The following is a 114,383-nucleotide window of genomic DNA, read 5'->3' as shown; positions in this document are numbered from 1 at the left end:
GGTCGGTGACGGGTGCGTGCTTCCAGGGCGTGTCACCCTCCCTGAGGTAGGCGGTGCCGCCGGCGACGTACATCTCCTCGTTCTTCCTGGTCCCCTTGCTGGTGGTGGTGACGCCCTCGGACCGCAGCACCTCCGGCTTCATCGAGCGCCGGACCGTGGCCCGGTAGGTCGCCGCGTTCTTCTGCCCCTGGAGAGTGAGCCCCTCCTCCCCCTTCACGGAGAAGGTCCAGGCGGGCTCCTCGGCCATCGCCTTCGCCGCGAGGTCGAGGAAGTCCAACGGCGACTCGGGCGTCGCGGACGGCTCGGGCGTCGCGGACGAAGGCGTCGCCACCTCGGGGCTTCCCGCCTCCCCGACCGGCTTCCCCGCGTCAACTCCACATGCGTCCAGCGAGAACACGAGTGGGAGTACGAGCACAAGGGCACACCGGAGGCGAGTTCGCATGGACCTTTTCCTTACGTCACGGCGGAGCGGCGCGGACTGTACAGCAACACTCGGCCGCGATCATCCCGACGGTCATTCCGCGCATATCGACACACACGACGGCTCGTCCTCGACCTCATCACTTCAGAACCCGGACGCCCGCCCCCGGTCTGCACAGAGGCGCTGCACGGCGGCGACACCATCGATGATCCAGCCCTCGTGAAGGAGTACCGCAGGTCGTACGATCTGCTCAGGGCCGCCGCACTGCCTCCGGAGGCGTCCCTCGCCCTGATCGAGGAAGCGGCTGAGGATGACCGAAACGGCAAGCGGCGGGATCGACTTGAGCACGGCCGTCTGGCGCAAGAGCAGCTGCAGCAACGGCGACGGCGGGAACTGCGTCGAGGTCGCCGGCGGTCTCACGCGGGTCGTCCCCGTCCGCGACAAGCTCTCCCACGGCCCGGTTCTCACGGACACGGCCCCCGCCTGGACGTCGTTCGTCACCGCTCCGAGGAACGCTTCCGCCGCACAGACTTCGTAGGCGCCGACCGGCGCTTCCGCACAACGGCTCGGCGTCATCCCCTTGGGCGTGGTTCGCTCTCACCGCGTCTTTCTACGCGCATGAACTGGCGCTGGGTCTCCGTTGTATCGAGAAAGGCTCAGAATCCGTGTCGTTTCCCCCGCCGTCCCATCCTCCTCAGCCACCCACGTCCGCGCCGGGCCCAGGACAGCCCTGGGGACCGCAGTGGAACCCGGCGGGCCAGCCGGTTCAGCCGACGCTGAACGGCTTCGCGGTCACGGCGCTGGTGACGTCACTGGTGTGCCTCGCACCCCTGGGATTGATATTCGGCATCGTCGCGCTGGTGCAGATATCCAGGAAGGGACAGCGGGGCAAGGGGCTCGCGATTGCCGGGATCTCCGTCTCCGGTGCCGTTCTGCTGCTGGCCGCCCTCGTCGCGGGGACGGCCGACTTCAAGGTGTGGACGCTTCCCGGCAGAGACAGCAGCGGCGAGGTCACGAGAAGCGGGTGGACCACGATCCTCTCACTCCGCACCGGTGACTGCTTCAACCCGGGCACCGAGATAGAGCGGGACAAATCAGCGCTGAATGACGCGAGTGTGGAGCTGGTGCCGTGCGACACGTCGCATCGAGGGGAGGCGTACGCCTCCTTCACGCTCTCCGGACAGCGGGACTTCCCAGGCACCGACACGATCGCGGCGATCGCGATGCCCCGGTGCGCGAAACTCTTTCTCGACTACTCGCTCGACCCGGTGGCCTTCGGGCCGTTGCAGACCTACTACTACTATCCGGCCGAACGGAGCTGGGCAGCCGGGAATCGCACCGTGCGGTGCTGGGTGGCCCCGAAGGGCGACGCGGAACTCGACACCACGGTCAAGCGCGACGCGTCCGACCTGGACTCCGGTCAGCTGGCCTTCCTCTCCGCCGTGAAGCCGCTGAACACCGCGGGCGTGCTCCGTCCGGCGGAAGGCCCCCGGCAGGACCTCGCCGGAGCAAAGGCCTGGGCCGGCCGGATGGCCGAGGCGCAGGCCGAGACCATCCGGCTGCTCAAGGACGCCGACCTGTCCGGGGCGCAGCGGCCGGCCGGACAACTAGTGGCGGAGCTCGAAGCGGGGCTGCCGTTCTGGCGGCAGGCCGCCAGGGCGTCCGACGCGGACACCTTCCTCGGGCATCTGCGCTCGGTGGACGAGCACAACGGAGACACGTACGTCCGCCGGATCCGAGAGCAGCTGGACCTGCCCCTGCCCAGCGCACAGCCGACGCAGGCACGCCACGACGGGGCCGCTCAGGCATCCACCGCTCCGGCACCCGTGTGACCTTGCCCGCTCCCGCCCGGCCCGCGGGAACACCGTGGGAGCCCGCGGTGTTGGTCTGCTGCGGCAGATCGGAGGTCGGACGGTGCACGGTGAGTACAAGGTCCCCGGCGGCAAGCTCGTCGTCGTGGACGTGGAGGTCGAGGACGGCTCGCTGCGGCACGTGCGCGTGGCGGGCGACTTCTTCCTGGAGCCGGACGAGGCCCTGGACGCAGTGAACCGCGCGCTGGAGGGCGCACCCGCGGACACCGCCGCGGCGGGCCTGGCCGCCCGGATCGACGCGGCGCTGCCCGAGGGCACCGTGATGTACGGGCTGACGTCCGAGGGCGTCGGGATCGCGGTGCGCCGCGCGCTGGCGCACGCCACGGACTGGACGGACTACGACTGGCAGCTCGTCCACGAGGGCCCGCAGTCCCCCGCGCTGCACATGGCACTGGACGAGGTGCTGACGGCGGAGGTCGCCGCTGGCCGGCGTCCGCCGACCCTGCGCGTGTGGGAGTGGGCCGCGCCCGCGGTGATCATCGGCAGTTTCCAGTCGCTGCGCAACGAGGTGGACCCCGAGGGGGCGGCGCGGCACGGAGTCGAGGTGGTGCGCCGCATCTCCGGCGGCGGCGCGATGTTCGTCGAGCCGGGCAACACGATCACGTACTCGCTGTCGGTGCCGGAGGCGCTGGTGCAGGGGCTGTCCTTCCAGGACAGCTACGCCTACCTGGACGACTGGGTGCTCGGCGCCCTCGGCGACATGGGGATCCGGGCCTGGTACCAGCCGCTGAACGACATCGCCACCGACCAGGGCAAGATCGCGGGCGCCGCGCAGAAGCGGATGGTGGGACCGGGCGGAGGGCCCGGAGCGGTGCTGCACCACGTGACCATGTCGTACGACATCGACGCCGGCAAGATGCTGGAGGTGCTGCGGATCGGGCGGGAGAAGCTGTCCGACAAGGGCATCGGGAGCGCGAAGAAGCGGGTGGACCCGCTGCGCCGGCAGACCGGGCTCGCCCGTGAGGCGGTCATCGCGCGGATGGTGGAGTCCTTCCGCGCCCGGTACGGGCTGACGGTCGGCAAGGCGACCGACGAGGAGCTGGCCCGCGCGCGGGAGCTGGCGCGGACGAAGTTCGGTTCGGAGCGGTGGACGGCGCGGGTGCCGTAGTGTCCACGCGCGCTGTCACCGGCCCCGACTGCTCGGCGGGGACGAGGAGTTGCTCCGCGCGGCCTCAAGCGTCCGGCTCCGTTCCCCCCTCCCTCCGTCAGGACATAAACGGCAAACGGTGCGTCAGGAGCGGGCGGCCGTAACCGCGCGGGCACGGAGCGGAGTACCGCTTCCGCCACGCGGGGACTCGTGTGACACTGAGGTCCCGTCCGCGGTGCGGAATCGATCCCCACCGCGTCCGTCCCCCACACGAGAAGTGCGCCGTGCGTGAACTTCCTCTCCCCCTCGCGCTCACCGCGCGACTGAGTCCGGTCGTCGTGCTCGCCTGCGCGGGCTGGGCGTTGACGTCCGGCCCGCTCGCCGCCTCCCCGGCCGCCGCCGGTCCCAAGGCCGCACAGCAGGAGGACCGCGGCGCCGGCGACGGTGCGTCCTCCGAGCCGTCCGCTCCGTCGTCGACCGCGGTGACCAAGACGTACGCGTCCGCCCCCGCACCGTGCACCAGCGTCGCCGAGAAGACGATCACGTCCCTGGTGCCGGGTGCCAAGACGGCGGGCAAGGAGATCCCGTCGACGGACACCAACGTGCGCCGGACCTGCTCCTGGAACGCGCTCAAGGACTACGACTACCGCTGGCTCGACGTGTCCTTCGAGATCATGGCGACGGACGAGGCGGCGCTGAAGTCGTACGAGCAGCGGACCACCGACAAGAGCGGCGGCGGGGCCGTGCCCGGTCTCGGTGACAGCGCCTACTCGGTGGTGAACCTGACCACCGAGGACAAGCAGGAGACCCGCGAGGGCGTGGTGCTGGCCCGCGCCGCCAACGCGATCGTGGTCGTCACGTACAACGGCAGCGACTTCGAGTCGAAGAAGGCGCCGAGCACGGACGAGATCAACAAGGGCGCCATCAAGGCCGCCAAGGAGGCGATGGCCGCCCTGGAGAACGGTCGCACGGGCTGACCGTCCTCCCCGGGCGGTGAAACGCTTCGGACGGTGACGCGCGTCAGACGGTGGCCCGCTGCCGGCCGCGCGCCGCCATCAGCAGCAGGTACAGCACCAGCGAGGTGCCCAGGCCCACCGCCCAGCCGTAGTCGGCGAGGGACTTCAGGGCCGGGATGGGCCGGCCGTCGATCAGCGGGTGGAAGTCCGCACCGCCGATGGCCAGCACGCCGCCCACCACGAAGGCCACGACCGCCCGCCAGTTCCAGCCGCCCTCGTACCAGTAGCGTCCGCCCGCGCGGTACAGGTCGGCCAGGTCGAGCCGGGAGCGCCTGAGGACCCAGTAGTCGGCGATGAGGATGCCGGCGACCGTGCCGAGCAGTCCGCCGACCAGGCCGAGCCAGGTGAAGATGTAGCCCTGCGGGTCGGCGTACAGCTTCCACGGGCACATCACCACCGCGAGCACGGCGGTGACGAGGGCGCCGGTGCGGAAACTGACCTTGCGCGGCGCGACGTTGGAGAAGTCGAAGGCCGGGGAGACCATGTTGGCCGCGATGTTGACCGACAGGGTCGCCACCAGCACGGTGACCAGCGCGTACACCAGGCCCACCACGTTGTCCGTCTTCGCCGCCAACTGCACCGGGTCCCACACAGGTTCGCCGTACACGGCCTGGGAGCCGGAGGTGACCAACACGGACAGGAACGCGAACAGGGTCATGGTCGTGGGCAGTCCGAGCGCCTGGCCCCGGGTCTGCGCCTTCTGGCTCCTGCCGTACCGGGTGAAGTCCGGGATGTTCAGCGACAGGGTGGACCAGAAGCCGATCATGCCCATCAGGGAGGGCGCGAAAAGTTTCCAGAAGTCCGCTCCCCAGCCCAGTTTCGACGGCTGGTCGAAGAGCGGGCCGAGTCCGCCGGCCTTGCTGCTCATCCACCACAGCATCACGAAGGCGCCGACGAGCACGAAGGGCGCCGCCCAGTTCTCGAACCGGCGGATGGTCTCCATGCCCCGGTAGATGACGGCCACCTGGATCAGCCAGAAGATGGCGAACGAGAGCCACATCGTCCAGGCGTGGCCGCCCACCTTCGCGGCGTCCGTCCAGCCGCTGCCGATCAGCTTCCCGGCGAGGAAGTAGATCGCCTCGCCGCCGATCCAGGTCTGGATGCCGAACCAGCCGCACGCCACCAACGCCCGTACCACGGCGGGCAGGTTGGCACCGCGCACGCCGAAGGAGGCGCGGGCGAAGACCGGGAAGGGGATGCCGTACTTGGGTCCCGCGTGCCCGGTGAGCAGCATGGGGACGAGCACGATCAGGTTGGCCAGGGCGATGGTGAACACCGCCTGCTTCCAGTCCATCCCGACGGCGATCAGACCGGAGGCCAGGGTCCAGGAGGCCGTGTTGTGGGCCATGCCGACCCACAGTGCGGAGAAGTTGTACGTGGTCCAGGTGCGCTGGGCGACCGGGACGGGCAGCAGGTCCGCGTTGGCGTAGGGCCCGCTGGGCGGCGGAGTGCCGGGGGCGATCTCCACCCGCCCGTCGGGGAGGGTGACCTGCGCGGACGGCGGTATGGCCGGAGGAGCGGTGTCGGTCATGGGCAGCCCAATCGATGAGACGGGTCGAAACGGGGCGGTGCGGGCGCCCGGCCCCTCCTCGGGGAGGCGGGGAGGGGGGACAGAGGGGGGATGGGAACAGCGCTCGGGGACTCAGGAGTTGACGGCCGGGATGATCTGCTGCCCGTACGCGTCGATCACGGCTTCCTGCGCGTCGTGCATGTCGTACACGGCGAACTGGTCCACGCCCAGCTCACGCAGCGCGTTCAGCTTCTCGATGTGCTTCTCGACCGGTCCGACCACGCAGAACCGGTCGACGATCTCGTCCGGCACGAACTGCGTGTCCGGGTTGCCGCTGCGCCCGTGGTGGGCGTAGTCGTAGCCCTGGCGGGCCTTGATGTAGTCGGTGAGTTCGTCGGGGACGGCGGCGGAGTGCTCGCCGTAGCGGGTGACCAGGTCGGCCACGTGATTGCCGACCATGCCGCCGAACCACCGGCACTGGTCGCGGGCGTGGGCGAGCGCCTCGGGCGAGTCGTCGGCGGTGACGTACGCCGGGGCGGCGACGCAGATCTTCACCTCGGACGGGTCGCGCCCGGCCGCGGCCGCCGCGTCCTTCACGGCCTTCACCATGTACTCGGTCAGATAGAGGTCGGCGAGCTGGAGGATGAACCCGTCGGCCTCCTCACCGGTCATCTTCAGCGCCTTGGGGCCGTACGCGGCCATCCACACGGGCAGTTCCGCGCCCGGCTTGATCCACGGGAACCTGATCACCGTGCCGCCGAGGTCGGCCTCCTCGCCCCTGCCCAGCGCCCGGATCACCTTCATCGCCTCGCTGATCCGGGCCAGGGTGTTGGGTTTGCGGCCGGCCACCCGCATCGCGGAGTCGCCGCGGCCGATCCCGCAGACCGTGCGGTTGCCGAACATGTCGTTGAGGGTGGCGAAGGTGGAGGCGGTGACCTCCCAGGTGCGGGTGCCGGGGTTGGTGACCATGGGGCCGACGGTCAGCTTCTCGGTGTTCGCGAGGATCTGGCTGTAGATCACGAACGGCTCCTGCCAGAGCACGGCGGAGTCGAAGGTCCAGCCGTAGCGGAAGCCGTTGTGCTCGGCGCGCTTCATCAGGCTGACCACGCGCGAGGCCGGCGGGTCGGTCTGCAGGACGAGTCCGAAGTCCATGGGCGGCACTCCTAGTCGAGGTACTGGCAGGTGGAGCGCGGGGTGTAGGCGCCGTGCCCGGCGCGCCCGGTGTACTCCCGCTCGGTGATGACGGGTACGCCGCGGGAGAACACGGTCTCCACCCGGCCGGTGATCCGCCTGCCCTCGTACGCCGAGTAGTCGACGTTCATGTGGTGGGTCTCGGCGGACATGACCTGCTCGGCGTGCGGGTCGTAGATGACGACGTCCGCGTCGGCGCCCGGCGCGATCGTGCCCTTCTTCGGGTACATGCCGAACATGCGGGCCGGGGTGGCGCAGGCGATCTCGATCCAGCGGCGGCGCGAGATGTGCCCGTCGACGACGGCCTGGTGGAGCAGGTCCATCCGGTTCTCCACGCCCGGCATGCCGTTGGGGATCTTGGAGAAGTCGCCGCGGCCGAGTTCCTTCTGGCCGGTGAAGCAGAAGGGGCAGTGGTCGGTGGAGACCACCTGGAGGTCGTTGGTGCGCAGGCCCCTCCACAGGGCCGCCTGGTGCTCCTTGGGGCGAAGGGGCGTCGAGCACACGTACTTGGCGCCCTCGAAACCGGGCTCGGCGAGGTTGTCGGTGGACAGGAACAGGTACTGCGGGCAGGTCTCGCCGAAGACGTGCAGTCCCTGGTCGCGTGCCCTGGCCAGTTCGGCGACCGCCTCCTGCGCCGAGACGTGCACGACGTACAGCGGCGCGCCCGCGACCTGGGCGAGCCGGATGGCGCGGTGGGTGGCCTCGGCCTCCAGCAGGGCCTTGCGGACCTCTCCGTGGTAGCGCGGGTCGGTCTCGCCACGGGCCAGTGCCTGTTCGACCAGGACGTCGATGGCGATGCCGTTCTCGGCGTGCATCATGATCAGTCCGCCGTTGTCGGCGGCACGCTGCATGGCGCGCAGGATCTGCCCGTCGTCGCTGTAGAAGACGCCCGGGTAGGCCATGAACTGCTTGAAGGAGGTCACGCCCTCCTCCACCAGGAGGTCCATCTCCTTGAGCGTCTCCTGGTTCACATCGGAGACGATCATGTGGAAGCCGTAGTCGATCGCGCAGTTGCCCTCGGCCTTGGCGTGCCAGGCGTCCAGGCCCTCGCGCAGGGTTCCGCCGACGGTCTGGATGGCGAAGTCCACGATCGTGGTCGTGCCGCCCCAGGCGGCGGCCCGGGTGCCGGTCTCGAAGGTGTCCGCGGCGTAGGTGCCGCCGAAGGGCATCTCCATGTGGGTGTGGCCGTCGACCCCGCCCGGGATCACGTACTTGCCGGTGGCGTCGATGGTCCGCTCGGCGGTGAACGCCCCGGCGGCCGGGGTGCCGGAGGCGGCGAGGGCGGCGATGCGGCCGTCCTCGATCAGGACGTCGGCGTGGATCTCGTCGGCGGCGGTGATGACGAGGCCGCCGCGGATGACGGTGCGGCTCATGCTCCCTCTCCTTCCGGTCGGGTGTGCACGGTGGGTCGCGGGTCCCCGGTCAGGGCGCGGTCAGCGGCTCGTACGTGCCCGGGGCGCGGTCGCGGTAGAACTGCCAGCGGTCGCGGACCTCGCGCAGCTTGGCCAGGTCCAGGTCGCGCACGACGAGTTCGGTGTCCTTGTCGCTCGCCGGTTCGCCGACGAACTGCGCCTCCGGGTCCACGAAGTACGAGGTGCCGTAGAAGTCGTTGTCCCCGTACTCCTCGACGCCCACCCGGTTGATCGCGCCGACGAAGTACTCGTTGGCGACGGCGGCCGCCGGCTGCTCCAGCTGCCACAGGTAGCCGGACAGTCCGCGCGAGGTGGCCGACGGGTTGAAGACGATCTCGGCGCCGGCCAGTCCGAGGGCCCGCCAGCCCTCCGGGAAGTGCCGGTCGTAGCAGATGTAGACACCGATCCTGCCCGCCTTGGTGTCGAAGATCGGCCAGCCGCTGTTGCCGGGCCGGAAGTAGAATTTCTCCCAGAAGCCCTTGACCTGCGGGATGTGGGTCTTGCGGTACTTGCCGAGGTAGGAGCCGTCCGCGTCGATTATGGCGGCGGTGTTGTAGAGGACGCCGGGCTGCTCCTCCTCGTACATCGGCAGCACCAGGACGAGGCCGAGTTCCTTCGCGAGCGCCTGGAAGCGCCGGACGATCGGGCCCTCGGGGATCTGCTCGGCGTACTCGTAGAACGCGGGGTCCTGGACCTGGCAGAAGTACGGTCCGTAGAACAGTTCCTGGAAGCACAGCACCTGGGCGCCCTGCGCGGCGGCGTCGCGGGCCGCCTGCTCGTGGACCTGGATCATGGATTCCTTGTCGCCGGTCCACGCGGTCTGGAAGAGGGCGGCGCGGATCACCTTGCTCATCGGGACCTCCACTCGCTGGATGTGCGGGGAGCGTAGAAAGCCGGCGGCTCCGCTTTGAGGTGCACCGTGTCACGTCTGCGGGGGCGGGGCGTGCCACCGTGTCACTCCGGGTCCGTCCCATGTCTCACCGCCGTTCTCCCGGCCGTTCTTCCGGCTCACTCCTGTTGTGCGTCGTGCGCGAGGAGCGCGATGTGCACCGAGGCGGCCTGCTCGAAGTCGTCGAGGTCCACCCCGAGGCACGCCTGTATGGACTCCAGGCGGCGGTAGAGCGCGGGCCGGGAGACGTGGTGGAGCTGGGCGGTGCGGGACTTGTTGCGGCCGGTGGCGAGGTAGGTGCGCAGCACGGCCAGCAGGTCGTCGTCGGCCCGGCGCAGCAGGCCGTCCAGTTCCCGCTCGGCGAAGGACTGTACGTGCGGGTCGTCGCGCAGCAGCCGGACCAGGCCGCGCAGGTGCACGTCCTTCAGGCGTACGACGGCCGGGAGGTCCAGCGCGGCGGCGGAGTCGGCCACGGCCCGGGCGACGTGCCGGGCCTCGCGCAGCCCGGCGGGCACGTCGTCCCAGACGGTGCGTGCGTCCGCGGCGGCGACGACCGTGCGGTCCGCGCCGGACCCGCCGCGCAGCCGGGCCGCGAAGTGCTCGGTGAGGGCGTCGGCGTCCTGGTCGCGGGCGAGGCTGAGCAGCACGGCGGTGGCGCCCTCGGCCAGCTCGGCGACCAGCCCGGGAAGGCCCAGCAGGCGCAGCAGCCGGTCGAGTCCGGCCACGTCGCCGTCCGGTACGACCAGCGGTACGAAGCTGCGCCGGTTGACCGGCAGCCCGGCGGCCCGCGCCCGGGGCAGCAGCTGCCGGGCCGGTACGGCTCCGCCCACGAGGTCGGTGAGCAGACTCTGCGCGGACTGCTCCTCCCAGGAGCAGCCGCCGTTGCCGCCGAGCATGCGGTGCAGGACGAGGGCCTCGGCGGCGCGGTCGGCCAGCAGCCGTCCGGTGGCGCTGTCGCCACGGTGGCCGCACAGCACGATCCGTCCCCACCGCTCCCCGCGTCCGCCCAGTTCGGCGCGGATCCAGCCGTCGCCCTGGCCGGCGCCGGCCTGCCGGGCGATGCGTTCCCAGTCCCGCAGCACGTCGTCGACCGCCGACCGCTCCCCCGCCGTGGCCAGGACGCGGTGGGCGAGGTTGGTGACGACGACGGGGCAGGCGCTGTGCTGGGCGATCTCGTCGAGCAGTGCCTGGAGCGGGGCGCCCGCGGTGATCAGCGCGGTGAGGGCGGTGCGTACGGTCTCCGACAGACTGACCGAGGCGAACTTGCGCCGCACCAGCCGGGACTGGACCTCCTCGGTCAGCTCGGCGAAGGGGAAGGGGCGGTGCAGGACGACCAGGGGCAGCTGGCACCGCTCGGCGGCCCGGCGCATCACGTCCGGCGGCGTGGGAAAGGCCCGGCCCAGGCCCAGTACGACGGCCGCGGCCTCCGCGCGGTGCAGGGAGCGGATGTACTCGGCCTGTTTTTCCTCGTCGCCCGCGAGCAGCACGCCGGTGGTGAGGACCATCTCGCCGCCGCTGAGCATCACGCCGACGTCGGCGGCCTCGGCGACGTGCACCCAGCGCACGGGCCGGTCGAGGTGGCCGGCGCCGGCCACCACCTCGGGCTCCCCCGCGAGCACCCGCTCCAGGGTGAGGACCTGGCGCACCGACAGGGCGGGTTCCGGCGGGTTCCAGGTGGTCGGGGGTGTCTCCGAGGCGGTGGTCATGTCGGCGTTCCCCTCTGCGTACGGTCCGGTTCGCCTCCGCCAGTGCCCCGGCAGGCAACGTTCGCCCCGTCACGACGCCCGGCACGCACTCTCGCCGCACCGCCCGAAAGCCCAAGTACATCCAGTACGAGGACTTCCGGCCGGCACACCGAGAGCACGCACCGGACGCCGCTCCTTGACGGGCAAACTTTGCCTGCCGCGGCACTAGTAGGCGGCGCGCAGTGCGCCCTCCAGGATCGCGGCGCCCTCCTCGGCCTCCGCGACGGTCAGGGACAGCGGCGGGGCGATGCGCAGGGCGCTGGTGTTGTGTCCGCCGCCCTTGCCGATGAGCAGGCCGTCCCGCCGGGCCGCCTCCAGCACCGCGGTGGCCGCCTGCGGGTCGGCCTGGTCCGTCCCCGGCCGGGTCAGTTCGACGCCGATCATCAGCCCGCGTCCGCGGACCTCGCGCACGCCGGGCAGTTGGGCGGCGACGGCCCGCAGCCGCTCGATGAGGAGTCCGCCGACGCGCCGCGCGTTGCCCTGGAGGTCGTGTTCCACGAGGTAGTTGAGGTTGGCGAGGCCCGCGGCCATGGTGAGCTGGGTGCCGCCGAAGGTGGAGATGCTGTTGGCGTCCAGGCAGTTCATGATCTCGGCGCGGGCGACGACCCCGCCGATGGACGTCCCGTTGCCGATGCCCTTGGCGAAGGTGACGATGTCGGGCGGTCCGCTGGATGCGTGCGCCTGCCAGCCCCAGAAGTGGTCGCCGGTGCGGCCCCAGCCGGTCTGCACCTCGTCGGAGATCCACAGGATGCCGTGCTCCTGGAGCACGTCCCGGAAGGCGGCGTACAGGCCGTCGGGCGGGGAGGTGAAGCCGCCGACGCCCTGGACGGGTTCGGCGATCAGCGCGGCGGGCGGGCGGGTGTGGCCGAGGAGGTCCCTGAGGTCCTCGACGCAGGCGGCGATGAACTCGGCGTCGCTCAGGTCGGCGAACGGGCCGCGGGTGCGTACGCCGCCGTGGACGTACAGCGTCTGGAGCGGGGACAGGGAGGTCGGGGACCAGCCGCGGTTGCCGGTGATGCCGACGGCGCTGAAGGAGCGCCCGTGGTAGCTGTTGCGCATGGCCAGGACGGTGTTGGCTCGCCGGTACGTCGTCGCCAGCAGCAGGGCGGTGTCGTTGGCCTCGGTGCCGGAGGTGGTGAAGAACACCCGGGCGTCCGGAATTCCGCTCAACTGGGCGACGCGCTCGGCGAGTTCGACCATCGGGCGGTTGAGGTAGAGCGTGGAGGAGTGGATGATCCGCCCGGCCTGCTCGGTCACCGCCTTGGTGACCTCGGGCAGCGCGTGGGCGGTCATGGTGGTGAGGATTCCGCCGAAGAAGTCGAGGTAGCGCCTGCCGTCGGCGTCCCAGACGTGGCGTCCCTCGCCGTGGGTGATCTCGATCGGGTCCTCGTAGTAGAGCGCCAGCCAGTCGGGCGTGACGGCCCGGTGACGGTCGTACAGGTCGCTCACGGCTGCACCAGCCCTTCGTAGGCGTCGGGGCGGCGGTCGCGGTAGAAGGCCCACTGCTGCCGCACCTCTTCGATGACGTCGAAGTCGAGGTCGCGGACGAGGAGTTCCTCCTTGGAGTCGTCGGCGACGTCTCCGACGAACCGTCCGCGGGGGTCGACGAAGTAGCTCGTTCCGTAGAAGTCGTTGTCGCCGTACTCCTCCCGGCCGACGCGGTTGATCGCGGCGACGAAGTACTCGTTGGCGACGGCGGCGGCCGGCTGTTCCAGCTGCCACAGGTAGGCGGACAGGCCGCGGTGGGTGGCGGAGGGGTTGTAGACGAGCTGGGCGCCGTTCAGGCCGAGTTGCCGCCAGCCCTCCGGGAAGTGGCGGTCGTAGCAGATGTAGACGCCGACCCGGCCGACGGCGGTGTCGAAGACGGGCCAGCCGAGGTTGCCGGGTTTGAAGTAGTACTTCTCCCAGAAGCCCTTGACCTGCGGGATGTGGTGCTTGCGGTACTTGCCGAGGTAGCTGCCGTCGGCGTCGATCACGGCGGCCGTGTTGTAGTAGAAGCCGGACTGCTCGACCTCGAACACCGGGACGACGATCACCATGCCGGTCTCGCGGGCGAGTTCGCGCATGCGCCGCACCGTGGGCCCGTCCGGCACCGGCTCGGCCCAGCGGTAGTGCTCCGGCTCCTGGACCTGGCAGAAGTACGGCGCGTTGAAGACTTCCTGGAACCCGATGATCCGGGCACCCTGACGAGCCGCCTCGCGGGCGTGCTCCTCGTGTTTGGCGACCATGGACTCGGTGTCGCCGGTCCAGGTGGCCTGGACCAGGGCCGCACGGACGACGTTGGCCATGAGCTGCTCCTTCGACGTACGTCAGAGCCTCTACGCCCGTAGAACAGGCCTAGAGGCACGAACGTAAGCCTCTTCTCGTGGCTTGCCAAGACCATTGTCGTCAACCCGCGAAGTCGATCGTGTTTCGCACTCCTGTGGGTGAGCGCGGGGGCCGGCGGCAGGGGCGTCACGACGAGGCCGGGACCGGGGCACTCGCCCTGGCCAGCAGGTCGCGGGGCGCCGCGGGGCCGGCCTGGAGCCCGGGAAGCAGCAGCAGCCACAGGGCGGCCAGGCGGTCCTCGATCAGCAGGCGGTCGTCGAGGACGTCGGAGAGCGTGTGCAGGCCGAAGAAGGCGGCGACCAGGGTGGGAGCGTCCCGGCCGGGCTCCGCCCCCGGGGCCAGTCCTCCCTCGCTCCGGGCGGCGGCCAGCATGCGTTCGACGGTGGCGATCCAGTCCACGAACGGCGGGGGCATCTCCACGTCGATGGACCGCCGCTCGGCCCACAGCCGCGCGCCGGCGCGTACGACGACGTCGTCGCGGAACGCCCGGGCCACCGAGAAGCTCAGCCGCACCAGCCTCTCCAGGGCGGGCCCGGCCACCGACTCGTGCTGTGCGACCAGGGCCGGCCAGGCGGCGAAATGCGCGGTGACGACGGCGAGGGCGAGCTGCTCCTTGTTGGTGTAGTGGAAATAGATGGCCCCGCTGGTACGTCCGGACCGTGCGCTGATGTCGGCGATGCTGGTCCCCGTGTAACCCCGTTCGAAGAACAGGTGAGCTGCTGCCTGCAATACGGCCCTGCGGGTTTCCTCCGCCCGTTCCTGCACGCGTCTCCCTCGTCCGTAGGTGCGTCGCGAGGAAAAATCTATCGGCCTTTGCCGCCCGGCCGGGAGAGCCCAACATGCGAAACTCTTAATAGTCTTATTAGCATTTTTCCATGGACTCCGGATCGCGCACACGGGATTCCCGCACCCCGTCGACCGGGTCCGGCGACCCCACCGCCCTTTCCCGCCGTTCCGCGCCTTCGCCGCCTTCCCGGCCCTCCCCGCTCAACCGGTCCCGGACGGTCGAACGCGAACTGGTCCACCGGACCTCCGTGGCCGAGGTGTTGCTGACCGACGTCCGCCCCCACGGTCCGCTCTCCTTCCGCGCCGCCGCCGCGTGGCCGCGCTCGCATCCCACGTTCCCCCGCGGACGCGACGACCGGCACAGCCCCTGGATGATCGTCGAGACCCTGCGCCAGCTCGGCATCTACATCCCGCTGCGCCACCTGGACGTGCCCCGCACCGCCCGGTTCCTGATCGACGACCTGTCCTACGCCCTGGACGTGGACGCGGAGCCCACGGCACCGCACGGGGCCAGCGAGGTCACCTGCCTGGTCAGGGTGAGCGGCCTGCGCACCGACCGCGACGGAAACGAGCTGACCGGGCTGCGCATGCGGGTCGACTTCCTGGCCGGCCGACGGCCGTTCGCCCGCGCGGCGGGCGGGGCGCGGTTCCTCGACGCCGAGCGCTACGACCGGCTCCGGTCCGGCGCCGGCGCGGCCGTGCCGGCCGGAGCCGGGCCGCGGCCCGAACCCGCCCTGCTGGGGCTGGCGTCGGAGTCGGACGCCGTCGTCGCCGCGGCCGGCGGGGAACTGCTGGTGTGCCCCGCCGACCCGCGTCATCCGTTCCTGTTCGACCACGGAACGGACCACGTGCCCGGGACGGCCCTGCTGGAGGCGGCGCGGCAGGCGATCGCCCTGCGCAGCGGAGGACGGCTCGTGCGCCCCGTCGCCTGCCGGATGTCGGCCCTGCGGTTCACCGAGCACGCCCCGCCCGCCGTCATTCACTGCTCCCCCCAGGGCCGCACCGGCGAATTCCTTTTCCGGCAGGGCGGCACCACCACGGCCGAAGGCGTATTGCGATACCCGTGAGGTGTCACCCACACGTGCGTATTGCGGCAGTGGATGTCCGCGACCGGTCAAGTGGAGCGTAACGTTCATTATGTTTCCGGTTCCGGATGAATTCCCGGGAACCACGCAGTGCGGTGCGTGTGACCACCTCACTTCTCAACCATCCCTGTCCGCCTGCGACTTCACGCTGCCCTGAAACGCGTGACGAACAGCAGGCGCCGACGTCCACGACCGGCGGATCGTGCCGCCCTCCGGCAGGTCCGTCCCGCGCCAGAACGGCAAGAGCACATGGCCACACATCACATGTTCGACCTCGACTGGACCCCCGAAGCCGTCGTCTTCGACTGCGACGGCACGCTGGTGGACTCCGAACGGCACTGGCAGCAGGCCCGGGTCAGCGTCCTGCGGGACTTCGGCTGCGAACCCGGCCCGGACTTCACGGAAGGAGCGAAGGGACTGCACTACACCGAGTGCGGCGCCGTCATGGCGCGCGTCGCCGGGAGGCCGGACGCCGCCGAGGAGATGACCGAGCGGTTGCTGACGACCTTCCGCACCCTCGTCGCGCGCGAGCCCGTGGCCGCGCGCGGCGCCAAGGGGCTGGTGACGATCCTGAGCCGGGTCGCACCGCTGGCCGTGGCCAGCAACTGCCCCGCCGACGTGGTGGAGTTCTCCCTGGAGTCGGTGGGCTTACGGCACCACTTCCGGCACATCGTCGTGCCCGACGAGGAGGTCCGCCCCAAGCCGCACCCCGGCACCTATGCGGAGGCCGTGCGCCGCCTGGGAGTGACCGACGGCAACACCCTGGCCGTGGAGGACTCGGTCAACGGGTTGAAGGCCGCGGCGGACGCCGGCCTGCGGGTGGTCGGGGTGGGCCCACGACCGGGCCCCGAGGCCGCCACCCTCGCCGACCTGTGGGTGGGCGCGCTGGACAACGCGGGCCTGATGGCCTGGGCTTCCAGCCGCCCCAGAACCGTCCGGCTCAGGACCGGCGCCCCCGGCGCGGCGCCGGGCCGCCCCGCGGTTCCGCCGCCCGGCGGCCCCAGCCGGTCCGACACCACGTCCGCCCCCTGAGTCCCGTACCGCCCGCGGTGGTCCACCCCGTGCCGACGGCCACCGCGGGCGGTGCGGACGGTCACACCGCGGCCAGCGCGCTCCGCTCCGCCAGCTCCTCCATGGACAGCCCCAGCACCCGAGCCAGCGCGGCGACCGTGAAGAAGGCCGGGGTCGGGGCCCGGCCCGTCTCGATCTTGCGCAGCGTCTCGGCCGAGATGCCCGCGCTCGCCGCGACCTGAGCCATGCTGCGGTCGCCGCGCGCCGCGCGCAGCAGACGGCCGAGCCGCTCACCGCGCTCGCGTTCCTCGGGGGTCAGGGGGGTACGCACCATACCGGCATCCTACCGCGATTCAAATACCGGTATAGTAATTGGCATGGTGGAACTGAAGACGGATGCGTCGATCGACGCGATGTACGAGGCCGGCCAGGTCGTGGCACGGGCCCTGACCGCGGCACGCAAGGCCGCCGGCGTGGGAGTGTCCCTGCTGGAGCTGGACGAACTGGCCCACGACGTCCTGCGGGAGGCGGGCGCGGCCTCGCCGTTCCTGGGCTATCGGCCCTCCTTCGCCCCGACCCCCTTCCCGGCCGTGCTCTGCGCCTCGGTGAACGACGCGATCGTGCACGGGATCCCCACGAGGTACCGGCTGCGCGACGGCGACCTCGTCTCCCTGGACTTCGGCGCGAAGCTCGGCGGCTGGGCCGGCGACTCGGCGATCAGCTTCGTCGTGGGCCGGCCGCGCCCCGCGGACCTGCGGCTGATCGAGACCGCCGAGCGGGCGCTGGCCGCGGGCATCGGGGCGGCCGTGGTCGGCAACCGGATCGGCGACATCGCCCACGCCATCGGCTCGGTGTGCCGCGCGGCGGGCTACGGCATCCCGGACGGGTTCGGCGGCCACGGCATCGGCCGCCAGATGCACGAGGACCCCGGCGTCCCGAACGAGGGCCGGCCGGGCCGGGGCCTGCCCCTGCGTCACGGCATGGTCCTCGCCATCGAGCCGATGCTGATCGCCGGCGGCACGGACGGCTACCACGCGGCCCCGGACGGCTGGACCCTGCGCACCGACGACGGCTCCCGAGCGGCCCACGTCGAGCACACGGTGGCGATCACGGAGACGGGCCCGCGCATCCTCACGGAACGGTAGGGCCACCCGCTCGAAGGGCGCGGGGCCGTATCCATGTGCGGCTCCGCGGCGCGGGCGCGACCAGCCGCGACGCACCCGCAGCCGCACGACGGCACCGTGCCCGGCCCCAGGGGCGCTCCGTATGCCGTCCGCGGGAACTCGTGCCATCGTGGCATGAACGACCCCCACACCGGTTACCCGGCGGGAGCCACTGTCAGCGACGGAACGGACAGCGATGACCAGCGGCTTCAACGGCCCGGAGGGCGACCGCGACCGCGACCCCTTCGGTGAACTCTTCGCCCGCTTCTTCGGCGGACCGCGCCCCGGCCCCCGGCAGATAGACATCGGCCGGCTGCTGAGCCAGCCCGCCAGGGAGCTGGTGCGGGGCGCGGCGCAGTACGCCGCGGAGCACGGCAGCCATGATCTGGACACCGAGCACCTGCTGCGGGCCGCCCTCGCCGCCGAGCCCACCCGCAGTCTGCTCAGCCGGTCCGGTGCGGACCCCGACTCGCTCGCGACGCAGATCGACGAGCGGGCCGGCCCCGTTCAGCACCCGCCGGGCGAGGCGCCACCGCCGACCTCCCTCTCGCTCACCCCGGCCGTCAAGCGCGCCTTCCTCGACGCACACGACATGGCACGGGCCAGCGGCGCCGGGTACATCGGTCCGGAGCACGTGCTCAGCGCGCTCGCCGCGAACCCCGACTCGGCGGCCGGGCACATCCTGAACGCGGCCCGGTACGCCTCCTCCGGCCTGCCGCCCGAGACGCCGGACGCCGCCGCGCCGCCCGGGACGGAGCGGCAGCGGTCCACCTCGACACCGACCCTGGACCGGTACGGGCGCGATCTCACCGAACTGGCCCGGCAGGGGCGCATCGACCCGGTGATCGGGCGGGAGCAGGAGATCGAGCAGACCATCGAGGTGCTCTCCCGGCGGGGCAAGAACAACCCGGTGCTCATCGGTGACGCGGGCGTCGGCAAGACCGCCATCGTGGAGGGGCTGGCGCAGCGGATCGCCGACGGGGACGTGCCCGACGTCCTGACCGGCCGCCGGGTGGTGGCGCTGGACCTGACGGGCGTCGTCGCGGGCACCCGGTACCGGGGCGACTTCGAGGAGCGGCTGAACAACATCGTCACCGAGATCCGCACCAACTCCGAGCGGCTGATCGTCTTCATCGACGAGCTGCACACCGTCGTCGGCGCCGGCGCGGGCGGCGAGGGCGGCGCGATGGACGCGGGCAACATCCTCAAGCCCGCCCTCTCCCGCGGCGAGCTGCACATCGTGGGCGCGACGACGCTGGAGGAGTTCCGGCGGATCGAGAAGGACGCGGCGCTGGCCCGCCGGTTCCAGCCGATTCTGGTGCCCGAGCCGTCCGTCGCGGACGCGCTGGAGATCCTGCGCGGGCTGCGCGACCGCTACGAGGCCCACCACCAGGTGCGGTACACCGACGAGGCGCTGGTGGCCGCCGTGGAGCTGTCCGACCGCTATCTGACGGAGCGCCGTCTGCCGGACAAGGCGATCGACCTGATCGACCAGGCCGGTGCCCGGGTGAAGCTGCGGGCACGCACCAAGGGCACCGACGTACGGGCCATGGAGCGCGAGGTCGAGCAGCTCACCCTGGACAAGGACCAGGCGGTCGCGGACGAACAGTACGAGCAGGCCACGCAGTTGCGCGACCGGATCACCGAGCTCAAGCAGCGGATCGGCCAGGCCACCGGCGGCGGCGAGGCCGACGAGGGTCAGCATCTGGAGGTCACCGCGGAGGCCATCGCCGAGGTGGTGTCGCGGCAGACCGGCATCCCCGTCAGCAGCCTCACGCAGGAGGAGAAGGAGCGCCTGCTCGGCCTGGAGCTGCACCTGCACCGGCGGGTCGTCGGCCAGGAGGAGGCCGTGAGCGCGGTCTCGGAGGCGGTGCTGCGCTCCCGCGCCGGGCTGGCCAGTCCGGACCGGCCGATCGGCAGCTTCCTGTTCCTCGGCCCGACCGGCGTCGGCAAGACCGAGCTGGCCCGGGCGCTGGCCGAGGTCCTGTTCTCCAGCGAGGACCGCATGGTCCGCCTGGACATGAGCGAGTACCAGGAGCGGCACACGGTCAGCCGGCTGGTGGGCGCCCCGCCCGGGTACGTCGGTCACGAGGAGGCCGGCCAGCTCACCGAGGTGGTGCGCCGGCACCCGTACTCGCTGCTGCTGCTCGACGAGGTGGAGAAGGCGCACCCGGACGTCTTCAACATCCTGCTCCAGGTGCTCGACGACGGGCGACTCACCGACTCCCAGGGCCGCACGGTGGACTTCACCCACACCGTCATCGTGATGACCAGCAACCTCGGCTCCGAGGCGATCACCCGGCGCGGGGCCGGCATCGGGTTCGGCCCGGGCGGTGCGGAGGCGGACGAGGAGGCGCGGCGCGAGCAGATCCTCAGGCCGCTGCGCGAGCACTTCCGGCCCGAGTTCCTCAACCGGATCGACGAGATCGTCGTCTTCCGCCAGCTGACCGCCGATCAGTTGCGGCAGATCACCGACCTGCTGCTGGAGAAGACGCGCCGGCTGCTGCACGCGCAGGGCGTCACCGTCGAGTTCACCGAGGCGGCCGTGGACTGGCTCGCCCGGCACGGCCACCAGCCCGAGTACGGCGCCCGTCCGCTGCGCCGCACCATCCAGCGCGAGGTCGAGAACCAGCTCTCCCGGCTGCTCCTGGCCGGCCGGGTCCGCGAGGGCGGCCGGGTCGTGGTGGACGCGAAGGACGACCGGCTCACGTTCGACACCCAGAACAAGGAGCCCGCTCCTTCGCCCACGGAGTGAACGAGCCTGGCGTGAACGGCGGGGCCCGCCGTCCCTTCCGGGAGGCGGGCCCCGCCGTGCCGGCCGGCATGTCACCGGCCCGGGTCACGGCGACGGATTCACCACCATCGCCGAGCCTCCGCCCCGGCGCACCTTCTCCGCGGCGGCCAGCCACCTGCCGTCCGGCAGGCTCTGGACGCCCGTGGCGGCGCCGATCTCGGGATTGAGCTTGAAGGAGTGGCCGATCGCCTCCAGCTGCTTCTTCAACACGCTGTCGTAGAGGGCCGGTTCGAGTTCGGTCTGCGCGGCGTTGCGCTGGCTGGCGCGCGGTGCGGCGATCGCGTCGACCAGGGACAGGTGCCGGTCGAGGAACCCGGTCAGGGTCTGCAGCACGGTGGTGATGATGGTCGCCCCGCCCGGCGAACCGAGCGCCACCACCGGCCGGTCGTGCCGGTCCAGCACGATCGTCGGCGAGATCGACGAGCGCGGCCGCTTGCCCGGACCGGGCAGGTTCGGGTCGTGCACGGCCGGGTTGGCCGGGGCGAAGGAGAAGTCCGTCAGCTCGTTGTTGAGCAGGAAGCCCCGGCCGGGCACGGTGATGCCGCTGCCGCCGGTCTGCTCGATGGTGAGGGTGTAGGCGACGACGTTGCCCCATCGGTCGGCGACCGTCAGGTGCGTGGTGTTCTCGCCCTCGTACGTCGTCGGCGCGGCCGTGCCGCCGCGGGAGCAGGCCGCGGGGTGGCGCGGGTCGCCGGGTGCGAGCGGGCTGGTGAGGGCCGCGTCGTCCTTGATCAGGCAGGCCCGGGAGTCGGCGTACTTCTGCGACAGCAGTTGCTTCGTGGGCACGTTCTCGAAGGCGGGGTCGCCGACCCAGCGCCCGCGGTCGGCGAAGGAGATCCGGCTCGCCTCGATGAAGTGGTGCAGGTACTGGAACTCGCTCGCCGTCGAGAGCTCCGAGCGCTGCAGGATGTTGAGCGCCTCGCCGACGGTCGTGCCACCGGAGGAGGAGGGCGCGATGGAGAACACGCGCAGGCCCCGGTACGAGGTCTGCGTGGGCGCCTGGAGCTTGGCCCGGTAGGCCGCGAGGTCCTTGGCGGACAGCTTGCCCGGGCGGGCGTTCCAGCCGGACTTCGGGTCGACGGGCGGGTGGTTGACGGTCTTGAGGATGTCCTTGCCGAGGTCGCCCCGGTAGATCGCGCCGACGCCCTTGGCGGCCAGCTCCTGATAGGTGCGGGCGAGGTCGGGGTTCTTCAGGGTGGAGCCGACCGCCGGCGGCTTGCCGCCGGGCAGGAACAGCTTGGCGGTGTCGGGGAAGTAGCGGAAGCGGGTCTCGTTGGCGGCGGTCTGCGAGCGGAAGGTCTCGTCGACGGTGAAGCCGTCGCGGGCCAGCTTCTCGGCCGGCTTCAGGACCGTGCCCAGCCGTCTGGTGCCCCAGTGGTCCAGCGCCGTCTGCCAGGTGGCGGGCGTGCCCGGGGTGCCGACGCTCAGACCGCTGGTGACGGCGTCGTCGAAGGCGAGCGGCTTGCCGTTCTCCGTGAAGAGCGTCGAGTCGGCGGTCAGCGGGGCGGTCTCGCGGCCGTCGATGGTGTGCACCGTGCGGGAGCGGGCGTCGTAGTAGACGAAGTAGCCGCCTCCGCCGATCCCGGCGGAGTAGGGCTCGGTGACGCCGAGGGCGGCGGCGGTGGCGACGGCCGCGTCGACGGCGTTGCCGCCCTGCTTGAGCACCTCGATACCGGCGGCGGAGGCGTCCGCGTCGACGCTGGCCACGGCGCCGCCGTAGCCGGCCGCCACGGGGACCTTCTGGACCGGTCTCGGCTTCGCCTCCGGCTGGGCGGTGGGCGGCGCCGCGGCTCCCACCGTCACCACGGCGGCCGAGACCGCCAGGACCGCCAGTTTCCGTGCGACAGGGCGACGCATCCGCACCTCCACGCTGATTGTGGTTCGGTTGCCTGATCGTTCGCGCAGCTTAATTCATTGCCATGCTCCCGTCAGGCGGACAGGGCCGGTCGGGTGTCGAACAGAAGTACGCAGGACCGGCTACCATGCGCGGCCATGAACGACGACGTGCGCAACATCGTCCTGGGAGTGGCCGCGACAGGGGTCAGCGCCGCGTTCGGCTGGCTGGCCCGCACCTATCTGTGGCGGCGCAGGCTGCGCCGCCAGCAGGCGTTCTTCGGGCTGCCCGACAACGCCGAGTCGCTGCTCGTGGTCAACCGCGACCCGGCGACGGCGGAACTCGCGGTGCACCGGTTCGACGTGTTCGCCCTGCTCGAACTGGCCGCGCTGATCAAGAGCTGCGGCGCGAACGTCCAGATGGTCACCCAGGACACGGTCCATCAGGGATTCGGCGAGCGCACGGAGTTCTGCGTGGGGGGTCCGGGGTCGAACCGGCGGATGGTGGCGCACATGTCCGCCATGCTCCCGGGCGTGCGGGTGAACACCGACCGGGAGCCGGGCCCGGACCAGTGCGCCTTCCGGATCGGCACCGAGCACTACCGCATGGACTCGGGCGTCACGGAGTACGTGCTGCTGGCCCGTCTCACCGCGGGCGAGCGCGGCGGCAGCCGGCCGGTGTTCCTGTTCTGCGGACAGCGCGCGATCGACAACCAGGCCGCGACCCGCTACCTGGCCCGCAACCACGAGCGGCTGCACCGCAAGCACGGCAACGGCTCCTTCGTGCTGCTGCTGAAGGTGATCAACTCCCAGGCCTACGGCCCGGACGTGGTCGAACTCGTCGCGGACGTGACCCGCGCGGCACGGGCCCCCCTGCCGGAGCCCGCGAGCGATCCCTCAACAAGCGTTACCAGCACGTAACTCACGGCGGCGCCCACGGCGAGCCGTCCGGTGTGGATCCGCGTCGAGCACAACCCGTCCGGCGCGCAGCTGACCTTCCCCTCGCCGGCGGACGACCCGTCATATCGGTCCGTCCCACCGCGCGAGCAGTGATCTCCGGCTGCCGCCGGCCGGGTATGGCTCTCTGTGACCTGCTGCCCCCTACGGTCGAGGGGCCGCCGTGGGGGTGCCTCACCCGGCAGCAGCGTCCCCGTCCCGGTGGCGGTGGGCCAAGGGACGCCATCACCACAGGGACGAGCGGAACATCGTAGTCGAGGTCGGGCGCGCCTGGCCCGGCGGTATGGAGGAACGCCCTTCGGGGGCCGTGCGGCCACGCTCCTCCCGGCGCTCACGCCTCCGCGATCTCCGCGTACAGCTGGGAGAGTTCGGGCACCCCGGAGCCGGCCCAGTCGTGGCCGGCGGTCACCACGTCGATCTCGCGCCCGGAGGCCAGCCTGACGACCGGACGGCCGCCCGGCCCGATCTCCCAGCCGGCGCCGGGCACGGTCCGCACGACGACCGTGCCCAGGTACAGCCCGGCGTCGTTGCCGAGCCAGGTCAGGGTGTCCTCGTCGTCGCGCCAGCGCGGCAGCAACTGGTCCAGTGCCTCCAGGGAGGCGGCGGAGTCGTCGAGCCGGAGGCCCGCCCCGGACACCTGGGAACGCAACAGCTCGCACTCGGAGAGGAGTTGGGCGAGGCCCGCCCGGCCCTCGGATCCCTCGGGGAACACCACGGCACCGAAGGACGAGTCCTGCCTTTTGCGCCACCTGCCCAGGAAAGGGATGTCCATGGCCCCAGGGTGACATCCGCACCGCCGGTGGCACCACAGGCGCGCGGGCCCTGGCACCGCGCCCGATCCGGCCTGATCCGAACGAAAGACCCTAGACGTCGAGGTCCACCACCACCGGGGCGTGGTCGGACGCGCCCTTGCCCTTGCGCTCCTCGCGGTCGACGTAGGAGTCGGTGACCGCCTTCGCGAAGGGCTCGTTGGCGTACACCAGGTCGATGCGCATGCCGCGGTTCTTGGGGAAGCAGAGCTGGCGGTAGTCCCAGTACGTGTAGGGGTGGTCGTACTTCAGGGGCCGGGGGACCACGTCCGAGAGGCCCACCTCGCGCAGAGCGGTCAGGGCGGCGCGCTCGGCCGGGGTGACGTGGGTGGCGCCCTCGAAGGCGGCGCGGTCGTAGACGTCGTCGTCCGTCGGCGCGACGTTGTAGTCGCCGAGGACGGCGAAGGGGCGGCTGCCGCCCGCGTCGCCGGCGACGGCCGCCCTGAGGGCCTCGAACCACTGGATCTTGTAGGCGTAGTGGGGGTGGTCCACCTCACGGCCGTTGGGCACGTACACCGACCAGACGCGGACCGGGCCGCAGGTCGCCGAGATGGCGCGGGGCTCCTCCACGCCCTCGTAGCCGGGGTCGCCGGGCAGGCCGCGGACCACGTCCTCGAGCCCGACGCGGGAGAGCACCGCCACGCCGTTCCACCGTCCGGTGGCGTGGACCGCCGCCTCGTAGCCCAGTTCGCGCAGCTGGTCGAAGGGGAACTGGTCCTCGGCGACCTTGGCCTCCTGGAGGCACAGCACGTCCGTGCCGCTGCTCTCCAGCCAGGCCAGCAGCCTGGGCAGACGGGCGGTGATCGAGTTCACGTTCCAGGTCGCGATGCGCATGCCTCACAACCTACCGGGCACCGCTGACAACGCCCTCCGCCCGGCTCCGGGCCCGGCTCAGACCTCCGCCGACGCCCCCGGCGTCAGCCGCAGGTGCTCCGCGCCGCCCAGGGCGCCGATCTGCCGGTCGTAGATCGGGCGGGCCAGGTCGGTCAGGAGGGCGTCGTGGATGTCGTAGGCGCGCTGCGGCCCGACCTCGCGGACGTAGTCGATCACCTCGGAGATCTTGTTCCAGGGCGCCATCACCGGCAGCATCAGCGTCTCGACCGGGACGTCCGGCACGGTGAGCGCGTCGCCCGGGTGGAAGACCCGGCCGCCGTCGACGAGGTAGCCGACGTTGGTGATGCGCGGGATGTCCGGGTGGATCACCGCGTGCAGCTCGCCGTGGACCTGCACGTCGAAGCCCGCGGCGGTGAAGGTGTCGCCGTGGCCGACGGTGTGGACGCGGCCCGGGAAGGCGGCGGCGATCTGCTCCGCGACGGACTTCAGGGTCCAGATCTCGGTGCCGGGGCGGGACTCCAGGGCGGCGCGCAGACGCCCCTCGTCGAAATGGTCGGCGTGCTCGTGCGTGACCAGGATCGCGTCCGCTCCGGACGCGGCGTCCTGCTCGCTGAACCCGCCGGGGTCGATGACGAGCGTCCGCCCGTCCTTCTCCAGACGAACGCAGGCGTGCGACTTCTTCGTGAGTCTCATGCTCCCCAGCCTGGACCACCCGCGCGCCGGGCGCGCGGGTGGCCGCGGGTGGCGGCGCCCGGGGCCGGGGGGCACGCCGGGGGTCACTCCGTGAGCGTCGTCTCCTCACGTATGACCTGCTGGGCGATCCCGAAGGCGGCGCCCGCCGCGGGAATCCCGCAGTACACCGCGGTCTGCAGCAGCACCTCCTTGATCTCGTCCGGGGTCAGTCCGTTGCGCAGGGCGGCCCGGGTGTGGGCGGCGAGGTCCTGGAGGTGGCCGCCCGCGACCAGGGCGGTGAGGGCGACGCTGCTGCGGGTGCGCCGGTCGAGTCCGGGCCGGTCCCAGATCTCGCCCCAGGCGTAGCGGGTCAGGAACTCCTGGAAGTCGCCGGAGAAGTCCTCCGCCTCGGCGAGCGCCCCGTCCACGTGCGCGTCGCCCAGCACCTCGCGGCGGATCTTCAGACCGATGCCGTACCGGTCCGGCCCGCCCGCCACCTGCGCCGGTACGGGCGCCGGGGCGATCTCGGCGATGGGCGAGGCCTGCGGGGGCGCGGCGAGCACCGGCTTGACCGGGGGCCCGACGATCGCCATGTGCCCTGTGGTCGAGTCGTATCCGGGGTGCCAGGCGGTGGAGAAGTGCCGGACCAGCAGGTCGGTCACGGCGACGGGCTGCTCCACCGGCACCAAGTGGGAGGCGCCGGGCACGACGGCCAGGCGCGCGTCGCGGATGCCGGCGACCAGGGTGCGCGCCTCGGCGGGGCCGGTGACCTGGTCGTCGGAGCCGACCAGGACCAGCGTGGGCACGCCGATGCGGCCGAGGTCGGCGCGGGCGTCGAAGACGGCCAGCGCCTCGCAGGCGGCGATGTAGCAGCCGGGGTCGGTGGTGCGCACCATCTGCACGGCCCAGTCGGTGATCGCGGGCTGCGCGGCGGCGAAACCACTGGTGAACCAGCGTTCCGGGGAGGTGCGGGCGATCGGGTCGAGCCCGTTCGTCCGCACGATCACCCCGCGCTGCCGGAACTCGTCGGGAGTGCCGAACCGCGGCGAGGTGGCGATCAGGGCGAGGGAGGCGAGGCGTTCCGGGTGGCGCAGCGCCAGTTCGACGCCGATCGCGCCGCCGAGCGCGCACCCGGCGTAGCCGAAGCGCTGTACGCCCAGTCCGTCCAGGGTGGCCAGCAGCCGGGTGACCAGGTCGGAGACCGAGTCGGCGGGATGCGCGGGCGCTCCGCCGTGTCCCGGCAGGTCGAACCGGAAGACACGCCACTGCTTCGTCAGCTCCGGGACCTGCCGGTCCCACATGTGCCAGGTCGTACCCAGTGAGGGACCCAGGATCAGGACTGGGGCGTCTTCCCGCCCGTCGAAGCGGTATTGCAGGGTGTTCGTCGGTGTGTCACTCACGCCCTGCACGCTCTCACATCACACAAATTCTCACGTGCTTGGGTCGGAGCCCCTCGCAAGCCGTCCCAGGTTGTGGTGACTTCGCGAAGATCCTCTCCTTGTCGGCTTTGACGGGAAGTGACGGTCTCTTCTCAGAGGTGTGCAAGGCGTGTTGCCTTCGCCGGTCGGCCGACGGCGCCTTCCTGCGGCCGGTCGCCACGACCTCCGAGGAGCGGATGGGGCAGAGCGTCCAGGCTGCCGTGTCCGAGTGGGGGGTGTAAGCAGGAAGCATGCGTCCAGGGCGGCGGATCTCTCACCGCTTCCACTCGTGGCAGGCCAGCGACGCTCTGCTCGCGGTGCCGCTCGGTCTGATCGCCGCCATCCTCGTCGCCGACATTCTGACCGGGCCCCACGTACCGCTGGGGCCGCTGCTGATCGTGGCACCCGCGATCACCGCCTCCTTCGCCAGTCCCTTCGTCACCGCTCTGGTCGGCGCCATCGCCGTGGGAGCCCTGCTCGGCGTCGGCGCGGGGTTCCGCCTGCTGACCACGGAGAGCGTGGGCGCGCAGATCATCTCCCTGGTCGTGGTCTCGGTGGTCGTGACGGTGTTCCGCTATCTGCGCGAGCGGCACAACCGCGAGCTGGAGCAGGTACGCAGAGTGTCGGAGGCCGCGCAGCGAGTGGTGCTCAGGCCCCTGCCCAGACGCATCGGGCCGCTGCGGGTGGCGTCGGTGTACCTGGCGGCTCAGGAGGAGGCGCTGATCGGCGGCGACCTGTACGCGGCCGTCCGCACCCCGACCGGTACGCGGCTGATCATCGGCGATGTGATGGGAAAGGGCCTGACCGCGATGGGCGACGCCTCGCTGCTGCTGGGCGCCTTCCGGGAGGCCGCGCACCGGAAGGCGGCCCTGCCCGAGCTGATGGCCTACCTGGAGCGCAGTGTGTGCTGGAACCTGGCCGAGCCCACCGAGCCGGGGCAGGAGGGGGAATGCTTCATCACGGCCGCGATCATCGACATCCCCGACGCGCTGCCGCAGGCGCAGATGGTGACCTGCGGGCACCCGCCGCCGTTGCTGCTGCGCGGCCGGCAGGCCGTCACGCTGCGCCCCAGCGCTCCCGCTCCGCCGCTGGGCCTGGGCGAGCTGAGCACGCCGGAGTACCGGGTGGACACCTTCCAGCTGGAGCCCGGGGATCTCCTGCTGCTCTACACCGACGGTGTGGTCGAAGCACGCGACCCCGGGGGCGTCTTCTACCCGCTCGCCGCACGGGCCATCTCCTGGGCGCAGGACAGCCCCGTGGCTCTGGTCCATCACCTGCGGGCCGATCTCCTGGACCACGTCGGCGGACGCCTGGCCGACGACGCCGCCGTGGTCGCGCTGCAACGCACCGCCGGTCCTTAGGCCACGGAAGCCCGAGGAAGCGCAAGGAGCAGGTACTGGCCATCCACGGATCAGGCATGGGCCGCCGACGGGTCGGGCGGGGCCCCCGACGGCCGCCAGGGGCCGCCCCTCGGGTCCGGCAAGGTCGCCCACGGGTCCGGCAGGGCGCCCACGAATCAGACAGGCACCGGGCTGCCTACGGGATGACGCGGGCCCCGCCCGAAGGGGCCCGCCAGGATCAGACGGGGCCCCGCCCGAAGGGGCCGCCAGGGCCGCCCCTCGGGTCCGGCAAGGCCGCCCGCGAGTCTGGCAGGGCGCCCACGAATCAGACAGGCACCGGGCTGCCTACGGGATCAGGCGGGCCCCGCCCGCCAGGATCAGACGGGGCCCCGCCCGAAGGGGCCGCCAGGGCCGCCCCTCGGGTCCGGCAAGGCCGCGGGTCCGGCAGGACGCCCACGGGTCCGGCAGGGGGCCGTCAGAGGGCGCCCGGTGCGCCCAGGCCGGTCAGGGCGCCGACCGGGTCGAGGTCGGGGGTGCCGCGGGGCCACCAGTCGTCGCGGTCCGGCTCCGATTCGTACGCGTACCACAGGCCGTCCCGGCCCAGGCGGAGCTGGAGGTGGCCGCGGGGGTGGGTGAGCCGGTTGCGCCAGGGGCGGAAGGCGGGCAGGTCGGCGGCGAGGAGCAGCGGGCGCGCCCGGTCGAAGCGGCCCGCCGGAGGGTCCCAGGGCTCCTCCAGGACGGCGAGTCCTTCCGGGCCGCCCTGCCGCCAGGCCGCCACCGCCCGCGCCAGTTCGGCCGTGCCGCGGCCGGTGGCGGAGGCGAGCGAGGCGTACAGGGAGCGGGTGGCCGCGGTCAGTCCGGAGCCGGGGCGGGCGGCGGCGAGGCGTACCGCGTCCTGCCACAGTGTGAGCCCGCCGACCGGGTCGCGGCCGGTGGTGAGCAGGGCGTGGGCGCGGGCGGCGGCGTCCGTGGCCAGCTGGTCCAGGGCGAACGGGTCGGGGCCGCCCGGCGCCGCCGGATACACCGGGGGCTGCTCCGGGTGCGGGGGTGCGGGCAACGGAGCGGGCAACGGCGGGCGTCGCCGCTCGGCCAGTGCCTCGCCCGCGCGCACGCCCGGGAACGGCTCCGGTTCCCGCTCCTGCGCGGCGCGGGCCGCGCGGCTGGCGTTCAGCCGGGACAGGGCGTCGAGCAGTTCCCGCTCGCCCCGGCCGCGGAGCAGCAACAGGACGAAGGGGTCCGCGTCCAGCAGGCGTGCGGTCTGGTAGCAGAGGGCGGCGGCGTGTTTGCAGGGGTGGCCGTGGTCGGGGCAGCTGCAGTGCGGCTCCAGGTCTCCGGGGCCGGGGAGCAGCGGAACCCCGCAGTCGGCGAGCGACTGGGGCATCTCCTTGTCGAGGAGCGCGGCGATGTGCCCGGGGCGCTCCGCGACGGCGTCCAGGAACCGGTCCCAGTCGGCGTCGTCCAGCGTCCGCAGCCGCACCTGGACCCGGTACGGGCGCGGCCGGCTCCCCTGCACGTACGCCAGGACCAGCCCCGGGGTGACGGTGACGGCGTCCACGTGCCCCGTCTGCGCGTACCCACGCCCACGGGCCAGCCGCGCCGCGTCCAGCGCGCCCTCCTCCAGCGCGTCGACCCATGCGTCGCCCCACCAGGTCTCGGCGAACCGCCCCCCTTCCACCGCCCGCGCGGGGAACGCCGGAAAGGTACGCCGAAGTTCGCCGTCCCGGCGGGGGGAGGCCATGCTCCGGGGGACCCGGGGCGGCACGGGGGGCTCGGCGCCGTCCCGCGCCGGTGGGAATGAGGCACTTCCGGGGCCCGCCCCGGCCGAGGACGGGGACGGGGACGCCTGACGGCCGTACGCCCGCCTGCCCGCCGAGGCGGCTTCCGAGGTACTTGCCGAGGGGGCGCCCAGGGTTCCTGCCCAGGGGTCGTCCGGGGCGCCCAATGAGACGCCGTCCCCCGTCGTGGCTGAGGGGGCTTCCGGGGCGCTTACCGAGGGCCCCTCCCCCATCGCCGCCGAGGGGGCGCCCGGGGTGCCTGCCGAGGCGCTGTCGCGCATCGCGGCTGAGGGGGCGCCCGAGGTACCCGCTGAGGCGGCGTCCGAGGTGGCTGCCGGGGCCCACTCCTCCGTCCCCACCAAGTGGACGTCGGGGTTGGCACCCAGGGTGCGGGGCTGTGGGGTGGGGTTCGGTGAACTGTCACAGGGTGCGGACGAGGTGTCCACGGCGGGGGCGACGAAGGCGGCCTCCTGCGGCGTGCCGTTCGGAGAGTCACCGGACGAGGTGGGCGTCGTGTCTGCGCGGGAGGCGACAGAGCCGCCGTCCTGCGGCGTGCGGCTCGGAGAGCCGTCGGACGGGGTGACCGGGGTGGTCGTCAGGACGCCCGCCGGGGCGTCTTCCGGGGTCCCCGCCACGGCGCCCTGCGACGCGGCAGCCCAGGCCGCGCTCGGGATCGCTGCCAGGGCGCCCGCAGTAGCGAGGTCCTCCCCCGAGGACACGGGTGCGGGCGGGATCGTCCGAGGCTCGGGGCACCCCTGATCGGTCGGGCTGTTGCCGCCGGCGTTCGCAGCGTGGCCGAGCGCAGCCGGGGGCGTCCGGAAGGGGCCGGTGGGCGCGTCGGCGTGGGTAGCTGCCCTGTCGTGTTCGGCCGCGGTTCCGGCCGGGGAGTCGGCGGGCGCCGGCGGCGTCGCTCGACGCGGGGCCGGGGTCCGACGACGAGCTGCCCTGGTCTCCGCCTGCGTGGCCTCCGCACGGGCCGCCCGCCGGGCCAGGGCGCCGCGCAGCGCCTCCCGCGCGGCGTCCGAGGGACGTGCCCCCGCGGGCGGCCGTGGCACGGCTCCGTCCCCTGGGGTGCCGGAGGCCGCCTCCGGCCGGGGCACCGACGCATCCGCGTCCACCGCACGCACCGCCTCCGAGGAGCGGGCCCCCGCCGACCACCGCAGCGCGGCGCCGTCCCCCGGACCGCTGGAGGCCGCCTCCGACCTGGGCACCGACGCATCCGCGTCCACCGCACGCACCGCCTCCGAGAGACGCGCACCCGCGGGTCGCCGTGGTGCGGTGCCGACTGCCGAGGTACCGGAGGGTGTCTCCGGTCGGGGTCCCGACTCGGCCGCGTCCGCGTCCTGCGTGGTGGCCCCGGCGTCCGCGGCGCCGTTCACCGGACCGCCGGAGGCCGCCTCCGACCTGGGCACCGACTCATCCGCGTCCGCGTCCTGCGTGGTGGCCCCGTCGTCCGCGGGGCCGTCGCCGCGCCGGGCGTTCACCGCGCGCCGCAAGGCGTCACGTGCGGCGTCCCCGGGACGGTTCCCCGCACCGGCCGGATCGCCCGGAACGTGCTTGCGGTGGTCCGCGGGGCCGTCGGGGGTCCGGGTCTGCTGTTCCCGGGCGGCGCGCAGGGCCCGGCGTGCCGCGTCGGCGGGGCGCTCGTCCATCAGGCTTCCCTCCGCAGCGAGACCAGGTCGGACAGCTCGCGGTCGGTCAGCTCCGTGAGCGCCGACTCGCCCGTGCCGAGGATCGCATCGGCCAGGGCGCGCTTGGCGGCGAGCATCTCGGCGATACGGTCCTCCACGGTGCCCTCGGTGATCAGGCGGTGCACCTGGACCGGCTGGGTCTGGCCGATGCGGTAGGCACGGTCGGTGGCCTGCTCCTCGACCGCCGGGTTCCACCAGCGGTCGAAGTGGACGACGTGGCCCGCGCGCGTGAGGTTCAGGCCCGTGCCCGCCGCTTTCAGGGACAGTACGAGGACCGGGGTCGCGCCGCTCTGGAAGCGGTCCACCATGCGCTCGCGCTCCGGGACCGGCGTCCCGCCGTGCAGCAGGTCCACCGGGACCGCTCGGGTGGTGAGGTGGGAGGTGATCAGGCGGGCCATGCCGACGTACTGGGTGAAGACCAGCGCCGAGCCGTCCTCGGCGAGCAGGGTGTCCAGCAGCTCGTCCAGGAGCGCCAGCTTCCCGGAGCGCGCCGCCAACCTGTCGCCGCCCCGGGCGTGCTCCTCCTTGAGGTAGAGCGCCGGGTGGTCGCAGATCTGCTTCAGCGAGGTCAGCAGTTTCAGGACCAGCCCGCGCCGGGCCATGCCCTCGGCGGTCTCGATGGCGAGCATCGACTCGCGCACCACGGCCTCGTACAGCGCGGCCTGTTCGCGGGTGAGGGGGACGGGGTGGTCCGTCTCGGTCTTGGGTGGCAGCTCGGGGACGATGCCCGGGTCGGACTTCCTGCGGCGCAGCAGGAAGGGGCGTACCAGGCGGCCCAGACGCTGCACGGCCTCGCCGTTGTCCTCGGCCCCGCCGCTCTCCACCGCGCGGGCGTGCCGGGCGCGGAAGGACTTCAGCGGGCCGAGGAGCCCGGGGGTGGTCCAGTCGAGCAGGGCCCACAGTTCGGAGAGGTTGTTCTCCACGGGCGTGCCGGTGAGGGCCACGCGCGCGGGGGACGGGATCGTCCGCAGCGCCTTCGCGGTCGCCGAGTACGGATTCTTGACGTGCTGGGCCTCGTCGGCGACGACCATGCCCCAGGGCTGCTCGGCCAGCAGGGGTGCCGTGGACCGCATCGTGCCGTACGTGGTGAGCACGAAGCCGCCGTCGAGGCCGTCCAGGGTGCGGTCCTGGCCGTGGAAGCGGCGGACGGGGACGCCGGGGGCGAACCGGGTGATCTCCCGCTGCCAGTTGCCCAGCAGTGAGGCCGGGCAGACCACCAGGGTGGGTTCGTCGCGCGCCCGCTTGAGGTGCAGCGCGATGACGGTGACCGTCTTGCCGAGGCCCATGTCGTCGGCGAGGCAGCCGCCGAGGCCGAGGGAGGTCATGAGGTCGAGCCAGCCCAGACCGCGCAGCTGGTAGTCGCGCAGCGTGGCGTCGAGGCCCGGTGGTGGTTCGGCGGGCCGTACGCCTGCCGTGAGCCGGTCCCGCAGGGTCGCCAGCGCGCCTACGGGCACCGCCTCGACCGTCTCGCCGTCGACCTCCGCGGTGCCGGTGAGGGCGACGGAGAGCGCGTCGACCGGGTCGAGCAGACCGAGTTCGCGCTTGCGGGCCTTGCGGACGAGGGCCGGGTCGACGAGCACCCAGCGGTCCCGCAGCCGCACCACCGGGCGGTGGGCCTCGGCGAGCGCGTCCATCTCGGCGTCGCTGAGCGGATCGCCACCGAGCGCCAACTGCCAGCGGAACCGCAGCAGTTCCTCGCCCTCGAAGAAGCCGGTGCCGTCCTTGGCGGAGCCCGGCGCGGGGCGCACCACCGCGGTCGCCGTGAGGTCCTGGGCCAGGTCGCGCGGCCAGTGGACGGCGACGCCTGCCGCTGCGAGCCGGGTCGCGGCCACACCGAGCAGCTCGCTCACCTCGCCCTCGGAGAGGGCGAGGACGTCGGGCACCTCCTGCTCGGAGAGCCGGTCCAGCGGGGGCCAGACGCGGGCCGCGCGCCGTACGGCCAGGGCGGCGTCCACGCGTGCGCGTGGGCCGAACGCCGTGTCCGCCTCGCCCGCCCACAGGGCCGCGGCGTCGGCGACGAGAGTGGGGTCGGCGAGGCTGTGCACCTGGACGATCGCCGCGCCCGCGCTGCGGGCGGCCCGGTCGCCGTTGCCGTCGCCGTCGCTGTCGCTGTCGCTGTCGCTGTCGCTGTCGAACAGGTTGTGCGCGGACAGGTCCAGGCGGAGGGAGACGCGTACGCCCGCGTCCATGCCGGCGGCGACCTCGGCCGCCCAGTCGTGGGCGTGCGGCAGGTGCTGCGGCCCGCGGGCGGCGAAGGGTTTCCCGGAGGTGTGGGGTGCGGCCGGGGTGCGGGGCAGGGTGTCGGCGACCGCGTCGAGGAAGGTGCGCAGCAGCGCCTCCGGTTCGGGCAGGCGGAGCGGGCCCGAACCGGGCAGCGGGACCGCGTGGCCCTCGTAGGGCAGGGCGGCGGCGATCGCGCGCAGGTGGGCGATGTCGTCCGGGTCGAGGGGGCCCGCGCGCCAGGCGTCGTGCCCGGTGGCGGTCAGGCCGGGCAGCAGCCGTCCACGGGCGACGAGCCGCAGCGCGTGCAGGGCGGCGGCGCCCCAGCATGCCGTGGCGGGATGGGCCGCCGGATCGTGCCGTGCCCGTACGAGGTGGGGCAGCGCGTCCTCGATCGGCAGCGACAGCGCGGACGTGCTCCTGCGCCGGGCCCCCGTCCCGTGCCGCCGTACGACGGTGAGCTCCGCAGGCACCGGCCCAGCACCGTCCGGATGCGGCCCGGGCGTGCTCGCCGCTCCCTGTCCGGCGCCCTCCGAGCGGGCGTCGGCCGCTCGACCGTCGCCGTCGGCGGGGTCGCGCCCCGCCCATACGTCGCCGCTCGGGTCCCAGAAGGCGATGCGGCTGTCGCGTGGAAGGGAGGCGGGGAGGAAGACCGCGGCGAGGCGGGGGGACACGGACCCCGGGTGCGTCGCGCTGTCCGTCGCTCCGACGGCCATGTCGCTCATACGTTCTGTCACCTCCCGCTCGCAGTCCGGCCCAGTCGTCTCCGACTGTACGGGCGGGGTCTGACAATCGGCTCCGGCGGCCCGGATCGGGCCACGGCCGGCATCAGGGGACGGTGCGGGAGACGACGTAGACCATCGGCAGGACCGGGTTGGACAGGTTCACGACCACGTCCTGAGTGGGAGCGGGGTTCTTCTGGTCGTGGGTGAGGCCCCACCAGGGGCCGGGGCTGGTGAAGGTCCAGCCGGTGGTCTTCTTGTCCCGGGCGCCGACGGTGACGGCGCCCTCCTTCAGGTCGCTCCGGTTGACTCCCATGGCCTCCAGGAAGGAGGTGAGGCCCGGTTCGGTGGTCCGGAACTGGACGTAGAGACGGCTGGTCTTCCAGTTGTTCGTCTCGTAGTAGGAGACCTTGTCGGCCGGGTGCGGGATCGGCACCTGGTAGAGGCGGCGCTGGACCTTGGACGGGTAGCCGGGCGCGAGGCCCTTCACCGCGTACCGGGCCTCCTTGTCCTTGCCGCTGTCGCGGCTCTGGTTGGCGGAGATCACCAGGTAACCGGCCGGGACGCCGATGAGCAGCCCGATGATCAGCAGGGTGAGGGTCCTGCGGCGGTTGCGGTGCCGGCGGTCCTCGACACGCGGCGGCCGCCCGTCCGGGGGCGCCGCCTGGCGTGGCAACGACATCGTCACAGCGCCTCCCGGGCCGCGCGCCGCGCCTGCGCGTACCGCTCGTAGCGCTCGTACCGCTCGACCCGGCGCCGCTTGGCGCGCCGGAAGCGGCGGGCGACCAGCCGGGCGAGGTCGGCGGCGCCGACCATGCCGGCCTCGGGACCGAGCTGGGCGCGGGTGATACGGGCCTCGGGGCGGTAGCCGCGGCCGGTGAGGTGCCGTTTGAACGCGTCCCGCGCGGGGCCGATCAGCAGGTCGTCGGCCGCGGAGACCCCGCCGCCGATGACGAAGCAGGACGGGTCGAGGGCGGCGGCCAGGTTGGCGATGCCGACGCCGAGCCACTGGCCGATGTCCTCGAGCAGTTCGATGCACATGGCGTCGCCCTCGCGGGCCAGCTCGGTGATCATCGGCCCGGTGATGTCGGCGATGTTCCCTTTGACGTGCTCGATGATCCCGTAGGCGACCGGGGAGTCGGCCGCGGCCAGCTCACGCGCCTCGCGCACCAGGGCGTTGCCCGAGCTGTACTGCTCCCAGCAGCCGCGGTTGCCGCACGGGCAGCGGTGGCCGCCGGGCACGACCTGCATGTGTCCGAACTCGCCCGCGACACCGAATTTTCCCCGCTTGACCTGGCCGTCCTCCAGGATCGCGCCGCCGATCCCGGTACCCAGCGTGATCATGACGAGGTGGTCCTCGTCGCGGCCCGCGCCGAACCGCCACTCGGCCCAGGCGGCGGCGTTGGCGTCGTTGTCCACCAGGACCGGCACGGACAGGCGCTCGGAGAGGCGGTCGCGCAGGGGTTCGTTGCGCCAGGACAGGTGGGGGGCGAACAGCACGCGGTTGCGGTCGGCGTCGACCCAGCCGGCCGCGCCGATGCCGACCGCGTGCACGTCGTGCCGGTCGGACAGGTCGAGGACCAGTTCGACGATGGTGTCCTCGACGACCTGCGGGCTCTTGGACTTGTCGGGGGTCTCCGTGCGGAGCCGCTCCAGGATGTTGCCGTCTGCGTCGACGACGCCCGCCATCACCTTGGTGCCGCCGATGTCGATGCCCACCGTGGGGACGCGGGGTGCGGTCAGGTGGGAGCGCCGCTCCCGGGTACCGACCGTGCGCAGTACGGGGGCGCGGCGGGAGCCGATGGGGGCGGTGAGGTCGCGGTAGGTGCTCATCGGGCCCGATTCTGCCGCACGGTGGTTAAGGGTTCCGTTCGGGGCACCGAGGGGCCGGTGCCCGGTTTGTACGGGATGCGGACGTGTCGGGGTCGTCGCGTCCGCGCTGCGGAGCGGCATGATGCCACAACCCCGCGGGCCCTCAGGTCCCTTGCAGCTCATGGCGTAGATCGTCCAGGTCGCTGCCGCCCGCCATCTGCCGGGTCAGCTCGTCCAGGGTGATCTCGTCCCGAGTGTGATGACCGACCATGGCGCCACGCCTCAGCAGGACGAATCGGTCACCTACAAGGTACGCGTGATGCGGGTTGTGGGTGATCAGCACAACACCCAGACCCTGGTCGCGGGCCGCGGCCACATACCTCAGCACCACGCCCGACTGCTTCACGCCGAGCGCCGCGGTCGGCTCGTCCAGGACGAGCACCTTCGCGCCGAGATACACCGCGCGCGCGATGGCGACGCACTGGCGCTCGCCGCCCGACAGGGTGCCGATGGGCTGGTCGACATCGCGCAGGTCGATTCCCATCCGCAGCAGTTCGGCCCGCGCCGTCCTGCGCATGAGGTCGACGTCCAGGCGCTTGAAGGGGCCGGCCCCCTTGCGGGGCTCGGAGCCGAGGAAGAAGTTCCGCCAGACCGGCATGAGGCCCACGACCGCCAGGTCCTGGTACACCGTGGCGATGCCCCGGTCCAGGGCGTCGCGCGGTGAGGTGAGCCGGGTCTCCTCGCCGTCGACCCGCAGGACACCGTCGTCGTGCTGGTGCAGTCCCGCGATGATCTTGATCAGGGTCGACTTGCCGGCGCCGTTGTCGCCCAGGACGCAGGTGATCTCCCCCGCGTGGACCTCCAGGCCGACGTCCTCCAGGGCGCGGACACCGCCGTAGTGCTTGCTGACGCCGGACAGCTCCACGAGTGCCGTGCGTGCTTCGGTCTGCGTCACTTGGTGGCCTCCGCCCGCCTGCGGACCCAGGTGTTGAGCAGGGTCGCGAGGAGCAGCATCGCTCCGAGGAAGAACTTGAACCAGTCGGGGTTCCACTCGGCGAAGACGATGCCCTTGCTGGTCATGCCGAACAGGAGGGCGCCGACCGCCGAGCCGATGGCGCTGCCGTAGCCGCCGGTGATCAGGCAGCCGCCGATGACGGCGGCGATGATGTAGATCAGCTCGTTGCCGACGCCCTCGCCGGACTGCACCGCGTCGAAGGAGAAGAGCAGGTGCTGCCCGCAGATCCAGGCACCGAGACCGACGCCCACGTAGAGGCCGGTCTTGGTTCCGGTGACCGGTACGCCGACCGCGCGGGCCGCGTCCTTGTCGCCGCCGACCGCGAAGATCCAGTTGCCGGTGCGGGTGCGCAGCAGGATCCAGGAGGCGAGGGCGACCAGGGCGAGCCACCACAGGATGGTGACCTTGACGTCGACGCCGCCGATGGTGAGCGTCGAGGCGAACACCGCGTGCGCGCTGGAGAAGCCCTCCATGTCGCCGATCGTCTTGGTGGAGACGGTGCCGTCGATCAGCTTGGTGAAGCCGAGGTTCATCCCGGTCAGCATCAGGAAGGTGCCCAGGGTGACGATGAAGCTGGGCAGTCCGGTACGGGTCAGCATGAAGCCGTTGAAGGCGCCGATCGCCAGGGTGACCAGGAGCGATACGCCGACTCCCACCCAGACGTTCGCGGTCATCTGGTAGCTGAACATCGAGGAGACCAGCGCGGAGGACGTCACCATCACGCCCGCCGACAGGTCGAACTCGCCGCCGATCATCAGCAGCGCGACCGGAACCGCCATGATGCCGATGGTCGAGGACGCGTACAGGACGGTGCTGAGGCTGGAGGCGCGCAGGAAGCCGTCCGCGGCGCAGGCGAAGAAGACGAAGACGGCGATCGCGCCGACGACCGAGCCGAGCTCGGGGCGGGTGAGCAGCCTCCGCAGCGCCGAGTTCCGCGGAAACGTTTCGGCAGCGGAGGTCCCGGTGTGGGCGGCAGGGCGGTTCGTGGTCGTCCCGCTCATCGGGTGCCCCGCTTCGTGTACTCCTCCAGCGTGGCCGCCTGGTCCTTGGTGACGATCTGCGGGCCGGTGAGCACCGGCCGGCCGCCGCCGAGGACGTCGCCGTTGTACTTGTAGAGCCAGAGCAGGTCGACGGCCTGGTATCCCTGGAGGTAGGGCTGCTGGTCGACGGCGAAGCCGAGCGTGCCGTCCTTGAGCTCGGCGGCGACCTTGGCGTTCAGGTCGAAGGTGTCGACCTCGGCCCTGCTGCCGGCGTCGGCCCTCGCCTTGACGGCGGTGTCCGCGTACGGGGCGCCGAGCGTGACGACCGCGTCGACGGACCTGTCCGCCTGGAGCCTGGCGCCGATCGCGGCCTGCGTGTCCGGCATGTTGGTGCCGTTGACGTAGAGGTTCTCGACCGTGCCGGAGAAGGTCTTCGCCACCCCGGCGCAGCGCTGCTCGTGCCCGACGTTGCCCTGCTCGTGCAGGACGCAGAGCACCTTCTTCCTTCCGCGCTCGGTCAGCTCCTGCCCGACGGCCTCACCGGCGACGGTCTCGTCCTGGCCGACGTGCGTGAGCGCGCCGTACGCCTTGGACTGCGCGGATCCGGAGTTGACCGTGATCACCGGGATGCCGGCCTTCTCGGCGCGGGCCACGGCGGCCTTGAGCGCGTCCGGCTTGGCGAGGGTGACGATGATGCCGTCGACCTTCTTGTCCACCGCGGCGTCCACGAGCTGGGCCTGCTGCTGGGCCTCGGCGTCGTGCGAGTACAGGAAGTTGATGTTGTCCTTGACCGCGGCCTGCTTGGCGCCGCTCTGCACGATGTCCCAGAACGTGTCGCCGTCCCCGGAGTGCGTGATCATCGCGAAGGTCCAGCGGGGGGTGTTCACGGCGGCCCTGCCCTGGGCCGCCGCGACCTTGCGGGCGTCCTCCGCCCGCTTGCCGCCGGTGCTGCTGCACCCCGCCAGCGACAGGGACAGTGCCCCTGCCAGCGCGATGACTACCCAGGTTGGAAACCGTGCCACGAGGCCGTGCCCTTCTTGCTCTGCCCGAACGTACGCAAGGGGCCGATGGCGATCCCACCAGCCCCGAACGTTCCATTATCGGACACCGGAACCTCTGGTTCCGAGGCCGGGGAGCGGTGACCGGTCACATTGTCCGGACATGAGGAGGGTGCCTGGATCACACCGGGCGGGCGCAGGGCACCGTCAGGGGCGTACGAGGAGCTGGAACTCGAAGGAGTAACGGGAGGGCCGGTAGGTGTGCGTGCCGTACTCCACCGCGCGGCCCGTGTCGTCGAAGGTGGTGCGCTGCATGGTGAGCAGCGGGGCGCCCTCGTCCTCGGTGAGCCGCTCGGCCTCTGCGGAGGAGGCGGCGCGGGCGCCGATGCACTGGCGGGCGCTGTGCAGGGTGATCCCGGCGGCGCGCATCAGCCGGTACAGGCCGGTGGACTCCAGCTGACCGGTGTCCAGGTCGAGCAGTCCGGACGGCAGGTAGTTGGTCAGGTACGCCATCGGCTCGCCGTGGGCCAGGCGCAGCCGTTCGACGCGGTGGACCTCCTCGCCCTCGGCCACCCCGAGCGCGGCGGCGACCTCGGCGGAGGCCGGGACCACCGTGTTGACCAGGACCTGCGTCGCCGGGCGCTGACCGGCCGCCTCCAGGTCGTCGTAGAGGCTGCTCAGCTCCAGCGGGCGCTTGACGCGGCTGTGCACGACCTGCGTGCCGACACCGCGGCGGCGTACCAGGAGGCCCTTGTCGACCAGCGACTGGATGGCCTGGCGGACGGTGGGCCGGGACAGGCCGAGCCGCGCGGCGAGCTCGATCTCGTTGCCCAGCAGGCTGCCGGGGGTGAGGCTGCCGTGTTCGATCGCGGCCTCGAGCTGCTGGGACAACTGGAAGTACAGCGGTACCGGGGAACTCCGGTCCACATGGAGTTCGAGTGAGACGGTGGGGTCCACTTCTGGTTTCGGCACGGCCCGAGCGTAGCTCCGCGGCCGGTTGACGGGAAGTCGTGAAGTCCGATTGTCCGGACAAGCGGATTGACAGGGTCCGGGGTCCGCCCTCACTTTGTTCCCATGCGCATCGGGGTCATCGGTACGGGCCGCATAGGCACCATCCACGCGAACACACTCAGCCGCCACCGCGAGGTCGGCTCATTGATCCTCACGGACGCCGATCCGGCGCGGGCACAGTCGCTCGCCCACCGGCTGGGTGAGACGGCGGCACCGGGGGTGGACGAGATCTTCACCTGGGGCGTGGACGCGGTCGTGATCACCACGGCGACCTCGGCCCACGCCGAACTGATCGGCCGGGCGGCACGGTCGGGGCTCCCGGTGTTCTGCGAGAAACCGATCGCCCTGGACCTGCCGGGCACGTTACAGGCGCTCGCCGAGGTCGAAGCCGCCGGCTCGGTGCTCCAGATGGGCTTCCAGCGCCGCTTCGACACGGGCTACGCCGGCGCGCGCGAGGCGGTGCGCTCGGGGCGCCTCGGCCGTCTGCACACGGTCCGCGCTCTCACCTCCGACCAGGCACCGCCGCCGCCCCGGTGGCTTCCGCTCTCCGGCGGGCTTTTCAGGGACACCCTGATCCACGACTTCGACATGCTGCGCTGGGTGACGGGCCGCGAGGTCCTCAGCGTGTACGCGGCCGGATCCGACGCCGGCCCCGCGATGTTCCGCGAGGCGGCCGACGTCGACACGGGCGCGGCGCTGCTCACCCTCGACGACGGCACGCTCGCCACCGCCACCGCGACCCGCCTCAACGGCGCGGGCTACGACGTCCGCATGGAACTGGCCGGGGAGCGGGACCAGATCGTGGTCGGCCTCGACGACCGCACGCCGATCGCGTCCACCGAGCCGACCGGCCCACCGGCCGCGGACAAGCCCTGGCCCGACTTCCTGGAACGCTTCGGCCCCGCCTACGAAGCCGAACTGGCCGCGTTCGTGCAGGTGCTGCACGGTGAGCGCCCGAACCCGTGCGACGGCCGCGAGGCCCTCCAGGCCCTGCGCATCGCCGAGGCCTGCGAGGTCTCCCGCCGTGAACACCGCCCGGTGAGCCTGGCGGAGATCCCGGGCGGCGACCGGGCGATCTACCGGTGACGGGCCCCCACCCACGGTGAGCCGCCGTCCGGGCGCGTGAACTCCCGGAGGCCCGGACGGCTTTCACACCGGTCGGCGGCTGCCTGCCGAGCGGTGACTCACGTCCGGCCGGCGGCGTCCGGACCAGCGGTGACTCACGTCCGGGCGACAGCTCTCGGGCCAGCGGTGACTCACGTCCGGGCGACAGCTCTCGGGCCAGCGGTGACTCACGTCCGGCCGGCGGCTTCCGGGCCAGCGGTGACTCACGTCCGGGCGACAGCTCTCGGGCCAGCGGTGACTCACGTCCGGCCGGCGGCTTCCGGACCAGCGGTGACTCACGTCCGGCCGGCGGCTTCCGGACCAGCGGTGACTCACGTCCGGGCGACAGCTCTCGGGCCACACGTCCGGCCGGCGGCTTCCGGACCAGCGGTGACTCACGTCCGGCCGGCGGCTTCCGGACCAGCGGTGACTCACGTCCGGGCGACGGCTTCCGGCCCAGCGGCGGCTTCCGTCCCACCAGTGGTGCCGGGCCGACCGCCGACGCGCGGTCATCCGGTGGCTCCCGGCCGAGCGGTAACTCACGTCCGACCGGCGGCTCCCCGCCGACCAGAGGCTCCCGCCGACCGCCGGCGCACGGCCAACCGGTGGATTCCGGCCAACCCGTGGCTCCGTCCAACCGGCGGAGCACAGCCAAACAGCGGCTCGGGGCCGAGCGGCGGCAGCCGGTGACCAGTAGTGCCGGGCCGACCGCCGAGGCACGACCAACCGACGGCTACCGGCCGAGTGGCGACTCCCGTCCTGCCGACGGTCCCGTACGGCCAGCGATGCCTGACCGAGCGCCACCCCACGGCCAACCGGCGGCCACCGGCCAATCCGCGACCCCGCCCGCCCGGCGGCGCGGCCGCCCCGGTGGGCGCGCCGGGATACGGCGGGTCTTTGACGGGCACGGACCTTGGCGGGCTCGGCGCCCCGCACACCCAGTTCACGGCCCCGACCACCAGCTCACGGCCCGCACCCGCTGACGGCTCTCCAGCTCACCAACCCACGGGTCATGGGCCCACCGTCGACGTCACCCACGCGCAGGCGCCGCGGAGGACGGTGGCCTGTGGCGACGCCCGCACACCGGCTCACCAGCCGCACCGGTCAATCGGCCAAGCGGCCCAGCGACCGCACCGGCTCACCAACCCGCCGCGCCCACCAACCCACCGGGCCCCCAGCTCACCAATCCACCACCGGGACTCGCCCGCCCGCAGGCTCCGCAAGCGACGCGCGGCCGGTGTGGTGGGAGAATTGGCGGTCATGCGTGCCGCCTATGTCGAACAGCTGGGGCCACCCGACGTCATCCGCTTCGGTGAGTTGCCCGCTCCCGTGCCGGGGCCGGGCGAGGTGCTGGTGGACGTGCTGGCCACCACGGTCAACCCGGTGGACACCTTCGTCCGCTCGGGGCTGTTCCGCACACCGCTGCCGTTCCCGTTCGTGGTCGGGCGCGACCTGGTGGGCACGGTGACGTCCGCGGGCTCCGGTTTCGCCGTCGGCGAGACGGTGTGGTGCAACAGCCTGGGCCACGACGGCCGGCAGGGAGCGGCCGCCGAGCAGGCCGTGGTGCCCGCCGACCGCCTCTACCGGCTGCCGGCGGGCGTGCGCCCGGAGGAGGCGGTGGCCGTGTTCCATCCCGCCGCGACCGCCCATCTGGCGCTCTTCACGCACGGCGGGCTGCGCCCCGGTGAGACGGTCCTGGTCGGTGGCGCGGCCGGCAACGTGGGCGGCGCGCTGGTGGAGTTCGCGCACCGGGCGTACGCGCGGGTCCTCGCCACGGCCGCACCGCGTGACCACGAGCACGTCCGGTCCCTGGGCGCGGCGCAGGTCGTGGACTACCACGCCCCCGATCTCGCGGCGCGGCTGGCGCGGCTCGCTCCGTCCGGCGTCGGCGTCCACGTCGACACCTCGGGGCACAACGACCTGAGGACCGCGGTCGACCTCCTCGCGCACCGCGGCCGCATCGTCGTCCTGTCCGGTGCCCGCGACGAGCCGGCCCTTCCCGTCGGTCCGCTCTACATGAAGGACGGCTCCCTGCGCGGGTTCGCCATCTCCAACGCCACAGCCGAGGAACTGGCCGAGGCGGCGACCGCCGTCAACGACCTCCTGGCCTCGGGCGGGCTGCGGCCCCGTTCGGTGGAGTACCTCCCCCTGAGCGCCGCGGCGGAGATCCACCAGCGCATGGAACGGGGCGAGCTCCACGGCCGGCGCGTGGTGCTGCGCCCCTGACCCGAGCCGCCCCGAAGCGGCACCCGCGGCTCCGGCCCCGTGCGAGGCCGGGCCGGAGCCGGGCAGCGGCTCGCCCCGCGGCCGGTGTGCGTGGAGGGTCCGCGAGGCGAGGGACGTGCGGTGGACTCGTGTGTCAGCAGCCGAAGTTGACGAGCTTGAACGTCACGTAGTGGTCCGCGGTGTAGTAGTCCTCCCGGGTCTTCTGGCCGGTGACTATGCGTCGGGCCCCACGGTCGGAGGAGCCCGGGGTGACGACCGTGTACTCGTGGTAGTACCCGGTCGACTGCTTGGGCAGGACGCCCTCACGGTTCTGGAAGACGGCGCCGTCCTGGGAGTACGGGTAGGGACCGCCCTTGTCGATCAGACGGAGCGTGTCGTACGCCTGGGAGGGCAGCGCGCTGTAGCAGATGCTGCCGACCGCGGTCGCGGCGGCGTCGGCCGGGGCGGCGGCGACGGTGCCACCGACCAGGAGTGCGGACATGAGGGCGCCGGCGGCGCCGATGCGGGTGGTGCGTGGGGGGAATCTCATGCGCTCATCATGACGCGCGTAGACACTGGCATGTCAATGACAAGTCCGAGGAATTTACCGTCAAGTTCGATGAATTCGCGGGGAGTTAATCCAGGCAGGAACCGTACCGGGGGCGGTGGGTGCGGCGGCCGAGGAGGAAGGCGCCGGCGCGGTCGAAGACCTCGGCCGTGAACCGGCCGAAGCCCTCGTCACCGGCTCGGACCCCACCGGCCCCCGAAACTCATGGGCGCCCGAACTCATCGGCCCTGCCGGGCGGGGCGTGCCGGTCCGTAGGGCTACGGCCGGCCGCCCCGCGGGTACGGACGGGTCAGCCGCCCAGTTCCTGGTGGTGGGCCGCCAGTGCGGCCGCGCCCTGCTCGGTCAGCGCGCCGAACAGACGGAGCCGGGAGATGCCTCCGTCCGGGAAGATGTCCACGCGCGCGTGCGTGCCGACGGCCGCCGCGGGCAGCACGAAGCGGTGGTTGGTGTCGGGCTGGAGACGGGTGCGCGGCAGGATCTCCGTCCACTCGCCGTCCTCCCCGTCCTTGACGGAGACCGACGCCCAGCCGGCGCTGTTGCCCTTGAGGTAGGCGGTGTCTATCTCCAGGGCGCGGATCGCGGTGTGCCCGGCGAGGCGGTAGCTGATCCAGTCGTTGCCCTGGTCGCGGCGGCGGCGGGTCTCCCAGCCGTCGTCCATCTTGCGGGAACGGCCCGGCTGGATGGTGTTGGTGGCCGGCGAGTAGAAGAGGTTGGAGGCGTCCACGACGCTGCCGCCGTTCTCCAGCGCCACCACGTCGAAGGTGCCGAGCGCGGCCAGCCACGCCGGGTCGGGCACGACCTCGCCGTACACCCGCAGGCGCGCGATGCCGCCGTCGGGGTGCTGCTTGAGACGCAGGTGCGTGAAGCGCTGCTCGGCGTTCACCTCGAAGCCGTTGGCCGCGTGGCCGCCGACCGCGGTGCGCGGGACCAGGGTCGTCCACTTGACGTCGTCGGCGAGGAGTTCCTCGGGCGTGGGGGCGCCGTCGACCGAGGTGCCCTCGACGGAGACGGCCTGCGGGTAGTTGCCGCGGAAGTGGGCGGTGTCCACGACGATGCCGCGGACGACGCCGGGCGCGCCGAGCCGGATCAGCGCCCAGTCGTGGTCGTCCTCGGTGGGCCAGGGGTGCTCGGCCGAGACGCCGCGCCGGCGGCGGGTCTCCCAGCCGTCCATGACCTTCCCCTTGTGCCCGAAGTCCTCGGGGTCGAACTCGGCCCGCTCGGGCACCAGCAGGTTCTCGCGCTGGGCGAAGAACTCGTCGTTGGCGGCGATGACACCCGCGCCGAGCCGGCGGTCGGCCAGGTTGGCGTGCCTGGTGAAGGGGAAGTCGGCCGTACGGAAGTCGGCGTAGGGGTCGCCGCCGCCGTAGGGGTTCGCGTCGCCGGTGAAGCTCAGGGTCGCCGTCACGGTGATCAGTTCGTCCTTTCCAGAAGTCGGCCGGTGGGTTCGGTGAAGTGGTCGTCGAGCGCGGGGTCGTAGATGCGCTCGCCGCGCAGCCAGGTGGACTTCACGACACCGCGCAGGGTCTTGCCCGCGTACGCGGTGATGCGGTTGCGGTGCTGGAGCGCGGCGGGGTCGACGGTGAAGGTCTCGTCGGTGGCCAGGACCGCGAAGTCGGCGTCCCGGCCGGGCGCGATGGCGCCCTTGCGGTCCAGACCGGCGAGGTTCGCGGTGCGTTCGGACATCCACCGGACCACGTCCTCGATGCCGTGGCCGCGCCGGGCCGCCTCCGTCCAGATGGCCGACAGGCTCAGCTGGAGCGAGGATATGCCGCCCCAGGCGGTGGCGAAGTCGGACGTCTTGAGGTCCACGGTGGACGGCGAGTGGTCGGTGACGACGCAGTCGATGGTGCCGTCGGCGAGCGCGGCCCACAGCAGGTCCTGGTTGGCGGCCTCGCGGATCGGCGGGCAGCACTTGAACTCACTGGCCCCGTCGGGCACTTCCTCGGCCGTGAGGGTGAGGTAGTGCGGGCAGGTCTCGACGCTGAGGCGGACGCCCTCACGCTTGGCGGCGGCGATCAGCGGCAGCGCGCCGGAGGAGGACAGGTGCAGGATGTGGACCCGCGCGCCGAGCCGGCGGGCCAGGGCGATGAGCCCGTCGATGGCGCTGTCCTCGGAGACCTGGGGGCGGGTCTGCAGGAAGTCGGCGTACTTCGGGCCGCTCAACTGGGGGGCGAGCCCGAGTTCGTGCGGGTCCTCCGCGTGCACGATGAGCAGCCCGCCGAAGCCCGCGATCTCCGCCATGGACGCGGTCAGCTGGTCGTGGTTCAGCTCCGGGAACTCGTCGACCCCGGACGGGGACAGGAAGCACTTGAAGCCGAAGACGCCCGCGTCGTGCAGCGGCCGCAGGTCCTTGACGTTGTCCGGGAGCGCGCCGCCCCAGAACCCGACGTCGATGTGGGCCTTGCTGCGGGCCACCTCCCGCTTGACGCGCAGGTTGTCGACGGTGGTCGTCGGCGGCAGCGAGTTGAGGGGCATGTCCACGAGGGTGGTGATGCCTCCGGCGGCGGCCGCACGGGTGGCCGTCCAGAAGCCCTCCCAGTCGCTGCGCCCGGGGTCGTTCACATGGACATGGGTGTCGACGAGGCCGGGCAGCAGAGCGTCGTCACCGACGTCCTCCAGCCACGCTCCCGCCGGAACCTCGGCGTCGTGCGGCAGTACCGCCACGATCCGGCCGTCGGCGACGGTGACGGACGCGGGGCGCACGCCCTCGGGGGTGACGACGCGTGTGGAGCGCAGTACGAGCTGTACGTCGGGCAACGGACGCCCCTCCTCTGGTGCTGTTCCTCTATTCACTGTCGCTCACCCGCGAGGCAAGCAATATTCCGGAGAGCGGAAATGAGTTTCCTGTAGACGGAGTCTTCATGGCCGAACCTCATGAGTCAAGACCTTCTTGGCGGAGCGGACCTCGTCGCGGCGGCCTGCGCGGGCCTCGCGCGACCTGCGTCAACGCGTGCGCGGGGGCCAGTTGACCATGCGCTTGGGCCGCGGCGGCGCGTATGTGCGCACCTTGGAGGTGGACAGGCCGAGCCGGACGAGGGACTCGGCGATCGTCACGGCGGCGGTCACGCCGTCGACGACCGGGACCCCGGTGCGCTCGGCCACGCGCTCGGTGAGCCCGGACATACCCCCGCAGCCGAGGCAGATCACCTCCGCCCGGTCCTCCTCCACCGCGCGGGCGGCCTGTTCGGCGATCGCGGCGACGGCGGCCTTCTCGTCCCGCTCCAGATCGAGCACGGCGAGCCCGCTGGCGCGCACGGAGGCGCACCGGGCGCTCAGCCCGGCGATGTGGAGGCGCTCCTCGATCAGCGGGACCGTGCGGTCCAGGCTGGTGACGACGGAGTAGGAGCGGCCGAGGAACTGGGCGGTGCTCGCGGCGGCCTCGGTGATGTCGACGACGGGTACGTCGAGCAGTTCCTGAAGGCCCTCGCGGCCGTGCTCGCCGTATCCGGCCTGGATCACGGCGTCGAAGGGTCCGGGGTGGGCGCGGACGGCCTCCATCACGGCGATGGCGGCGAGGTAGCTCTCGTAGTTGCCCTCCACGGACTCCGCTCCGAAGGACGGGGTCAGCGGGACGATCTCGGTGCCGGGGGACGCCGCACCCGCCGCCTGCTCACCGATCGAGTCGGTGATGGACTGCGTGGTGTTGACGTTCACGACGAGGATGCGCATGGTTCGCTTTCTGGGTGGTCCTGCTGGACGGCTCGTTCGTGGCTGATCCGCGGCTGGTTCGCGGCTCATTCGGCGGCGACCGCGATGGCCTCGCCGTCCACGTCGTGGATCAGGGCGCTGCGGTCGGCGATGACCGTGTAGAAGACGGCGGCGAGGATGGCGCCGACGAACCAGGAGAAGCCCGCTACCGCATGGAAGACCGGCACCAGGGCGAGGACGACGGCGATGGCCGCGGACGGCACGAAGGCCCAGACGGCCCGCGGGTTGTAGCCGCGGCGGTAGTGGTACTCGCCCTGCGCGTCCTCGGTGTAGAGGTCGGGCACGTTGATCCGGGCCCGGCGCAGCAGCCAGTAGTCCGCCATGATCACGCCGAAGAGGGGCCCGAGCAGGGCGCCGAGTCCGCCGAGGAAGTACTCCACCGCGATCGGGCTGTTGTAGAGGTTCCACGGCGTGATCACCAGGCCGGCGATCGCGCTCACCAGGCCGGCGCGGCGGAAGTTCAGCCGGTGCGGGAAGAGGTTGACCAGCGCGTAGATCGGTGCCACGAAGTTGGCCAGCAGGTTCACCGCGACGGTCAGGGCGATGAGGGCGAGCGAGGCCGCGGCCAGCAGGATCATGTTCGGGATGGTGCGGACGATGTCCGTGGGACTGGTGATGATCTGCCCGTCGAGCTTGAACTGCGCGCCGCTGAGCACCGCCACGATGACGGCGAAGAAGAGCATGTTCACCGGGATGCCGATCACGTTGCCGCGGACGATGGAGGCGCGGCTCCTGGCCGACCGGGTGAAGTCGCAGAAGTTCAGTACGAAGGTGCCGTAGATCACCACCCACAGGGCGGCGCCCTGGAAGATGTGCAGCCACATCGCGCCGCCGGTGAGCGCGGCGCCGTCGGACAGGGAGATCGATCCGCCGGCCCGGAAGAACATCCAGGCGGCCAGGGCGGACATGGTGATCAGCGTGGTGGGCGCGGCGAAGGCCATGTAGCGCCGGATCATCTGCATGCCGTAGCTCACGATGAGCACCTGGAGCACCCAGAGGGCCATGAAGGTGAGCCAGCCGAGCAGGGTCTGGCCGAGTACGGAATGCGCCTGGAGCCGGCTCAGGCCGGGGAACAGGGCCACCAGCAGCGCGCTCAGGACGGCGGAGGCGAGGTAGGTCTGGATGCCGAACCAGGCGATGGCGACGGCGCCGCGGACGCCGGCCGGTATCTTCGCGCCCTTGATGCCGAAGGCGATGCGGCTCATGACGGGAAACGGGACGCCCGTCTTGTGCCCCATGAACCCGGACAGGGTGAGCAGCAGGAAGAGCAGGACGGAGGCGAGTGCGAAGGCGGCCAGGATGCCCCACACGTTCAGGCCGAGCGCGAACAGACCGATCGCGAAGGCGTAGTTTCCGAGGCTGTGCACATCGTTGGCCCAGAGCGTGAAGACGTTGTAGGCGCCCCAGCGGCGCCCTTCTTTCTTCGTGGGGGCGAGATCGTACGTGTACAGGCCGGAACTGGCTGCGTTGCCTGTGTTGCCGGTATCCACGGACGATCGGTCATCCACAGCAGGAGGCATAGGGGGCTCCCGGGGAGGGGGAAGTGGGGGAACGTTCGATGTTTTCCACAGAACGGAAGTAAACTTCCGGTGGCCAGAACGTAGTTTTCACCGCGAGCACCGTCAAGAGCCCGACCGCAATGCAGACAAGGTTATGGACAAACCCTTGCTGATCGGTAGGAACATCCCGTGACGGACCTCGGTAGGCATCCGACCAGGCCGGTAGCATGCGGCCACACCCGCAGAAAGGAATGCGACGTGCCGCCGTCAGACGAGCGCAAGTCCTCCGCCTCCGCCGGCCCCGCCACCGGTGGGGTCCAGTCCCTCGAGCGTGCCTTCGACCTGCTCGAGCGGATGGCGGACGCCGGAGGCGAGGTGGGTCTGAGCGAGCTCTCCGCCGCGAGCGGTCTGCCGCTGCCCACCATCCACCGGCTGATGCGGACCCTGGTCGCCTGCGGCTATGTGCGGCAGCAGCCGAACCGGCGGTACTCGCTCGGTCCCCGCCTCATCCGCCTCGGCGAGTCCGCCTCGCGGCTGCTCGGCACCTGGGCGCGGCCGTACCTGGCACGGCTGGTGGAGGAGACCGGCGAGACCGCGAACATGGCACTGCTGGACGGGGACGAGATCGTCTACGTGGCGCAGGTGCCGTCCAAGCACTCCATGCGGATGTTCACCGAGGTGGGCCGCCGGGTGCTGCCGCACTCCACGGGCGTCGGCAAGGCCCTGCTGGCGCACACGTCCGACAACGAGGTGCGCGCGCTGCTGGCCCGCACCGGCATGCCGGCCGCCACGGACAAGACCATAACCACCCCGGACGGCTTCCTGGCGGCCCTGCAGGACGTCCGTCGGCTCGGCTACGCGGTCGACGACAACGAGCAGGAGATCGGGGTCCGCTGCCTCGCGGTCACCGTCCCCGACAGCCCCACCGCCGCGGCGATCTCCATCTCCGGCCCGGCGGGCCGGGTCACGGACACGGCGACGGAACGGATCGTCCCGGTCCTCCAGCAGGTGGCGAGAGAACTGTCCAAGGCCCTCGCCAGCTCGGGCCCGGCGGCCTGACTCCCGGCCCGCCGGCTGCCGGTCGGCGCATCCCGCCCACCGACGGTCGTCCCCGCCCGCGGGCGGGGACGCGCACGCGGGCGGGGACGCGCACGCGGTGACGGACCGCCGGCCGGGCGGCCCGAAAGGGCCGGGGCGCGGTCGGCCGACGCCTGCCCCCGGCCGGGACCGACACACACCACCCGACCAACCGGCACCACCCCCACCGGGGCCGACACACACCACCCGACCAACCGGCACCAACTCGGCCACCTTGGCTCCCGCCCCTCCGGCCGGACGCCGCTCTCAGGCCCTTTCTCGTTCGCCCGGCCGGTGTCCCGAATCACCGGGGCGTTCGGCGGCTGGAGGGGCCAGCCGTCCGTCTCTCATCTCCCGCACCGCGTCCGCCGCGCCCAGGTGGGTGCGGTCGTGGGTGACGAGGACGGTCGCCGTGCCGCGGGCACGGGTGAGGCTGGTCAGCAGGTCGAGGACGGCCGCGCCGCGTTCGTGGTCGAGGGCGCTGGTGGGCTCGTCGACCAGGAGGACGGAGGGGTCGTTCATCAGCGCACGGGCGATGTTGACGCGCTGGCGCTGACCGCCGGAGAGCTGGTGCGGGCGCCGGTGTGCCCGGTCGGCGAGGCCCACGGCGGCCAGGAGTTCGCGAACCCGGCCCGCCGCCGCCCGGCGGCCGTCCAGGCGGGCCATCACCTCCAGCTGCTCCGCCGCCGTCAGCGACGGCAGCAGGTTGGGCTGCTGGAAGACGATCCCGATGCCGCGGCGGCGCAGTACCGCCCGCTCCGCGGCGCTCAGCTCCCCGGTCGGCGTGCCGTCCACGCACACGCGTCCGCTGTCCGGCGTGATCAGCGTGGCCGCGACCGCGAGCAGGCTGGACTTGCCCGAGCCGGACGGCCCGGCCACCGCCGTGACCGTGCCCGCGGGCACCTCCAGGCGTACCCGGTCCAGGGCGGTGAGCCTGCCGTCGCCGTCGGGGTAGGTCAGGGTGATGTCGTCGAGGAGCAGGCTCATCGCACGCCTCCCAGCGCGGTCAGCGGGTCGACGGCGGTGATCCGCCGGACGGAGAGGCCGGCGCCCAGCACGCCCAGGGCGGCCATGACCGCGGCGGGCAGCAGGACGGTCGGCAGGTCGAGCACGAAGGGAATCGCGCCGCCCCGTACCAGGGCGCCGGCCAGGGCCGCGAGCCCGGTGCCGAGCAGCGTCCCGGCGGCGAGCAGCACCGCGGCCTGTCCCAGCGCGTCGCGCAACAGGTGGCCGGTGGAGGCCCCGAGCGCCTTGAGTACGGCGATGTCGGGGGACCGCTGGATCGTCCACACCGTGAAGAACGCCCCGACGACCAGCGCGGAGATGGCGAACAGGAAGCCGCGCATCAGTTGCAGCGAGCCGTTCTCGGCCTGGTAGGAGCCGATCGCGGTCAGCGCGTCGTCCTTGGCGAGGGTCTTCGTGCCGGCGCTCCGGTCCCCGGCCGGGACGTCGGCACCTCGCGTGCGCAGCGCGATCACGGTCGCCCGGCCGCCGTCCCAAGCCGTCCACACCACGGGCGTGTGGCTGTAGGAGGCACCGCCCGTCACGGCCGCCACGGTCCAGGCGGCGGAGCCGAGACGGACCCGGTCCCCGGCGGCGACACCGAGTGCGGACGCCGCCTCGGTGGAGAGTACGGCCCGCCCGGGCGCCACGCCGTCGGGTGCGATGCCGGCCGCCGGGCGTACGGCGAACACGGACACCGCCGCCGTACGGCTCCCGGCGGCCGCGTCGAGCGTGCGGATCGCGACCGGCTCCGCGTACGGGACGTGCTCCGCCCACCGCCGGACGGCGTCCGGCGGCAGCGAGGAACCGGTGAACGACACCGGCCGGCCGCCGGGCGGCGCGGCGAAGGCGAGGTGGTCGGCGGGCAGGCCCTTCACCGCCGAGACGTTCTCCTCGGCGAGCCCGGCGGTGAGCCCGGACAGCAGCCCTACGAGCAGGGTGATCAGTGTGACCACGGCTCCCATCAGGGCGAACCGCCCCTTGGCGAAGCGCAGGTCTCTCCATGCGACGAACATGTCCTCCACCCTGCGCGGCACCGCCCCCGCCGGGCATCGCGCCGGGGCATGGCTGCCGCGGATCGAAGGACGCACCCGTCTTTCGAACTTTCGGTTGACCGGCGCCCCGCCCGGGCCGCCTACCCTGGACCCGTCATGGATGTCCGCACCCACTCCCCCGTAGTCGTCACCCTGCGCCTGTGCCTGTACGCGCTGTTCGCAGGCCTGCTGGCACTCGCCGCGGCCCGCGCGCACGGGCCGGCCACCGTGGCGGCGGTACTGGGAACGGGCGCGGTGTTCGCCTGGGGGGTGCTGAGCCCGGCCACCCACCGCTCCCAGCGCGCGGCCGCGGTGTGGCTGGCGGCGCTCTGCGCGGCCTGGCTGGTCCTGCTCGCGCTCTCCCCCGACGCCCTGTGGGCGGCCTTCCCGCTGTACTTCCTCCAGCTGCACCTGCTGCCCGTGCGCTGGAGCCTGCCCGCGGTCGCGGCGACCGCGGGCGCGGCCATCGCCGGTTTCATCGGGCACGGTGAGCGGCTCACCGCCGGCGCCTTCATCGGCCCGCTGCTCGGCGCGGGGGTGGCCGCCGCCACGGTCCTCGGCTACGAGGCCCTGTACCGGGAGAGCGAGCGGCGCCGTGAGCTGATCGAGGAGCTGGTGGCCACCCGCGCGGAGCTGGCCGGCGCCGAGCGCACCGCCGGCACGCTGGCGGAGCGGGAGCGGCTGGCCCGGGAGATCCACGACACGCTCGCCCAGGGCCTGTCCAGCATCCAGCTGCTGCTGCGTGCCGCCCAGCGTGCGCTGCCCGACGGCTCCCCGGCCGCCGCGCACATCGAGCAGGCCCGCGCGACCGCGCAGGACAACCTCGCCGAGGCCCGCCGCTTCGTGCACGCGCTGACCCCGCCCGACCTGGAACGCGGCTCGCTGGCCGGGGCCCTGGAACGGCTGTGCTCGGGCGTGGCCGCCCCGACCAAGGTCCGCTTCACGGTGAGCGGCACCCCGGCCGAGCTGCCCACCCCCTACGAGGTGGCGCTGCTCAGGATCGCCCAGTCGGCGCTCGGCAACACCCTGCGGCACGCCCGCGCCCACCGCGCGGAGATCACCCTGAGCTTCATGGACACGGCGGTGGCGTTGGACGTCGTCGACGACGGCGCCGGTTTCGACCCCGGTGCCGGGCACACCGCCGCACGGCCCGGCCGCGCGGCGGACGGCGGTTTCGGGCTGCCCGCGATGCGCTCGCGGGCCGAGGCACTGGGCGGGACGTTCGCCGTGGAGTCGGCGCCCGGCCAGGGCACCGCGGTGGCGGTCACTCTGCCGTACCCGGTCTCCGGGGGCGGCGCATGACGATCCGGCTGCTGCTGGCGGACGACCATCCCGTGGTCCGTGCGGGCCTGAAGGCGGTGCTGTCCGCCGAGCCCGACTTCGAGATCGCCGGGGAGGCGCCGACGGCGGAGCGCGCCGTGGAACTGGCCGCGGCGGGCGGTGTGGACGTGGTGCTGATGGATCTGCAGTTCGGCACGGGCGGCGCGCACGGTGCGGAGGCGACGGCGGCGATCACCGCCCGGCCCGGCGCCCCGCGTGTCCTGGTGCTGACCACGTACGACACCGACGCGGACATCCTCGCCGCGGTGGAGGCCGGTGCGGCGGGCTACCTCCTGAAGGACGCGCCGCCGCAGGAGCTGGCCGCCGCGGTGCGCACCGCCGCCTCCGGCCGCTCTGCCCTCGCGCCCGCGGTCGCCCACCGTCTGATGGACCGCATGCGCACGCCCGCGGCCGCGCTCAGCCGCCGCGAGCTGGAGGTGCTGGAACTGGTCCGCGACGGCCTGTCCAACCTTCAGATCAGCAAGCGCCTGTTCCTGAGCCAGGCCACGGTGAAGTCCCATCTGGTGCACATCTACGCCAAGTTGGGCGTCGAGTCGCGTACCGCGGCGGTGGCGGCGGCGACCGGGCAGGGCCTCATCCGGCGCCTGAGACCGTGACGGGCACGGACACGGACGGGCCCGCCGGAGCGGACACCGCGCCTCCGGGCACGGACACCGACCGGGACTGACTCGTCCGTCAACCTCGCGGCGGCTCCGCGAACAGGTCGACCGCGGTACGCACCTGGGACAGTCCGTGAGCCAGGGCGCTGACCGAGCCGATGGATCCGGCGATCAGCAGCAGGGAGCGGCGCAGCCGCGGGATCTCGGGAGTGCCGTGGGCGGCCATCGCGGCGAGGGCGGCCAGTTCGTCCTCGGCGATGGCACGGTCGGAGAACTCCGCCGGATGCGCGGCGAGTTCACGGCGCAGCCGGGCCACGGCGGTCCGCAGCTCCGTCACCCTGGGATCCTCTTTGCCGCCGGTCGCCGGCCGCCGGTCCAAGCTCCGCAACACAGCCCCTCCCCCTCGCACGCCGTCGTGCGCCGTCCCCTCCGTGGTCCCGTCGGACATCCCTGTCGAGCGGGTCGGGCGCCGGGGGACGCCGATCAGTAAACGCCACCGGGACCGGGGTGCGCCACCGCGGGGACCGAAATTCAGCCCCCGCACACGGGCTCGACGGCGGACGGTCCGCGGTATGCAGGACCCATGACACGCACAGAGGACGAGATCGCGGGACTGGTGCTGGCGGCCGGCGGCGGGCGGCGGCTCGGCGGGCGGCCCAAGGCGCTGCTCGCGCACCGGGGCCGGCCGCTGGTGGAGCACGCGGTCGGGACCCTGCGGGCGGCCGGATGCGAACGCGTCCACGTGGTCCTGGGCGCGCGGTCGGCCGAGGTGCGGCGGCACGCGGCACTGGCCGGCTGCGTGCTCGTGGAGAACCCGCGCTGGGAGCAGGGCATGGGCTCCTCGCTGCGGGCCGGGCTGGACTCCCTCGCCGGTACGGGGGCCCGCGCGGCCCTGGTCGTGCTCGTGGACCAGCCCGGTGTGAGCGCGGAGGCGGTGGCCCGGGTGCGGGCCGCGTACCGGGACGAAAGCTCGCTGGCCTCGGCCGCGTACGACGGCGTGCGCGGCCATCCGGTGCTGCTCGGGGCGGCCCACTGGGGCGGCGTCGCGGAGAGTGCGACCGGCGACCGGGGGGCACGCGCCTACCTGAGGGCGCACGAGAGATCGATCACCCTCGTCGAGTGCGGGGACGTGGCACGGGCGTACGACATCGACACCGAGGCCGACCTGGGCCACCTTGAGTGAGCGGGATGGCACCGAGCGCCACCTTCACTCGACTCGAAGAATCTCGACGTCAACACACCATTGAACTTCCACCATAAGGAAACTACTATCCACACTCCAGAAGCACTCGACCGCTCCTCGGGTGCGAAATGCCGTATTCGTCGCCATTGGCATCCGGTGCCACGGCATGGCGGCACCGAACGTGGTTCGCTGAAGAAGCTCCCCCGAAGGAAGTGACAGCTCATGTCCGCACCAGCGCCGTCCCCGCTGGCCATCGTCGACGCCGAGCCCCTGCCCCGGCAGGACGAGGTCCTCTCCGACGCGGCGCTCGCCTTCGTGGCCGAGCTGCACCGGCGGTTCACGCCGCGCCGCGACGAACTCCTCGCCCGCCGGGCGCGGCGCCGCGCCGAGATCGCCCGCACCTCCACGCTCGACTTCCTCCCGGAGACGGCAGCGATCCGCGCGGACGACTCCTGGAAGGTGGCCCCGGCTCCCGCGGCCCTGAACGACCGCCGGGTCGAGATCACCGGTCCCACCGACCGCAAGATGACCATCAACGCGCTCAACTCGGGTGCGAAGGTCTGGCTCGCCGACTTCGAGGACGCCTCCGCCCCCACCTGGGAGAACGTGGTCCTCGGCCAGCTCAACCTGATCGACGCCTACACCCGGAACATCGACTTCACGGACCCCGGCTCCGGCAAGTCCTACGCGCTGCGCCCGGACGAGGAGCTCGCCACGGTCGTCATGCGCCCACGCGGCTGGCACCTGGACGAGCGCCACCTCGTCGACGCGGACGGCACCCAGGTGCCGGGCGCCTTCGTCGACTTCGGCCTGTACTTCTTCCACAACGCGCAGCGTCTGCTCGACCTCGGCAAGGGCCCGTACTTCTACCTCCCGAAGACCGAGTCGCACCTGGAGGCGCGGCTGTGGAACGACGTGTTCGTCTTCGCCCAGGACTACGTCGGCGTCCCGCAGGGGACCGTGCGCGCCACCGTCCTGATCGAGACGATCACGGCCGCGTACGAGATGGAGGAGATCCTCTACGAACTGCGCGACCACGCCGCCGGGCTGAACGCGGGCCGCTGGGACTACCTGTTCTCCATCGTCAAGAACTTCCGTGACGGCGGGGCCAAGTTCGTCCTGCCGGACCGCAACGCGGTCACGATGACGGCTCCGTTCATGCGCGCCTACACCGAACTCCTCGTGCGCACCTGCCACAAGCGCGGCGCGCACGCGATCGGCGGCATGGCGGCCTTCATCCCCTCCCGCCGGGACGCCGAGGTCAACAAGGTGGCCTTCGAGAAGGTCCGCGCCGACAAGGACCGCGAGGCCGGCGACGGCTTCGACGGCTCCTGGGTGGCCCACCCGGACCTGGTGCCGATCTGCCTGGAGTCCTTCGACAAGGTCCTCGGCGACAAGCCGAACCAGAAGGACCGGCTGCGCGAGGACGTGCACGTCGAGGCGGCCGACCTGATCGCGGTCGACTCCCTCGACGCGAAGCCGACGTACGCGGGACTGGTCAACGCCGTCCAGGTCGGCATCCGTTACATCGAGGCCTGGCTGCGCGGCCTGGGCGCCGTCGCGATCTTCAACCTGATGGAGGACGCGGCCACCGCGGAGATCTCCCGTTCGCAGATCTGGCAGTGGATCAACGCGGGCGTGGAGTTCGAGAACGGCCAGAAGGTCACGCCGGAGCTGGCCCGCGAGGTCGCCGCCGAGGAACTGGAGAACATCCGCAAGGAGATCGGCGACGAGGCCTTCGCCGCCGGCCACTGGCAGCAGGCCCACGACCTGCTGCTCCAGGTCTCCCTCGACGAGGACTACGCCGACTTCCTGACCCTGCCGGCCTACCAGCAGCTCAAGGGCTGACAACCGCACGACGCGAAGTGGCCCCGGAACCCTCCGGGGCCACTTCGCGTCGCGCCACGGCTCACCCCAGGCCCACGGAGCACCCCCGGGCCGCGGCCGGTCATCCCAGGTGCGCGGACCAGTCCTGCGCCGCGGCCGGTTTGCCGTGCAGGTCGGGGACGTGTTTGAGCCAGTCCGGCCGGCCCGCCCGGGTCCGCGCGGCCCGCCGGGACTCCTCCGCCGCCAGCTCCTCACGGGTGGGGAAGTCGGTGGGCAGCCAGGCCGGGGAGGCCTCGACACGGGCGGCGAGGTAGTCGACGTAGGCGTGCCGGGCCTCGTCCGGGCCGGCGAAACCGGGCTCGTCGGCGAGCCAGGCGTCCGGCACCTCGGCGAGGACGGACCGCAGCAGCTCGCGGGTCACCCGGGGGGCCAGCTCGGCGTCGGCGGCCCGCACGTCCGGCGCGTACCGGCCCAGGGCGTGGTGGCGGAAGTCGTAGGCCTTCCCCGGTTCCGAGGCGTCCCAGCGGTGGTGGAAGACCAGGGCCGCGCCGTGGTCGATGAGCCACAGGCGCGGCGGCGCGGTGCCGAAGGTCGGCCACACCATCAGGTTCGAGCTGTGGACGGTGCGGTCCACGTTCACGGTCAGCGCGTCCAGCCAGACGATCCGGCCCGCCTCCACGGGGTCCACCGGGAAGTGCTCGGCGACCTCGGGGGTGAAGTCCGCGGCGCCCGGCAGGTAGTCCATGCCGAGGTTCACGCCCGGGCTCGCGTCGAGCAGGTCGCGCACCTCCTGGTGGGGTTCGTGCGCGGCGAGCGCGGGGTCGAAGTGCACGAGGACCAGCTCGGGGAACCGCAGTCCGAGGGCGCGCGCCAGCTCGCCCACGATCACCTCGGCGACCAGCGCCTTGCGGCCCTGCGCGGAACCGGTGAACTTCACCACGTACGTGCCGAGGTCGTCGGCCTCGACGACTCCGGGTACGGAGCCACCGGACCGCAGCGGCGCTATGTAGCGGGTGGCGTGGACCTCAGTGAGCATCCTCCCAGGCTATACGGGGAGATTCCGGGGAGTTCCGACCGGCGTGCCGATCCCGAGCACCCTCGCGGACGAGATCCTCGAGCCCGAGGCCGGGACCTTCGAGATCTCCGGTCACTCGGACGCCGGCGAGGTCGTGCCGGCCGGTTGCACCAGCACCGGCTCCACTTCGGCCTCCAGCTCCACCCGCAGCACCACCTCCTGCTCCGCCTGAGCCCAGGTCCGGTGCGGCAGCACCCGGTTCGCGCCTTCTCTCGTCAAGAGACGATCGCGTACCGGGCGTTTGCCGTGCCCCGGGCCGGCGGCACCAGCGGCGCGCGTCCCGGCCCGGGGCCGGCCGGGGCGGGAGTGAATGCCGCGCGGCACTCGGCCGGTTCGCGGCCACGTGAGAGACCGGCGCCGAAAGAGGGGCCGCGGGCAGCGGCGGTCACGCCTGGGTCCTGTCCGGCGCCGCGGGTGTTCGCGTGTCAGGACATACGCACAGAAGCCCGCCCGCCCCCCGCTGCACTGAGCGCGGGAGCGGGCGGGCCTGCGTCAGCCTTACGGCTTCACACGCAGAACCTGCGGGTCGTGGTCGCTGATCTGGTCGGCGAACTCGGAGTTGATGTGCACCACGTCGTAGGTGACGCTGTTCAGCATGCTGGGGTTGACCATCATGTGGTCCAGCACCTGCGAGTTGCCCTGGTAGACGTACGAGTAGCGCTCGTTCGCCGGCAGGGTGTTCACCAGGTCGGTGAGCTGCTTGCCGTCACCGGTCAGGGTCTTCATCGCGGAGGAGAACTGGTAGTCGTTGTAGTCGCCCAGGGAGACGATGAGAGCCTTGGGGTCGGCGGCCTCGAGCTTCTTGACGAAGGCGTTCTCCAGCGTGGCCTGCTTGTTCCGCTGGATCTCGGAGCTGAGGACGGGCGGCTGGATGCGGCCGGCGACGTTCTGGTCGCCGCCCTTGCTGTTGAAGTGGTTGGCGATCACGAAGATCGTCTTGTTGTTCTTCGTGAGGAACTCGCCGACCAGCGGCTTGCGGCTGCTGTTCCACGCCTCGTCGTTCGGGGCGATCCGCCCGGGCGAGACGGTCAGGTGGGTCTTGTTGCCCGTGCCGACGACGTCGACGGCGGTGACGGAGTCGCCACCCGGCCGGTCCACGAAGCTGACCCGCTTCGGGTCGAACAGGAAGACGGTGCGGATGTTGCCACCCGGCTGGCCGCCGTCCTTGTCGTTCACCGGGTTGATCTGACGGTACTCGTAGCGCGGGCCGCCGGCGGCGACGATGGCGTCGGTGAGCTTGGCCAGCGTCTTGTCGGAGTCGACGGTGCCGTCGTCGACGGCGCCGCTGTTGTCCTGGATCTCCTCGACGCCGACGATGGCGGGCGCGCGCAGGTTGGTCACCAGGTTGTGGCCGAGTCGGTCGAACTTGGCCTGCGGGTCGCTCGGCGCGAGGTTCTGCACGTTGTACGTGCCGATGGTGACCTCGTTGGACTTCGCCTGGCTCGTGACCTCGGGCTTGAGGCCGTTGTCCTTGTAGGTACCGAGCTGGCGGGCCGCGAGGATGTAGGTGCCGGCGAACTGGCTGTAGTCCAGCGGGCCCTCGGTGACGCCGGTGAGCTCGTCGCCCACGTTCGCCATCGGGAACGGGTCCGTGGTGTTGATCGCCTGAACCTGGAGGCGAGCCACGTTCGGGTCGTCGTACGACGGGTAGTAGATGCCGCCGCGCTTGGTCTTGTTGTGGTCGGGGTCGGCCGTGACCCACATCTCGTGGTAGGCGTCCGTGGCGCCGACGACGCGGGCGTCGGAGATCTGGACGTTCATGCCCTCCAGGGACTCGTAGAAGTCCAGGGCGTACTTGGTCGGCTCGAGGTCGAGGTACTCGGTGTTGCCGGTGCTGTCGCCCTTCGGGGACCACGCGGCGGGGATGCTGTTCTTGTCGAGGACGACCGGGGCCGGCAGCGGGTTGCCGCTGGACAGCACGGTGACCGTCGGCTTCATGATCTCGGTCGTCGACTGGATGCCGGTGTCGTAGCCGCCCGGGTAGTACTCGGTGACCACACCGGACACGGTGACGCTGTCGCCGACCTTCACCGTGGGGTTGGAACTGGTGTAGACGAAGATGCCCTCGCTGGTGCGGGGGTCGTTGTCCGGGTTCGGGTCCTGCATCCAGAAGCCCTTGGACGTGGAGGACGTGCTGGTGGTGCGGACACCGGTGACGATGCCGGTGACGTCCTTGACGTTCTTGGTGGACAGCGGGGAGCGCCGGTTGGTGCCCTGGATGTCGTGGATCTTCGCCGAGATCGCGTCGGCGGGGGCGGTCTGGGTCGGCGTCGGGGTCGGCGTGGGGTCACCGCCGGGGCCGCCGCCCTGGCCGCCGGAGTTCTCCGGGGTGGGGGCACCCGCGGCGAAGTCGGCCGCGTTGTCGTCGGTGTCCACCAGTGTCTTGCGGGCGACCGAGGCGGTGTTGCTCGCGCCGGCGGCCGGGCCGGAGCCCTCGCGGACGACGGCGGTGCCGAAGCCGACCAGGTCCTTGATGCGGGGGTCGGCGGCGCAGTCCTCGGCGGTGACACAGGTCAGCAGGTCGGTGCCCTTGACCAGCGCGACGGTGCCGGTGGTGCCCGACATGTTGATGTTGCCGGTGGCGTCCGGGGTGGGCAGTGCGTCGGTGCCGCCGGTGCCCGCGGCCTCCTGGATCAGGTAACGGCCGTTGCCGGCGAGGGTGCCGGTGAGGCGGGTGGCCTGCCACTTGGTGGTCGGGCCGGGGTTGCCCGACAAGTACTGGACGCTGTAGTCGGAGAGGTCCAGCGAGCCGGAGCCGGCGTTGGCAAGCTCGATGAAGTCGTTGGTCAAGGTGGCGCCGGAGTTGCCGCCGCCTCCGTAGACCTCGGATATGACGGCGTCGGCCGACGGGGTCGCAAAGGCGGAGTGGACGCCCACTCCGGCCAGCACGACCGAGCCGGTGATCGCCAGCGGTATCAGCCGCTTGCGCAGAGAAGTCGCGCGATGTCTTGCGGGGCGGGGCGTTTCAGCGCTGGAGTTCGACACAGGAAGGGTCTCCTTGGAGCGGGGAAAGCATGAGGGCGCGTGGGGATGCGCCGACCGACCCGGATCCGCTGTCTACGGCCAGGGCCTGGCACGCGCTCAAGCTACGCGCATAGATACGTCTGAAAAAAGGCCGGGGGTTAAAACGCTTGGCAAACTGTTATCCGGCACCTGGCTCACCCGACGCCCGGTGCGCGTGGCGGCATGACCAGGAGTGAGCCGATCCGATGGGTGCGGCGGCAGGCTGCGCCTCGCGTCGGCCCGTTGGCGAGGTGACACCCGTTCAGAGAGGAACGGGGGGAGGCCGTCAGCGGAATGTGAAGCGGGCGGGGCCGCCCAGGCTCGCGAGGGCGCAGCACACCGCGAACAGGGTGTCGACATCCACAGTCTTTCGTTCAACGGGACGCTTCGGCATCGTCGGCGCTGCCGGGGGGAGGCCACGGCACATCAGCCGGAGGTCCTGCGGACGCTGCGGCTCCGCCCCGCATCCCAGTGCCAGAAAGTGAACGGCGGGCAACGAGGGTTTCCCCATCTCGAAACCAACGGGTGAGCAGCTGGTCGCGGCAGGGGCGGGTGCGGCGTTCGGAAACGCGTCGCTGCTGTTCGGCGACGACCTTCGCGACGACCCGCGGACCGGCGGAAAGTTCGACGTCCGCAGGTCGCCGGCCTCGACGACCACGGGCACGGACCCGCCGGGGATCAGCCTGGGATTCAGGCGCTCACCAGCGGGTTCGGCAGCGGCTGATAGCGGGCGGCGGCGCCGTCGGCGTTCGTCCAGCGCAGCAGCAGGTTCGTCTTCCCGGGCACGGTGGGCGAGGTGAGCAGGGCGGCGGCCTCGGGCAGGTCGTGGCGGGCGAGTTCACGGCGGGCGGCGGGCCAGGGGTCGAGACCCGGGTGGCGTTCGGCGAGGGCGGCGGCGATCTCGCTGAGGTGGTTGACGACCAGGCAGTACACCAACCGCTCCCATCCGGCGGCCCGGGAGACGTCCGGCAGCAGCTTGACGCCCTCCGCGTCCCGGAAGAGTGCCTGCACGGGCAGGCCGGCGGCGTCCACGGCGATCAGCGAGTTCTGCAGATGGGCCTCCAGGACGACACCGTGCCGCGCGAAGGCGCCGAGGACGGGGGGTATCACCTGGCGCAGGTACGCCTCCCACCACGGCGCCGGGTCCGCCGGGCCGTCCAGCGGGTTGCCGTCGAAGCCCTCGGCGAGGGCCGCGGCGAGCAGCGGGGTCGCGCCGGGCACCAGGTGTTCGCCCAGTCCGTCGCGGACGACGACGGCGAGTTCCTCGAAGGCGAAGGCGGCGGTGCGGTAGCCGCGGTCGGACAGCCAGGCCGCCGGGCCCGGCAGGTGGGCGAAGGCGGTCGCGACCGCCGTGTCGGTGCGGCGCAGCCTGCCGAGGTCGTGGCGCCACAACCGCCGTACGTCGTTGGTGATCCGCACGTCCAGACTGAACTTCAGGAAGAGGTCCGCGCCGGGGACGTGGACGGTGCGGACCGCCGCCGTGGGCCACACCGATCGGGCTGTCGTGCCCAGCCGCAGCAGCCGTCCGTCGGCGAAGGCCGCGGCGAGGTCGCGGCCCACCAGTTCGAGCTGCCAGGGGTGGGCGGGCAGCAGCCGGTAGCCGCGCGGGGCCTGGCCCAGCGCGTCGAGCGCCGAGGTGTCGCCCTCCTCGGCGACCACGTCCTCGCGCACCCCGAGCAGCACCAGAGGGAAGCGGGCGTGCGCCTCGGGCGCGTACGGCAGCCAGGAGGCGGCCGGGCCGCCACCACGTGCCTTGGGCGCCGGGTGGTACGGGTGGCCGGTGACGAGCGCCTGCTCGGATCGGATGTACGGGTCCTCGGGCACCGGCGCGCGGTCGCGGGCGGCGAGCAGCGCCGCCACCGCCTCCCGGCTGTCGATCATCTCGGTGGGCAGTTCGTCGTTGGGCAGGCCCGTGTGCCGACGCAGCTCCTCGGCCACGAGTTTGACCAGTTCCGGGTGGTCGATCCGTTGCCAGCCGCCCTCCGCGTACACCTCCGGCGCGGTGGGCCGCCGCCCGTCGCGCACGCGCAGCAGCCGGTCCCCGCCGGGCAGCCGGTACGTCCGCCGGCCGCCCGGATCCGGGTACGGCCGAGCGACCTCGCGGATCAGGCAGTTCAGCAGGGGCGCGGCCGCGTACGCGTCGGCGCGCTCCGCGACGTCGTCGGTGGGGGGCATGAGCTCCATGCGTTTTACTCGGTCCGTTCGGTCCATAGGTCCACACGGTGCGAAGGTGATCAGTATGTCTGCCCGGCACGCGCCGACCTGACGCCCGCCCGCTATCGGAGGAGTCCGACCGTGCACCGTCCCCCAGCCACCGAGACCGAGGTCGCCGAGGAGCTGGCCGCCGTGCGGCCCGACCTGGTCTCACGGTACGCGGCGCGGCTGCACGACGCGCGGGCCGCCGTACTGACCCGGCTGTGGCGCGCGCTCGCCCACGAGCCGCTGCCGTGGATCACCGGCCGGGAGCGCACACGGGACGCGCTCGTCCTGCGGCTGCGCGACGGCCGCCGGCTGGAGGGGCCGCCGTCCGACCCGTACGCCACCTCCGCGTACGTCACGGCCGTACGTCTGGCCGGGGCGGCCCACGACGATCCGGCGCGGCTGATGAGGGCCCTCGCCGTGCCGCACGGCGACTCGCTCGCCGCCGAACTCGGGCACAGTGTCGCCTCGCTGGCGCTGTCGCGGGCCGATCAGCCACCTGTTGAGGAGGCTCACCGCGAGGAGTGGCCGGTGGCGGACTGGCAGTGGGAGCAGCGGGTGGTCGACGGCCACCCCTTCCACCCCAACTGCCGTTCCCGGCCGGGTTTCTCGGTCGCCGAGCAGCTCGCGTACGGGCCCGAGCACCGGCCGTCGGTCGAGCTGGGCCTGGTGCCGGTGCCGGAGCGGGAGTGCCTGGTGAGCGGGTCGTGGCCGAGGGACCTGCGGGACGGCGGGCGGCTGCTGATCCCCGTGCATCCCTGGCAGGCGGCGCATGTGCTCAAGCAGCCGCGCGCGGAACGTGCCCTCGCGGCCCGTCCGCTGATGTCGCTGCGCACCCTGGCCGTGCCCGGCGGGCTCCACGTCAAGACCTCGCTCAGCGCCCGGCTGACGTCCTCGGTCCGGGACATCTCGGTCGGCTCGGTGACCGCCTCCGCCGCCCTGTCGGACTTCGCCGTGGACCTGGCGGCCCGCACGGACGGCCTGCTGCACATCACCCGCACCCTGGGCGCGGCCACCTCGGGCTCCCCCGATCTGGCGGCCCTGTGGCGCGAGTCGCCCGGGACGTACGCCGCACCCGGGGAGCACGTGGTGCCGGTGGCGGCGCTGCCCACCACGGACCTGCCCGGCTCACCGGTCTGGACGGGCGAGTTCACACGCCTGGCGCTGACCGTCGGACTGCGTCTGCTGGAGCTGGGGGTGGCCCTGGAGGCGCACGGCCAGAACCTGCTCGTCGTGCTGTCCGGATCCGGCTCCCCGCTGCGGCTGGTCTACCGCGACGTCGCCGACATCCGGATCAGCCCGGCCCGGCTGACCCGGCACGGCATCGCCGTACCGGAGTTGCCCGCCCGGAACCTCACCGACGACCCGACCGCCCTGCGCCGCAAGCTGTTCGGCTCGCTGGTGGCGGGCGCGCTGGCGGGCACGGCCGGATCGGCGGCCGCGCTGCGGGCGGCACTGGAGTCGGCCGTACGGGACCTGCCGCGCACCCCGGACCTCGTGGCGCTGTGTGAACAGCCGCTTCCGGCGAAGGCGTTGACGCTGATGCGGCTGTCTCCCGGCACTCCCGGCGACCTGTGGACCGGGCTGCCCAACCCGCTCGTTTTGGTCCCCGGCACGTCCGATCAATAAGATCCGCCGATGATCACAAGACAACGGCTGGCGGCGGGAGTCTGTGCTCTGCTCGCCGCCCTGACGGCCGGGATGGCCTTTCCCGCCGGTGCGGTAGCCGACGAGATGGAGGGGCAGGACGCCCCGAAGGTCGAACTCGTCCTGGACGTCAGCGGCTCCATGCGGACCCGGGACATGGACGGCGGGACGCGGATGGCCGCGGCCAAGCAGGCGTTCAACGAGGTGCTCGACGCGACCCCCGAGGAGGTCCAGCTCGGAATCCGCACCCTCGGGGCCAACTACCCCGGCAACGACCGGAAGACGGGCTGCAAGGACACCGCCCAGCTCTACCCGGTCGGCCCGCTGAACCGCACCGAGGCCAAGACCGCGGTGGCGACGCTGGTGCCGACCGGCTGGACCCCCATCGGACCGGCGCTCCAGAAGGCGGCGACGGACCTCGACGGCGGCAACGGCATGCGCCGGATCGTCCTGATCACCGACGGCGAGGACACCTGTCAGCCGCTGGACCCGTGCGAAGTGGCCCGCGAGATCGCGGCCAAGGGCATCGGGCTGACCATCGACACCCTCGGCCTGGTGCCGGACGCCAAGACCCGCGACCAGCTCATCTGCATCGCGGAGGCGACCGGCGGCACCTACACCTCCGTACAGCACAAGGAGGAACTCAGCGATCGCGTTGGCCAGTTGGTCGACCGGGCGGCCGACCCGGTGGTGACGCCCGTGGCCACGGAGGGCGCCACCGAGTGCGCGAAGGCGCCGACGCTCAAGTCCGGCCTCTACACCGACCGTGAGGAGTTCGGACAGCAGCGCTGGTACCGGGTGGACGTCAGCCCCGGCCAGGAGCTGCGGGCCTCGGTGAGCGTCGCCGCGGACCGGGCCGTCGACCCCGACTACGGCCTGCTGGTGCGGGCCGTGACGGAGCGCGGCCGGGAGATCGTGCGCGGTGAGGCGGCGGGCAACGGCCGTACGGACGTGATCTCCACGGGGCTGCGCTACCCGAAGCCGGAGAGCGACGACGAGAGCGCCCCGGCCGAGACCGTGTGCCTTCAGATCACCAACGCCTTCTCGGCGGCCTCCGGCGTGAAGACCACGCCGGGTCTGCCGCTGGAGCTGACCGTCGACGTGGTGGACGGTCCGGGCAAGTCGAGCGACGTGGCCTCCTTCGGTCTCGGCCGCGGCTGGTGGCTGCTCGGCGCGCTGGTGCTCACCGGCTTCGTCGCGGGCCTGCTGTGGGGCTGGGTGTCGCGTTGGCGTGTCGCGATCTGGAGGACGAACTGATGCGTATCACTCGTGTGTTGGGCGCCGCTCTGCTGGCGCTCGGGCTGGCCGCGGGCCCCGCGGCAGCCGACTCGTCACCCTCGGCGGATCCGTCCGGCGACAGCGGGGCGCCCAGCCAGGCGGGCACCTCGTTCCGTAGCGCGACCGAGATCGAGCAGGGGCAGCAGGCCACCGCCAGCGGCTCCACCGGCGACTACCTGTACTGGTCGTTCGCCGCGGACGCCGGGCAGCACCCCACCGTCAAGGCGACGGTGAAGCTGCCCGAGGCGCACGCCTCGCAGACCTGGCAGATCGACGTCTACGACGGTCTGCGGCGCCGCCAGTCCTGCCAGTACGGCGCCCAGACCCGCACCGCCGCACAGGGCACGGCCTCGGTCGAACTCGCCTGCGTGCTGCGCACGGTGCGGGCCTGGTCGGAACCGTGGGCCAACGACCCGCTGCCGGGCACGTACTACATCCGGCTCACGGCGGCCGGCCTGCCCGCCTCCGACCTGGGTCTGCCGGTGAGCGCCGAGGTGCGGGCCGACTCCAAGGACATCGGCGGCGCCGCGGCGGTCGACGGCTCGCTCGCGCAGCCGCTGACCCCGGGCATCGCGGTCAAGTCCGAGCAGGACGGCAGCGGTTCGCAGGACGACCAGGGTTCGAAGAAGTCGGCCGTGCTGTCCAGCATCGAGCCGGACGGCGGCTGGTCCTCCAACTGGTGGTCCGACCGGTGGGTGTGGACCGGGATCGGCGGCGTGCTCGCCGCGCTCGCGGGCATCGGCGGGTACGCGCTGACGCGCGGCTCGGGACGCCCGTCGCGCATACCGCCGGGCGTCTGACGGAAGTTCCGGCATCTCGGAAGGCTCGCCCCTTCGGGGCGGGCCTTCTCTCATGCCTCGCGCAGCACCTTGGCCACGGCGCCGTCCCCGCCCACCTCGACGCGACCGTCCCGTATCGCGTCCGCCAGGCCCAACTCCCCGCGGCTGACAGCCGTACACGTGACGGAGTCGAGAGCCAGCCGGGCGTCCGGCTCCACCGGCGCGGGTCCGTACCCGTAGAGCGGGCCCTCCACGGCGCCCACGCGCAGATGGAAGTCACCTTCCTCCAGCCGGACTTCGACGACGCCCGCCCCGATCCCCGCCTCCTCCAGGGCGCGCAGCAGGGGCAGCGCGAACCAGTGCGCGCGCAGCGCGTCGGTGGGCCGCCGCTCCCCCAGCTCCGTCCGCCCCCACTCCCCGAGCGCCCGCAGTACCGGCAGCAACTCACGCCCCCGGGAGGTGAGTTCGTAGACGTGGACGGCTCCGGGCGGCGGCAGCCGGCGCCGGGTCGTGAGCCCGTCCCGTTCCATGTCCTTCAGCCGTGAGGCGAGTATGTCCGTGCTCACGCCCGGCAGGTCGGCGTGCAGATCGGTGTACCGGCGCGGACCGGCCAGCAGCTCCCGGACGATCAGCAGGGTCCAGCGGTCGCCGACGGCGTCGAGCGCGCGGGCGGCGGAGCAGAACTGGTCGTAGCTACGGCGAGGTGACATGCGACGCAGTGTAGACGGGTTGTTGGACTTTCCAAGCTCCCGCTTGGTAAAACCAAGCAGGACCAGTTACCGGAGGGGAAGCGGCGCATGGAGTTCCGGCAGTCGAGCAAGCTCAGCGAGGTCTGTTACGAGATCCGCGGCCCGGTGATCGAGCACGCCGACGCGCTGGAGGAGGCCGGTCACAGCGTGCTGCGGCTGAACACCGGCAACCCCGCGCTGTTCGGATTCGAGGCGCCGGAGGAGATCCTCCAGGACATGATCCGGATGCTTCCGCGGGCGCACGGCTACACCGACTCGCGCGGCGTCCTCTCCGCCCGCAGGGCCGTCGCCCAGCGCTACCAGACCCTCGGCCTGGAGGTGGACGTCGACGACGTCTTCCTGGGCAACGGCGTCTCGGAGCTGGTCTCGATGGCCGTGCAGGCACTGATCGAGGACGGCGACGAAATCCTCGTGCCCGCGCCGGACTTCCCGCTCTGGACGGCCGTGACGACGCTGGCCGGAGGCAAGGCGGTCCACTACCTGTGCGACGAACAGGCCGACTGGTACCCGGACCTGGACGACATGGCCTCGAAGATCACCGACCGCACGAAGGCCGTGGTCGTCATCAACCCCAACAACCCGACCGGCGCGGTCTACCCCAAGGAGGTCCTGGAGGGCATCTGCGACCTCGCCCGCCGCCACGGCCTGATGGTCTTCGCGGACGAGATCTACGACCAGATCCTCTACGACGACGCCGTCCACCACTCCACCGCCGCGCTCGCCCCGGACCTGGTCGTCCTCACCTTCTGCGGCCTGTCCAAGACCTACCGAGTGGCGGGCTTCCGCTCCGGCTGGCTGGTGGTCACCGGCCCCAAGCAGCACGCGAAGGACTATCTGGAGGGCCTGACCATGCTGGCCTCCATGCGCCTGTGCGCCAACGCCCCCGCCCAGTACGCGATCCAGGCCGCCCTCGGCGGCCGCCAGTCCATCCGCGAACTGACCGCACCGGGCGGCGGCTGCACGAACAGCGCAACGTGGCCTGGCAGAAGCTCAACGAGATCCCGGGCGTGACGTGCGTGAAGCCCAGGGGCGCGCTGTACGCGTTCGCCCGCCTGGATCCCAAGGTCCACCGGATCCACGACGACGAGAAGTTCGTCCTGGACCTCCTCCTGCGCGAGAAGATCCAGGTGGTCCAGGGCACCGGCTTCAACTGGCCGGCCCCGGACCACTTCCGCATCCTCACGCTCCCCCACGCGGACGTCCTGGACACGGCGATCAGCAGGATCGGCCGGTTCCTGGGCGGGTACCGGCAGTAGGGTCCGGCGCCGCGCGACTCGGACCCGCAGCCACCCCGGACCCGAGGCCGGTCCGGGCCCGCGACGGGTCCGGGCCCGCAATCGGTCCGACCCCCTCCGGCCAGGGGAAACTCCTTCGAGCCCGCGACCCGCGCTGTGTTACGGTCCCGGTGCCGGCCGCGGGACTCCGGTGCGACTTCCGGAACCTGCCTCTGAAGCAATGATTCGCAGCTCGTGCCCCCATTCCCCGGCCGGCCCCTGCAAGGGAGTGCCGACCGGCCCCGGCAGGCGGCCGCGAGTGAACGGGTGGGGGCATGGACGGGGGCATGAAGTCGTCCGGGGATCCGATCGCGGCCGAGGACGTACTGCTCTTCGTCAACGCCGCGATCACCGCGACCGGCCAGCGCGAGTTCCGCTCCGACGCGGCGGCCCAGCGGCTCTCCCTCGACTTCCTGCACGCCTACACGCTGGGCAACTACCGCGACCTCTACGCGGGCGTGCTCGCCCTCGACATCAACGACCACAACGCGGCGCTGATCATCCGCCGGCTGCTGGAGACCGCCGGCGACGCCACCGCGGACCAGCGCCGCGGCGAGGGCCGGCTGATCGCCGGACGGCTGGCGCTGCTGCCGCCGCAGCGCGTCTACGGACTCTTCGGCGCCCTGCGCCGCTCCGGGGTGAACAACCGCCGCACCCGCGCCCTGCTGCGCGACTGGCTGGCCGCCCGGCCTGATCCGGCCCTCGATGCCGTCAAGTACCGCAACGGCCTCAAGCGGGCGCTGCGGCACGCGCATCTGCATCTGGACGACGCCGAACTCGGCGCCTTCCTCTTCGCTCCGCACAGCCGCGCCCGCTACGACACGCCGATCCTGGAGGCCTGGCGGCGCGCGCACTACGAGCAGGCGGCGCTCTACGAACTCCCGTACACCGTCGCGGAGGGCTTCGCCGCCAGGCACGGCATACCGCGCGGCGTGTTCCTGGAGCGCATCGCCCCCCGGCTCACCCGCCTGGAGACGCTGCGGCTCCAGGCGGCGGCGCGGCAGCACGGTCCCGCGGCGGCGCGGGCGGTGGCCGCCGACCTGTCCCGGATGCCGCTCACCCGGCTCGCCGGGTACGTGCTCTCCCTCACCGCCCCGGAACGGGTCGCCCGGCGCGAGGAGCTGACCGGCGCGCTGCGCACGGCCGCCCGGCGGACGGCGGGCCGGCACCGGGGAACCTGGGGCCGGGTGGCCGCCGTCCTGGACGACAGCTTCTCCTCCTCCGGTTCGGGCGTGAAGCGGCGCCGGCCGCTGGCGGTCGCCCTGGCCTGCCACTACCTGCTCGAAGCGCTCGCCGGCCACTACACCGGGCTGTGGACCTCCGGCCGCGGCGACGCGCTCCTGGCCCACCCCGTCGGCCCGACCCCGCTGGGTGAGCGGATCCTCGACGGCCTGGAGGCGGCACCGGAACGCCTGGTGATCGTCTCCGACGGCTGGGACAACTCTCCTCCCGGGCTGGCGGGTGAGGTGCTCCGGACCTGGCGCACCCGCCTCGATCCGGCCCGCCGCACCAGCGTGGTCCACCTCAACCCCGTGTACGACGCCGAGGACTTCGACGTGCGCCGGCTGTCCGCACGGGTGCCGACGGCGGGCATCCGCGACGCCGAGGACCTGCCCGCGCTCGTCGAGATCGCGCAGTTCGCCGAGGGCCGGACCGGCCTCGCCGACCTGACGGCCCACCTGGACGCCCGCGGGGCGCGGCTCACCGCCACCGCGGACCGGCGGGCGGAGAGGAACCCCCGATGACAACGCGCGGACTGCTCGACGGGCTGGAGACCCGCCCCTCGCAGGTGTGGGGCGCCGTACGGCTGGTGCCGCTCGTGCGGGCCGAGCCGATCCAGGACCTGCGCCTGCACCCGCGGATCCACGACGGACCGGGCGAGGTGGACCTGGGCCGGGGGCGGAGCTACTGCTCCTACATCCCGCACAGCTTCGTGGCCGACTGGACCGGGGACGGCTCACCCGCCGCGGCCTACGGAACACAGCTGACCGACGGGCGGCCCGAGCAGGAAGTCGGGTCCGCACGACTGCGCTTCCACCGCCGGATGGCCCGCCGGGAGGCCCGGAACCGGCTGCGTTTCCTGCCGCTCCACCTCGCGCTGGAGGGCTGTCTCGCACTTCACTTCGGCGGTCCCGCCGTCGCCTGGGAGCAGTGGTCGCACCGAGCCGTGCGTCAGGGGCTCTCCCCGCGTGTCGAGGCCGCCTACCTCGGCACCGAAGTACCCGGACTGGCCGACGCGTTGCGCGTCTTCGAGATCCACCCGGACCAGTGCGGCGTACTGATCCATCTGGCCGACGCGCCCGCCGCGGCGTTCGTGGTGCCGCACCCGGAGGACTACCGCACCCTGCATCCGACGCTGCTCCAGGACCTCTACGGCGACCTGGTGCACCACTACGCCACCCTGATGCCTCCCGTCACGGACTTCCGCGCCCGCATCCCCGACACCCGGATCCGCACGCTCGCCGACCTGCGGGACGCCGCGGCGGAACAGACGGCGCGGTGGGCCGGCTTCCACGACACCACGATGGCGGCCGGACTGCTGGACCAGCCGAGCACCTGGCAACTCGTCCGGCGCATGGGCCGCTTCACCCTCTCCCGCTTCCTGCCGCCGTTCCGCCCCAAGCAGGACAACCACATCGGCGAGGCGATCACCGACGAACACGGCCGGACCGTCTACCTCAAGACCTTCCGCCTCTCGGAGAGCCAGGTCCGCCGCGGCCACCTCCTCACGCACCTCGCCGCCCACGACTGGCACCTCCCCGCCACCGCGACCGCCCTCGGCCTGTCCGAGCCCCAACTGGCCCTCCGCCTGGAGACATCCGGCTTCGCCCACCTCCTCCGTCAGGACGTCCTGGACCACTACCGGAAGCAGAACCGCACCGGAAGCCCGTGACCAGAAGCGGAGAAGGGAAGGGGCCGGGGCTAGTGGGGATCGTCCGCGTCCGAGGGGGTTTCCCAGTGGAAGGACGCGAGGGTGACCTGGTCCTCGTCCGGCTCGGTGCCGTCGTCCTGTTCGCGGCGGGTCAGGTGGCCGAGGGCGACCATCGCTCCGAGCAGCAGGCCGATCAGGCAGATCAGGGCGAGTACGAGCGTGGCCAGGCTCAGCAGCGTGCTGCCGACCAGGTCGGCCAGTATTCCGATCGGGTCCAGGCATCCGCACGCCAGCATGCCGATACGTTCCCCGCCGGCGGCGCGGTCGGGACGCCGCGTTGCCGATCCGTGCTCCGAAAGTGCCCGGGCCGCGATGCCCCGCCGTGGACGCGTGAGTCCGCCGGAGCGGGGGCGCGGGCTCGTAGCCTGTGACGCATGGGTGATCTCTTTCTCGTACGGCACGGCGAGACCGAGTGGTCGCGGTCCGGGCGGCACACCGGGTGGACGGACGTGCCGCTCACCGGGCACGGGCGGGAGGAGGCGCGGCGGCTGGTGCCGTTGATCCGCTCGCACCGGATCGGGGCCGCGTTCGTCAGCCCGTCGCAGCGGGCGCGGGAGACGGCCGAGCTGATCGGGGTCCACGACGCGCGGGTCGACGCGGATCTGCGGGAGTGGGACTACGGCGGCTACGAGGGCGTCACCACCGTCGAGATCCAGCGGACGCGGCCCGGCTGGTTCCTGTTCACGGACGGGGTCGCCCCGGGGCCGCCGGAACATCCCGGGGAGAGCGTGGAGCAGGTCGGGGAGCGGGCCGACCGGATGCTGGGCAAGGTGGACGCCGCGCTCGCCAACACCGAGGGGGCCGTCGTGCTGGTGGCCCACGGGCACTTCCTGCGGGTGCTCACCGCCCGGCGGCTCGGGCTGCCCCCGTCGGGGGGAGCGCTGTTCCAGCTGGCCACGGGCACGGTGTGCCGGCTGGGCACGGAGCACGGGCGACCGGTGATCGCGGGCTGGAACATCCGGGCGACCCCGTCGGCGTAAGCGGCGGCGGCTCGTTGTCGGACCCGGGTCGTAGTCTTCGAATGGACCGTACGAGGGCTGTTCGACGATTCGGGGAGGCAGCGCCGTGACACGACCGCCCACCGCCGCGCAGCGCCGCGTCATCGACGCCGCCGACCCCGTGACCGGCCGGCTCAGGGGTACGGAGGCGCAGCTCGCGGCACTGGTGAAGCGGGGGCTCGCCTTCCGGCACCCACGGCCGCCGCACGACCACTTCCTCACCCCGGCCGGGCATCGGATACGGGAGGCGGAGGAGGAGACGGCCGCGGAAAGGGCGCCCGACGTCGGGCAGGCGCCCGCCGGTACCGGCGTGTTCTCCGCCCGCGTCGGCGGCGAGGAGGCCCCGTACGACGGTCCCGGCCGGGTGCGCGAGGTGCACAGCGCCTGGCAGGGGCTGCTGGAACTGCGCCGGATGACCAATCCGGACGGTGCCGTCGAACGGCCCTGCGGCTGGGAGCGCGCGCATCTGGTGCGGGCGGCCGCGCTCGCCCTGGAGGCGGCGGGACAGCGGCCCGCGGGGCCGGACGCGGACGGATACCGGGTACGGGCGACCCCGCAGCCGGAGGCGGTCGCGGTGTACGGGCCGGACGGCGCGGCGCTGCGGGCGTGCGCGGCCGCGCTGGAGCGGGCGGGCTGGCAGGCCGGGGAGTACACCGAGCCCCGGACCAGGGCCCGGTACCTGCTGGCGTCGCCGCGCAGGATGTGACGGCCGTGCCAGGATCGGTGGGTCCGAGCGGCGTACGAGAAGGGGACGCAGTGAGCGAGCCGTTTTCCGTCCGGGTGACCGTCCGCGGTTACGAGACCGATGTGCAGGGGCACCTCAACCAGGCCGTGTACCTCAACTACGCGGAGCACGCCCGCTGGTCGTTGCTCCAGGCTGCCGGGATCAGCCAGGCGGGCCTCGTGTCCGGCGGCGTGGGGCCGGTGGCCCTGGAGACGACGATCCGCTACCTGCGTGAGCTGCTGGCCGGCGACGAGGTCGACGTGACCTGTGCCTTCGAGTGGGGCGGGGGCAAGACCTTCCGCATCCGGCAGACGATCCGGAAGGCCGACGGCACGGTGGCGGCCGAGATCGACGCGGTCGGCGGCCTCCTGGACCTCAAGGCGAGGAGACTGGTGCCCGCTCCGCACGACCACTTCAGGCAACTGGCCACGGATCCCGCCCTGTTCGGGCTGTGACGCACACGGCGGGAGGGGCACGGCACAGCGGCCGTACCCCTCCCGAGGATCGGCGCGGTCGGCGGCCCCTCCCGAGGGCCCGCGCGGCGGCCGTACCCCTCCGGGGGATCAGCGCGCCACCGCGATCTCCTCCCCCGCCTCCATCGGATGGGTGACGTCCTGGGCGTCCACCAGCCCGGGCCTGCCCAGGTGGTTGAACACGAAGTTGAGCAGGACGGCCGCGACGCAACCCGTGGAGATGCCGGAGTCGAGGACGATCCGGGCGGTCTCCGGGAAGGCGTGGTAGAAGTTCGGCGCCGTGATCGGGATGATGCCGACGGCGATCGAGACGGCGACGATCAGGACGTTGTTGTCCTTGTCGAGGCCGGCCCGGGCCAGGGTCTGGATGCCGCTGGCGGCCACCGAGCCGAACAGGACCACGCCCGCGCCGCCGAGCACCGGGCGCGGTACGACGGCGATGAGCGACGCGGCCATCGGGCACAGGCCCATCAGGACCAGGAAGCCGCCGCCGAAGGCCACCACGAAGCGGCTGCGGATCCGGGTCATGGCCACCAGGCCGATGTTCTGTGCGAAGGCGCTGCACATGAAGCCGTTGAAGAGGGGGCTGACGGCGGAGCCGAGGGTGTCGGCGCGCAGACCGGCGGCGATCGTCTTCTCGTTCACCGGGCGTTCGACGATCTCGCCGAGGGCCAGCATGTCCGCGGTGGACTCGGTCATCGAGACCACCATCACCACGCACATCGACAGGATCGCGGCGACCTGGAACTGCGGCGCGCCGAAGTGGAAGGGGGTCGGGAAGCCGACCACCTGGGCGTCCGTCACCGGGCCGAAGTCCGTGACCCCGAACGGGATCGCTATGACCGTGCCGGCGATCAGCCCGAGCAGGACCGCGATCTGCTTGACGAAGCCGCGGGTGAAGCGGCGCAGCAGCAGGACGATGACCAGGGTGATGCCGGCCAGGGTGAGGTTCGTCGCCGAACCGTAGTCGTGCGCGGCCGGATTGGGGCCCTGGGCCCAGCCGAACGAGACGGGCAGCAGCGAGACACCGATCAGGGTGATCACGGTGCCGGTGACCACCGGCGGGAAGAAGCGGATCGCCTTGCAGAAGATCGGCGCGGCCAGGAAGCCGAGGACACCCGCCACGATCACCGCGCCGAAGATGATCGGCAGGGCGTCGGACTTGTCCTTGGTGGAGGCGACGATCGCCGTCATGGGGGCGACACCGGCGAAGGTGACGCCGTTGACGAAGGGGAGCCGGGCGCCGATCTTCCAGATGCCGAGGGTCTGCAGGAAGGTGGCGAGACCGGCCGTGAACAGGCAGGCGCCGGTGAGGAAGGTCAGCTTGGTGCCGGACAGGCCGACGGCCGCGCCGACGATCAGGGGCGGGGCGACCACACCCGCGTACATGGCGGCCACATGCTGCAGGCCGCTGGTCGCCATCTTCAGGATGGGGAGTTTCTCGTCCACGGGATGGACGGTGGACTCGGCTGGCTGTCGTGCCTCGTCACGAGACGTGGGGTGAGCGGTCACGGCGGCTCCTCCGGTCGGATAACACGTCGTCGTCGACGTGGGTGTCAAGGAGGTGGTGCGTGTGGTCGTGCGGGACCGGGGACGGGCCCTCAGGGGAGCCCGCCGGGTGAACGGAGACCGTTCCGGGGCGCGTGTCCAAGCGCGCCCCGGAGCCGGCCCGCCGCGGACCCCGCTCGGGTCCACGGCTACCGGTCGGGAGCCGTCCCTCCCGCCCGGAGTTCCTCAGTCGGTCAGCTCTGCGCGGTGATGCGCGCCAGCCGCTGTGCTTCGGCCCGCGTGGCGCGGGCGATGGCGTCCTCGTCGGCGGTCAGCAACCGGCCGTCCTCGACGATCTGCCGCCCGTCCACGAAGGAGGCGGTGACCGGTGCCGCCGCGCCCAGGACCAGGGCGGTCACCGGGTCGGCGATCGAGGCGTGGGCCAGCGTGTCCATCCTCCACAGCACCAGGTCGGCCAGCTTGCCCGGCTCCAGCGAGCCGATCTGGCCGGCCCGGCCGAGCACCCGGGCGCCGCCGTAGGTGCCCAGGCGCAGCGCCTGGCGGGCGTTCAGGGCCGCCTCGCGGTGTGCGCCGAGGCGGTTGATCAGCAGGGCGTTGCGCAGTTCGGTGTGGAGTTCGCCGGACTCGTTGGAGGCGGTGCCGTCGACACCGAGGCCGACCGGGACGCCGGCCGCCAGCATGTCGGGGACCCGGGCGATTCCGGCCGCGAGGCGGGCGTTGGAGGAGGGGCAGTGCGCCACACCGGTCTTCGTGCGGGCGAAGGCGGCGATGTCGGAGTCGTTCATGTGGACGCAGTGCGCCATCCACACGTCCTCGCCCAGCCAGCCCGTGGACTCGAAGTAGTCGGTGGGGCCCATGCCGAACAGCTCGTGGCAGAACTTCTCCTCCTCGACCGTCTCCGAGCCGTGGGTGTGCAGCCGTACGCCGAGCCGGCGGGCCAACTCCGCTGCCTGCTGGAGCAGTTCGGTGGAGACGGAGAACGGGGAGCAGGGGGCGACGGCGATCTGCGTCATGGCGTCGAAGGAGGCGTCGTGGTGCCGCCGAACGGTCTCCTCGGTGGCGGCGAGCGCGCCCTGGAGCGTCTCCACGGCGAAGTCCGGCGGCAGTCCGCCGTCCTTCTCGCCGCGGTCCATCGAACCGCGGGCCAGGGTGAACCGCACGCCCGTCTCCCGGGCCGCCCGGATGATCGCGCCGGACAGGTCCCCGGAGCCGTGCGGGAAGACGTAGTGGTGGTCCATGGCGGTGGTGACTCCGCCGCGGGCCATCATCGCCAGCGACCCCTGGGCCGCCGCGTACACCATCTCCTCGTCGATGCGCGCCCAGGTCGGGTAGAGCGCGACGAGCCAGTCGAACAGGTTGTGGTCGGTGGCCAGGCCCCGGGTGATCCACTGGTAGAAGTGGTGGTGGGTGTTGACCAGACCGGGCGTGGCCAGATGGCCGCTCGCGTCGATGCGGCGCACCACGTCCTTCAGCCCCTCGGGGGCCTTGCCCGCGCCGACCGACTCGATCCGGTTGCCGGCGAGGACGAGGTGTCCGGAGGCGTACTCGGTGTCGTCCGCGTCCACGGTCGCGATCGCGCAGTTCTCGATGACGACGCGCTGGGCTGCCGATGGTGCCATTGCGCTTCCTTGTCTTTGGTGGCGGCCCGTGGACGTGGGGCGTCCACGGGGAGGGCACGGCAGGACCCTAGGAGGATTTGAGTGCCGGAGCCGTGCTGCTCCGGGTGCCGAGGTGGTGGAAGAACAGGTTGAGCATGACGGCGACGATGGCGCCGGCGCTGATTCCGGAGCCGAGGACGGTCTGCGCCCAGGCGGGGAACTGCTGGTAGAAGGTGGGCGCGGCCAGCGGGATGATGCCGGCGCCGAGGGCCACGGCAACCAGGATGATGTTGGAGCTGTCGTCCAGTCCGGCCTCGGACAGGGTGCGGATGCCGCTGACGGCGATCGAGCCGAAGAGCACGATGCCCGCGCCTCCGAGGACCGGCATGGGCACCAGGGAGACGACCGCGCCGAGGACCGGGAAGGCGCCGAGGAGCAGCAGGGCGGAGCCGGCGACGGCGACGACGTAGCGGCTGCGCACCCGGGTCAGCGAGACGACGCCCACGTTCTGGGCGAAGGCCGAGGTGGGGAAGCCGCCGAAGACGGGGCCGAGCAGGGTGGCGAGGCCGTCGGTGCGCAGGCCGCGGGTGATGGTCCGGGCGTCGGCGCGGCGGTCGCAGATCTCGCCGAGGGCGAGCATGCCGGCGCTGGACTCGGTCATCAGCACCAGCATCACGATGCACAGCGACAGGATGGCCGCGGGCTGGAAGACGGGGGCGCCGAAGGCGAAGGGGGTCGGCAGCGCGGCGACCGGGGCGGAGGCGAGCCCGCGGAAGTCGGCCATGCCGAACGGAAGGGCGGCCAGGGTGCCGATGAGCAGTCCGAACAGCAGGGCGACCTGCTTGACGAAGCCCTTGCCGAAGCGCTGGATCAGCAGGATCACCACGAGGGTGAACGCGGCGAGGGCGAGGTTCTTCATGGAGCCGAAGCCGGCGGCGGTCCGGTCGCCGCCCTGCGCCCAGCCGACGGGCACGGGCATCAGGGTGACCCCGATGAGGGTGATCACCACGCCGGTGACCAGCGGCGGGAAGAACTTCAGCAGCCGTCCGAAGAACGGGCCGACGGCCAGGCAGAAGGCGCCGGCGACCATCACCGCGCCGTAAATCGCGGGGAGTTGGTGGCCCTTGGCGTTGTTCTCGGCGATGGCGAGGATGGGGGCGATGCCGGCCGAGGAGGCGGCGTTCACGAACGGCAGGCGGTTGCCCACGAGTTGCTTGAGGCCGATGGTCTGGAGGATCGTCGCGACGCCGGCGATCAGCAGGCTGGCGGCGATGAGCCGGGTGCGGCCCGCGATGTCGAGTCCGCAGGCCTGGCCGATGATGAGCGGAGGGGTGACAACGCCCGCGTACATGGCGGCGATGTGCTGGAGTGCGGCGGGGACGAGCCGCGAGGGATGGAGCTTCTCGTCGACCGGGTGCACGGACGTGACGGCGTCCTCGGTGTGCGCCGGCGGGGTGGAACACGGGCCTTCGACGGGCCCTTGAGCAGGCAGTGCCATTTCGTTCCCTCCGGTGTGGCGCGCCACCGGTCCGGAGCGGGTCCGGTGGCGCGCGTCCCGCGTCAGAGGTTTGTCATGTCGACCGGGATGAGCTGCTCGGCGCCGTCCCGCAGAATGGTGGCCTCAATGAGGCCGTAGGGGCGGTCGGCGGCGTAGTAGACGGCGCCGTCCTTGGCCGCGTTGTCGATCCCGAAGGACGACAGGTCCGAGCGGAAGTGGTGCTTGTTGGGCATCGAGAAGCGGATCTCGTCGACCTCGTCGCGGGAGTTCAGCACCCGCACACCCATCTCGAAGAGGGTCTGCTGGAGCGAGTACGAGTAGGTCTCGGCGAACGCCTGGAGCGCGTGCTTGCGCACCCCGTTGTACGAGCGCTCCCAGTCGGGGGCGTGCGAGTCGATGCCGTTCCAGTTGTGCCGCCACCAGGTGGAGACGGTGGTGGCGAGGATGCGGTCGTGGTCCTCCTGAAGGGAGGTGTACTTGTCCTTCAGGAAGCCGAAGAACTCGGAGTTGGTCGAGTTCAGGACGGTCAGGTCCTTGAACCCGGAGAGCACCTGGATTCCGTGGCCGTCGTAGGTGATCTGCGCGACGCGGGTCTCCTGGCCCTTGCGGACGAAGGAGTGGGCGATCTCGTCCGAGCCGACGAAGCGCGCGCCGGACTGCGCGGTCTCGATCCGCTCCCAGGCGTACTCCTCGATGCGGATGCGGGCCCGGTGGATGGGCTCGGTGTTGTCCACGAAGTGGCGGGCGAGCCTGACGCCGAAGTCCTCGGCGCTCCGGATCCCGTGCTCCTTGGCGAAGGCGAACACCGTGTTCTTGGTGGTGTCGGTCGGCAGGACGTTCGCGTTGGAGCCGCTGCGGTGGACCTCCTCCATGTCGCCGGAGAGGGCGACGGAGACGTTCAGGTCCTTGATGTGGTGCGTGTCGCCGGCACGCGTGATCTTGACGACTCGGTTCTCGGCCTTGCCGTACTGGTTCTGTCCCAGGACGAAACGGGTCATGGTGTCGGTCAGCTCCCTCGGTAAACGGAGTAGCCGAACGGGTTGAGCAGCAGCGGAACGTGGTAGTGCTCACCGGGCACCACCGCGAAGGTGATGGTGACCTCGGGGAAGAACACCGGCCGGCCGTTCTCGCTGTCCCGGAGCGCGGGGGCGTCCTGCTGGGCCGCGGCTTGTTTCTTGGCGAAGTACGTCTCGGTGTCGAACTCGAGCCGTACGTGGGTGGTGCCCTCCGGCGGCGCCGGAAGGTCCTTGCACCGCCCGTCGGCGTCGGTCGAGGATCCGCCGAGCGCCTGCCAGTCCGCTTCCCGCCCAAAACGGGCCAGGATGTGGACGGCGACGCCCTCTGCGGGGCGGCCGGCGGAGGTGTCCAGGATGTGCGTGGACACGGAGGCGGTGGTCTCGGTGCTCATGGTTTCCTCTTCGGGCGTCTTCTCAGGCGTCTTCGAGCAGTCGGGCGAGCCGGATGCGGTTGATCTTCCCCAGTTCGCTGCGGACGATCTCGCGTTCCTGCTCCGGCGCGTTGCCGATCCGCTCCTTGAGCGCGTCGCGCATCTGCTCGCCGGTCCGGCCGGTGGCGCAGATGAGGAAGACGTGGCCGAACTTGTCCTGGTAGGCCAGGTTGAGGTCGAGCATCTCGGCCTTGAGTTCCTCGGAGGCGCCGGCCATACCGCGCTGTTCGCGGGCCGAGGCCGGGTCGCCGGGCTTGGGACGGCCTATCGGCGGGTGGCCGGCCATCGCCTCCCCGAGGTCCGCGGGGGTCAGCTCCGCCATGGCGGCGTCGCTCGCGGCTCCGAGGTCTTCGGGGGTGTCGCAGGGGCGGGCCGCCAGCAGCCGCTCGGCCCACGCCGTGCTGGCGCACGCCTCCAGAAGGGCGGCTCGGGCCGCGTCTTCGGGGAGGGCGTTGAATCGGGCGAGGCCCGGTGGCGTTGAGGTCGAAGTCACGGGAGCCTCCGTGGGCTGTTGACGGCCTTCGCGTTGAACGGGCTGCGGATAGCTAACGCCCTGACGAACACTGCGTCAACAGTTTGTTGAAAATTCCGGGACGCCGGGCCCGGTGGCGGCTCAGCCCTGCTTGTCGCGGTTGAGGTAGTTGTAGACGGTGAAGCGGCTGACGCCCAGCGCGCTCGCCACGGTCTCCACCCCGTGCCGGACGGAGAAGGCTCCGCGCGCCTCGAGCACCCGCACGACCTCCTGCTTGGCCTTGCGGTCCAGGTCCGCGAGCGGCATGCCCTGCTTGCGCTCCATGGCGGCCAGGATGTGGTCCAGCGAGTCGGCGAGCTGCGGCAGGCGTACGGCGACGGCGACGGCACCCTCCCAGGAGAGCACGACATCGTCGGGGCCGGCCTCGTCGGGCGGGAGCATCCGGCCGCCGATCGCGTCGACCAGCGGCTTCAGGGCCGCGATGAAGGGCTCCTCCCCGATCACCTCCCGTCCTCCCCGATCACGGTGACCTGAAGGGAGATCCGGGTGGCGCCGGCCCGGAGGGTCCTGCGCAGCAGGGCGTCCACGGCGTCCAGGACGGCGTCGGCACCCCCCTCGGCCGTGTTGCCGAACGGGCCGACGTCCACGGCGTCCAGCTCGGCGGCCTCGACGACCTCCCGCGCCACCACCGCGTGCGCGGGGGCCTCGTCCAGGTCGAAGGGTTCGGTCGTGAACTCCACTCTCAATCGCACGCGCACAACCTAACGCGCGGGCCGCTTTCCGGGCAGTCCCGGCGACCGGGATCCACACGGGAGCCCACACCCTCTTGACAAGCCACGACACCCCCCGGCAGTCTTCCATTACGCAGAAACCAACTTCCGCAATACGGAATACGGCGACAACGGAAGGGAGCGCGGCCCTGATGGGATTCGCAGACCAGCGCTTCAACGTCAACCTGTCGATCCTCTTCACGGAACTCCCGCTCCTGGAGCGGCCGGCGGCCGCCGCCGCGGCCGGCTTCACCGCGGTCGAACTGTGGTGGCCGTGGATCGACTCCCCCACCCCGGAGCGTTCCGAGACCGATGCCCTGAAGAAGGCGATCGAGGACGCGGGCGTACAGCTCACCGGCCTGAACTTCTACGCGGGCAGGCTCCCGGGCCCCGACCGCGGCGCGCTGTCCGTCCCCGGTGAGGAGTCGGAGAGGTTCCGCGCCAACATCGACGTGGCCGCGGACCTGGCCCGGTCCCTCGGCTGCACGGCCCTCAACGCCCTGTACGGCAACCGGGTCGAGGGCGTGGACCCGGCCGAGCAGGACGCGCTCGCGCTGGACAACCTGGTCCTCGCGGCGCGGGCCGCCGACCGGATCGGCGCGATCCTGCTGATCGAGGCGCTGAACAAGCCGGAGTCGCCGCTGTACCCGCTGGTGAGCGCGCCCGCCGCCGTCGAAGTGGTGGACAAGGTGAACGCGGCGTCGGGCCTCGGCAACGCCAGGTTCCTGATGGACCTGTACCACCTGTCCATGAACGGCGAGGACCTGCCGTCGGTGATCGAGCGGTACGCCGCGCGGACCGGCCACGTCCAGATCGCCGACAACCCCGGCCGCGGCGCACCCGGTACGGGCTCGCTCCCGCTGGAGGACCTCCTCGACCAGCTGGGGAAGGCCGGCTACGACGGCTGGGTCGGCCTGGAGTACAAGCCGGGCGACAGACCGAGCGCCGAGGCCTTCGCGTGGCTGCCGGCCGAGGCCCGAGCGGCCCGCTGACCAGCCCGGGCACCTCCCAGGGCCCCGACTCCCAGACGCAGCACAGAAGTTAGAGAGGCACCCGCAATGACCACCACCCTTCCCAAGGTTGCCTGGATCGGTCTCGGCATCATGGGCTCCCCCATGTCCGAGAACCTGATCAAGGCGGGCTACGCCGTCACCGGCTACACGCTGGAGCAGGCGAAGCTGGACCGGCTGGCCGCCGCGGGCGGCACCACGGCCGGCTCGATCGCCGAGGCGGTCCGGGACGCCGACGTGATCGTCACGATGGTGCCCGCGTCGCCGCAGGTCGAGGCCATCGCCTACGGCCCGGACGGCATCCTGGAGAACGCGCGCTCCGGCGCGCTGCTGATCGACATGTCCTCGATCACCCCGCAGACCTCGATCGACCTGGCCGCCGCCGCCAAGGACAAGGGCATCCGGGTCCTTGACGCCCCCGTCTCCGGCGGTGAGGCGGGCGCCGTCGAGGCGGTGCTGTCGATCATGGTCGGCGGCGAGCAGGCCGACTTCGACACGGCCAAGCCGCTCTTCGAGGCGCTGGGCAAGACGATCGTGCTGTGCGGCCCGCACGGCTCCGGCCAGACCGTGAAGGCCGCCAACCAGCTGATCGTCGCCGTGAACATCCAGGCGTGCGCCGAGGCCGTGGTCTTCCTGGAGAAGTCGGGCGTGGACCTGAAGGCGGCGCTGGACGTCCTGGGCGGCGGCCTGGCCGGCTCGACCGTGCTGTCGCGGAAGAAGGACAACTTCCTCCAGCGGGACTTCAAGCCGGGCTTCCGTATCGACCTGCACCACAAGGACATGGGCATCGTGACGGACGCGGCCCGCGCCGTCGGCGCCGCCCTGCCCGTCGGCGCAGTGGTCGCCCAGCTGGTGGCCTCCCTGCGCGCGCAGGGCGACGGCGGCCTGGACCACTCGGCCCTGCTGCGGGCCGTGGAGCGCCTGTCCGGCGCCCAGGTCTGACGGACCCCAGACCTCCGGACGGCGCCGCCGCCGACACCAGTCATGTCGCGCCCAGGCGGCGGCGCCGTCCGGATCCGCCACCCCTTGTTCAACAAACTGTTGACGCGCCGATCACACCGATCCTAGGCTCCACGCAAGCGGAAACTCCACGAAGCGGAAATACGTTTCCGTTGCCCCTCTGCACGGAAGGTCCCTGATGTCGAAGCGCGTCCTCACGACCGAGTCCGGCGCCCCGGTCGCCGACAACCAGAACTCCGCCTCCGCCGGCATCGGCGGCCCCCTCCTCCTCCAGGACCAGCACCTGCTGGAGAAGCTGGCGCGCTTCAACCGCGAGCGCATCCCGGAGCGCGTGGTGCACGCCCGCGGCTCCGGCGCCCACGGCCACTTCGAGGTGACCGACGACGTCACCGGTTACACCCACGCCGATTTCCTGAGCGCTGTCGGCAAGCGCACCGAGGTGTTCGCGCGCTTCTCCACGGTGGCGGACTCCCTCGGCGGCGCGGACGCGGTGCGCGACCCGCGCGGCTTCGCGGTGAAGTTCTACACCGAGGAGGGCAACTACGACCTCGTCGGCAACAACACGCCGGTGTTCTTCGTCAAGGACCCGGTGAAGTTCCCCGACTTCATCCACTCGCAGAAGCGCGACCCGTTCACGGGCCGTCAGGAGCCGGACAGCGTCTGGGACTTCTGGGCGCACTCCCCCGAGGCCACGCACCAGGTGACCTGGCTGATGGGCGACCGCGGCATCCCTGCCTCGTACCGCCACATGAACGGCTACGGCTCGCACACCTACCAGTGGACGAACGCCGACGGCGAGGCCTTCTTCGTCAAGTACCACTTCAAGACCGACCAGGGCATCCGCTGCCTGTCCACCGAGCAGGCCCAGGAGATCGCGGGCACGGACCCGACCTCCCACCAGACGGACCTGCTCCAGGCGATCGAGCGCGGGGTGCGCCCGTCCTGGACGCTGTACGTCCAGATCATGCCGGCGGCCGAGGCGGCCGACTACCGCTTCAACCCCTTCGACGTGACCAAGGTCTGGCCGCACAGGGACCACCCGCTGCGACGGGTGGGCCGGCTGGTCCTGGACCGCAACCCGGACAACGTGTTCGCCGAGGTCGAGCAGGCCGCGTTCTCCCCGAACAACTTCGTGCCGGGCATCGGCCCGTCGCCGGACAAGATGCTCCAGGGGCGGCTGTTCGCCTACGCCGACGCCCACCGCTACCGCCTGGGCGTCAACCACACCCAGCTCGCGGTGAACGCGCCCAAGGCCGTGCCCGGCGGCGCGGACAACTACGGCCGTGACGGCCTCATGGCGTCCAACTCCCAGGGCCGGTACGCCAAGAACTACGAGCCGAACTCCTACGACGGCCCCGTCGAGACCGGCCGTCCGCTGTCGGCCCCGCTGGCGGTGACGGGCCACACGGGCACCCACGCGGCGCCCCCGCACACCAAGGACGACGACTTCTTCCAGGCCGGCGAGCTGTACCGGCTGATGTCCGAGGAGGAGAAGCGGCGTCTGGTCGCGAACATCGCCGGCGGCCTCTCGCAGGTCTCCCGCGACGACGTGATCAAGAAGAACCTCGCGCACTTCCACGCCGCCGACCCGGACTACGGCAGGCGCGTGGAGGAGGCGGTACGCGCCCTGCGCGAGGACTGACACCAAGAGCCGCGTACGGGGTCCGCCGGGAGGTCATGCCCCGGACCCCGTACGCACACGGCCCGCCCGGGCCGTCGGGCGACCCGGATGAGGGGTGGCCGCCCGATGGCCGTGCGGGCGCCTGGACCGCGGCGGCGTGCGAGCCAGTGCGGTGGTGAAGGCGACGGAGCGTCCTCCCGACCGGAGGGAGGACGTCCCGGAGCCGTCGCACCCGCCGCGGTCCCGGCCACCCGCCTCGCGCAGAACGGTCCTGCCGCGAGGCCCCTGATCCCGTCCGGCGGCGCGAATGTCCTGTCGCGCCCAGTCTCGCGCCGTCGGACGGCAACCAAACCAAGCGGACCGCAGGAGGAGCGCCGGACCCGGGTCGGAACCCGGGTCCGGCGCTCCTCGTCGTCCACCCGGTCCCGGTGTCCCCGGGGTGCGGACCGGGGGCCGGCGCAGCAGGCTGAGGGGCAGGAGGCTGAGGACATGGACAACCCCACGAAGCATCCGCACATCGTGGTGCACGCACCGGCCCTGGACGGCTCCCGGCGGGTGACCGAGGGCGACGTGACCCTCGGACTCGCGTCCCACCTGGACGACGTGGTCGAAATCCTCCGACTGGCCGACCTGGACCGCGTGGAGGTGGAGGAAAGCGACCTCATCGAATGGCAGGGCGGCGGCCCCGAAACCTGGCCGGGCCTGCCGGAACACGACGACGAATGAACGTACGGAGCGGCCGGGCCGCCGCATGGCGGACGGAGGGTGCGGCCGGGGTGTCTACCGCAGTGGGCGTACCGCGGGTACGGCATGCTCAAATCATGCTCTGAAGTAGGGACGGCAGGTATCGGGCAGCCCCGGGTGCGGGCACATTCTCCTCGACGGGACCCGCCGGCACGGGGGCGGCGGGCCCCGTGCTCCGACCGCTGGGGGTCCCATGGACAGTGACGCAACGAACCGGCTCGCGCCGCACGAGATCGCGTTTCTCCGGGGCGGCCGCCGCGCCGCCGCCACGGTCGCCGTGCTCGCTCTGCAGGCACGGGGCGCCATCGGCCCCGGACGCGGCGGCACGATGCGCACCACGGGGCCGGCCCACGGCGCGAGGACGGATCTCCCCGCCCTCCCCCATCTGACGAAGACCGTGCACGCCGCCCTCTACCGCCCCGCGGGCATGCGGCAGTTGCTGGACCGGGAACCCGTCGCGCTCGCACTGATCGACCTGCGCTACGAACTCACCGTCGCCGGGCTGCTGCGCGTCTTCCCGCCCGGGCGCACCAGGGCCGGCCGGCGAACCCTGAGGGACCTGCGGGACCGGCATCCGCTGCCCGCGACCGGAAGGGGCCTGTCGTTCGACGACCGGCTGCTGGCCGTAGCCCTGTACGGGGACCGGGCGCTGACCCGGCTCATGCCGCGCTTCGCGCGGGAGGCGGGACTCCTCGGGCGGGGCGGGACGACCGAGCGGGAACTGCCGCAGTCCTGGGGCGGCGGCTCGGGCGGCTTCAGCTGCGCTTCCGTGTGACGGCGCCGACGAGGCACGTCGGAACAGCAGGAACACGAGAAGGGGACGGCGCCCTGCGGGCGGGCCGTCCCCTTCGACCGGTGTCCGTGCCTCAGACCTTCAGCGTCCTGATGGAGGTCGGGGCGTGGCCGGGCTCCGTGGCCACTTCCTCGAACTCGACGACGTTGCTGATGTCGTTGGTGCCCGACATCGAGATGTTGGTGACCCGCTCCAGGATCGCCTCGACGACGACCGGCACCCGGTGCTCGGCGGCGAGCTTCTTGGCCTCCTCGAGGGCGGCGCCGAGCTCGTTGGGGTCGGTCACCCGGATCGCCTTGCAGCCCAGGCCCTCGGCGACCTTGACGTGGTCGACGCCGTAGACGCCCAGCTCGGGCGAGTTGATGTTCTCGAACTCCAGATTGACCTGGAAGTCGATGTCGAAGGCCCGCTGCGCCTGGCGGATCAGGCCCAGGTAGGAGTTGTTGACCAGCACGTGGACGTAGGGGATCTTGTGCTGCGCGCCGACCGCCAGCTCCTCGATCATGAACTGGAAGTCGTAGTCGCCGGAGAGGGCGACGACGGAGGCCTCCGGGTCGGCCTTGGCGACACCGAGCGCGGCCGGGACGGTCCAGCCGAGCGGCCCGGCCTGGCCGCAGTTGATCCAGTGCCGCGGCTTGAAGACGTGCAGCATCTGGGCGCCGGCGATCTGCGAGAGACCGATCGTGGAGACGTACCGGGTCTCCGGGCCGAAGGCCTTGTTCATCTCCTCGTAGACGCGCTGCGGCTTGATCGGGATGTCGTCGAAGTGCGTACGGCGCTGGAGCTTCGCCCGCTTCTCCTGCGCGGCGCCGGCCCAGGCGGAGCGGTCGGGCAGCCGTCCGGCCGCCTTCAACTCCCGTGCCACCTCGACGAACAGCTCCAGCGCGGCCTTGGCGTCGGAGGCGATGCCGTAGTCCGGGGCGAAGATCTTGCCGATCTGGGTGGGCTCGATGTCGACGTGGACGAACTTCCGGCCCGCCGTGTAGACGTCCAGCTTTCCGGTGTGGCGGTTGGCCCAGCGGTTGCCGATGCCGAGGACGAAGTCGGACTCCAGGAAGGTCGCGTTGCCGTAGCGGTGCGAGGTCTGGAGGCCGACCATTCCCGCGTTCAGCTCGTGGTCGTCGGGCAGGACACCCCAGCCCATCAGGGTCGGCACGACCGGAGTGCCCGTCAGCTCGGCGAATTCCACGAGGAGTTCGGACGCGTCGGCGTTGATGACACCGCCGCCCGCGACGATCAGCGGCCGCTCGGACTCGTTGAGCAGCGCGATCGCCTTCTCGACCTGGGCGCGGGTCGCGGCCGGCTTGTAGACGGGCAGCGGCTCGTACGTCTCCGGGTCGAACTCGATCTCGGTGAGCTGGACGTCGATCGGCAGGTCGATCAGGACCGGGCCGGGACGGCCGGAGCGCATCAGGTGGAAGGCCTGCTGGAAGACGCCGGGAACCTGCGCGGCCTCCAGCACGGTGACGGCCATCTTGGTCACCGGCTTGGCGATGGAGGCGATGTCGACGGCCTGGAAGTCCTCCTTGTGGATCACGGCGGTGGGGGCCTGGCCCGTGATGCACAGGATCGGGATGGAGTCGCCCGTGGCCGAGTACAGGCCCGTGATCATGTCGGTGCCGGCAGGGCCGGACGTGCCGATGCAGACGCCGATGTTGCCCGCGTGGGTCCTCGTGTAGCCCTCGGCCATGTGCGAGGCGCCCTCCACATGGCGGGCGAGGGTGTGGTTGATGCCGCCGGACGCCTTGAGCGCCGCGTAGAAGGGGTTGATCGCGGCGCCCGGCACACCGAACGCGGCGGTGACGCCCTCGCGCTTGAGGATCTCAACTGCCGCGCGGGCAGCGGTCATACGAGCCATCGAGTTCTCCTGCTTCGGCTGTCTTCGGCTGTCGGATTCGCACGCCCGTCGCGCCCCGCGGTTGTGACTCTTCCGTATAGCGGAAACTACTTTCTACGATCTGGAAGCAATGTAAGTGCGGCCCGCAAAGGGCGTCAAGAGTGGGCAAGGGGCGGCCACGGGCGGCGGAAACTCCGGACGGGCGGGGGTTCCGGGGGTTCGGCGGAGACCCGCGGGACGCGCGCCCGGGCAGGCCGGGGTGCCCGGAGAACCGCGCCGCCCAGGACGACGAAGGCGCTCATGGGTGACGGTGACGCTCAGCGCGCCGATCGGGCCGGGTGCGACGTTCGGGACGGCCGCCTATGCGCGACCCGGACCCGACCGAGCGGAGTCGGCCGGGGTTGTCCCGGGTTTGGTGTGGAGGACCTCGCGGGCCTGCTCGGCGGCGCGGGTGATGCTTTCGCTGATGAAGTCGAGAAAGCGGGCGATGTTCTCCAGGCGGGCGGCGGCGGGGGTGCGGGGGCCGAGGACGGCGACGCCTTGGCGTGCGGTCTCGACGAGCTGGTCGTTGGCCCGGGCGCTGGCGATCGTCGCCTGGTAGAAGAGTTCGTCGTCGACGATGTAGCGGTCGCGGCGGCGCTCGTCGCGTTCCCGGCGGACGAGGCTCTGACTCTCCAGGAAGGCGATCGCCTTGGAGATGGACGCCGGGCTGACCTGGAGGCGCTGGGCGAGCTGGGACGCGGTGAGGCTGCCCGCGTCCGTGGTGAACAGGCAGGTCAGCACCCGGGCCGTCATCCTGGGCAGGCCCGAGGCCATGAGGACGGTGGTGAGCGTCTCCTCGTACTCGGCCACGGCCTCGGCGTCGCGCCCGTGCGGCTGGGGGACCGCCTCCGACCCGCGGGAGGGGGCGGGCCCGCGCCGGCGGGCGCGGTGTTCGGTGGCGCGGTGGGCCAGGTCGGCGCGGTAGGCGGTGGGGCCGCCGTTGCGCATCACCTCACGCGTGACCGTCGAGGTCGGACGGCCGAGGCGGCGGGCGATCTCGGCGTAGGGGAGGCTGTCGGCCAGCCCCAGCGCGATCTGCTGGCGCTCCTGCTGGGTGAGCCTGCCTCCCGGCATCGCGGTCTCCTCGGTGATCCTTCGCGGTGGTCCCACCTCCACCCTAGCGTTCACTCATCACCCATTGCAATGATCGGAGCAGTCGTCGTTGCGTTACCGACGAGCTCGTTGCAACATTTTTCTGGCCTCTTCTTGCACTGATGCCAAGCTTATGCAACGAACATGTTGATGACTTACGGAAAGCAACGTAGCGTTTCTGGCATCGGAAACAACGAGCGAGCACGGGAGAGCATGATGCAGAAGTTCGACAGCCCCGCCCCGATCTCCGCCGTCCTGGACATCCCCGCCGGACGCGTCCAGTTCATCGCCGCCGACCGCGCCGACACCACCGTCGAGGTCCTGCCCGCCAGCCCCTCCAAGAAGCGCGACGTGCAGACCGCCGAGCAGACCACCGTCGCCTACGCCGACGGCGTCCTGCGGATCCACACCGCCGAGCCCAAGAACCAGCTCTTCGGCCCCTCCGGATCCCTGGAGGTCACCGTCCAGCTGCCCGCCGGCTCCGGTGTCGAGGTCAAGGCCGCCGGCTCCGAGCTCCGCGGCGTCGGCCGCCTCGGCGACGTCGCCTTCGAGGGCGCCTACCGTCAGATCAAGATCGACGAGGCCGCGAGCGTCCGTCTCACCGCGATCGACGGCGACGTCGAGGTCGGCCGGCTGGGCGGCCCCGCGGAGATCAGCACCGCGAGGGGCGACATCCGGATCACCGAGGCCGTACGCGGCACGGTCGTGCTCCGCACCCAGTCCGGCGACATCTCGGTCGCCGCCGCCGGCGGCGTCTCGGCCACCCTGGACGCCGGCACCGGCTACGGCCGCGTCAGCAACTCGCTCAAGAACGACGGCACCGCCGAACTCGACATCCGCGCCACCACCGCCCACGGCGACATCACCGCCCGCAGCCTGTGAAGGAGCAGCGCCAGGACCGCCCGGACCGCATCCCGCGGCCGGTGAACCGCATGGCCGGCGTCTCGGGCACCTGTGGTGCGCGAGACGCCGGCCGTCCGCTCACAGGGCGTACTTCTCGCGGAGTTCGATCTTGCGCACCTTCCCGGAGACGGTCATCGGGAAGGAGTCCAGGACCCGCAGCAGGCTCGGGATCTTGTAGTGGGCCAGCCGGCCCTCGCAGAAGGCCCGCAGGTCCTCCAGGGTCAGCGGGTCGGCCGCGTCCAGCGGGATGACGCAGGCCAGCACCTCCTCGCCGTACTTCTCGTGCGGCACGCCGACCACCTGGACGTCGCGGATCTTCGGGTGGCCGTAGAGGAACTCCTCGATCTCGCGCGGGTAGATGTTCTCGCCCCCGCGGATGATCATGTCCTTGATACGGCCGACGATCTCGACGTACCCGTCCTCGCGCATCACCGCGAGGTCGCCCGTGTGCATCCAGCGGCCCGGGTCGACGGCCTCGGCGGTCTTCTCGGGCTCGTTCCAGTAGCCGAGCATCACGCTGTAGCCGCGGGTGCACAACTCGCCGGCCGTGCCGCGGGGTCGGGTGACGCCGGTGGCCGGGTCGACGACCTTGACCTCCAGGTGCGGCAGTACGCGGCCGACCGTGCCGGTGCGGTGTTCGAGGTCGTCGTCCATCCGGGTCTGGAGGGAGACCGGCGAGGTCTCGGTCATGCCGTAGCAGATGGAGACCTCCTCCATGTGCATCTCGGCGACCACCCGCTTCATCACCTCCACCGGGCAGGGCGAGCCCGCCATGATGCCGGTGCGCAGGGAAGTGAGGTCGTACGACGCGAAGTCGGGGAGGTTCAGCTCCGCGATGAACATCGTCGGCACCCCGTACAGCGAGGTGCAGCGCTCCTGCTGCACGGCCTCCAGGGTGGCCCTCGGCTCGAAGGACGGCGCCGGGATGACCATGCACGCGCCGTGCGACGTCGCCGCCAGGTTGCCCATCACCATGCCGAAGCAGTGGTAGTAGGGCACGGGGATGCAGACCCGGTCCCGTTCGGTGTAGCCGACCGTACGGCCCACCCAGTAGCCGTTGTTGAGGATGTTGTGGTGGGAGAGCGTGGCGCCCTTGGGGAAGCCCGTGGTGCCCGAGGTGTACTGGATGTTGACCGGGTCGTCACAACTCAACTCGTCCTGTACCGCCTGTAGCTGAGCGACCGTCACACAAGCTCCGGCGGCCGTCAGCGCTTCCCACGACGGGTCGCCGATGTAGACGGTCTCCCGCAGCTCGGGGCACGTCCCGCGGACCTGATCGACCAACGCCCGGTAGTCGGTGCCCCGGTGGGCCTGCGAGGCGACCAGCAGCGAGATGCCGGCCTGCCGGAGCACGTACTCCACCTCGTGGGCCCGGTAGGCCGGGTTGATGTTCACCATGATCACGCCGATGCGGGCGGTGGCGTACTGGACGAGCACCCACTCGGGGCAGTTGACCGCCCAGATCCCGACCCGGTCGCCCTTGGCCACGCCCTTGGCGAGCAGTCCGCGCGCCACCTCGTCGACGGCGGCGCCGAACTCGGCGTAGGTCCAGCGACGTCCGGAGGGCACGTCGACGAGCGCCTCGCGGTCGCCGAAGGCGGCGACCGCCCGGTCGAGGTTGGCTCCGATGGTGTCGCCCAGCAGCGGGGTGCCGCTGGTTCCGTGGGCGTAGGACGGTTCGATCGCCGCAAGTGCGCTCACCGGAAGTCCTCCTCGCGGTACTCGTTCGCCGAGCCCTCGGCCGTGGCCTCGCGCAGCTCGATCCGGCGGATCTTGCCGGAGACGGTCTTGGGCAGTTCGCCGAACTCCAGGCGGCGGATGCGCTTGTAGGGGGCGAGCACCTCCCGGGAGTGCTCGAAGAGCGCCTTCGCGGTGCCGGTGCCGGGCTCCCAGCCCTCGGCGAGGACGACGTACGCCTTCGGCACCGCCAGACGCAGCGGGTCCGGCGCGGGTACGACCGCCGCCTCTGCCACGGCCTCGTGCTCCAGCAGGGCGCTCTCCAGCTCGAACGGGCTGATCTTGTAGTCGGACGCCTTGAAGACATCGTCGGAACGTCCGATGTACGTGAGATACCCCTCTTCATCCCTGGAGGCGACGTCCCCCGTCCGGTAGTAGCCGCCGGCCATCGCCTCCGCGGTGCGGTCCGGGTCGCCGTGGTAGCCGGTCATCAGGCCTACCGGGCGCGCCGACAGGTCGAGCGCGATCTCGCCCTCGGCGGCGCCGGGCGCGCCGGACACCGGGTCGAGCAGTTCGACGCGGTAGCCGGGGCTGGGCCGGCCCATGGAGCCGGTCTTCAGCGGCTGGCCGGGGCTGTTGGAGACCTGCACGGCGGTCTCGGTCTGCCCGAAGCCGTCCCGGATGGTCACGCCCCAGGCACGCCGGACCTGCTCGATGACCTCGGGGTTCAGTGGTTCGCCCGCTGCCACGGCCGCGCGGGGCGGGGTGCGCAGCTGGGTGAGATCGGCCTGGATCAGCATGCGCCACACGGTCGGCGGGGCGCAGAAGGTGGTGACGCCCGCGCGGTCCATCTCGGCCATCAGCCGGGCGGCGTCGAAGCGGGTGTAGTTGTGGATGAAGACGGTCGCCTCGGCGTTCCACGGCGCGAACAGGTTCGACCAGGCGTGCTTGGCCCAGCCGGGCGAGGAGATGTTCAGGTGCACGTCGCCCGGCTTCAGGCCGATCCAGTACATGGTCGCCAGGTGCCCGACGGGGTACGAGACGTGAGTGTGCTCCACCAGCTTGGGCCGGGCCGTGGTGCCCGAGGTGAAGTACAGCATCAGCGGGTCGTCGGCGAGGGTGGGCCCGTCCGGGACGAACTCGGCGGGAGCGGCGTACGCGTCCTCGTAGGGCTCCCAGCCCTCCTCCGGCAGGCCGCCGACCGAGATACGGGTGTAGGCGCCGGGGACGTCGGCGAACTTCGCGGTGTCGGCGGCGCGTGCGATCACGTGCCTGACCCGGCCGCGTTCGACGCGGTCGGTCAGGTCGGCGGGGCCGAGCAGCGGGGTGGCGGGGATGACGACCGCGCGCAGCTTCATCGCGGCGAGCGCGGTCTCCCACAACTCGGCCTGGTTGCCGAGCATGACGAGGATGCGGTCCTCGGCGGCGACACCGCGGTCGCGCAGCCAGTTGGCCGCGCGGCTGGAACGCTCGGACATCTCGGCGAAGGAGAGGCGGGTCTCGGTGCCGTCCTCCTCGACGATGTGCAGGGCGGTGCGGTCGTTCCCCTCGGCGACGGCGTCGAACCAGTCCAGTGCCCAGTTGAAGTGGGAGGGGCGGGGCCATTCGAAGCCCGCGTAGGCGGTGGCGTAGTCCTCACGGTGTTCCAACAGGAAGTCCCGTGCCCTGCGGAAGAGCTCCGTCGCCGTCGTCATCTGTCCTCCTAGGTTCCGGACCATTGCCGGGCGGCTCTCTGCCATCGTGTAATCCGTGATGTGCGTCTCACCACCCCCGAACGGGGGTGTGGTGGGCGGGAAGGTCCACGACGGTCCACGGCGAAGGGGCGAGCGGTGAGGACGGAGGCGTCCGGGGCGGCGGAGATCCGCGGTGCGCTGGTACGGCTGCGGCGTGCGACGGGCCTCCCGGTCGCCTTCGGCGGCCTGGTCGAGCCGGGCCGGCCGCGGGTGCGGATCAGCGAGCTGACCGGCACGACGACGCTCGCGCTCAGGGCGCTCGCGGTGAGCTCCGGGAACGGGCTCGGCGGCAAGGCGGTGGCGCTCGCCCGCCCGTGCGCGGTCACGGACTACTCGCTGTCCCCGCGGATCAGTCACGAGTACGACGTCCCGGTCGCCGCGGAGGGGCTGCGCTCGGTGCTGGCCGTGCCGGTGGTCGTTCGGCGCCGGGTGCGCGGCGTGCTGTACGGCGCGCTGCGCACGGCCCAGCCGCTGGGCGACCGGACGCTGAGCGCGGCCGTGGAGGCGGCGCGGGACGTAGAACAGGCGCTGGTGGCGGAGGAGCAGGCGCGGGACCTGCTGGCGGCGTCCCGTGCGGTGCCCGCGCCGGACCCTGCGGACGGGGTCGCCTGGGAACAGGTCCGCGAGGCCCACGCGGCCCTGCGCGCCCTGGCCCCGCGGATCTCCGACCCCGGCCTGCGCGCCGAACTCCTCGACGCCTGCGGCCTGTTGACCACGGCGGCTGCCCCGGTGGCGGGCGTGAGCCTGGCTCCCCGCGAGATCGACGTACTGACCTGCGTCGCCGCCGGCGCGACCAACGCCGCCGCGGCGGCCCGCCTGGGCCTGAGCCCCGAAACCGTCAAGAGCTACCTCCGCGCGGCCATGCGCAAACTGGGCGCCCACACCAGAGGCGAGGCGGTGGCGACGGCCCGCCGGGCGGGGGTACTGCCGTAGGGGCGGGGGCTTGGCCCGCGAGGGGTGCGGGGGTAGTGACGAGTGGGTGGGCGGGCGCAGCCCGTTGGGGGGCGCGGCCCGGTGACGAGCACAGCCCGGTGACGAGCACAGCCCGGTGACGGGCTTCCGGCATCGGCCGGGGGCAGGGTGGCAGGGCTCCGGCGGGCACCGGTGGAGACACGCACCCCCGCGGGCGTACCGGCAGCGGGGGTGCCAGGGCGTGGATCCTCCCCCGGTCGGGGACAGGACCCCGGCACGCGCCGATGGGCGCGGCTTCCGTAGAGGCCGGTGGCCCGGGCGGGAAGGCCGGCGCGGGAGTGTTGGTGGGGGTGTGGCGGGGGTACCGTCGGAGGGCTCTGCTCGTGGGCGACGTATTCATTCAGCCGTGCTTTGAATATGGGCCTGCTCCGGGCGCTGTTATTTCCCTCACCACCCTGGCTGTCCGAAATTCACGGGCAGGTTGCCTAGAATTTGGCCCGAACACGACACTCGAGGGGAGCGGTGACCGTGCGACGGGACTTCAAGGGCCCTGCGAGCTGCCGTTCCGACCTGGTCATCGGCCAGGAGGAGCCGTCCGCGGCGGCGCGGGAGCAGCTCGCGCGCGGTGGGAGTGTGCTGCTGCACGGGCCGGCCGGAATAGGAAAGTCGACGGTGCTGCGGGCATTGGCCGCGGAATACGCCCCGAACGCCCGCACCGTGTTGCGCTGCTCCGCCACCGAGTCCGAATCCCACCTGCCCTTCCTCGCCCTGGCCGACCTCTTCGGCCTGGTCCTGGACGAGGTGTCCGGCAAGCTGCCCGCCGCCCAGCACACCGCGCTGGAGTCCGCGCTCACCGGCCGCGGCGAGTCCACCCTCCAGCGCGACGGTCTCGCCCTGCGCCTGGCCGTGCTCTCCACGCTGCGCGCGCTCGCCGCGAAGGGTCCGGTCCTGATCGTCGCCGACGACCTCCAGTGGCTGGACTCGGCCAGCGCCGAACTGCTCGGCTTCGCCGCCCGGCGCCTCGGCGAGACACCCGTGCAGATGCTGTGCGCGGTGCGGACCGAGGAGGAGGAGTACGACCGCCATCTGCGCGCCTGCCCGCCCGACACCCTCTCCGTCCGGCTGGGCCCGCTGACCCGTACCCAGGTCTCCGCCCTGCTCGGCCACCGCGGCTACGCCGGCCTGCCCCGCTCCACGGTCCGCGACATCCACCGCACCAGCGGCGGCAACCCCCTGTTCGCGCTGGAACTGGGCCGCGCCCTGGCCGAGAGCCCCACCCCGCCCCGGCCGGGCGAGCCGCTGCCGGTGCCGACCTCGCTGCGCGCCCTCGTCCTGAGCCGGCTGGAGATGCTGTCGGGCGAGGCCCGCCGGACCCTGCTGGTGGCCAGTGCCGGCGCCCGCCCCACCCCCGCCCTGCTGCACGCGGCCGGCCGCGGCAACGCCGAGGCCGAGTGCGCGCAGGCCGCCGAACTGGGGCTGCTGTCCACCGAGCCGGAAGACCCCGCCGTACGGTTCGCGCACCCGCTGATATCGGCCGCGCTCTACGCGGAGGCCCCCGCCCAGGAGCGGCGTGCCGCCCACGCCGCGCTGGCCACCGCCGCCCCCGACCCCATCGAGCGGGCCCGGCACCTGGCGCTGGCCACCACCGGCACCGACCCGGAGGTGGCCGCCCGGCTCGCCGGGGCCGCCGCGCTGGCCCGGGACCGCGGGGCGCCCTCGGTGGCCGCCTCGCTGGGCCTGCTCGCCGCCCGGCACACCCCGGCCGGCAGCGGGCCGGGCCCGGACGGCCGGCGGTTGCAGGCCGCCGAGGACGCCATCACGGCCGGCGAGGTGGACCTCGCCCGGGACATCGCCCGCGAGGTGCTGACCCGGGCCACCGTGCCCGCCGAACGCGTGCGCGCCTGGATGGTGGTGATCGAGTCGGCCGGCCAGGCCCTCGGAGACGTCGACATCGTCTTCCCGCAGGCCCTGGCCGACGCCGGCGACGACCCGCGGCTGCTCGCCCTGGTCCACTACCAACTGGCCTGGCGCGGGCTGGTCGTGGAGGGCGACTTCGCCGAGGCCCGCCAGGAGGCCGCCCACGCCGCCGAACTGGCGGAGCGCGGCCGGGACCGGCGCACCGAACTGATGGCGCTCGCCTTCCAGGCCTCCACCGAGACCCTGATGGGGCATCCGAACGCCCCCGCCACCATCAAGCGGGCGCTGAGGGAGCCTCAGGACCCGTACGTCGCCTGCCATCACAACGGCGTCGGCTCGGCCCGCTACCGCTGGCTGCTGATGAGCGACCGGCTGGCCGAGGCCCGGGCGACCATCACCGCGCTGCTGCGCGAGGTCCGGCGGCGCGGCATGGTCGAGAGCGAGGTGCACTTCCTGCGCCTGCTCGCCGAGACCGAACTGCGCTCCGGCCACTGCGGCCGGGCCCTGGACCTGGCCCGTGAGAGTCTGCGGATGGCCCGGGACACCGGCATCGGCGAGAGCGCCTCGGCCACGCTGGCGTCCCTCGCCGAGGCCTCCGGCGGCAGCACCGACCGGGCGCTGGCACTGGCCCGGGAGGCGGTGGGGCACGCCGAGGAGGACGGCGACCAGATGTATCTCTCGCGCGCCCTGACCGCCCTGGGGCACGCCCAGTTGGTGGCCGGGGACGACCGGGCCGCCGTGACGGCGCTGCGCCGGGTGCGGGAGCTGGAGCTGGGGCTCGGCATCACCGATCCGGCGCGCGGCCGCTGGCACGGCGACCTCGCGGAGGCCCTGGTGCGGACCGGGGAGCGGGCCGAGGCCCAGCGCGTCATCGACGTGGCCCGCGAGCACGCGCTGCGGCTCGGCCGCGAGAGCGTGCTGGCCGTACTCGACCGGTCCGAGGCGCAGGTACGGGCGGCCCGCGGCGAACAGGACGCGGCCGTGGCCCAGTTGACGTCCGCACAGGACCGGCTGGCGAAGCTCGGCAACGGTCTGGAGGAGGCCCGCGCCGCGTTCGCGCTGGCCCGGCTGCGCACTCTCGCCCCGGCCCTGGGAGTCGGCCGGGCGGGGGCGGCCCCCGTGCCGGGGCCGACGTCGTACGACGAGGCGGCGCGGCTGTTCCGGCGCTGCCGCGCGCTGCCGTGGCTGCGCCGGGTGGAGGAGGCCGCCGCGGCCCGGCCCAAGCAGCAGCCGGAGGTGGCCCCGGCGGCGTTGGACGGACTGGCGGCGATGGAGCGCCAGGTGGCGGCGCTGGTCATGGAGGGCGCGACGAACCGGGAGATCGCGGCGCGGCTGTTCATCAGCGTCAAGACGGTGGAGGCGACCCTGACCCGGGTCTACCGAAAGCTGGGGATCCGTTCGCGCGTCGACATCGTCCGATTGGCCGCAGGCCGGCGCGCGAAGTGAGCGCGGCGCGGGTTGACTGACCGCGTGGACGACCGCGTGAACGCAGTGAGGACCGGCACCGGAGCGCGCCGCGGGACGAGAGCGGACCACCGGGGCCCACCGGCGGTCACCGGGTGGGACCGAGGGATTTCCCTGCCCGACTCCCCTAGGGAGTTCCCTCATTGGAGGAGGATGGGCCCGGTCCTAGCGTAAGGGGCGTGCCGCTCGCCCGGGCACACGGGACCCGAGCACGGACCCCACGGCCCCCGTGCTCCCCCGCCCGCGCGATCCCCCATCGGCCTGCCCCGAGGAGACGCATGTTCGGCCTCACCCGCGCCAGACGGACCGCCGCCGCGGTCGCGTTCGGCGCTGCCGCGGCCGCGCTGCTCACCGCCCCCTCGGCGGTCGCCGCCCCCAGGCCCGTCGTCGGTGGCACGACGACCACGACGGCCGAGTACCCGTTCGTCATGCAGATCACGGACGCGACCGGCGGCCAGTTCTGCGGCGGCACCCTGGTCGCGCCCACGAAGGTGGTCACCGCCGCGCACTGCGTGGTCGGCGAGACCGCGGGCAACCTGCGGGTGGTGGGCGGGCGCACCCACCTCGACGGCACCGACGGCACGGTCGGCGAAGTCAGCCGGATCTGGTTCGACCCGGGCTACACGGACGTCGTCGACGGCGGCGACGTGGCCGTGCTCACCCTGGCGACGCCGATGCCGTACGCCACGGCGGCGTACGTCTCCCCCAACGGCACCGGGGTGTACGCGCCCGGCATGACGGCCCGCGTCCTGGGCTGGGGCACCACGGGCAAGAACGGCGGCTCCTCCGGCCAGTTGCGGATGGCGACGGTACCCGTCGTGTCCGACACCGAGTGCCGCGACTCCTACGGCTCCGACTTCGTCGCGAGCGACATGGTTTGCGCCGGATATCCGTCCGGCGGCGTCGACACCTGCCAGGGCGACAGCGGCGGTCCCCTGCTCATCGGGGGCGTCCTGGCAGGGATCACTTCCTGGGGCAACGGCTGTGCCGAGGCGGGCCGGCCGGGTGTCTACACCCGGCTGGCCTCCTTCTCCAGCCTCGTGACCGAACAGGTCCTGACCTGAGCCGTGCCCCGGTGAAAGCCAGGGGGCGTTGCGAGCCACCACGAGCGGCCCGCAACGCCCCCTTTCCATGGCCTCGTTGACCCCGGCACCGCCACCGCCGGGATCCGCGTCCCGGCCGCCGGGCGCTCACCGCCCTACGACGGTCCCGAACCGTATGCCGTACGCCGCGCCCGGGTGCAGGACGGCGAGCATGCGCTCGGCCTCCGCGGTCACGTCCTGCCGCTGGGCCCTGGTCAGCCGCCCGAAGGGCTCGACCACCAGCGTGTCGCCCTCCGGTTTCCACACCCCCGCCAGGAAGCCGTCGACGAGGAGGGTGCGATGGGCCAGGTTCCCCTGCGCGTTGCGGCCCCGGTACCGCTCGGGCACCACGCGGGCGCGGTCGGCGTGGGACAGGAGCAGGTTGTCGAACTCGGGCAGGAAGCGGGGCGGTGCCGGGGTGTCCGGGTCGGGGCGGGGAGCGTCGGGAAGGTCGAACAGTTCGGCGCCGCCGTCGTCCCGGAAGGTGACGAGCCGGGGGCGGAGGCGCTCGAAGACGGGGCGCAGCCGGGTCAGGCCCGCCCAGGTCTGCATGTCCCGGACGGAGGCAGGACCGAAGGCGGCGAGGTAGCGCAGGACGGTGGCTTCCAGGGCGGTGGGGTCGTCCCCTACCGCGAGCCCTGGGGAGAGGGCCGCGGGCCGGCCGAGCCAGTGCTCCGCGGTCGTGAGGGCGACCTGCCCGCTTCTGTTCCACAGTCCGCGCGGGGTGACCTGCACCAGCGGGAGCCGGCAGCGGGCGGCGATGCCGAGGGCCTGCGGGTCGGCGTCGGGCCACTCGGCGCCGAGCGCGGCGCGCAGTTGCGTCATCGTGCGCGGCTCGGCCTCGACGAGGTCGCGGACGAGCGCGGTGAGCCGGTCGAGGTCGACGCCGGCCAGGCCCTTGCGGAACTGGTTGAGTTCGCGCTCGCGGGCGCCCTGGACGAGCGGTCGCAGGGTGAGGCAGTCGTCGGCGGTGTGGGTGTGGATGGTCGAGCGCAGGGTGACGATGCGGACCACCTCGCGGCCGGCCATCAGCTCCGACAGCCGCTCCGGCGCGAAGCCGTCGAGGCGGGCGGCGAGGGCGTAGTACGGCGGCTTGACGTTCTGCGCCTGAAGGCCCACCAGGTGCTCCACGGCCGCCTTGGCCGGCAGCGGTGCGCGGCGCAGCAGCAACTGCCGGTCGAGAGTCGCCCGGTTGAGGGCGCGCACGCCCAGCACGGGGGCCGACGCGGTGGTCGTCGTCTTCGTCATGTCCGCACGGTAGCGGCCCTTGAGGACAGCATCTGTCCTCTTTCGTCTGCCCTCTCTTTCGTCTGCCCTCTCTCGTCTGCCCTCTGCCCTCTGTCCTCTGTCCTCTGCCCTCTGTCCTCTGTCCTCTGTCCTCTGTCGTCAGGGTCCCGGCCCTCGGTCACCGGGGTCCTGGCCGCCGAGGCCGGCGTCGGGCGGTTCGGTGGCGTACCAGCCCGTCCAGCGGCGGACGGTGATCGCGATCACCGGTCCGTCCGGCGGGTCCTCGCGGTACTGCGGGTACTTGCGCAGCAGCCGGGCGAGCGCGGTCCCGTACCGCACCACGGTCCGTTCGTCCTCCGCGTCGGGCGGCACGATCCGGGCGTCGCCGTCGGCGCGGGCCCACCACAGGCGGTTCCAGTCCTCGTCGTAGTCGTCCGCCAGCAGGGACACGGACCCGGTGGCCTCGATGTTCCGCAGACGCTTGAGCCGGGTCGTGGTCTTCGGCTTGCGGTCGACGGCCGTCACGATGCCGTCCTCGCCGAGGGCGGCGAACACCGTGGGCACCAGGTACGGGCGGCCGGCCGCGTCCACCGTGGCCAGCCGCGCCACCCTGGCGTCGAGGAACCGGCGGCGTGCCTCGCCGGGGTCCATGCGGGGCACGGGCGTGCCTCCTCTCAGCCGTCCGTCAGGGCCCGCAGCACCTCCTCGTCCGTCAACTGCTCGAAGTCGTCGTACCAGACGCCCACGGCGGTGAAGGTGGGCGGCTGGTGGAGGCAGATCACTTCGTCGGCCTCGCCGCTCAGCGCGCGGACGGCGTCGGGGGCGCCGACGGGGACGGCGAGGACGGTGTGCGCGGGGGCGCCGCGCCGGACGTGCCGCAGCGCGGCGCGGGCGGTGGAGCCGGTGGCCAGGCCGTCGTCGACGACGATCGCGGTGTGTCCGCGCAGGTCCGGGGCGGGGCGGCCGTGGCGGTAGCGCCGGGCTCGGCGGCGCAGTTCGGCGCGTTCGCGCTCCACCACCGGGGCGAGGTCCTCCTCGGTCAGGCCGAGCAGGTGCAGGGCCGTCTTGTCGAACAGGGGCGGGTCGTCCCCGGCGATGGCGCCGAGGCCGTACTCCTCCTGCGAGGGGGCGCCGATCTTGCGGACCACGACCACGTCCAGCGGGGCGTCCAGCACCCGTGCGACCTCCCGGGCCACCGCTACGCCGCCGCGGGGCAGCGCCAGCACCAGGGGGTCGGGCAGTGCGCCCGCCTCGAACCGCGGGCGCAGCCGTTCGGCCAGTTGCCGGCCGGCCTGCGCGCGGTCACGGAACCTCATGGGCGTCTCTCCTTCCGCCCCGATTGCCGGGTACCCCGCGGGGCCCGGCCGACCACATCCCGCCCGCGCCGCCGGCCCGGCCGGTTAGGCCGAGGTGTGAGGGGCAGTCGGAGAGGACTCACGGCAGACCGGTTCCCCGTAGGAGCAACAGTGTCGACAGGCCGACTCCCCGACCGCGAACAGCGGATCCTGAACGAGATAGAACGCGCCCTCAGCCGTGACCGCCGTCTGGTCCGGCGGCTGCGGTCGGCGCGCAGACCACCGGCCCTCTCCCGGGTGGCGTCCTACGCTCCCGGGATGTGGACCGTGGTGCTGCTGGTGGCGCTCTCCGCCGCCCTCCTGACGGCCGGTGCCGTCACCGCGGAGCCGGGCGTGATCTGGGGGTTCGCGGCGGTGTGGCCGGTGACGCTGTTCTCCGTCCTGCGGCTGCTGTGCCGCCGGGCCGAGTCCTGACACACCGCCGACGGGCCCGGTCCCCGCCGTGGCCGCCGTGGTGCCCGTTCGACCGGTCCAGACCCTCGCTTTCGATCGGTTATTCGACCCCGCTATACACCGCGTCTATACACGCGGCATATAGTCCCGGCATGCCTTGTGTGACCAGGAAGACGACGAAAACGGGGGCCCGGTTCCGGGCATCGACGGCGCTGGCGGCACTGACGGCCGCGTGTCTCGCGCTGAGCGGCTGCGCCCGCGACGGCACGGCGCCGAGCGCGGCCCGCGCGCACCCCGCGGCGGGCGCGCCGGCCGGGTTCGGCACGGTGGACTGCCGGCACGCCAAGTGCATCGCGCTGACCTTCGACGCGGGGCCGAGCGAGAACTCCGCCCGGCTGCTCGACATCCTCAAGGAGAAACAGGTACCGGCGACCTTCTTCCTGCTCGGTGCCCGGCACATCGAGAAGTACCCGGAGCTGGTCGTCCGCATGGCCGCGGAGGGCCACGAGGTCGCGAACCACACCTGGGACCACCAGATCCTGACCCGGATACCGGCGGAGCGCGTACGCGAGGAGATACGGCGCCCGAACGAGGAGATAGAGCGGCTGACCGGGCACAAGCCGACCCTGATGCGGCCGCCGCAGGGCCGCACCGACGACACCGTGCACCGGATCTGCGAGGAGCTGGGCGTGGCCGAGGTCCTGTGGAGCGTGACCGCCAAGGACTACACCACGACCGACTCCGCGCTGATCACCCAGCGTGTCCTCGACCAGTCCTCCCGGGACGGGATCATCCTGCTGCACGACATCTACGCGGGCACGGTGCCCGCGGTGCCCGGGATCATCGACGCGCTGAAGGAACGGGGGTACGTCTTCGTCACCGTGCCGCAGTTGCTGGCGCCGGGCAGGGCGGAGCCGGGCAAGGTGTACCGGCCGTAGGACGACCCGCGGGACCGGGCCGCGCTCCTGACGCGTGACCCGGTTCAGCCACCGCCGCCGGGACGGATCCGGTAGCCCCCCCCGTGATCGGGTGCATACGCGGAAGGGCCGGGCGATGAGCCAACCGTGTGAGCGGGCGGCGAACGCACAAGGGGAGGCCCCCGATTGCCTACGATCGTGGCGTGGTGAACTTCTCGCTCGAACGCACCGCGCCGCTCCCCCTCGACGAGGCGTGGCGGCGGATCACGCGGTGGTCGCGGCATGCCGACGCGGTGCCGTTGACCCGTATCAACGTGGTCACGTCCGCGCCGACCCGGGAGGGCACGGTGTTCGTGGCCCGCTCGGGGATCGGTCCGCTCGGCTTCGACGATCCGATGGAGGTCACCGTCTGGCGCCCGCCGGCCGACGGCGAGCCGGGGCTGTGCCGGGTGGAGAAGCGGGGCCGAGTGGTGCTGGGCTGGGCCGAGTTCGAGGTGCGGCCCGGCCCCGGGGGCCGTACGCGGGTGGTGTGGCGGGAGGAACTGCGGGTCCGCTTCCTGCCGGGCCTGTTCGACGAACCCCTGCGCGGCGCGGCCCGGTCGGTGTTCGGACGGGCGCTGAACCGGCTGCTCCGGCAGCCCTGAGAAGGCTGACGTGCCGTCAGGCCACCGAGCCGATCCGCTCGGTGGCCGCGGGCACGCCGTCGTGGTGGATCGGGGTGTGTGCTCCGGTGAGGGACACACCGCTGCCGCCGCGCCGGTCGGCGACGATCTCGGAGGCGATCGACAGGGCCGTCTCCTCGGGCGTACGGGCGCCGAGGTCGAGGCCGATCGGGGACCGCAGCCGCGCCAACTCCAGCTCCGTAACGCCGACTTCGCGCAGACGGCGGTTGCGGTCGAGGTGGGTGCGGCGGGAGCCCATGGCGCCGACGTAGGCCACCGGAAGGCGCAGCGCCAGCTCGAGCAGGGGAATGTCGAACTTGGCGTCGTGGGTCAGGACGCACAGCACCGTGCGGGCGTCGACCCCGGTGCGGGCCAGGTACTCGTGCGGCCACTCGACGACGATCTCGTCGGCCTCCGGGAAGCGGGCCCGGGTGGCGAAGACGGGCCGGGCGTCGCACACCGTGACGTGGAAGCCGAGGAACTTGCCGATGCGCACCAGCGCCGAGGCGAAGTCGATCGCGCCGAAGACGATCATCCGGGGTGGCGGCACCGCGGACTCGACGAGGACGGTGAGCGGGGCGCCGCAGCGCGAGCCCCGCTCACCGATCTCCAGGGTGCCGGTGCGTCCGGCGTCCAGGAAGGCGGACGCCTCGCCGACGACCGTGCGGTCCAGTTCCGGGTGGCCGCCGAGGCCGCCCTCCCAGGAGCCGTCCGGGCGGACCAGCAGCGCCCTGCCCAGCAGTCGGGCCGGACCGGACACGATCCGCGCGAGGGCCGCCGCCTCCCCGCGCGCGGCGGCGGCCAGCGCGGACGCGGCCACGGTACGGAGCGGATCGGCGGCCCGTACCGGTGTGACGAGGATGTCGATGACGCCGCCGCAGGTCAGGCCGACGGCGAAGGCGTCCTCATCGCTGTAGCCGAAGCGCTCCAGGACGGTCTCGCCGTCCTCCAGCGCCTGCCGGCACAGCTCGTAGACGGCGCCCTCCACACAGCCGCCGGAGACGGAGCCGATGGCCGTGCCGTCGGCGTCGACCGCGAGGGCGGCACCCGGCCGGCGAGGTGCGCTGCCGCCGACGGCCACCACGGTGGCCACGGCGAAGTCGCGTCCCTGCGCGACCCACCGGTCCAGTTCCTCGGCGATGTCCAGCATCTGTCGGTCTCCTTGCGGCGGTCGTGGGGAGGGCGCGTCGTCGGCGGGCGGTGGCCGGTGGGCGGTGAACGCCGCTAGCGCACGCCCAGCCAGCTCTCGATGGGGCTGAGTGCGAAGTACACGAGGAAGACCGCCGTCAGGCCCCACATGAAGGCCCCGATCTCCCGGGCCCTGCCCTGGGCGGCCTTGATGGCGGTGTACGAGACGACCCCGGCCGCGACACCGGTGGTGATGGTGTACGTGAACGGCATCAGGACCACGGTGAGGAAGACCGGGATCGCGGTGGACCGGTCGGCCCAGTCCACGTGCCGCGCGTTCATCAGCATCATGGCCCCGATGACCACCAGCGCGGCGGCCGCGACCTCCTGCGGGACGATCGCGGTGAGCGGGGTGAAGAACAGGCAGGCAGCGAAGAACAGGCCGGTGACGACCGAGGCGAGGCCCGTGCGGGCGCCCTCGCCGACGCCGGTCGCCGACTCGATGAACACGGTCTGCCCGGACCCGCCGGCGACGCCGCCGATCGCGCCGCCCGCGCCGTCGATGAACAGCGCCTTGGACAGGCCGGGCATCCGGCCCTCGGCGTCGGCCAGCTTCGCCTCGGTGCCGACGCCGATGATGGTGGCCATCGCGTCGAAGAAGCCGGCCAGGACCAGAGTGAAGACGATCACGCCGACCGTCATCGCGCCGACCTGGCCCCAGCCGCCGAACTCGACGTGCCCGAAGAGCGAGAAGTCGGGCATCGACACCGCGCCGCCGTGCAGTACGGGCGCGCCGCCCGCCCAGGCGTCCGACTTGATAACGCCCGCCCAGTTCAGGACGGCCGCCGCCACGGTGCCGCCGACGATGCCGATGAGGATGGCGCCGGGGACGTCGCGGGCCTGGAGCATGAAGATCAGCAGCAGGGTGCAGGCGAAGAGCAGCACCGGCCAGCCCGCGAGTTCGCCGGCCGGGCCGAGGGTGACCGGGGTGGTCCTGCCCTGGTGCACGAAGCCGGACTTGTAGAAGCCGATGAGCGCGATGAACAGGCCGATGCCGATGGTGATCCCGTGCTTGAGCGCCTGCGGGATGGCGTTCATGATCATCTCGCGTAGGCCGGTGACCACCAACAGCATGATGACCACGCCGTAGACCACGCACATGCCCATCGCCTGCGGCCAGGTCATCTGCGGCGCGACCTGCGAGGACAGGACGCCGGAGACGGACAGGCCGGCGGCGAGGGCGAGCGGCACCCTGCCGACGAGGCCCATCAGCAGGGTGGTGAGGGCCGCGGCGAACGCGGTCGCGGTGATCAGGGCCTTCTGGCCGAGGGTGTCGCCGGCGGCGTCCTTGCCGGACAGGATCAGGGGGTTGAGGAGCAGGATGTACGCCATCGCCATGAAGGTGGTGACGCCGCCGCGCACTTCACGCGCGACCGTGGATCCCCGCCGGGATATGTGGAAGTAGCGGTCGAGCCAGGACCGGCCCGCCGGGACGCGGCTGCCCGCGCCCGCGTCCTCGGCGGTGGTCCTCGGCTCCACTGACTGCTGGGTCATGGGGCCATCTCCCAAGGTTCACAGGGACACCCGATGCCGCCGACGGCATGCGGGATCTGGGAATGGACGACCCGGGGGACGGCCCGAGACGAACGGTTGGGGTCCCCGGGGGCGGACTCCCCCCGGGGGTTCATCGGTTCGGACGCCGTGGGCTCACATGCCGGTGAGGTGTTCCGGCCGGACCGGCGTGCGGTTCAGCTCCAGTCCCGTCGCGTTGCGGATCGCCGCCAGGACGGCGGGTGTGGACGACAGGGTGGGGGCCTCGCCGACGCCGCGCAGCCCGTACGGCGCGTGGTCGTCGGCGAGTTCGAGCACGTCGACGGGGATGGTGGGCGTGTCGAGGATGGTGGGGATGAGGTAGTCCGTGAAGGAAGGGTTGCGCACCTTCGCCGTCTTCGGGTCGACGACGATCTCCTCCATGACCGCCACGCCCAGGCCCTGGGTGGTGCCGCCCTGGATCTGGCCGACGACGGACAGCGGGTTGAGCGCCTTGCCGACGTCCTGGGCGCAGGCCAGCTCGATCACCTTCACCAGGCCGAGGTCGGTGTCCACCTCGACGACCGCGCGGTGCGCGGCGAAGGAGTACTGCACATGGCCGTTGCCCTGACCGGTGCGCAGGTCGAACGGTTCGGTCGGCCGGTGCCGCCACTCCTCCTCCACCTCGACGGCCTCGTCCTCGAGGACGTCCACCAGGTCGGCGAGGGCCTCGCCGCCGTCGGTGACGACCTTGCCGCCCTCCAGGAGGAGTTCGGCGGTGGCCCAGGCCGGGTGGAAGGAGCCGAACTTGCGGCGCCCGATCTCCAGGACCCTCTCGCGCACGAGTTCGCAGGCGTTCTTGACGGCGCCGCCGGTGACGTACGTCTGCCGGGAGGCGGACGTCGAACCGGCGCTGCCCACCCGGGTGTCGGCCGGGTGGATGGTCACCTGGGTGACGCCCAGCTCGGTGCGGGCGATCTGCGCGTGGACGGTGACGCCGCCCTGGCCGACCTCCGCCATCGCGGTGTGCACGGTGGCGACCGGCTCGCCGCCGACGACCTCCATGCGGACCTTGGCGGTGGAGTAGTCGTCGAAGCCCTCGGAGAAGCCGACGTTCTTGATGCCGACCGCGTAGCCCACCCCGCGTACGACGCCTTCGCCGTGCGTGGTGTTGGACAGGCCGCCGGGCAACTGCCGCACGTCGGCGCCCTCGGAGCTCTCCCACTGGCGCTCCGGCGGCATCGGCATCGCCTTGACGCGGCGCAGGAGTTCGGCGACCGGGGCCGGGGAGTCGACCGGCTGCCCGGTCGGCATGATCGTGCCCTGGGACATGGCGTTCAGCTGCCGGAACTCCACCCGGTCCATGCCGACGGCGTCGGCGAGCTTGTCCATCTGCGCCTCGTAGGCGAAGCACGCCTGGACCGCGCCGAAGCCGCGCATGGCGCCGCAGGGCGGGTTGTTGGTGTAGAGGGCGATGGCCTCGATGTCGACGTCGTCGACCTCGTAGGGGCCGATGCCGAGCGAGGCGGCGTTGCCGACGACCGCCGGGGAGGCGGAGGCGTACGCGCCGCCGTCCAGCACGATCCGGCACTTGACGTGGGTGAGCTTGCCGTCCTTGGTGGCCCCGTGCTCGTAGTACAGCTTGGCCGGGTGGCGGTGGACGTGTCCGAAGAAGGACTCGAACCGGTTGTAGACGATCTTGACGGGCTTGCCGGTGCGCAGCGCCAGCAGGCAGGCGTGGATCTGCATCGACAGGTCCTCGCGCCCGCCGAAGGCGCCGCCGACGCCGGCCAGCGTCATGCGGACCTTCTCCGGCGGCAGGCCGAGCACCGGCGCGATCTGGCGCAGGTCGCTGTGCAGCCACTGGGTGGCGATGTAGAGGTGGACGCCGCCGTCCTCCTCGGGCACGGCGAGCCCGGACTCGGGGCCGAGGAAGGCCTGGTCCTGCATGCCGAAGTGGTACTCCCCCTTGACGACGAAGTCGGCTCTCCCCGCGGCCTGTTCGGCGTCGCCGCGGACGATCGGCTGGCGGTGGACGACGTTGGGGTGCGGGACGTGGCCGGCGTGGTGGTCGGTGCGGTTCTCGTGGACGAGGACCGCGTCCGGTGCGGTCGCCGAGGCCTCGTCGGTGATCACCGGCAGTTCCCGGTACTCCACCTTGATCTTGGCGGCGGCGCGACGGGCGGTCTCGGGGTGGTCGGCGGCGACGACGGCGACGGGCTCGCCGTGGTGGCGGACCTTGCCGTGGGCCAGGACCGGGGTGTCCTGGATCTCCAGGCCGTAGTTCTTCACCTCGGTGGGCAGGTCGTCGTACGTCATCACGGCGTACACGCCCGGCATGGCGAGGGCCTCGGCGGTGTCGATCGAGACGATCTCGGCGTGCGCGACCGTGGAGCGCAGGATCTGGCCCCAGAGCATGTCCTCGTGCCACATGTCGGAGGAGTACGCGAACTCGCCGGTGACCTTGAGGATGCCGTCGGGACGGAGCGTGGACTCGCCGATGCCGCCCCTGGTCTGCGAACCCTGGGTGATTTTGGTGGGAGCGCCGTTGGCCGCCATGCTCAGACCCCCTCGGACTGCCGGGCGGCCGCCAGGCGGACCGCGTCCATGATCTTCTCGTAGCCCGTGCAGCGGCACAGATTGCCCGACAGGGCCTCGCGGATGTCCGCGTCGGTCGGGTTGGGGTTGCGCTCCAGCATCTCGTCGGCGGCGACCAGCAGGCCCGGGGTGCAGAATCCGCACTGGACGGCGCCCGCGTCGATGAACGCCTGCTGGACCGGCGAGAGTTCGCCCTCCACGCCGGTCTGCGCGCCGGGGCCCCGCGGCTGCCACCGCTGGGCGTCCTCCAGCGTCGTACCGCAGGCGCCCGTGCCGCAGGACCGCTGCCTGGCGTAGTCCGCCAGGCCCTCGACGGTCACGACCTCGCGGCCCTCGACCTGCCCGGCGGCGACCAGGCAGGAGCACACCGGCACGCCGTCCAGGCGCACCGTGCAGGAGCCGCACTCGCCCTGCTCGCAGGCGTTCTTGGAGCCGGGCAGCCCCAGTCGCTCGCGCAGCACGTACAGCAGGGACTCGCCCTCCCAGACGTCGTCGGCCTGCTGGGGGCGTCCATTGACGGTGAAGTTGACGCGCATCACGCCGCTCCCTCGTTCGTTCGGCGGGCGCCGCGGTACGACTCCCAGGTCCAGCTGAGCGTCCGGCGGGCCATGACGCCCACCGCGTGGCGGCGGTAGCTCGCGGTGCCCCGGACGTCGTCGATCGGGTTGCAGGCGGCGGAGCACAGCTGCGCGAACTGCCGGGCGACGGAGGGGGTGATGATCTCCCCGCTGTCCCAGAAGCCGCCCTCGTCGAGCGCCGCGTTCAGGAACTCCTCGGCGGCCCTGGCCCGGATGGGCGTGGGCGCGGCCGAGCCGATGCCGGTGCGCACCGTACGGGTCTGCGGGTGCAGGGCGAGGCCGAAGGCGCACACGGCGATGACCATGGCGTTGCGGGTGCCGACCTTGGAGAACTGCTGCGGTCCGTCGGCCTTCGCGACGTGGACGGCGCGGATCAGCTCGTCGGGCTCCAGGGCGTTGCGCTTGACGCCGGTGTAGAAGGCGTCGATCGGGATGCGGCGGGAGCCGCGGACCGACTCCACCTCGACCTCCGCGCCGGCCGCCAGCAGGGCGGGGTGGGCGTCGCCGGCCGGGGAGGCGGTGCCGAGGTTGCCGCCGACGCCGCCGCGGTTGCGGATCTGCGGGGAGGCCACCGTGTGCGAGGCGAGGGCCAGGCCCGGCAGCTCGGCCCGCAGGTTCTCCATGATCTTCGAGTACGGAACGGAGGCGCCGAGCCGCACGGCGTCCTCGCCGACCTCCCACTCGTAGAGGTCCGGGACGCGGTTCAGGTCGAGCAGATACTCGGGCCGGCGGTGGTCGAAGTTGATCTCGACCATCACGTCGGTGCCACCCGCAATCGGCACAGCGGCGGGGTGCTCGGCCTTCGCGGCGAGCGCCTCCTCCCAGCTGGCGGGGCGAAGGAAGTCCATGACCGGCTCTCTTCTTCGTCTCGTGAGTCGTACAGATTGAGCCAATCCGTGTGCGGCGGGCCCGGCTCGTTCCTGTCCCTTTTACGCGGAGTGGGGTCAGTACACCGTTGCCCGCTCCGGCTCGGTCAGTCACCGAAAACATGAAGGGTTTGGCTGGTCGACGCGGGCATCTTGTAGATTCGTATGAACCGAGGTCTTCAGAAACCTCTTGGGTTCCCCTGGAAACAGAGGTGGCCGAGGGGACGCGGACTCATCTCTTGGCGGAGCTGCTGCCCGGCCGCGCGGCCGGGCCCTCGCCACTTGATCCATCGTAGTTTTCTAGACACAGAACGGCGGCGACGAGAATGCGGCTGCGCGCACTGCTGGACACCGATGCGCTGGGCCTGAAGCTGCTCGGCGGGGAGGACGAGCTGGACCGCACCGTCCGGGGTGTCATGACCACCGACCTGCGCGATCCCAGCCGCTACCTCTCCGGCGGTGAGCTGGTGCTGTCGGGGCTCGCCTGGCGCCGTGACGCCGCCGACTCCGAGCCGTTCGTACGGATCCTGGTGCGGGCCGGAGTGGCCGCCCTGGCGGCCGGTGAGGCCGAACTCGGGCCCGTGCCCGACGACCTCGTGGCGGCCTGCGCCCGGCACCGGCTGCCGCTGTTCGCGGTGAACGAGTCGGTGGCGTTCGCGACGATCACCGAGCACGTGGTGCGGCAGGTGTCCGGCGAGCGCGCCGGTGACCTGGCGGCCGTGGTGGAGCGGCACCGCAGGATGATGACGGCCGGCCCGGCGGGCGGCGGCCCGGACGTGGTGCTGGACCTGCTGGGCTCCGACCTGGACCTGCGGGCCTGGCTGCTCTCCCCCACCGGCCGGCTGATCGCCGGGCCCAAGGTGGCGGGCCCGGCGCTGCCCGCCGACGTGTGCGCCCGGCTCGCCGCCGAGCACCTGGCGGCCGCCCGCACCGGCCGGCGCGGCCCGCACCGGGTGGCGCTGGGCCCGACGACGTACTCCCTGTTCCCCATCCGCGGCGGCGGCCGCTCCCCGCGGGCCGCGCGGGAGGTGCGCGAGACGGTGCTGTCGGACTGGCTGCTGGCCGTGGAGGCGGACGCGGGCGAGTGGCCCGAGGAGCGGCTGGATCTGCTCCAGGGCGTCACCCAGCTGATCGCGGTCGAACGGGACCGCCGGGACGCGGCCCGCACGGTGCGCAGGCGGCTGGCCCAGGAGGTGCTGGAGCTGGTGCAGAGCGGCGCGCCGCCCGCGGAGATCGCCGCGCGGCTGAGGGTCGCCGCGCCGGTGCTGCTGCCCGGCCTCGGGGCGGCCCCGCACTGGCAGGTGGTCGTGGCCCGGGTCGAGTGGGACGACGGGGAGAACGAGAGCGGGCCGATCGCCCAGTCGCTGCTGGAGGAGATCCTCGTCGACCCGCAGAGCACCGGTCCCGAGCCCTCCGACCGGATCGCCGTCGCCCACACGGGCGACGAGGCGGTCGCGCTGGTCCCGCTCCCGGCCGTCTCGGCCGAGCACGACGGCTCCGAGACCGGGATCCTCGCCGACGCGCTGCTGGAGGCCGTGCGCGACCCGCTGTCGGCAGGCCTCGACGACGACGGGCGGCTCACCCTGGGCGTCAGCGCGGCCGTGCACTCGCCCGAGGGGCTGCGCGGGGCGCTGGAGGAGGCCCGGCACGCCCGGCGGGTCGCGGCGGCGCGCACCGGCCGCGTCTGCGCGGCCGGGCACCAGGAGCTGGCCTCCCACGTCCTGCTGCTGCCCTTCGTCCCGGACGACGTGCGCCGCGCGTTCACCGCGCGGCTGCTGGACCCGCTGCGGGACTACGACCGCCGGCACCGCGCCGAGCTGATCCCCACCCTGGAGGCCTTCCTCGACTGCGACGGCTCCTGGACCCGCTGCGCCACCCGGCTCCACCTGCACGTCAACACGCTGCGCTACCGGGTCGGGCGTATCGAGCAGTTGACGGGCCGTGACCTGTCCCGCCTCGAGGACAAGCTGGACTTCTTCCTGGCGCTGCGCATGAGTTGAGGCCGCGGCGGACGGGCACGGCGCGCCACCTGCGGCCTCCTCCGTCCCACGACTTTGTGAAATTTTTCACCCATCCTCTTGGCCGGGCCACGGATTTCGTGCTGAGATGCCGCCACCACTCAAGGCTCGATGGCGTGCTCGGGGAGGGCAACGTGGCGCATACCGCCATGTCTGGTAACGGAACGACCCCTGGTGACGATCCACTCCAGACCGCGGTATGGCGGCTGCGCTCACGCGCGTGCTGGGCCGACGCGGCGGCGCTGCTCCAGTCGGCCACCGCGGCCGCGGCGCTGCAGAGAACCGCGCTGCTGGTGGAACGCTGCCTCTACACCGAGGCCGGCTGGGAGGAGGCCGAGGACGCGCTGCGCACCGCCGAGGCGCTGGCCCACACCGACGAGGAGCGGGGCGCCGCCGCTTGTGAACGCGGGTACCTTGCCTACGCGGCCACGCTGCACGGCGTACGGGACCGGGCGGACGAGGCGCGGTCGGCGCTCGGCCGGGCCGCGGCGCTGATCCCGCCCGGGGTGCCGGGGCGGGCCCTGCTGGACTTCCGGCGCGGTCTGATCGCCGAGAACCTCACCCGCTCCCCGCAGGCCGCGCACGCCGCGTACCGGCGCGCGCACGCGGGCGCGATCGCCCACGCCGATCCGCTGCTGCTCTCCTTCACCTGGCGCCATCTGGCCGGACTGGCGTTGCGGGACGGCGAGTTGGCGGAGGCCCGGAACGGGTTCGCCGAGTCGCTGCGGATCCGCGAGGAACTGGGCTACCTCGTCGGCACCGCGCCGGCCCTGGTCTCCCTGGCCGACACGGAGACCGAACCGGAGGCGTCCCGCCTGCGCGAGGAGGCACGACGGCTGTTCCGGCTGCTGGGGGGCGTACCGACGTGGCTGGCACAGCAGTTGACCCCGGCACCACCGACACCGGCGCCGGGCGCGGCCACGGCCTGAACGGCGAAGGCGGGGGCACGGACCGCACGCGGTCCGAGCGCGGGGCGCGGGCCGTATTCGGTCCGCGCCCTCCGGTGCCGCGGCAGGCAACGATGCCCGTGCCGGAGCGGAGAACGCGGGCGGCACCCGGCCCGCGCAGGGACACACACCTTGCTCGGCCCGCGCAGGAACACACACCTTGCTCGGCCCCCGCAGGGACACACTCCGCACACGGCCCGTGCGAAGGACGTGAACCGCAACGGCCTGAACGGAGGACGCGGCCGTTGTCGGGCTGAGCGGCAGCGTCAGCCGTGCTCGCCCCGCGCAGGAACACACGCCGTGCTCGGCCCGCGCAGGGACACACTCCGCACACGGCCCGTGCGAAGGACGTGAACCGCAACGGCCTGAACGGAGGACGCGGCCGTTGTCGGGCTGAGCGGCAGCGTCA

Annotated in this window: 96 protein-coding genes and 2 pseudogenes (1 of these 98 running past the window's edge); 42 read left to right on the top strand and 56 right to left on the bottom strand. The window is 72.4% G+C overall.

The genetic code is table 11. The features are described from left to right. Positions 1-331, bottom strand: partial view of a hypothetical protein gene (locus tag ACWC91_RS18135; protein ID WP_450643951.1) — the start only. 437 nt of this gene lie to the left of the window's left edge; 331 of the gene's 768 nt are visible here — the first part of the coding sequence; it begins with the start codon at positions 329-331; its stop codon lies off the left edge, out of view. A 228-nt stretch (positions 332-559) separates the two neighbouring features. On the opposite strand from ACWC91_RS18135, the pseudogene ACWC91_RS18130 reads away from it, so the two are divergent. The 5 genes and pseudogenes from ACWC91_RS18130 to ACWC91_RS18110 all read left to right on the top strand — a co-directional run. Continuing rightward, positions 560-757 (top strand): annotated as a pseudogene (locus ACWC91_RS18130) (Scr1 family TA system antitoxin-like transcriptional regulator); the annotation flags it as partial. After that, positions 732-959 (top strand): DUF397 domain-containing protein, encoded by a 228-nt coding sequence (locus tag ACWC91_RS18125; RefSeq protein ID WP_450643952.1) that lies wholly within the window; start codon positions 732-734, stop codon positions 957-959. The pseudogene ACWC91_RS18130 and the gene ACWC91_RS18125, both read left to right, overlap by 26 nt. A 127-nt stretch (positions 960-1,086) precedes the next feature. Further along, positions 1,087-2,253 carry a DUF4190 domain-containing protein gene (locus ACWC91_RS18120; protein ID WP_450643953.1) on the top strand — a complete coding sequence of 389 codons (1,167 nt, stop codon included), beginning with the start codon at positions 1,087-1,089 and terminating at the stop codon, positions 2,251-2,253. Positions 2,254-2,335: 82 nt separating this feature from the next. Beyond that, positions 2,336-3,400, top strand: coding sequence for a lipoate--protein ligase family protein (locus ACWC91_RS18115; RefSeq protein ID WP_225078232.1), 1,065 nt, complete (start codon positions 2,336-2,338; stop codon positions 3,398-3,400). A gap of 263 nt (positions 3,401-3,663) precedes the next feature. Beyond that, complete coding sequence (locus tag ACWC91_RS18110; protein WP_225078233.1) at positions 3,664-4,356, top strand: hypothetical protein; 693 nt, start codon at positions 3,664-3,666, stop codon at positions 4,354-4,356. A 43-nt stretch (positions 4,357-4,399) separates the two neighbouring features. Here the strand turns inward: ACWC91_RS18110 and ACWC91_RS18105 are convergent, their stop codons facing one another. The 8 genes from ACWC91_RS18105 to ACWC91_RS18070 all read right to left on the bottom strand — a co-directional run bounded on the left by ACWC91_RS18105 (position 4,400) and on the right by ACWC91_RS18070 (position 14,235). Then, complete coding sequence (locus tag ACWC91_RS18105) at positions 4,400-5,926, bottom strand: NCS1 family nucleobase:cation symporter-1 (RefSeq protein WP_225078234.1); 1,527 nt, start codon at positions 5,924-5,926, stop codon at positions 4,400-4,402. Between the two features lie 111 nt (positions 5,927-6,037). Continuing rightward, the gene (locus ACWC91_RS18100; protein WP_141356869.1) at positions 6,038-7,057 is read right to left on the bottom strand and encodes a TIGR03842 family LLM class F420-dependent oxidoreductase; all 1,020 of its coding nucleotides are present in this window, start codon (positions 7,055-7,057) and stop codon (positions 6,038-6,040) included. An 11-nt stretch (positions 7,058-7,068) separates the two neighbouring features. Further along, positions 7,069-8,469 carry a dihydropyrimidinase gene (gene hydA, locus ACWC91_RS18095; RefSeq protein ID WP_450643954.1) on the bottom strand — a complete coding sequence of 467 codons (1,401 nt, stop codon included), beginning with the start codon at positions 8,467-8,469 and terminating at the stop codon, positions 7,069-7,071. A 49-nt stretch (positions 8,470-8,518) separates the two neighbouring features. Then, positions 8,519-9,361, bottom strand: a complete 843-nt coding sequence (locus ACWC91_RS18090) for a nitrilase-related carbon-nitrogen hydrolase (protein WP_376504835.1) — start codon at positions 9,359-9,361, stop codon at positions 8,519-8,521. Between the two features lie 155 nt (positions 9,362-9,516). Continuing rightward, positions 9,517-11,103, bottom strand: coding sequence for a PucR family transcriptional regulator (locus tag ACWC91_RS18085; protein WP_450725966.1), 1,587 nt, complete (start codon positions 11,101-11,103; stop codon positions 9,517-9,519). A 204-nt stretch (positions 11,104-11,307) separates the two neighbouring features. Then, entirely contained in the window at positions 11,308-12,591 is a 1,284-nt protein-coding gene (locus ACWC91_RS18080) for an aspartate aminotransferase family protein (RefSeq protein ID WP_281154229.1), read from the bottom strand. Further along, positions 12,588-13,430, bottom strand: a complete 843-nt coding sequence (locus ACWC91_RS18075; RefSeq protein WP_281154228.1) for a nitrilase-related carbon-nitrogen hydrolase — start codon at positions 13,428-13,430, stop codon at positions 12,588-12,590. The genes ACWC91_RS18080 and ACWC91_RS18075 overlap by 4 nt, the downstream gene beginning before the upstream one ends. Positions 13,431-13,596: 166 nt before the next feature. Continuing rightward, positions 13,597-14,235 carry a ScbR family autoregulator-binding transcription factor gene (locus tag ACWC91_RS18070; RefSeq protein WP_450644554.1) on the bottom strand — a complete coding sequence of 213 codons (639 nt, stop codon included), beginning with the start codon at positions 14,233-14,235 and terminating at the stop codon, positions 13,597-13,599. Between the two features lie 110 nt (positions 14,236-14,345). On the opposite strand from ACWC91_RS18070, the gene ACWC91_RS18065 reads away from it, so the two are divergent. Together ACWC91_RS18065 and ACWC91_RS18060 are read left to right on the top strand one after the other, a co-directional pair. After that, on the top strand, positions 14,346-15,323 hold the full coding sequence (locus ACWC91_RS18065; protein WP_450644556.1) for a ScbA/BarX family gamma-butyrolactone biosynthesis protein: 978 nt from the start codon (positions 14,346-14,348) through the stop codon (positions 15,321-15,323). Positions 15,324-15,590: 267 nt separating this feature from the next. Continuing rightward, positions 15,591-16,373 carry an HAD family hydrolase gene (locus ACWC91_RS18060; RefSeq protein ID WP_450644558.1) on the top strand — a complete coding sequence of 261 codons (783 nt, stop codon included), beginning with the start codon at positions 15,591-15,593 and terminating at the stop codon, positions 16,371-16,373. Positions 16,374-16,434: 61 nt separating this feature from the next. Here the strand turns inward: ACWC91_RS18060 and ACWC91_RS18055 are convergent, their stop codons facing one another. After that, on the bottom strand, positions 16,435-16,686 hold the full coding sequence (locus ACWC91_RS18055) for a helix-turn-helix domain-containing protein (protein ID WP_225078243.1): 252 nt from the start codon (positions 16,684-16,686) through the stop codon (positions 16,435-16,437). Positions 16,687-16,729: 43 nt separating this feature from the next. Between ACWC91_RS18055 and map the strand changes: the two genes are divergently transcribed. Both map and ACWC91_RS18045 read left to right on the top strand, forming a co-directional pair. After that, entirely contained in the window at positions 16,730-17,497 is a 768-nt protein-coding gene (gene map / locus ACWC91_RS18050) for a type I methionyl aminopeptidase (protein WP_225078244.1), read from the top strand. A 214-nt stretch (positions 17,498-17,711) separates the two neighbouring features. Beyond that, the gene (locus ACWC91_RS18045) at positions 17,712-20,270 is read left to right on the top strand and encodes an ATP-dependent Clp protease ATP-binding subunit (protein WP_225078245.1); all 2,559 of its coding nucleotides are present in this window, start codon (positions 17,712-17,714) and stop codon (positions 20,268-20,270) included. An 84-nt stretch (positions 20,271-20,354) separates the two neighbouring features. Here ACWC91_RS18045 and ggt read toward each other — a convergent pair whose 3' ends face one another. Further along, positions 20,355-22,166 carry a gamma-glutamyltransferase gene (ggt, locus tag ACWC91_RS18040; protein WP_225078246.1) on the bottom strand — a complete coding sequence of 604 codons (1,812 nt, stop codon included), beginning with the start codon at positions 22,164-22,166 and terminating at the stop codon, positions 20,355-20,357. 135 nt (positions 22,167-22,301) lie between these two features. On the opposite strand from ggt, the gene ACWC91_RS18035 reads away from it, so the two are divergent. Then, positions 22,302-23,063, top strand: a complete 762-nt coding sequence (locus ACWC91_RS18035) for a hypothetical protein (protein WP_225078247.1) — start codon at positions 22,302-22,304, stop codon at positions 23,061-23,063. A 367-nt stretch (positions 23,064-23,430) separates the two neighbouring features. Here the strand turns inward: ACWC91_RS18035 and ACWC91_RS18030 are convergent, their stop codons facing one another. The 4 genes from ACWC91_RS18030 to pcaDC all read right to left on the bottom strand — a co-directional run bounded on the left by ACWC91_RS18030 (position 23,431) and on the right by pcaDC (position 26,814). Further along, positions 23,431-23,871 (bottom strand): DUF6278 family protein, encoded by a 441-nt coding sequence (locus ACWC91_RS18030; protein WP_225078248.1) that lies wholly within the window; start codon positions 23,869-23,871, stop codon positions 23,431-23,433. Positions 23,872-23,962: 91 nt separating this feature from the next. Continuing rightward, positions 23,963-24,742 (bottom strand): exodeoxyribonuclease III, encoded by a 780-nt coding sequence (locus tag ACWC91_RS18025; RefSeq protein ID WP_225078249.1) that lies wholly within the window; start codon positions 24,740-24,742, stop codon positions 23,963-23,965. 57 nt (positions 24,743-24,799) lie between these two features. Beyond that, on the bottom strand, positions 24,800-25,435 hold the full coding sequence (locus tag ACWC91_RS18020; RefSeq protein ID WP_225078250.1) for an MBL fold metallo-hydrolase: 636 nt from the start codon (positions 25,433-25,435) through the stop codon (positions 24,800-24,802). 83 nt (positions 25,436-25,518) lie between these two features. Next, positions 25,519-26,814, bottom strand: coding sequence for a bifunctional 3-oxoadipate enol-lactonase/4-carboxymuconolactone decarboxylase PcaDC (pcaDC, locus tag ACWC91_RS18015; RefSeq protein ID WP_281154223.1), 1,296 nt, complete (start codon positions 26,812-26,814; stop codon positions 25,519-25,521). 269 nt (positions 26,815-27,083) lie between these two features. Between pcaDC and ACWC91_RS18010 the strand changes: the two genes are divergently transcribed. Continuing rightward, positions 27,084-28,193 (top strand): PP2C family protein-serine/threonine phosphatase, encoded by a 1,110-nt coding sequence (locus ACWC91_RS18010; RefSeq protein ID WP_225078252.1) that lies wholly within the window; start codon positions 27,084-27,086, stop codon positions 28,191-28,193. Between the two features lie 454 nt (positions 28,194-28,647). Here the strand turns inward: ACWC91_RS18010 and ACWC91_RS18005 are convergent, their stop codons facing one another. From ACWC91_RS18005 to ACWC91_RS17970, 8 genes are all read right to left on the bottom strand, one after another. Then, positions 28,648-30,681, bottom strand: a complete 2,034-nt coding sequence (locus ACWC91_RS18005) for an SWIM zinc finger family protein (protein WP_376504861.1) — start codon at positions 30,679-30,681, stop codon at positions 28,648-28,650. A gap of 917 nt (positions 30,682-31,598) precedes the next feature. Next, on the bottom strand, positions 31,599-34,583 hold the full coding sequence (locus tag ACWC91_RS18000; RefSeq protein ID WP_450643221.1) for an SNF2-related protein: 2,985 nt from the start codon (positions 34,581-34,583) through the stop codon (positions 31,599-31,601). Between the two features lie 103 nt (positions 34,584-34,686). Next, positions 34,687-35,268, bottom strand: coding sequence for a sugar kinase (locus ACWC91_RS17995; RefSeq protein ID WP_281154222.1), 582 nt, complete (start codon positions 35,266-35,268; stop codon positions 34,687-34,689). Further along, entirely contained in the window at positions 35,265-36,413 is a 1,149-nt protein-coding gene (locus ACWC91_RS17990) for an ROK family glucokinase (RefSeq protein ID WP_225078254.1), read from the bottom strand. The genes ACWC91_RS17995 and ACWC91_RS17990 overlap by 4 nt, the downstream gene beginning before the upstream one ends. A gap of 142 nt (positions 36,414-36,555) precedes the next feature. Further along, positions 36,556-37,347: an ATP-binding cassette domain-containing protein gene (locus ACWC91_RS17985; protein WP_225078255.1), complete on the bottom strand. Its 792-nt coding sequence runs from the start codon at positions 37,345-37,347 to the stop codon at positions 36,556-36,558. Then, on the bottom strand, positions 37,344-38,408 hold the full coding sequence (locus ACWC91_RS17980; RefSeq protein ID WP_450643223.1) for an ABC transporter permease: 1,065 nt from the start codon (positions 38,406-38,408) through the stop codon (positions 37,344-37,346). The genes ACWC91_RS17985 and ACWC91_RS17980 overlap by 4 nt, the downstream gene beginning before the upstream one ends. After that, positions 38,405-39,409 carry a sugar ABC transporter substrate-binding protein gene (locus tag ACWC91_RS17975; protein WP_450643224.1) on the bottom strand — a complete coding sequence of 335 codons (1,005 nt, stop codon included), beginning with the start codon at positions 39,407-39,409 and terminating at the stop codon, positions 38,405-38,407. Before ACWC91_RS17975 ends, ACWC91_RS17980 begins: the two co-directional genes overlap by 4 nt. 183 nt (positions 39,410-39,592) lie before the next feature. Then, on the bottom strand, positions 39,593-40,342 hold the full coding sequence (locus tag ACWC91_RS17970) for a GntR family transcriptional regulator (protein WP_225078350.1): 750 nt from the start codon (positions 40,340-40,342) through the stop codon (positions 39,593-39,595). A gap of 117 nt (positions 40,343-40,459) precedes the next feature. Between ACWC91_RS17970 and ACWC91_RS17965 the strand changes: the two genes are divergently transcribed. Further along, complete coding sequence (locus ACWC91_RS17965; RefSeq protein ID WP_450643226.1) at positions 40,460-41,482, top strand: Gfo/Idh/MocA family protein; 1,023 nt, start codon at positions 40,460-40,462, stop codon at positions 41,480-41,482. A 1,278-nt stretch (positions 41,483-42,760) separates the two neighbouring features. Then, complete coding sequence (locus tag ACWC91_RS17960; protein ID WP_225078259.1) at positions 42,761-43,726, top strand: NADPH:quinone reductase; 966 nt, start codon at positions 42,761-42,763, stop codon at positions 43,724-43,726. Positions 43,727-43,859: 133 nt separating this feature from the next. Here the strand turns inward: ACWC91_RS17960 and ACWC91_RS17955 are convergent, their stop codons facing one another. The 5 genes from ACWC91_RS17955 to ACWC91_RS17935 form a co-directional block, all read right to left on the bottom strand. After that, the gene (locus tag ACWC91_RS17955) at positions 43,860-44,255 is read right to left on the bottom strand and encodes a ribonuclease domain-containing protein (RefSeq protein ID WP_225078260.1); all 396 of its coding nucleotides are present in this window, start codon (positions 44,253-44,255) and stop codon (positions 43,860-43,862) included. 307 nt (positions 44,256-44,562) lie between these two features. Continuing rightward, positions 44,563-45,678: an allantoicase gene (gene alc / locus ACWC91_RS17950; RefSeq protein ID WP_450643228.1), complete on the bottom strand. Its 1,116-nt coding sequence runs from the start codon at positions 45,676-45,678 to the stop codon at positions 44,563-44,565. Between the two features lie 5 nt (positions 45,679-45,683). Continuing rightward, the gene (gene allB, locus ACWC91_RS17945; RefSeq protein ID WP_281154219.1) at positions 45,684-47,030 is read right to left on the bottom strand and encodes an allantoinase AllB; all 1,347 of its coding nucleotides are present in this window, start codon (positions 47,028-47,030) and stop codon (positions 45,684-45,686) included. A 186-nt stretch (positions 47,031-47,216) separates the two neighbouring features. After that, entirely contained in the window at positions 47,217-47,942 is a 726-nt protein-coding gene (locus tag ACWC91_RS17940; RefSeq protein ID WP_225078263.1) for an aspartate/glutamate racemase family protein, read from the bottom strand. Between the two features lie 65 nt (positions 47,943-48,007). Continuing rightward, the gene (locus ACWC91_RS17935) at positions 48,008-49,501 is read right to left on the bottom strand and encodes an NCS1 family nucleobase:cation symporter-1 (RefSeq protein ID WP_281154218.1); all 1,494 of its coding nucleotides are present in this window, start codon (positions 49,499-49,501) and stop codon (positions 48,008-48,010) included. A gap of 237 nt (positions 49,502-49,738) precedes the next feature. On the opposite strand from ACWC91_RS17935, the gene ACWC91_RS17930 reads away from it, so the two are divergent. Beyond that, the gene (locus ACWC91_RS17930) at positions 49,739-50,539 is read left to right on the top strand and encodes an IclR family transcriptional regulator (RefSeq protein WP_225078265.1); all 801 of its coding nucleotides are present in this window, start codon (positions 49,739-49,741) and stop codon (positions 50,537-50,539) included. A gap of 285 nt (positions 50,540-50,824) precedes the next feature. Here the strand turns inward: ACWC91_RS17930 and ACWC91_RS17925 are convergent, their stop codons facing one another. Beyond that, the gene (locus ACWC91_RS17925; RefSeq protein ID WP_225078266.1) at positions 50,825-51,544 is read right to left on the bottom strand and encodes an ABC transporter ATP-binding protein; all 720 of its coding nucleotides are present in this window, start codon (positions 51,542-51,544) and stop codon (positions 50,825-50,827) included. Further along, positions 51,541-52,575, bottom strand: coding sequence for an ABC transporter permease (locus tag ACWC91_RS17920; RefSeq protein WP_450642814.1), 1,035 nt, complete (start codon positions 52,573-52,575; stop codon positions 51,541-51,543). Before ACWC91_RS17920 ends, ACWC91_RS17925 begins: the two co-directional genes overlap by 4 nt. A 135-nt stretch (positions 52,576-52,710) precedes the next feature. Here ACWC91_RS17920 and ACWC91_RS17915 point away from each other — a divergent pair, with 135 nt between their 5' ends. Continuing rightward, positions 52,711-53,895 carry a sensor histidine kinase gene (locus tag ACWC91_RS17915; protein ID WP_225078268.1) on the top strand — a complete coding sequence of 395 codons (1,185 nt, stop codon included), beginning with the start codon at positions 52,711-52,713 and terminating at the stop codon, positions 53,893-53,895. After that, positions 53,892-54,530: a response regulator gene (locus ACWC91_RS17910; RefSeq protein ID WP_141356929.1), complete on the top strand. Its 639-nt coding sequence runs from the start codon at positions 53,892-53,894 to the stop codon at positions 54,528-54,530. The genes ACWC91_RS17915 and ACWC91_RS17910 overlap by 4 nt, the downstream gene beginning before the upstream one ends. A 79-nt stretch (positions 54,531-54,609) precedes the next feature. On the opposite strand, the gene ACWC91_RS17905 is transcribed toward ACWC91_RS17910, so the two are convergent. After that, positions 54,610-54,924: a DUF5955 family protein gene (locus ACWC91_RS17905; protein WP_141356931.1), complete on the bottom strand. Its 315-nt coding sequence runs from the start codon at positions 54,922-54,924 to the stop codon at positions 54,610-54,612. A gap of 192 nt (positions 54,925-55,116) precedes the next feature. On the opposite strand from ACWC91_RS17905, the gene ACWC91_RS17900 reads away from it, so the two are divergent. Both ACWC91_RS17900 and aceB read left to right on the top strand, forming a co-directional pair. After that, the gene (locus ACWC91_RS17900; protein ID WP_450642812.1) at positions 55,117-55,716 is read left to right on the top strand and encodes a nucleotidyltransferase family protein; all 600 of its coding nucleotides are present in this window, start codon (positions 55,117-55,119) and stop codon (positions 55,714-55,716) included. Positions 55,717-55,938: 222 nt separating this feature from the next. Further along, complete coding sequence (aceB, locus tag ACWC91_RS17895) at positions 55,939-57,564, top strand: malate synthase A (protein WP_225078270.1); 1,626 nt, start codon at positions 55,939-55,941, stop codon at positions 57,562-57,564. Between the two features lie 100 nt (positions 57,565-57,664). Here aceB and ACWC91_RS17890 read toward each other — a convergent pair whose 3' ends face one another. Further along, positions 57,665-58,579 carry a HipA family kinase gene (locus ACWC91_RS17890; RefSeq protein WP_376499529.1) on the bottom strand — a complete coding sequence of 305 codons (915 nt, stop codon included), beginning with the start codon at positions 58,577-58,579 and terminating at the stop codon, positions 57,665-57,667. Between the two features lie 43 nt (positions 58,580-58,622). Here ACWC91_RS17890 and ACWC91_RS17885 point away from each other — a divergent pair, with 43 nt between their 5' ends. Beyond that, a complete protein-coding gene (locus ACWC91_RS17885; RefSeq protein WP_450642811.1) occupies positions 58,623-58,790 on the top strand; it encodes a lantibiotic protein in 168 nt (55 codons plus the stop codon). Positions 58,791-59,116: 326 nt separating this feature from the next. Here ACWC91_RS17885 and ACWC91_RS17880 read toward each other — a convergent pair whose 3' ends face one another. Both ACWC91_RS17880 and ACWC91_RS17875 read right to left on the bottom strand, forming a co-directional pair. Continuing rightward, the gene (locus ACWC91_RS17880) at positions 59,117-61,603 is read right to left on the bottom strand and encodes a lamin tail domain-containing protein (protein WP_308043136.1); all 2,487 of its coding nucleotides are present in this window, start codon (positions 61,601-61,603) and stop codon (positions 59,117-59,119) included. 708 nt (positions 61,604-62,311) lie between these two features. Next, positions 62,312-63,805, bottom strand: a complete 1,494-nt coding sequence (locus ACWC91_RS17875; RefSeq protein WP_281154213.1) for an IucA/IucC family protein — start codon at positions 63,803-63,805, stop codon at positions 62,312-62,314. 111 nt (positions 63,806-63,916) lie between these two features. On the opposite strand from ACWC91_RS17875, the gene ACWC91_RS17870 reads away from it, so the two are divergent. Genes ACWC91_RS17870 through ACWC91_RS17860 form a run of 3 tightly spaced genes read left to right on the top strand, consistent with a single transcriptional unit; the run spans position 63,917 to position 67,545 of the window. Then, a complete protein-coding gene (locus ACWC91_RS17870; RefSeq protein WP_450642809.1) occupies positions 63,917-65,449 on the top strand; it encodes an IucA/IucC family protein in 1,533 nt (510 codons plus the stop codon). A gap of 9 nt (positions 65,450-65,458) precedes the next feature. Further along, the gene (locus ACWC91_RS17865; protein ID WP_225078275.1) at positions 65,459-66,724 is read left to right on the top strand and encodes a VWA domain-containing protein; all 1,266 of its coding nucleotides are present in this window, start codon (positions 65,459-65,461) and stop codon (positions 66,722-66,724) included. After that, the gene (locus tag ACWC91_RS17860; RefSeq protein WP_450642808.1) at positions 66,724-67,545 is read left to right on the top strand and encodes a hypothetical protein; all 822 of its coding nucleotides are present in this window, start codon (positions 66,724-66,726) and stop codon (positions 67,543-67,545) included. Before ACWC91_RS17865 ends, ACWC91_RS17860 begins: the two co-directional genes overlap by 1 nt. Before the next feature lie 50 nt (positions 67,546-67,595). Here the strand turns inward: ACWC91_RS17860 and ACWC91_RS17855 are convergent, their stop codons facing one another. Continuing rightward, positions 67,596-68,234, bottom strand: a complete 639-nt coding sequence (locus tag ACWC91_RS17855) for a winged helix-turn-helix transcriptional regulator (RefSeq protein WP_450642806.1) — start codon at positions 68,232-68,234, stop codon at positions 67,596-67,598. 87 nt (positions 68,235-68,321) lie between these two features. Between ACWC91_RS17855 and ACWC91_RS17850 the strand changes: the two are divergent. From ACWC91_RS17850 to ACWC91_RS17840, 3 genes and pseudogenes are all read left to right on the top strand, one after another. Beyond that, positions 68,322-69,529: pseudogene (locus ACWC91_RS17850) on the top strand (pyridoxal phosphate-dependent aminotransferase). Positions 69,530-69,834: 305 nt separating this feature from the next. Beyond that, complete coding sequence (locus ACWC91_RS17845) at positions 69,835-71,292, top strand: hypothetical protein (RefSeq protein WP_450642805.1); 1,458 nt, start codon at positions 69,835-69,837, stop codon at positions 71,290-71,292. Next, complete coding sequence (locus ACWC91_RS17840) at positions 71,289-72,440, top strand: ARPP-2 domain-containing protein (RefSeq protein WP_450642804.1); 1,152 nt, start codon at positions 71,289-71,291, stop codon at positions 72,438-72,440. Before ACWC91_RS17845 ends, ACWC91_RS17840 begins: the two co-directional genes overlap by 4 nt. 29 nt (positions 72,441-72,469) lie before the next feature. Here the strand turns inward: ACWC91_RS17840 and ACWC91_RS17835 are convergent, their stop codons facing one another. Beyond that, on the bottom strand, positions 72,470-72,715 hold the full coding sequence (locus ACWC91_RS17835; RefSeq protein ID WP_281154207.1) for a hypothetical protein: 246 nt from the start codon (positions 72,713-72,715) through the stop codon (positions 72,470-72,472). A 138-nt stretch (positions 72,716-72,853) separates the two neighbouring features. Between ACWC91_RS17835 and ACWC91_RS17830 the strand changes: the two genes are divergently transcribed. The 3 genes from ACWC91_RS17830 (at position 72,854) to ACWC91_RS17820 (ending at position 74,656) form a co-directional block, all read left to right on the top strand. After that, the gene (locus tag ACWC91_RS17830; RefSeq protein WP_225078282.1) at positions 72,854-73,459 is read left to right on the top strand and encodes a histidine phosphatase family protein; all 606 of its coding nucleotides are present in this window, start codon (positions 72,854-72,856) and stop codon (positions 73,457-73,459) included. A gap of 85 nt (positions 73,460-73,544) precedes the next feature. Continuing rightward, positions 73,545-74,183, top strand: coding sequence for a hypothetical protein (locus ACWC91_RS17825; protein WP_376499519.1), 639 nt, complete (start codon positions 73,545-73,547; stop codon positions 74,181-74,183). A 50-nt stretch (positions 74,184-74,233) separates the two neighbouring features. Next, entirely contained in the window at positions 74,234-74,656 is a 423-nt protein-coding gene (locus ACWC91_RS17820) for an acyl-CoA thioesterase (protein ID WP_450642802.1), read from the top strand. 108 nt (positions 74,657-74,764) lie between these two features. On the opposite strand, the gene ACWC91_RS17815 is transcribed toward ACWC91_RS17820, so the two are convergent. The 8 genes from ACWC91_RS17815 to ACWC91_RS17780 form a co-directional block, all read right to left on the bottom strand. Then, positions 74,765-76,186, bottom strand: coding sequence for a nucleobase:cation symporter-2 family protein (locus ACWC91_RS17815; protein WP_450642800.1), 1,422 nt, complete (start codon positions 76,184-76,186; stop codon positions 74,765-74,767). A 230-nt stretch (positions 76,187-76,416) separates the two neighbouring features. Then, complete coding sequence (locus tag ACWC91_RS17810) at positions 76,417-77,802, bottom strand: 8-oxoguanine deaminase (RefSeq protein ID WP_225078285.1); 1,386 nt, start codon at positions 77,800-77,802, stop codon at positions 76,417-76,419. Between the two features lie 67 nt (positions 77,803-77,869). Further along, the gene (locus ACWC91_RS17805; protein WP_376499516.1) at positions 77,870-79,279 is read right to left on the bottom strand and encodes a nucleobase:cation symporter-2 family protein; all 1,410 of its coding nucleotides are present in this window, start codon (positions 79,277-79,279) and stop codon (positions 77,870-77,872) included. 62 nt (positions 79,280-79,341) lie between these two features. Next, complete coding sequence (pucL, locus tag ACWC91_RS17800) at positions 79,342-80,277, bottom strand: factor-independent urate hydroxylase (RefSeq protein ID WP_225078287.1); 936 nt, start codon at positions 80,275-80,277, stop codon at positions 79,342-79,344. A gap of 8 nt (positions 80,278-80,285) precedes the next feature. Next, a complete protein-coding gene (gene uraH / locus ACWC91_RS17795; protein WP_281154202.1) occupies positions 80,286-80,687 on the bottom strand; it encodes a hydroxyisourate hydrolase in 402 nt (133 codons plus the stop codon). A 22-nt stretch (positions 80,688-80,709) separates the two neighbouring features. Beyond that, positions 80,710-81,219 (bottom strand): 2-oxo-4-hydroxy-4-carboxy-5-ureidoimidazoline decarboxylase, encoded by a 510-nt coding sequence (gene uraD, locus ACWC91_RS17790; RefSeq protein WP_225078289.1) that lies wholly within the window; start codon positions 81,217-81,219, stop codon positions 80,710-80,712. Between the two features lie 120 nt (positions 81,220-81,339). Beyond that, positions 81,340-81,702 (bottom strand): helix-turn-helix domain-containing protein, encoded by a 363-nt coding sequence (locus ACWC91_RS17785; RefSeq protein ID WP_225078290.1) that lies wholly within the window; start codon positions 81,700-81,702, stop codon positions 81,340-81,342. Continuing rightward, positions 81,699-81,950 carry a hypothetical protein gene (locus ACWC91_RS17780; RefSeq protein ID WP_376499508.1) on the bottom strand — a complete coding sequence of 84 codons (252 nt, stop codon included), beginning with the start codon at positions 81,948-81,950 and terminating at the stop codon, positions 81,699-81,701. The genes ACWC91_RS17785 and ACWC91_RS17780 overlap by 4 nt, the downstream gene beginning before the upstream one ends. A 170-nt stretch (positions 81,951-82,120) precedes the next feature. Here ACWC91_RS17780 and ACWC91_RS17775 point away from each other — a divergent pair, with 170 nt between their 5' ends. The 5 genes from ACWC91_RS17775 to ACWC91_RS17755 all read left to right on the top strand — a co-directional run bounded on the left by ACWC91_RS17775 (position 82,121) and on the right by ACWC91_RS17755 (position 87,078). After that, a complete protein-coding gene (locus tag ACWC91_RS17775; RefSeq protein ID WP_281154199.1) occupies positions 82,121-82,960 on the top strand; it encodes a TIM barrel protein in 840 nt (279 codons plus the stop codon). A gap of 66 nt (positions 82,961-83,026) precedes the next feature. After that, the gene (locus ACWC91_RS17770; protein WP_225078293.1) at positions 83,027-83,920 is read left to right on the top strand and encodes a 2-hydroxy-3-oxopropionate reductase; all 894 of its coding nucleotides are present in this window, start codon (positions 83,027-83,029) and stop codon (positions 83,918-83,920) included. A gap of 196 nt (positions 83,921-84,116) precedes the next feature. Continuing rightward, the gene (locus ACWC91_RS17765; protein ID WP_225078294.1) at positions 84,117-85,580 is read left to right on the top strand and encodes a catalase; all 1,464 of its coding nucleotides are present in this window, start codon (positions 84,117-84,119) and stop codon (positions 85,578-85,580) included. A 468-nt stretch (positions 85,581-86,048) separates the two neighbouring features. Next, positions 86,049-86,285: a hypothetical protein gene (locus ACWC91_RS17760; RefSeq protein ID WP_225078295.1), complete on the top strand. Its 237-nt coding sequence runs from the start codon at positions 86,049-86,051 to the stop codon at positions 86,283-86,285. Between the two features lie 211 nt (positions 86,286-86,496). Then, on the top strand, positions 86,497-87,078 hold the full coding sequence (locus ACWC91_RS17755) for a TIGR04222 domain-containing membrane protein (protein WP_225078296.1): 582 nt from the start codon (positions 86,497-86,499) through the stop codon (positions 87,076-87,078). Positions 87,079-87,169: 91 nt separating this feature from the next. On the opposite strand, the gene gcl is transcribed toward ACWC91_RS17755, so the two are convergent. Then, positions 87,170-88,954, bottom strand: a complete 1,785-nt coding sequence (gene gcl, locus ACWC91_RS17750; protein WP_225078297.1) for a glyoxylate carboligase — start codon at positions 88,952-88,954, stop codon at positions 87,170-87,172. Positions 88,955-89,293: 339 nt separating this feature from the next. Further along, complete coding sequence (locus ACWC91_RS17745; protein WP_450725963.1) at positions 89,294-90,049, bottom strand: helix-turn-helix domain-containing protein; 756 nt, start codon at positions 90,047-90,049, stop codon at positions 89,294-89,296. A 234-nt stretch (positions 90,050-90,283) separates the two neighbouring features. Here ACWC91_RS17745 and ACWC91_RS17740 point away from each other — a divergent pair, with 234 nt between their 5' ends. Further along, positions 90,284-90,949, top strand: coding sequence for a DUF4097 family beta strand repeat-containing protein (locus ACWC91_RS17740; RefSeq protein ID WP_450644721.1), 666 nt, complete (start codon positions 90,284-90,286; stop codon positions 90,947-90,949). Between the two features lie 99 nt (positions 90,950-91,048). Here ACWC91_RS17740 and ACWC91_RS17735 read toward each other — a convergent pair whose 3' ends face one another. Both ACWC91_RS17735 and ACWC91_RS17730 read right to left on the bottom strand, forming a co-directional pair. Then, positions 91,049-92,671 (bottom strand): AMP-binding protein, encoded by a 1,623-nt coding sequence (locus tag ACWC91_RS17735; RefSeq protein ID WP_450644717.1) that lies wholly within the window; start codon positions 92,669-92,671, stop codon positions 91,049-91,051. Then, positions 92,668-94,341: an AMP-binding protein gene (locus ACWC91_RS17730; protein WP_376499499.1), complete on the bottom strand. Its 1,674-nt coding sequence runs from the start codon at positions 94,339-94,341 to the stop codon at positions 92,668-92,670. The genes ACWC91_RS17735 and ACWC91_RS17730 overlap by 4 nt, the downstream gene beginning before the upstream one ends. Before the next feature lie 135 nt (positions 94,342-94,476). Between ACWC91_RS17730 and ACWC91_RS17725 the strand changes: the two genes are divergently transcribed. The 3 genes from ACWC91_RS17725 (at position 94,477) to ACWC91_RS17715 (ending at position 99,737) form a co-directional block, all read left to right on the top strand. Beyond that, positions 94,477-95,313: a helix-turn-helix transcriptional regulator gene (locus tag ACWC91_RS17725; RefSeq protein ID WP_225078301.1), complete on the top strand. Its 837-nt coding sequence runs from the start codon at positions 94,477-94,479 to the stop codon at positions 95,311-95,313. 501 nt (positions 95,314-95,814) lie between these two features. Then, on the top strand, positions 95,815-98,655 hold the full coding sequence (locus ACWC91_RS17720; RefSeq protein ID WP_450725961.1) for an AAA family ATPase: 2,841 nt from the start codon (positions 95,815-95,817) through the stop codon (positions 98,653-98,655). 296 nt (positions 98,656-98,951) lie between these two features. Then, the gene (locus ACWC91_RS17715; RefSeq protein WP_225078303.1) at positions 98,952-99,737 is read left to right on the top strand and encodes a S1 family peptidase; all 786 of its coding nucleotides are present in this window, start codon (positions 98,952-98,954) and stop codon (positions 99,735-99,737) included. Positions 99,738-99,863: 126 nt separating this feature from the next. Here the strand turns inward: ACWC91_RS17715 and ACWC91_RS17710 are convergent, their stop codons facing one another. The 3 genes from ACWC91_RS17710 to ACWC91_RS17700 form a co-directional block, all read right to left on the bottom strand. Next, the gene (locus tag ACWC91_RS17710; protein ID WP_450643804.1) at positions 99,864-101,003 is read right to left on the bottom strand and encodes a winged helix DNA-binding domain-containing protein; all 1,140 of its coding nucleotides are present in this window, start codon (positions 101,001-101,003) and stop codon (positions 99,864-99,866) included. Positions 101,004-101,141: 138 nt separating this feature from the next. Next, positions 101,142-101,642, bottom strand: coding sequence for a TIGR03668 family PPOX class F420-dependent oxidoreductase (locus tag ACWC91_RS17705; protein ID WP_450643805.1), 501 nt, complete (start codon positions 101,640-101,642; stop codon positions 101,142-101,144). A gap of 14 nt (positions 101,643-101,656) precedes the next feature. Next, the gene (locus tag ACWC91_RS17700; protein WP_225078306.1) at positions 101,657-102,298 is read right to left on the bottom strand and encodes a phosphoribosyltransferase; all 642 of its coding nucleotides are present in this window, start codon (positions 102,296-102,298) and stop codon (positions 101,657-101,659) included. 150 nt (positions 102,299-102,448) lie between these two features. Here ACWC91_RS17700 and ACWC91_RS17695 point away from each other — a divergent pair, with 150 nt between their 5' ends. From ACWC91_RS17695 to ACWC91_RS17685, 3 genes are all read left to right on the top strand, one after another. Next, the gene (locus tag ACWC91_RS17695) at positions 102,449-102,751 is read left to right on the top strand and encodes a DUF3040 domain-containing protein (protein WP_376499491.1); all 303 of its coding nucleotides are present in this window, start codon (positions 102,449-102,451) and stop codon (positions 102,749-102,751) included. Positions 102,752-102,882: 131 nt separating this feature from the next. Then, on the top strand, positions 102,883-103,668 hold the full coding sequence (locus ACWC91_RS17690; protein WP_450643806.1) for a polysaccharide deacetylase family protein: 786 nt from the start codon (positions 102,883-102,885) through the stop codon (positions 103,666-103,668). Positions 103,669-103,850: 182 nt separating this feature from the next. Then, entirely contained in the window at positions 103,851-104,291 is a 441-nt protein-coding gene (locus tag ACWC91_RS17685) for an SRPBCC family protein (protein ID WP_225078309.1), read from the top strand. A 16-nt stretch (positions 104,292-104,307) separates the two neighbouring features. On the opposite strand, the gene ACWC91_RS17680 is transcribed toward ACWC91_RS17685, so the two are convergent. The 5 genes from ACWC91_RS17680 to ACWC91_RS17660 all read right to left on the bottom strand — a co-directional run bounded on the left by ACWC91_RS17680 (position 104,308) and on the right by ACWC91_RS17660 (position 110,991). Continuing rightward, complete coding sequence (locus tag ACWC91_RS17680; protein ID WP_450643807.1) at positions 104,308-105,459, bottom strand: XdhC family protein; 1,152 nt, start codon at positions 105,457-105,459, stop codon at positions 104,308-104,310. A 74-nt stretch (positions 105,460-105,533) separates the two neighbouring features. Further along, entirely contained in the window at positions 105,534-106,991 is a 1,458-nt protein-coding gene (locus ACWC91_RS17675) for an NCS2 family permease (protein WP_450643808.1), read from the bottom strand. A gap of 153 nt (positions 106,992-107,144) precedes the next feature. Next, positions 107,145-109,526 (bottom strand): xanthine dehydrogenase family protein molybdopterin-binding subunit, encoded by a 2,382-nt coding sequence (locus tag ACWC91_RS17670; RefSeq protein WP_225078312.1) that lies wholly within the window; start codon positions 109,524-109,526, stop codon positions 107,145-107,147. Between the two features lie 2 nt (positions 109,527-109,528). Further along, positions 109,529-110,101 (bottom strand): (2Fe-2S)-binding protein, encoded by a 573-nt coding sequence (locus ACWC91_RS17665; protein ID WP_225078313.1) that lies wholly within the window; start codon positions 110,099-110,101, stop codon positions 109,529-109,531. Continuing rightward, positions 110,101-110,991 (bottom strand): FAD binding domain-containing protein, encoded by an 891-nt coding sequence (locus tag ACWC91_RS17660; RefSeq protein ID WP_225078314.1) that lies wholly within the window; start codon positions 110,989-110,991, stop codon positions 110,101-110,103. The genes ACWC91_RS17665 and ACWC91_RS17660 overlap by 1 nt, the downstream gene beginning before the upstream one ends. Positions 110,992-111,335: 344 nt before the next feature. On the opposite strand from ACWC91_RS17660, the gene ACWC91_RS17655 reads away from it, so the two are divergent. Together ACWC91_RS17655 and ACWC91_RS17650 are read left to right on the top strand one after the other, a co-directional pair. Continuing rightward, positions 111,336-113,009 (top strand): PucR family transcriptional regulator, encoded by a 1,674-nt coding sequence (locus ACWC91_RS17655; RefSeq protein WP_225078315.1) that lies wholly within the window; start codon positions 111,336-111,338, stop codon positions 113,007-113,009. Between the two features lie 167 nt (positions 113,010-113,176). Next, entirely contained in the window at positions 113,177-113,956 is a 780-nt protein-coding gene (locus ACWC91_RS17650; protein WP_225078316.1) for a hypothetical protein, read from the top strand. Positions 113,957-114,383: the final 427 nt, after the last annotated feature.

This window comes from Streptomyces sp. NPDC001204 (assembly GCF_053598035.1).
The sequence above is the reverse complement of the archived record's forward strand: the minus strand, read 5'-3'. Positions and strand labels throughout refer to the sequence as shown.

Bases quoted from the DNA above. Each gene is read 5' to 3' on its own strand.
- ACWC91_RS18125 (WP_450643952.1), top strand. From the start codon at position 732: ATGACCGAAACGGCAAGCGGCGGGATCGACTTGAGCACGGCCGTCTGG.
- ACWC91_RS18105 (WP_225078234.1), bottom strand. From the start codon at position 5,926: ATGACCGACACCGCTCCTCCGGCCATACCGCCGTCCGCGCAGGTCACC.
- ACWC91_RS18100 (WP_141356869.1), bottom strand. From the start codon at position 7,057: ATGGACTTCGGACTCGTCCTGCAGACCGACCCGCCGGCCTCGCGCGTG.
- hydA (WP_450643954.1), bottom strand. From the start codon at position 8,469: ATGAGCCGCACCGTCATCCGCGGCGGCCTCGTCATCACCGCCGCCGAC.
- ACWC91_RS18090 (WP_376504835.1), bottom strand. From the start codon at position 9,361: ATGAGCAAGGTGATCCGCGCCGCCCTCTTCCAGACCGCGTGGACCGGC.
- ACWC91_RS18085 (WP_450725966.1), bottom strand. From the start codon at position 11,103: ATGACCACCGCCTCGGAGACACCCCCGACCACCTGGAACCCGCCGGAA.
- ACWC91_RS18075 (WP_281154228.1), bottom strand. From the start codon at position 13,430: ATGGCCAACGTCGTCCGTGCGGCCCTGGTCCAGGCCACCTGGACCGGC.
- ACWC91_RS18065 (WP_450644556.1), top strand. From the start codon at position 14,346: ATGGACTCCGGATCGCGCACACGGGATTCCCGCACCCCGTCGACCGGG.
- ACWC91_RS18060 (WP_450644558.1), top strand. From the start codon at position 15,591: ATGGCCACACATCACATGTTCGACCTCGACTGGACCCCCGAAGCCGTC.
- ACWC91_RS18055 (WP_225078243.1), bottom strand. From the start codon at position 16,686: ATGGTGCGTACCCCCCTGACCCCCGAGGAACGCGAGCGCGGTGAGCGG.
- map (WP_225078244.1), top strand. From the start codon at position 16,730: ATGGTGGAACTGAAGACGGATGCGTCGATCGACGCGATGTACGAGGCC.
- ACWC91_RS18045 (WP_225078245.1), top strand. From the start codon at position 17,712: ATGACCAGCGGCTTCAACGGCCCGGAGGGCGACCGCGACCGCGACCCC.
- ggt (WP_225078246.1), bottom strand. From the start codon at position 22,166: ATGCGTCGCCCTGTCGCACGGAAACTGGCGGTCCTGGCGGTCTCGGCC.
- ACWC91_RS18035 (WP_225078247.1), top strand. From the start codon at position 22,302: ATGAACGACGACGTGCGCAACATCGTCCTGGGAGTGGCCGCGACAGGG.
- ACWC91_RS18030 (WP_225078248.1), bottom strand. From the start codon at position 23,871: ATGGACATCCCTTTCCTGGGCAGGTGGCGCAAAAGGCAGGACTCGTCC.
- ACWC91_RS18025 (WP_225078249.1), bottom strand. From the start codon at position 24,742: ATGCGCATCGCGACCTGGAACGTGAACTCGATCACCGCCCGTCTGCCC.
- ACWC91_RS18020 (WP_225078250.1), bottom strand. From the start codon at position 25,435: ATGAGACTCACGAAGAAGTCGCACGCCTGCGTTCGTCTGGAGAAGGAC.
- ACWC91_RS18010 (WP_225078252.1), top strand. From the start codon at position 27,084: ATGCGTCCAGGGCGGCGGATCTCTCACCGCTTCCACTCGTGGCAGGCC.
- ACWC91_RS18000 (WP_450643221.1), bottom strand. From the start codon at position 34,583: ATGAGCGACATGGCCGTCGGAGCGACGGACAGCGCGACGCACCCGGGG.
- ACWC91_RS17990 (WP_225078254.1), bottom strand. From the start codon at position 36,413: ATGAGCACCTACCGCGACCTCACCGCCCCCATCGGCTCCCGCCGCGCC.
- ACWC91_RS17980 (WP_450643223.1), bottom strand. From the start codon at position 38,408: ATGAGCGGGACGACCACGAACCGCCCTGCCGCCCACACCGGGACCTCC.
- ACWC91_RS17965 (WP_450643226.1), top strand. From the start codon at position 40,460: ATGCGCATCGGGGTCATCGGTACGGGCCGCATAGGCACCATCCACGCG.
- ACWC91_RS17960 (WP_225078259.1), top strand. From the start codon at position 42,761: ATGCGTGCCGCCTATGTCGAACAGCTGGGGCCACCCGACGTCATCCGC.
- ACWC91_RS17955 (WP_225078260.1), bottom strand. From the start codon at position 44,255: ATGAGATTCCCCCCACGCACCACCCGCATCGGCGCCGCCGGCGCCCTC.
- ACWC91_RS17940 (WP_225078263.1), bottom strand. From the start codon at position 47,942: ATGCGCATCCTCGTCGTGAACGTCAACACCACGCAGTCCATCACCGAC.
- ACWC91_RS17935 (WP_281154218.1), bottom strand. From the start codon at position 49,501: ATGCCTCCTGCTGTGGATGACCGATCGTCCGTGGATACCGGCAACACA.
- ACWC91_RS17925 (WP_225078266.1), bottom strand. From the start codon at position 51,544: ATGAGCCTGCTCCTCGACGACATCACCCTGACCTACCCCGACGGCGAC.
- ACWC91_RS17920 (WP_450642814.1), bottom strand. From the start codon at position 52,575: ATGTTCGTCGCATGGAGAGACCTGCGCTTCGCCAAGGGGCGGTTCGCC.
- ACWC91_RS17915 (WP_225078268.1), top strand. From the start codon at position 52,711: ATGGATGTCCGCACCCACTCCCCCGTAGTCGTCACCCTGCGCCTGTGC.
- ACWC91_RS17910 (WP_141356929.1), top strand. From the start codon at position 53,892: ATGACGATCCGGCTGCTGCTGGCGGACGACCATCCCGTGGTCCGTGCG.
- ACWC91_RS17900 (WP_450642812.1), top strand. From the start codon at position 55,117: ATGACACGCACAGAGGACGAGATCGCGGGACTGGTGCTGGCGGCCGGC.
- aceB (WP_225078270.1), top strand. From the start codon at position 55,939: ATGTCCGCACCAGCGCCGTCCCCGCTGGCCATCGTCGACGCCGAGCCC.
- ACWC91_RS17890 (WP_376499529.1), bottom strand. From the start codon at position 58,579: ATGCTCACTGAGGTCCACGCCACCCGCTACATAGCGCCGCTGCGGTCC.
- ACWC91_RS17875 (WP_281154213.1), bottom strand. From the start codon at position 63,805: ATGGAGCTCATGCCCCCCACCGACGACGTCGCGGAGCGCGCCGACGCG.
- ACWC91_RS17865 (WP_225078275.1), top strand. From the start codon at position 65,459: ATGATCACAAGACAACGGCTGGCGGCGGGAGTCTGTGCTCTGCTCGCC.
- ACWC91_RS17860 (WP_450642808.1), top strand. From the start codon at position 66,724: ATGCGTATCACTCGTGTGTTGGGCGCCGCTCTGCTGGCGCTCGGGCTG.
- ACWC91_RS17855 (WP_450642806.1), bottom strand. From the start codon at position 68,234: ATGTCACCTCGCCGTAGCTACGACCAGTTCTGCTCCGCCGCCCGCGCG.
- ACWC91_RS17845 (WP_450642805.1), top strand. From the start codon at position 69,835: ATGAAGTCGTCCGGGGATCCGATCGCGGCCGAGGACGTACTGCTCTTC.
- ACWC91_RS17840 (WP_450642804.1), top strand. From the start codon at position 71,289: ATGACAACGCGCGGACTGCTCGACGGGCTGGAGACCCGCCCCTCGCAG.
- ACWC91_RS17835 (WP_281154207.1), bottom strand. From the start codon at position 72,715: ATGCTGGCGTGCGGATGCCTGGACCCGATCGGAATACTGGCCGACCTG.
- ACWC91_RS17830 (WP_225078282.1), top strand. From the start codon at position 72,854: ATGGGTGATCTCTTTCTCGTACGGCACGGCGAGACCGAGTGGTCGCGG.
- ACWC91_RS17810 (WP_225078285.1), bottom strand. From the start codon at position 77,802: ATGGCACCATCGGCAGCCCAGCGCGTCGTCATCGAGAACTGCGCGATC.
- ACWC91_RS17805 (WP_376499516.1), bottom strand. From the start codon at position 79,279: ATGGCACTGCCTGCTCAAGGGCCCGTCGAAGGCCCGTGTTCCACCCCG.
- pucL (WP_225078287.1), bottom strand. From the start codon at position 80,277: ATGACCCGTTTCGTCCTGGGACAGAACCAGTACGGCAAGGCCGAGAAC.
- uraH (WP_281154202.1), bottom strand. From the start codon at position 80,687: ATGAGCACCGAGACCACCGCCTCCGTGTCCACGCACATCCTGGACACC.
- ACWC91_RS17775 (WP_281154199.1), top strand. From the start codon at position 82,121: ATGGGATTCGCAGACCAGCGCTTCAACGTCAACCTGTCGATCCTCTTC.
- ACWC91_RS17770 (WP_225078293.1), top strand. From the start codon at position 83,027: ATGACCACCACCCTTCCCAAGGTTGCCTGGATCGGTCTCGGCATCATG.
- ACWC91_RS17765 (WP_225078294.1), top strand. From the start codon at position 84,117: ATGTCGAAGCGCGTCCTCACGACCGAGTCCGGCGCCCCGGTCGCCGAC.
- ACWC91_RS17760 (WP_225078295.1), top strand. From the start codon at position 86,049: ATGGACAACCCCACGAAGCATCCGCACATCGTGGTGCACGCACCGGCC.
- ACWC91_RS17755 (WP_225078296.1), top strand. From the start codon at position 86,497: ATGGACAGTGACGCAACGAACCGGCTCGCGCCGCACGAGATCGCGTTT.
- gcl (WP_225078297.1), bottom strand. From the start codon at position 88,954: ATGGCTCGTATGACCGCTGCCCGCGCGGCAGTTGAGATCCTCAAGCGC.
- ACWC91_RS17745 (WP_450725963.1), bottom strand. From the start codon at position 90,049: ATGCCGGGAGGCAGGCTCACCCAGCAGGAGCGCCAGCAGATCGCGCTG.
- ACWC91_RS17740 (WP_450644721.1), top strand. From the start codon at position 90,284: ATGCAGAAGTTCGACAGCCCCGCCCCGATCTCCGCCGTCCTGGACATC.
- ACWC91_RS17730 (WP_376499499.1), bottom strand. From the start codon at position 94,341: ATGACGACGGCGACGGAGCTCTTCCGCAGGGCACGGGACTTCCTGTTG.
- ACWC91_RS17715 (WP_225078303.1), top strand. From the start codon at position 98,952: ATGTTCGGCCTCACCCGCGCCAGACGGACCGCCGCCGCGGTCGCGTTC.
- ACWC91_RS17710 (WP_450643804.1), bottom strand. From the start codon at position 101,003: ATGACGAAGACGACGACCACCGCGTCGGCCCCCGTGCTGGGCGTGCGC.
- ACWC91_RS17700 (WP_225078306.1), bottom strand. From the start codon at position 102,298: ATGAGGTTCCGTGACCGCGCGCAGGCCGGCCGGCAACTGGCCGAACGG.
- ACWC91_RS17690 (WP_450643806.1), top strand. From the start codon at position 102,883: ATGCCTTGTGTGACCAGGAAGACGACGAAAACGGGGGCCCGGTTCCGG.
- ACWC91_RS17680 (WP_450643807.1), bottom strand. From the start codon at position 105,459: ATGCTGGACATCGCCGAGGAACTGGACCGGTGGGTCGCGCAGGGACGC.
- ACWC91_RS17675 (WP_450643808.1), bottom strand. From the start codon at position 106,991: ATGACCCAGCAGTCAGTGGAGCCGAGGACCACCGCCGAGGACGCGGGC.
- ACWC91_RS17670 (WP_225078312.1), bottom strand. From the start codon at position 109,526: ATGGCGGCCAACGGCGCTCCCACCAAAATCACCCAGGGTTCGCAGACC.
- ACWC91_RS17665 (WP_225078313.1), bottom strand. From the start codon at position 110,101: ATGCGCGTCAACTTCACCGTCAATGGACGCCCCCAGCAGGCCGACGAC.
- ACWC91_RS17660 (WP_225078314.1), bottom strand. From the start codon at position 110,991: ATGGACTTCCTTCGCCCCGCCAGCTGGGAGGAGGCGCTCGCCGCGAAG.
- ACWC91_RS17655 (WP_225078315.1), top strand. From the start codon at position 111,336: ATGCGGCTGCGCGCACTGCTGGACACCGATGCGCTGGGCCTGAAGCTG.
- ACWC91_RS17650 (WP_225078316.1), top strand. From the start codon at position 113,177: ATGTCTGGTAACGGAACGACCCCTGGTGACGATCCACTCCAGACCGCG.